The following is a 115,343-nucleotide window of genomic DNA, read 5'->3' on the forward strand; positions in this document are numbered from 1 at the left end:
GAGGCTCCCCGACCGCCCGCGGAAAGCGAGTGCCTGGAGTGGAAATCAACGTCTAAATTGTACAGGCCATAAAAATAGACAAACTCGATTTCTATCGAGTCTGTCTTCAGTATGAAACCACCTATATTCATAAAAAATGTCATATGTTTACGTTCGTTTCACTTCAAGTCTTTGCGCCACCAAAGACAGACTATAGTTAACGACGAAATACATAAGTGCAACCAGGATCAAAATCGGTATTAAATATTTTTGACTTTGTCCGTAGATGATCTGCCCATGATGGGTCAGCTCTGGCAATGAAATGACGACCGCTAATGAGGTGTCTTTCAACAGAGAAATGAATTGACTGACTATAGGAGGAACCATGCGACGCATCGCCTGGGGCAAAATGATATGTATCAATGCCTGTGTATAGCTTAAGCCTGATGATCGAGCCGCCTCCATCTGACCTTTATCAATGGATTTTAATCCGCTTCTGATTACTTCGGAAAGCATGGCCGACTCAAAAATCGTCAAGGCCACGATGGCTGCAGGAATGATTTCCAGTTTAATGCGTATCTCTGGCAGTGCAAAATAAGTAAAGAAGATGATCAATAATAACGGTAAATTACGGACCGTTTCGACGATTAGAGCTAATATTTGCGATAAGACCGGCACTTTCGCGTAACGGATTATTCCCACAATACCGCCTATGATGAAGCTTAGAATGATTGATATAAAAGCTACCTTAAGCGTTACCCAAAATCCCTCTAATAAAAATGCTAGATTATCCGGTGAATAGGCACCTGCAAAATCCATACCTTATACCTCCCTCAATTACTCTTAGCTAGACGTTTTTCTAAATAACCAACGCCCAGACTTAAAGGAATGGTAAGAATCAAATAAAACGCGGCAACAAAAATGTAGACATCGAACACGACAAAAGTCCGCGAAGAAATCAAATCTCCATGGTACATGAGGTCAAGTCCGGCAACTACGGCTAAAATGGAAGAATTTTTCACGAGATTGATAAATTGATTCCCCAGAGGCGGGATGACTATTTTGACAGCCTGCGGCAAAATGACGAGCCTCATTGCTTGTCCATAGGTCAATCCTGATGAGCGGGCAGCTTCCATTTGTCCTTTTGGCACGGAAAGTATTCCTGCCCGGATGGCCTCGGCTATGAAGGATGAAGTATAAATGGTTAAGGCTAACGTTCCTGCATATAGACCGCTAAGTTTAAGGCCGAGAAAAAAGAAAAATGTAATGATCAATAACGGTATGTTCCGAATGAACTCGACATAGGCGGTTCCAAGCCAATTCAGGGGCTTAATCGGGGCAATCCGCATGATGGCAACAAGTACTCCAAGAATCAAACTCGCAACTAATGCAATCAAACTTGAAAGTATCGTATTTTTAAAGCCTAATAAATACATATCCAGATTCTCTGTTAAAATGGAGAAATCAAGCACGGCATTCACTCCTTTAACTAGTAAGGATGAGCAATTAGCTCATCCCCACAGAAAAAAATGTTCAAATGTTGGTCAAGACCTTTACCTTTTACATTATTTTTAAAATTGTATTAGTGTTTAATCCATTTATCATGAATTTCGTCGTACTTGCCTGAATCTTTAAGCGCTTTAAGTGCTTTATTCAATTCGGCAACAAAATCCGCATTTCCTTTTTTGACAGCAATTCCATAAGGCTCGTCTGTAAATGTACCGCCAACAAGCTCATAATTCGGATCTTCATCCGCCATACCATAAAGGATGGAATCATCCGTGGTCAACGCATCACCTTGCCCGGATTTCAGCGCCGCAAACGCTTCGGAGTAGTTTTCGAATTCAAGCACTTGAGCGTCAGGTGCTTTTTCACGGATATTTATGGAAGAAGTTGATCCTTTTACTGCCAATACCTTTTTGCCTTTTAAACTATCGATGCCCTTGATGTCGCTTCCTTTCTTAACTAGCAAAGATTGTCCGGCATCAAAATAGACATCCGTGAAGTCCACTTCTTTTTTACGATCTTCCGTAATCGTCATGGTGGCTACAATTGCATCGATATCGCCATTATTCAATAAAGCCATCCGTGTTTTGGAAGTCACCTCTTTAAATTTCACTTTGTTCTCATCACCAAGAATTTCAGCAGCAAGCGCTTTGGCGATATCAATATCAAAGCCTTCTACATCGCCAGTACTAGGATTTTTCAGCCCGAATAATCTTGTATCATTTTTGACCCCAAACACAATTTCATCTTTATCCTTCACCTGTGCCAGTACATCTTTGTCCTTGTTCCCGCCTTCTTTGCCTTTGTCAGAATCCTTGCCGGAACTGCATCCAGCCAATAAAATGACAGCCATTAACGACAGCAAAGATAATTTCATCCATTTCTTTTTCTTCAACATGTAAATCACCCCTGTTTTCTAATTTAATGATTTAATATACGGCTAAGGAATAAACGAGCCCTCTCTTCACGAGGATTGGCGTAAAACTCAGCCGGTGTTGCCTCTTCCAGAATCTTGCCTTCGTCCATGAATACGATTCGATCCGCCACTTCACGGGCAAATCCCATTTCGTGGGTGACCACCACCATCGTCATCCCTTCATGGGCAAGGGCTTTCATAACATCCAAAACCTCGCCGATCATTTCCGGATCCAAAGCTGAGGTTGGTTCATCAAACAGCATGATTTCAGGCCCCATCGCCAATCCTCTGGCAATGGCGACCCGTTGCTGCTGTCCGCCTGAAAGCTGGGAAGGAAATGAATTCGCTTTATCTCCTATCCCCACTTTCTCCAAATATTTAAGTGCAATCTTTTTCGCCTCCGATTCGGATTGTCCCAAAACCTTCCTGGGGGCAAGCATGATATTTTCAAGCACCGTTTTATGTGGATACAAGTGAAAATGCTGGAAAACCATACCGATATTCCGGCGCAGTTTGTTTATGTCCGTTTTTCTGTCCGCTACATTTAACCCATTTATGGAAAGTGAACCGCCAGAAATCGTTTCCAGGCGATTGATGCAGCGCAGCAATGTGCTTTTACCTGAGCCGGACGGACCGATGACCACGACCACTTCCCCTTTATTGATTGTTAGATTAATCTCCTTCAGCACCTGAAAATCACCAAAATACTTATTCACATCATCAAAAACAATCATAATAAGCCTCCCTGCGACGAATGTAATATTTATAATAATCAGAATCGTTTATGTATCCGCTAGCATCCTCGCTTATATCATTCCTGCAATCATCAGCATTTCCTGCCCCGGAAAAAACCCTTCCCTATTATTTCCCATCACAACTCTAGCAATACTTAAACCTAGCTAATTTATTGTTATTTTAATCTAGTAATTATAATAATATATTCAATATTCACAATTTTATTATATCTAATATTGCTTAAAATTACCATATAAACTTTAATTTGTTAAAAATGATATTATATTTCATGATACTATTGCCATATTCCATAAAACATGCATATGTAACAGCATTTTCAGGGTATTTATTTCCCGTAAGCCTATAAGAGCATTAAAGAACATAAAAAAGACAGCCTTGTTGGCTGTCTTTCAGACTGTAGACAATGTGGCCGTTGGTTTCCTCTCCAGGCACTCGCTTTCCGCGGGCGGTCCGGGAGCCTCCTCGGCTTTCAGCCTCCGTTGTCTCCCGTGACTCGCACTTCCCGCAGGAGTCTCGTACCTTCCGTTCCAACCAACTTTGTTTTACCTTTTAGTTAGAACACTTTTGCCTAGAGTCATTCTTGTTTTAAAATAAAAATATTAAAACTTGAGGTGATGAGGATGCTTTCTAAACATGATTCTATTCAGCGAGATCAACTTGAAATGATTACGTTAGATCAACTGGTGCCACCGAACCATTTGGTGAAATAGAGGGTGCCGTGGACTTCACTTTCATTAATGACTTGGTGAAAGATATGTATTCAGAGGTAGGACGCTCAAGTATTGATCCCGTTATATTATTGAAACTGACTTTCATTCAATATACCTTCGGCATTCGTTCCATGCGTAAAACGATTGTAGAAGTTGAAAACAATATGGCTTACCGTTTGTTTTTAGGCTATGGCTTCCATGATAAAAGCCCCATTTCTCTACGTTCGGGAAAAATTATGAGCGACGCTTTAAAGATACAGACCTGTTTGAACAGATTTTCTATCGCATTTTAATGACAGCTGCTAATAAAAGCTAATACATGCTGAACAGGTTTTCGTGGATTCCACACATGTGAAAGCCAGTGCGAATAAACGGAAATTTGAAAAGAAATTCGTTCGTAAAGAAACACGAGCGTATCAAGGACGCCTTCAAGAAGAAATCAATCAAAATCGTGAAAACCATGAAAAAAGCCTTTTCCGCCAGATAAATTTGATAAAGAAGAGACCATAGAGATTAAAGAAAGTACAACGGATTCTGAGAGTGGCTACTATGTAAAAGATGAACGAACAAAACAGTTTGCCTATTCATCCCACGTGGCCGCAGACCGCAACGGTTTTGTATTGGGAACGATTGTAACACCTGGAAATACACATGACAGTCAGATCTTAGAGCCACTAGTTTAACAAGTGATTGAGAAAGTTGGAAAACCGGAAGCCGTTGCCGCAGATGCCGCTTATAAAACACCTGCGATTACAAGCTACCTATTTAACAAAGAAATCATCCCGGCTTTACCCTATACACGTCCTCGCACAAAAGAAGGATTCTTCGGCAAACAGGACTATGTATACGATGAACATTTTGATGGTTACCTTTGCCCAATGGGCACGCTATTAACGTACTCAACAACAAATCAAGAGGGCTATCGAGAGTACAAATCCCCAAAACACATTTGTGCATCATGCTCATTTTTATCACGGTGTACGGAAAGCAAAGACTGTCAAAAAGTGGTGCCACGGCATATCCGGCAAACACATGTGGAAGAAGCAGATCATCTGCGTCATCATCAAGTTGTAAAGCCTATATATGCGAAGCGTAAAGAAACGATTGAGCGTGTATACGCAGACGCAAAAGAAAAGCATGGGATGCGTTGGACTACTTTAAGGGGACTTAAAAAATTGTCGATGCAGGCGATGCTTACTTTCGCTGCCATGAATGTAAAGAAGATGGTCAATTGGACATGGCAAGTTCCAAAAATGGCCTAACATAGTGGGCTCGTAGAGCCCCAATCTTTTAACTATAGGAGGAAATTCCAAGGCAATTTCAAAAGGGGCTCGGAATTTTTTAATTCCGAACCCCTTTTGTCTACAAACTGAAAGACAGCCTTGGCTGTCTTTTTCATTTCTTGATGGCATCTTCGAAAGGAGCTGAAAAAAGGCCTCTTGGAGCCAGCATATCCGTTTCCGATTCACGACTTCCCCCTGCTACCGTATATGGACCTGCAGGAAAAAAATCAAACAGAGCACTTTCCTTATGCAGGATCAGGAAATACTCGTATAAATCATCCATCAATTCTTGATATTCTTCCGGCTTTATGCATTCACCGTATTCATCAAATTCAAAGTTTTCATTAATTGCATCTTGAAGTTCATCATGGTTGGAAGAAGCGATATAAAGATCCACATCTCCACATTCCATACATAAAAGAAGTTTATCCTTTTGAGCCTCTTCAAAGGATTTTCTGACGATTCCCATTAAAATAGCTTCAATCTTTGCCGGATTAGATAGTTTAATTTTTGTTTGAAGCAAAGAAACCCCTCCCCATTTAAATACAAAGCATTTGAAAAGTATATACCAGCCCGGAACATTTAAAAAGCAATATCTCTGAGGTACAACAATTCTATGACAATCTCACATTCCATCCACTTCTCGTGAAGAAAATATCGCTTCATGATAAGCGGGAAACGCAGCTCTCCTAATCTGATAAAATGCGAAGCTATTATAATACAAAGAAAAAGATGATCGGAAGCGTGATCAAGCTTAATGACGTACTTATGAACGTAGCGCTCGATACGAATTCAGGCTCAGTATTGAATTGGAGTGCATACATTGTCGTATTGGCCGCCGTCGGCATCGCAGCCACGATGATCATGATATGCCTGACCATATCATCAACCGGCAGTGCAAGTGAAATCAGGAAAGCGATTACTGGTGAAACGGCAAGTTTAAGAAGAAGCGAAACAGATAGCTTCCGGTATGCCATTTTTTTCAATGATATGTTGGCAAGCTGCATTCCAAGTGTAACCATGATGGTCGGGATGGCCGCATCGGCAACTAGGTTTACCGCTTCCATAACCGAATTGCTTAATGGGATATTCGCCACTTGAAAAGCGGCACCTGCCATTGCCCCATATACGATCGGCATCTTGCACACCGCTTTAAGCGCGGTTTGGACTCCATTTCCCTCAGGGCTTCCCTTCGCCGCGAAATAAATCCCGATCGTGCACATGACTAATTGCTGACCCACCATAAGGATGATGGCATAATCGAGCCCTATTGCCCCGAATAAAAGGAAAATCACTGGAGTTCCGTAATTCCCATTATTCATGAAGGCAGACGCCAAAATCATGCCGCTCGTTTCAGTTACCGTATAATTCCGAAAAAAAGCAATGATATAGACCACCAATATGAGCGAAAGGCAAAGTACAATCGTGAATAAGAACAGATAAATATAATCAATCGTAAATTTTGCAGTATAAAATGTTCGAAATATCAGGAATGGTGACATTAAATATAATGCCATCGTGGAAATCGATTTTGTATCGAGATTAAACTTTTTCTGACCTATGAACCCTAAAACAAAAATTCCAAAAATCGGTAACAAAACGCCTAAAAACCCCATACATTTCACCTTCATCATTTTATTAATTTTAATCTAACCATATCAGTTTTATATTTTTTTGTAAAAATTCATTCAACGGATCTAAATTCAATGTCACATATCTTAACATATGTGGGTTTTTTAATTGTTTTTAGAAAATAAATTCCATTTATATCTAAATATGGTATATTACTTATTATATTCACGTAATAAAATATACCATCAAAACTTATTAGTTTATTACTGATTAAGGGGTGTTTTAAATGGATGTAAAATTCATGGAGATGGCTGTGCGACTTGCGCATGAAAATGTATTGGCTAAGAATGGCGGACCTTTTGGCGCCATTATCGTAAAAAATGGGATCGTTATCGGAAGAGGCTGCAATAATGTGACAACAGCAAACGATCCAACCGCTCACGCCGAAGTGCAGGCAATCCGTGATGCATGCAGAAACCTCAATTCCTTCCAGCTGACCGATTGTGACATATACACAAGCTGTGAACCTTGTCCGATGTGCATCGGTGCCATTTATTGGGCACGGCCAAGAGCGATCTATTTTGCTAGTACCAAGGAAGATGCTGCACATATCGGTTTTGATGACCACTTCATTTACCAAGAACTCTCCATTCCAATCGAAAACCGTGCCATTAAGATGGAACGATTGTCTTATAACGGCCATGATTTGCCATTCCGGGCTTGGGACATCAACAGTGAAAGAGTGAACTATTAATCGGCAAGATAGGGGATTGAAAAATCCTTCAGCGATCTCGCTATAGGTCCAACTCCTGCAGACTGCATCATTAAAAACGGGAAAATCGTAAATGGGTTCTTCGCGCGGCATCGGGTGATATGAAGGATATCCACAATCAGTCGAGCCGGGCAAATGGTCCATTCCTCTTTCTTTTATGGTCACTTGCACAATCCTGATTGGTCCGCCCTTCTGACCTTTAACGGGATTAGGACTTGTTTTCCATTTCCCGGTTCAGTCATTTCCCCGTTGAAGCCACAATGCCACTTGGATAAGCTGGAATGCCCCCCCCTGATTGAGAGGGGGGCGAATAAAAAAGGTTGCACCATTACACGAACCCTGTAAAGGATATTGGGTTGCATCTATGGTAAAATAAAAAGTAAAACTATAAAACTCTTGGAGGGATCTAGATGGTGAAACATGATCAAAAGATTATCGGGTATATCGGCACGTACACAAAGGGCGACAGCAAAGGCATTTACCGCTTTACATTAGATACAGCAGAAGGGAAACTCAGCACACCTGTTCTTGCAGCCGAACTAACCGATCCGACTTATGTTACGATCAGCGAGGACAAAAAGAATTTATACGCCATCTTAAAAGAAGCGGGAAGCGGCGGGGTCTCTGCCTATTCCATAAATGAAGAATCAGGAGAATTGACGTACCTTGGCAAACAGCTGACACCTAATGGTTCTTCCTGTCATATTAGTGTCGACAGCAAAAAAGAGGTTTTGATCACTTCCAATTATGGAGACGGCCTGATTGAAAGCTATCAGCTCCAGACCGATGCGACTCCAAAACCTGTATCTTCCACCATTCGTCATGAAGGCCGCGGACCGAATGAAGAGCGCCAGGAAAAGGCACATACTCACTTCGCTGGTTTCACGCCGGATGAACGTTTCGTTGCGGTAGTCGATCTTGGTATCGATAAAGTGATAACGTATGAAATACATAATGGTATTCCGGAAGAAGTAAGCAGCCTATCAGTCTCTCCCGGCAGCGGACCTAGGCACTTGACGTTCCATCCTAATGGAAAGTTCGCGTATGTGATGGCAGAGCTTGTACCCGAAGTCATCGTTTTAAGCTTCGATGATCAAACCGGGCGTTTTTCTGAAATACAAACGGTTCGGAGCACGCCAGACGATTTCAAGGAAAATAACCAAGGAAGCGCAATTCATATTTCTGATGACGGACGGTTCGTATATGCCGCAAACCGCGGACATGATAGCATAGCCGTTTATGAAATCGCTCAAGAAACCGGTCAGCTATCCTTTGTCGAACTCGTTTCTACGGAAGGGCATTGGCCTCGTGATTTTTCATTGGACCCTAGCGGAAGATTTTTGATTGCCTCCAATGAACAATCTGGAAACCTGACCCTATTTTCCAGGAATGAAAATACCGGAACATTAACACTGTTGCAAAAAGATATCGAAGTTCCCTTTCCGGTTTGCGTAAAATTCCTTTAATTCTATCAACTAAAAAAGGAAGGAAGCTGCTGTGCCAGCTTCCTTCCTTTTTATTACCTGTCTTTACAACCACTTCTCCGCCATTTCGGGAAAATCTATGAATGGGTTTCGATTACCCTGGATTTCCTGAATAGCTTGGTTTCTATGTTTTTCATACGTACTGACCGGAAATAGCCGATGCCATTCCAGCAGAAGAGCCATGTTCACGTTGCTGCTATTGATGATTCCCTCATATCTGATAGAAAAATACATGGTTGCCCTTGCTACAATTCCTTTGCCGTATTCAGGTTCGAACTTCCCTTCTTCCGATTTGCCGCAACCCGCTTTAATACCAGCAGCTCCCACTTCCGGGACATAATCCTCAAAATCATGGTAGGGAAAGTTGCCTCGGCTGCTGTTACAGCCTGGTTCACAAGCAAACAGATGATGCAAATCCCCCCGCATCGGTTCTTTTTTATTGAACCACGATTGGGGTACGACATGTTCACAATTGACGAGCATGTTCTCAAGTTTTTCGGATTGGCTAGACAACACTTCCAGTATACGGATATCTTCCTCGATGGCTTTAATGGGATCCATGCCTTTTCCGGAATACAGACTCTTCAACTTTCCATTTTCCTGTAAATCCACCCAAGGGTAAACATGTCGATGCGGTGAGTAGTTCAGCTGGTCTTTATGGGTAACTGCCAGTAGATTCTTCAGTCCATCCCTGCTTAAGGAATCTTCTTGATAGTACGCTTTCTTCAGTTCCTGATCTTTGTTTTCGTCGTAGTATTCTCGATTTTCACTGAATTCCACAAGGGTAGCCATAGCCATTTCTCGTTCCTGCTCTAGTACTTCAAAACTATTCTTCATCCACTCATCCCTCCCAATTCTATTAAAAACCATATTTTCCGTAAATTAAGTTTAATTGATTTAATTGGATAAAAAAAGGTGCTTTAGAAGGGTCTAACGCAGGATTTCAATGAAATGGGTAAGGATTTTCGCTGTCAATCCCCAGATGACGCGATCCTTATATAAGTAAAAATACTCTTCCATCTGTTTTGGCTGCCATTGATAATTTTCCCCGCCCACAATTAAATCATGGGGGAAGTTTTCATGCGGTTCAATTTTGTATTGGACATGATAAATCTCCGGCGGCTTTTCCATAAAAAACGAAAGCGGGACAGTGAAAATGGTTTCAACCTCAGCTGGATTAGGCGTGATCTGCTGAAGGTTACGGACAAAGCCTGCAAACGGATAAACGATCATTCCAAAGGGGGATACCAAATAATCGATCGGAAACACATGCGAGATATCATCCTTACCCAATCCAAGCTCCTCATTCGTTTCCCTAAGGGCTGCCGCCAGCTCATTACAGTCAGACTTGTCTATTTTTCCGCCCGGAAAGCAGATATCCCCCGGCTGCCTCCTTAATTTGTGCGAACGCTCTTCAAAGAGAACGTGCATTCCATCTTCGTTTTCTATTAACGGCACCAATACCACATACTTTGAAAAATTTCCGCTCCCCAAAATTTCAGGGCTATGTCCCATCAGTTTTTTTGTTATGTCTTCACTTTTCATCTCCCACACCTCTATTTATGGATAATATGAATGATATAAAATCGATGCATATGCAAACGATCCTTATCCCTCCATTTTCAAACATCCGTGAAAACTAAGCAAGGAAAACGATTCCAATTCCAAGTATCATTTTGTACAAGGAAAAGCTTCAAGTGTGATGGAAGGTTTTAAAGGGCAGAGAAAAATAGGCTTCCGCTCATATGATTCCGAGTAAAGGTTCTCGATATGGGCAAAGAAAAAAGCACCGTCACATGTTTTACGGTGCCAAAACAGATTCTCTTGTTTTATAATTCAGCTAAAGTGCTCTTTACTGTCGTCACGATGAAGGAGAAATCTTCATCTGTAATACTAAGTGGCGGAGCAAGTGTGAGGATATTATTGAAGCCCGCGACCGTATCGCCATTTTTGCCGATGATCAGTCCCTTTTCCTTACAGGACGCTATCGCTTTATTGATTTTGGAAAGCTCAATTGGTTTTTTTGTCTGTTTATCTTCGACAAGCTCGATGCCTACCAACAATCCTTTACCACGTACATCCCCAACATTCGGATGTGATTTGATTTCTTCAAACTCTTGCAGGAAGCGAAGCCCCAACTCTTTTGAACGTTCTATTAGTTTCTCATCTTCATATATTTCCATATTCTTCAGGGCAAGCGCACAGGATGCTGGATTGCCGCCAAAGGTATTCACATGGCGCAAGCGATCATAATCATCCGAACCGACATACGCTTCATAAATTTCCCGTTTTACGGCTGTAGCCGATAAAGGCAGGTAAGCGCTTGTAATCCCCTTTGCCATCGTTACGATGTCCGGTTTTACATCATAGTTCATGAATCCGAATTTCTTTCCCGTTCGGCCAAACCCGCAAATGACCTCATCGGAAATAAGCAGTACGCCATTTTTCTCACAGATTTCCGCGACACGCTTCATATATCCTTCAGGCGGCATGAGAATTCCGCCACCGGTGATGATCGGCTCCATGATCACCGCTGCCACAGTCTCGCTTAACTCCCATGTAATCGTACGCTCAATTTCCGCCGCACTTTTTTCGCCGCTCTCGTCCTCTGAATTTCGATAGGAATCAGGCGGCGACACATGAAGGAAGCCGGATGCAAGCGGTTCATACTTATACTTCCGCTGTGCCTGCCCCGTTGCGGCCAAGGCTCCCATTGTATTGCCGTGATATCCGCGGTAACGGGAGATGAATTTATAACGGCCATGATCACCTTTTTGCTGGTGGTACTGCCGCGCTATTTTAAAGGCGATTTCATTCGCTTCCGAACCACTGTTGGAAAAGAAAATGACATAATCCCCGCCAAGCCAATCATTCAATTTCTCAGCTAGCTTGATGGCCGGGATGTGACTATTCGTTAAAGGGGCATAAGGAAGTTCCTTCAGCTGCTCATAAGCTGCTTCAGCCAGCTCCGTTCGTCCATAACCAACATTGACACACCATAATCCGGACATCCCATCCAGATAACGATTTCCATCCACATCCGTGATCCAGGCTCCTTGCCCCTTTTGAATCACCATTGTCCCTGGGTTCGGTTCGGCCCCTTTCATATGATGCCAAACGTATTTTCCATCCTTCGTCTTATAATCCTGACCTTGTTTTTCAACCTGCATAAGATACACCCCTCCAGAATGATGTATAAAGCAGGGTCGAACACAAATTGTGTCGACCCCATGAACCGTATCAGTATCTCGCCGTCAACATTTTCTTCCTTGTGTAAAATTCCACACCATCCCTTCCATTGGCATGAAGGTCTCCGTAAAAAGAACTTTTATATCCAGAGAAAGGAAAGAATGCCATCGGGGCTGGCACCCCTAGGTTCACACCAAGCATCCCTGCATCAATCTCTTCGCGGAATTCCCGGATGGCGCTGGCGCTATCCGTATAAATGCAGGCTCCATTGGCAAACTCAGATTGATTGGTCAACTCAATCGCTTCTTCCAGGGAATTGACCCGTACGATGGATAAGACAGGCGCAAAAATTTCATCCTTCCATATCTTCATGTCCGTTTTCACATGATCGAATAATGTCGGGCCAACATAATAGCCATTCTCCTGATCACCTTCATTCCTGCCATCACGAAGGAGAGTCGCCCCTTCTTTTTCCCCGCTCTCGATATATTGTTCTGTTCTCTTTTTATGCGTATCACGAATCACCGGACCTAGGAATACGTCCTTATCCATCCCATTTCCAATTTTGATATCATCCGCCGCAGCCTTTAATCTCTCGACGAGCTCGTCTCCCACCTCTCCTATGGCAACGACGACCGAAGCTGCCATGCAGCGTTCACCAGCTGACCCGAAAGCTGCATTGGTGATGTTCGCCACCGCATTATCCAGGTTCGCATCAGGCATGACGATCGAATGGTTTTTCGCTCCCGATAAAGCCTGGACACGTTTTTTATTGGCAGCTGCCGTTTTGTAAACGTATTCAGCAACAGGCTGGGATCCAACGAAAGATACCGCTTTTATATCATCATGCTCCAAAATTCCATTCACGACGTCGTGGGCACCGTGGACAATATTGACCACTCCATCAGGAACGCCTGCTTCCGTCAATAATTCGACAAGGCGGTTCGCCAAGAGCGGAGTCCGTTCTGAAGGTTTTAAAATGAACGTATTTCCACAAGCAATCGCAAGCGGGAACATCCAGCACGGAACCATCATCGGGAAATTAAAGGGAGTGATTCCGGCAACGACTCCGATTGGGTAGCGGTACATGCCGGATTCAATTCCAGGGGAAATATCAGGCAGCTGGCTCCCCATCATCAAGGTTGGCGCACCTGCTGCGAATTCCACGCATTCTATTCCGCGTTGAACCTCCCCATAGGCTTCCGTATAGCTTTTTCCATTTTCAATCGTGACGAGTTTGGCAAGCTCATCCCAGTGTTCGATCAACAATTGCTGGTAACGGAACAAGTAGCGTGCCCTTTTTGGCACTGCAACCCTTTTCCATTCTTTGTACGCCTCATTTGCAGCTTGCACCGCTACATGGAGATCGTCCTTAGTGGAAAGCGGTACGATTGCCAAAGCTTCCCCTGTCGCTGGATTGGGCACTTCTTCATGCTTCGATGTAGTGGATTCCACCCATTTGCCACCGATATAATTCTTCAACGTTTCAACTTTTTTGATCACTTCCATTGAGATACCCTCCAATTCAAATCGATTTGATAGTTTAATTATATTTTTCAATCCGCTCTTTTACATTAGACGTTTTGTATATTTTCGCCTTCGATATTTGCACATAGTGTTCGTTTGTGTCATTCCAACTTAATACCAATTTTTCAACTAACCGTCTTTTTTTTCGCAAGAAGATCATTTAATGATGGCATACAACTTAAGGTCGACATGCTCCCCTTTCACAAACATCCCTTTTCTTATGATTCCTTCAAATGACATGCCTGCCTTTTGCATGACTCGTTCCGAACCCGTATTTTCAACAAAGCAGCGTGCTTGAATCCGTACCAGATTCATATTTTCGAAGCCAAAGGCCACGATTTTTTCGACAGCCTCCGTCATCAGGCCCTTCCCCCAATATTCCGGCGCCAGCACATATCCTATTTCTGCATGATGATGATTGACCTGCCAGGAAACATAGTCGATGGTACCGATCAACTTACCACTTTCCTTGTACTGGATTCCCCACGGAGCAATGTGGCTGTCCTCATAATTTTGCAGGATAAGCTGGATGTAATCCTTTGTAGCACTTAAGGAGCCGTGTGCGTCCCAAGTGACGAAACGGGAAACCTCCCGATTGGATGCATAAGCGAACATGTCTTCGGCATCCTTCATGGTTACCTTCCTCATGATTAGACGTTTTGATTCGATGACAGGCAGGTTTCCGTATATATCCTTTACATTCATGTTCATCCCCACTTTCATTATTTTGTATGAATAAAGCCATCCTAACACGTTTCCTAATTGAAATATAAACAAAACTTACGTATAATTCAGAAAAATGGCAAAGGAGAATGGATATGTCCAAAAGAAAACTCATTATCAGTCGAAACTTGAATGAGCCTTTATTGGAAAAAGTTAAAGAACTTGTCCCCGATTGGCAGGTGATCACTGGTCGATCACCTGCCATATGGAAGGATCATCTAACGGATGCCGAAGTGATCGCCGGCTGGAAATCTTCCATGTCTTCAAGCATCGAAGGAAGTGATATGAAATGGATACAGACGTGGAGTGCCGGAGTGAACAGCCTGCCCCTGGAAAGGTTGGAACAAAAAAATGTCCAAATAACGACGGCAAACGGTGTCCATGCCTATCCTATATCTGAAACCATCTTTGGGTTCATGCTTACCTTGACAAGAAAATTAGATACATATAAGAAGCAACAGCTAGAAAAGTCTTGGCAACCCGCCAAAATGCATCTGGAAATCCACGAAAAGACCATCGGAATCATCGGTGTTGGTAAAATCGGCAAGGAAACCGCCAAAATTGCCAAGGCTTTTGGCATGACCGTATTGGGATTGCGCCACTCCGGGAAATCCGAGCACGATGTCGATGAGATGTTTACCCAGGAACAATTGCCTGATTTACTTCCTAGATGCGATTATATTGTCGTGACTCTCCCTTTGACGGCAGAGACAGAGAAAATGTTCGGCCATAAAGAATTCCAGCTTATGAAGCCTTCCGCTTTTTTCATTAATATAGGCAGAGGAAAGCTCGTTATCCAGCAAGAATTGATTCAAGCTCTTTTGGAGAAGCAAATTGCAGGAGCAGGCCTTGACGTATTCGAAACAGAACCGCTTCCAGAAACCAATCCTTTGTGGGATATGGATAATGTCATCATCACTCCGCATACATCGGGGGACACTGAGCTGTACGACCAACGGCTGATCCAGGATATCTTCATTCCTAATTTAAAGGAATATCTTACCGGCAGAGCACCTTCGACCAATTTACTTGATTACAAAAAAGGCTATTGATAATCTTTCGGCATTTGGGCACCATAAATAATCTTGCTTTGTTCACTTGCAGATTCCGACATAATCTGTTATATTTAAGAAGAATTATTTTTGTTCGGGAAGATTGATAAGTGAAAAACTTTTCGTCTAATGATTGAGCAAGGGTAGTAACACAATGTGTGGATTCACACTAGGAGGCAACAACAATGGAACAAGGTAAAGTAAAATGGTTTAACGCAGAAAAAGGATTTGGCTTCATCGAACGCGAAAATGGAGACGATGTATTCGTACATTTCTCAGCTATCCAAAGCGAAGGATTCAAATCATTAGACGAAGGTCAAGAAGTTACTTTTGAAGTTGAGCAAGGTCAACGTGGACCTCAAGCTACTAACGTTCAAAAAGCGTAATTTTTAATACAATATATAACAGACTCTACTTGTAGGGTCTGTTTTTTTTTATTTCCAAAAAAGGCAAACATAAAAAATCCCTATTCACTTGGAATAGGGAAACATGAAACAAGTTTGGTAAATGGTAAACACAGTATACCACACTAAGAATGGAAACCCTAATTTATCCGAAAAGTAAAAATTATCACGCACTTCACCATTTCTCATTTCTTGTCCGATTCATACGTTCGATCCGTGCTCCAAGGATAAAAAGGAGGCATATCTGTGCTGCTTTTCATTTTGAAATCTGCACTTCTTTTCTCCAAAAATGCTTCAATCCCTTCTTGGGCATCCGCTTGTTTTCCTGTCCAATGAAGCATCTTCGATTCTATTTTATGTGATTCGACAGGATGGTTCGCTCCGAGCATCGTCCACATCAGCTGCCGGGATAGAGTCACGGAAACGGAAGATGTGTTCTGGGCAATGTCTGATGCGATTTCCATTGCCGCAGCCATCAATTCGTCTGGTCCGACAATTTTATTCACCAGCCTGCCCTCATACGCTTCGTTGGCTGATATCATCCTGCCGGTATAAATCCATTCCGAAGCTTTCCCCATGCCGACAAGTCTAGGTAGAAACCATCCGCTGCATGCCTCCATCGTAATCCCTCTGCGAGCGAATACAAAGCCCATTTTCGCCTCCGTTGAAGCTATCCTGATATCCATCGGCAATGTCATGGTTATCCCTACCCCAACCGCCGCGCCATTAATGGCCGCGATGATCGGTTTCTTCAGTTCAAAAATCCGCAATGCCAAAACCCCTCCTGCGTCACGGTATTCAACCAAAGGGGTGTGGTCCATGAAGGTTTCAGCCCCCTTCTCCAAATCCATTCCAGCACAGTAGGAAGCACCAGAACCCGTTACAATGACGGCACGTACGTCATCATTAGCGTCTGCTTCATCAAAAGCGAGAATCATTTCCGCACACATCTTTTCATTGAAAGCATTCATTCTCTCAGGACGATTTAAGGTGACGATCATGACATGATCGATGATTTCACTGGTAATCGTAGAATACACCATCATTCATTCCCTTCCTCTCTCACACATTGAAGCATTCAACAGATATTTCTTTATATTTACATATAATTACATATTATATGTTTTATATTCATATTCCCAGTTATTTATTTTTATAAACGGATAAATATTCCTTTATGCACCATTTGCTACCGATACTAAACTAAAAGGGTTTCGGAAAAACATCCCGAAACCCATTTACTATTCCCTTTAAATCCCGTCTGAGCGATGAATAACAACCGTCTCCCACCCATCATAATCTCCATCGTATGTTTCTGAAAGCTCTACCAACATATCGGTTACTTCATTTATCGAAGCAATGTTAACAGAATCAATTCTCGAAATCGAAAGCAAATACCTCCCGTCTTCTTCCACGTCAACCGATTCGTCAGCCAAGGAAAAATCATGTTTTTTAATCGCTTGGACAAACTGCTTCAGCATTTTCATATTTTTAAAATATAGCCAATGCTTAACTTCCCGAGGTGGCTCCAGTTCATCACCAGATTTCATCAAATTTTCAAAAACGGCAAAATTCCCCATATGGTTGCACTGGTAAATATCAGGGTATAAAAGGCATGATAGAATTCCCAATCCCCCTCCTCTTCTATATGGAAGATTTCGAATTCATAACCCTTGGATTTAATACAACGATCAGCAGCCTCCATTAATTCTCTTATTTCTTCTTGTATCCCTTAACCCGTCTGACGTAACCCTGCCAACTTTAACGGCATGTTCAGAATCCACGAATTGATCAAAATCCTCCTCCATTTCATACAATAGATCTGCCTCTCACCCTAGCGGAAATCCTTCTTCATTCGGATTCTTGATTTCGACTCGGACAGCAATGGCATGTTGGTATACCTCTCTATCAATTTACCTTTCCCCGCGAGTGATCTAGTGGTGGATACTTCATTGTGAAGCTGGTTTCCAAGGGAATCTTTGCGCTTAAATATATGACATAATTTTCAAATCACTCTTTTCCTATCCATACAATATCATTTGCCCGCTAAAAAAAGACCAGTTGCAAAGGGCAACTGGTTTTTAGGTTTACCAATATAAATGACACGCAACGAAATGCCCTGGCTTTTGTTCTTTCCATTCAGGAACGGCACTGGAACATATCTCCATCGCTTTAGGGCAGCGAGTCCGGAATACACAGCCGCTTGGCGGATTGATCGGACTTGGTACATCGCCTTTAAGGACGATTCGTTCCCGCTTAATGGTCGGATCTGGGATCGGCACCGCTGAAAGCAGTGCTTGTGTGTATGGATGCAGTGGATCCTTCGTTAACGATTCACTATCCGCCAGTTCCATCATTCGGCCGAGATACATGACCAAGATGCGATCTGAAATATACTTGACCATCGATAAATCATGCGCGATGAATAAATAAGTCAAACCCATTTCTTTCTGCAGTTCTTTCAATAAATTGACGACTTGAGCTTGAATGGAAACGTCAAGGGCCGAAATCGGTTCATCACAAACGATGAATTTAGGATTTAAAGCCAATGCCCTTGCAATCCCAATCCGCTGCCGCTGCCCGCCACTGAATTCATGCGGAAAACGAGTGATGTGCTCCGGGCTTAGGCCAACCAGCTTTAACAGATCTTCCACGCGTTTTCTTCTCTCTTTGCCCTTGGATATCCCATGGATGGCAAGCGGTTCGCCAATTAGTTCTTCTACCTTCATCCTTGGATTCAAGGAAGCGTATGGATCTTGGAAGATCATTTGGATTTCACGGCGGATATGTGACATTTCCCCCTGTTTATAATCGAAGATATTTTTCCCCTGAAAAAGGACTTCTCCATCTGTAGGTTCATAAAGACGAGTAATCGTCCGACCAGCCGTCGATTTCCCGCACCCGCTTTCGCCTACAAGTCCGACAGTTTCCCCAGGATAAATCTTGAGATCCAAACCATCCACCGCTTTCAGCGTCTGAGAACCGACTGAAAAATGCTTTTTCAGATTCTTTATTTCAACAAGAGGAGAATTTTCGTTGACTGTTTTTTCTTTTACCGACTTATTTTTTAGTGAAACCATTGGTTCTCCTCCTTCAAACATTAGCTTGCAGCTGTGCTGCTTTTGCCATTGGATGGTGAAGCCAGCACGCAGCTGTCTGTCCCTCTTCCACTACTTCTAGTTCCGGATCATGGTCTTTGCATACCTTCATGGCAGATTCACATCTTGGATAAAATGGACATCCTTTAGGGGGATCCAGCAAATCCGGCGGCGATCCGATGATAGGTACCAGCGGAGCCGTTTTTTCCATATCGAGCCTTGGCACCGTCTTGAGCAGCCCTCTTGTGTACGGGTGCTGTGGATTGGAAAATATCGCTTCAACTGTCCCCGTTTCCACAACCTTACCTGCATACATAACGACAACCCGTTCGCAAGTTTCCGCAACCACTCCAAGATCGTGCGTGATAAGGATGATGGAAGTTTCCATTCTGCGTTGAATATCCTTCATCAATTCTAGTATTTGTGCTTGTATCGTCACATCCAAAGCCGTCGTGGGCTCATCGGCAATCAATAGCTTCGGTTCACAAGCTAGCGCCATCGCTATCATCGCCCGCTGGCGCATGCCGCCTGAAAACTCATGCGGATATTGCTGCATCCTTTTTTCCGGCTGCGGAATCCCTACCAGTGTAAGTGTTTCTAACGCTCGGTCGTATGCATCTTTTCGGGAGATATCTCTATTATGCTTCAGAATACCTTCCATGATTTGGCTGCCGATTTTGGTCGTAGGATTAAGGGAAGTCATCGGGTCCTGGAAAATCATGCTAATATCATTTCCGCGAATCTTCTGCATTTCCTTTTCGCTTATTTTAATAAGGTCTTTCCCGCCAAAATTAATTGAACCAGTTCCATACTCTGCTGGAGGTGTCTCCAATAATCTCATGATAGATTTTGCAGTGACACTTTTGCCGCACCCGGATTCCCCAACGATGGCAACGGCTTCCCCTTTTTTCACTTCAAAGTTCACGCCGCGGACAGCCTGTACTTTTCCTGCATACGTATGGAAGTTGATTTGTAAATCTTTAACTTCTAATAGGTTCTCCATCATCGTCCCTCCTATTCTAGTACTATCAAATCTTTATGTTAGGACTTATTTATTTTCGTAGTTTTGGATCCAAGGCATCCTGAAGACCGTCACCAGCCACATTGAACGCGAACATCGTCAAGGAAATCAAGATAGCCGGGATGAGAAGTTGATAGAAATTCCCCACCAGGATGCTTCCCAGTGCATCACTTGTCAATGTTCCCCAACTTGCCTGCGGCGCTGGCACTCCCAGCCCCAAAAAGCTTAACGTTGCTTCTGCAAAAATCGCGGTTGGTACCGTTAATGTCAAATTGACAAGAATCGGGCCCATCGTATTGGGTATCATATGTTTTCTTAACGTCCAGCTCGTGTTGGCCCCGGAAATCGTTGCAGCATGAATGTATTCATTCTCTTTTAACTGTAATACTTGTCCCCTTACCAGTCTTGCCATCGGGATCCATCCTGTAATCGACATCGCGATGATGATCGGCAATATGCCTGGCTTCAAAACAACCATCATCAAGATGACCATCAAAAGATAAGGAATTGCATAGATCACTTCTGCAAAACGCATCATCATGTTATCCGTGCGTCCGCCGCGGATGGCTGAAATCCCACCATAAAGCACACCAATCAAAAAGTCTATCAGTGCTGCCATCAATCCGATGAACAACGAAATCCTCGCACCATACCATGCTCGCGTAAATAAATCCCTTCCTGAAGAATCCGTCCCGAACCAATGCTCGCTATTCGGGCTTAAATTCTTTTTCTCGAAATCTTGTCCATAATATGTGTAGCCGTTAATATATGGACCAAATATCGCCAGCAGGACCAGGAGGATTATCAGGACGAATCCAGTCATCGCCAGCTTGTTTTCCTTGAAACGACGCCAGACGTCAGACCAGTATGAAACTGTCGGTCTCGCAATTTTTTCGGCTTCCTTAAAGTTTCCTTCAGCGGGTTGGAACATATCCTCTGTAAAATGCACTTTATCTGCCATTATTTTTTCTCCCCCGTCACTTTAATTCTTGGATCGATCAGCGTATAGGCAACATCAACGATGAATATCAATATGATAAGCACTGCACTGTACACAATGGTTGAACCAAGAATGACCGGGTAGTCTCGGTTGGAAATTCCCTTTACGAACATATCCCCCATGCCCGGGATACCAAAAATACGTTCAATGATGAAGCTTCCAGTCACGATATTAGCCGTTAGGATACCAAGAATCGTGATGATCGGCAATAACGCATTCCGTATCGCATGCTTGATGATGACTCCGCTTCGTTTCAAACCTTTTGCTTTTGCTGTCAAGATGTAGTCCTGCCCCATTACCTCAAGCATGCTTGTCCGCATCAATCTGGCAATGAAAGCAAGCGGCATCATGGACAGCGCTATGGACGGCAAAATGGTATGCTGCCATGTTGCCCATGTAGCAACAGGGAATATGTGCCACTTGATCGCGAAATAATTGATCAAAATGGTTGCTAAAATAAAGTTCGGTACTGAGATCCCTACGATGGCAATGACCATTGAAAGATAGTCCGGCCATTTATTTCGTTTCAGGGAGGCCACTACACCAAGGATGAGCCCAAAGAAAATGGCAATCACCAATGCTTGTGCGCCTAAATGCAAGGACACTGGAAATCCCTTCAAGATGTAATCATTCACTGAAATGGATGAGGATTTAAGTGAAGGACCAAAATCAAACTGAACGACTTCCAATAAATAATTCCCATATTGGGTTAACAAAGGCTTGTCCAATCCATAGTGTGTTTGAAGATTTTCATAAACGGCCGGAGGCATTGCTCCTTCTTTGGCAAATGGATTTCCCGGAATCGTATGCATTATGATGAACGTTAATGTAATAACCGCCCACAAAGTAATAATCGCCCATTTAAAACGATTTAATGTATATCTCAACATGGTAATCACCCCAATCATCGATTTTCTAAGGAGTTGAAAACGGAAATGAATTCATGAAATATTCAAATTCGTAATTGAAAATGGGGTATGTCCTTAATCGGACATACCTCCCATCTCACTTTAATCCTTCTCTTATTTTTTATCCGCGTAAACAAAGTTCGGATAAGCGTTAATCGGTGCATAAACACCAGTAACATTAGATTTAACCATATATGGTTTTGTGTAGAAGTAAACCGGAAGGATCGGCATTTCATCAATCATAACTTTCTCTGCTTTATGCAAAGCATCCATGCGTTCTTTTGGTTCCATTGTAGATTTTGCCTCATTTAATAACTTATCATATTCTTTGTTTGACCAACCTGCATCATTATAGGCGCCGTCCGTTTCCCAAAGCATGAATGTCATTGGGTCAACATAGTCACCAACCCATCCTGCACGGGAAATTTCAAAGTCACCAGCTTTTTCACGGTCAAGCTTAACTTGGAATTCTGCATTTTCAAGGGTAACTTCGACACCCAGGTTATCACGCCACATTCCTTGAACCGCTTCAGCAATTTTCTTGTGTGAATCTAAAGTATTGTACAAGATTGAGAAGTCAGGTAATTTTTTCATGCCTTCTTCAGCTAGTCCTTCTTTTAACAATTTCTTAGCTTCGGCAACATCTTCCTTGAACAAGTCACCTGTATTCTCCTGGAAATCTCCAGATGCATCAGGAATACCCGGAGGGACTACGCCGAATGCAGGCTTTTGTCCGCCTTGAGCAACATTATCCGTGATTTTTTGACGCTCGATTGCCATCGATAATGCTTTCCTTACTTTAGCATTATTGAAAGGTTTCACTTTTGTATTGAAATTGTAGTAGTATACAGCAAGTTCTTTGCCCATTTTGAATTCTTTGTCATCAGAATTGACCATTTGACCTTGAATATCTACAGGAAGTGGATAAGCGAGGTCCAATTCGCCGCTCTGATACATTTGCCATGCCGTATTTTCATCTTCAATTAGAGCAAAGTTGACCGCATCCAATTTGATTTTGTCTTTATCGTAGTAGTTTTCATTCTTTTCAATTTTCAGACTTTCTTTATGTTTCCACTCCGTTAACTTGAATGGACCATTCGATACGTGTGTTTTTGCATCCAATGCCCATTTAGGGTTTTCTTCCTGTACCTTTTTATCGATTGGATAGAAAGTATAGAAGGAAGTCAAATCAAGGAAATAAGGTGTCGGTTTTTCCAAAGTAACCTCAAGAGTCAAGTCGTCTGTCGCTTTAACGCCTACATCCTCTTCCTTGCCTTTTTTGCTGTTGTAAGCTTCCCCGCCTTTAAGGTAGTAAAGCTGGTATGCATAGTCAGCAGCTGTTTCCGGTTTCAAAGCATACTTCCAAGCATATTCGAAATCATGCGCTGTAAGCGGATCGCCATTCGACCATTTCAAGCCTTCTTTCAATTTGAACGTCCATTTTAATCCATCTTCACTGATTTTCCATGATTCTGCATTTCCTGGAACGATTTTACCTTCTTCTGTTTTCTTTGTCAGACCTTCAAACGTGTGTTCAAGGATCCATGATTCATGAGTTCCTTGTGCGTTTGCCGGATGTAGCGAACCAGGTTCACTCGAGTTGTTCACGTTTAGCACTTTTGCTTTGGATGAGTCACCCGACCCGCCCTCATTTTCTTTCGAAGTTTCCTTCGAACCGCCATTGCATGCCGCTAGTATAAGCATGATGGCCATTAGTAGAGCAAGCACTGAAAATTTAGACTTTTTCAAAAAATATTCCCCCTCATCTTTACTCTATCTTTGGATATTCCCATATTAAGAGATTATCCGACTACCACCTATTAATTGTTGGTACAGTACCAGCTAAATGTCAGCGAAGGCATTTAAAACCATTAAGCAGAAATCCACTTAAAGCAACTAGCGAATCGTTTGCATAAAACTACGTTTCTTGCAGGAAAAATTCCAAAACGGTAGTTTACCAGTTAAAAAACCACCCACTTTCTAACCTCGCTAAAAGTACTATACTTCGAATTAAAGATGTTGAATTTTAAGTATATTACGAATAAATTAAAAAATCAATAAACCAATGAGTACTTTTTCATAAGATAATAATTTTTTGCTGAACAATTCGATCTATTTCAGAAAAAACCACATGGTTCAGGATGTTGAAACAGGAAGATAATTCCCGTCATAAGCTTTTTAAAACATTGAAATAGCAGCATTCGTGTATGCTCACCCCACTCATTTTGAGTTAGATCATTCTAAATATTCCGATAATTAAACATCGAATGATAAGCAGCAAACATCTCTTGCAAAATTATTTACTTTCAGTTGATATATTTTAGTACAATAACGTGTTAATCAATAAAAATCTCCATTTTCTGAAATTTGCATCGCTCAATAAGGAATAACAACTTGGAAGAATAGGGCTTTTATCCCCTATAGGTTTTGTTCCTCCGTAAATCACTCTCCTATTTTGGATTCATTCCATATAGCGATCGAAAAGGCGTATTTCGAAGTCTGCGAACGGGAGCTATATTCCTTCTGATTCTTCTGTTTCAAGTAACATGGTAAACTCCCATTACATGCTTTCTTCTTTCTTAACTGCGGCGAAAACACCAGACTCAATAATCCATTAATAAGTGATTGCACAATGCATAGTTCTTGAGGATATTTCGAAAGCATGATTGATATAAGGTAAATATGGCATCAAGTTTTTTGCTGTAATCCTTTAACACCGTAAAAACTTCAGCAAAGACCCGCCAAAACATGAAACATCTTCGTGAAAAAAATCACAACACTTCAGCTTTTTCGGTTTTTAAATCCAATTTAAACTTCCATTCAACCTGATGGGAATTCCAGTCACTATCTTCGTTTCAAACAGTTGATATCCCATTAATGAGCCCCCATTAGCCAATTCACCCTTGGAATGATGGGCGTAGATAATGGTTGGTTGTAAATTCCGGTCCGATCTCTCCGTCTCATTCTTTGCAAAGCTTCTCCTGCTGCTAATTTTTTTATTTCGTTTGCAGCTTTCCAAGAAGGAGATGTAGCTCTACCGGGCTGCGATAATGACTCAACATAAAAAAGCTGGCCCTAGTGGTCAGCCGATCCTTCATATTTATGATAAAATTCTTAAACCATTTGTTGATATAAGTGCCGATATTCACTGCATAACAGGGAAAATACCACCGCATCGTGTGATTGGCGATGAAGAAATACATAGCTTCGCAGGCTGCCTTCCTCTTTAAAACCAAACTTCTTCAAGAGGTTTGCCGAAGCATGATTATCTTTGAAGGTTAAAGCGGCGATCCGGACCAGTTTCAGTTCTTCGAATGAGTAGCGCAATACTTCATTGACAGCTTCGGACGTATAATGGTTCCTCCAGTAATCAGGATGGATTTCATATCCTATTTCGGCGCGCTTATTGGTCAGGCTCAATTGATTGATTCCGACGGTGCCGATGAATGTGCCCGAATCCTTCAAGACCACTCCCCAGCGAATTCCCCGTTTGTTGATGAAGGCACTTTTGAATGCATCGATCAGGCGGCGGGCATCTTCAACGTGAGTCAAGTTTTCTATCCCGCCATTCCTGGTCACCTCATCTCTTGAGAGGATGTCAAACAGGCTTTCCTTATGCTGGTGACCAATTTCGATTAATCTCAGCCTTTTCGTTTCCAATTCCCTAAACCACATCGAAGGATCCCTCCGTAATTTCAGCTGTCTACTTAATTCTACTCATGCGGGGGAAATTCCTGTTTTAATGGGAGATCCTTTTCGGTGCATTCCTTTCCTTAAGGTATAAATCCGAGTCTGGATGTGCTCCTTTCGTAATCAAATCCCTGATGATTTGCGAAAGGATGACACTGTATACCGTCCCATTTCCGCCGTACCCCAATAAGAAATAGCAATTCGGGTGATCTGGATACAGCCCGATTGTCGGCAAGCCATCATGGGTCTCACCAAAAAAAGCACCCCAAGCATAATCAGCCTTGATTTCATTACGTAATTCAGGAAATAAGTTGACGAGTTCTTTCAATAATTCATCTCTTTTGTTTATGATCATGGAATTGCGTTTCTCGATAAATCCAGTTGACTCGTCCAGTCCACCGATGATGATTCGATTGTCAGCCGTTTTTCTCGCATATAAATAAGGTCTTGCCGTTTCCCAAATCATCATATCATCATGCCATTTTGCATGGTCGGCAATTGGATTGGTGGCGATGGCATACGAACTTAGAATCACTGCATTTTTATCCCTTACCTCTTCTTGGGCTTCATACCCTGTAGCGAAGATGACCTTTTGTGCACGGATCGTATGTCCTCTTTCGGTAAATAACATGGTTTGATCTTCCTTTAAAACCTTTCCGTTGATTTTTGTATGGGAAAAGACACGCACGCCTTTGTTAAAAGCATTTTCAATCAAAAAGTGGGCATGTTTATAAGGGTTGATTTCCGCATCATTACCCGTAACGAGCGCAGCAGATTTTGAAAACGAAAACTTCTCCCCAATCTCTTTTTCCGTATAATATTCCACAGGGAAATTACGTGATTTCAGATTTTCGTATTCTTCTTTCAGCAGTGAAACATCGTCCGGGCTTGATGCGTAATACAGGCTTTTCCTGATTTTAAAATTCGGATTTTCTTCTAGAGTAGGTACAACCTTTTTCTCAAGCGTTCGGATCGCATCCAAACAAAGCTGAACATGACGCGTACCAGCTTCTTCACCAAAGCTATGGATGAGCGAGGTCAATGTTTTATCATTTGAATACTGTAGAAGTCCGGTATTTGCAATCGTACTTCCTTCACTTATATCACGCTTATCGATCAAGACCACATTCAGACCCGTCTCCGCTAAAAAATGGGCACAGTGCGCCCCCGATGAACCGCTTCCCACGATACATACATCACATGAGATATCTTCTTCCAAGACTGGATATTCCCTTCCTTTAAATGTATCCTTCCAAAATACTTTTCCTGCCTTCAAATCCATATGATTTCCACCTTTGCAACAGTTATTTCAATCATGATCGTCTTAGTTCCATATAGCTACTTCCCGTTTTTCATATGCTTCTTATTTACCCTGAATGATGTGGCTGGCAAACATAAAAATGATTCTTTTTCTACATGGAATTAATCTCCTTTTCTAAAAAAAAAGCCCCATGAACAACATTCATCATGTTCCTTTCGGGTTATATGGCCCCTATTTTACATGTTACCTTTCTCCCATTCCTCAATAGAAAAAGAATGGCCCCATTTTACAGAGAAGAAGTTTTGTAGGATACTAGATTTTCAATCCAGATATTATCCTAGGAGGAAACAAAATGAAGAAAACGATTCTTTTGACGGCACTCTCCCTCTCCTTACTTTCTCCGACGGCAGCTTTAGGCGCCAATACTCATGAAGTCGTACAGGGAGATACTTTATCAAAAATCGCCGCTGAATATGAAGTGAGCCTTACCAATCTTCTTAAATCGAACCCAGCCATTTCCGATTCGAATCGCATTCTAGTGGGTCAAACGATCTCTCTTCCCAGTGTCCAGCAAACTGCAAAGCAAGAAAAAGAACAAACGGTAGAACAGCAGATTCTTCGTTTAGTGAATGAAGAACGTTCCAAAGCCGGACTTTCGAACGTTGAAATGGATACCTCCCTTTCCCATACCGCAACCTTGAAATCCGAAGATATGCGGGATCATGATTATTTCAATCATACAAGCCCTACATACGGCTCGCCTTTCGAAATGATGAAATCGTTCGGCATAGACTACAAGTACGCAGGTGAAAATATTGCAGCCGGTCAGCCAAGTGCCGAATCAGTAATGAAATCTTGGATGAACAGTCCCGGACATAAGGCCAATATTCTAAATAAAAACTATACCCATATCGGAATCGGGCATGTGACAGGAGGAAAATACAGCCACTACTGGACACAACAATTCATAGGTAAATAACCTCCCAAAGAAGCGGCAAATGGCCGCTTCTTTTGATTGCTTGAATAACTGCTCCCTGCCCACGTTCATTTAAATGCTGCATAAATACCTTCTTATCTTTCCGAATAAATGTTACTGGTCAAATGAAAATTATGTAAAGTTAGATTAAGCTTCTCCGAAGTTTGATGATCTGGCACTTTTTGCAGATAGACTTAAAGACGACCTGCCATATTTCTTCACGACCAGAAATGGACCTATTCATAATTATGTAGAAACCATTAAACAATGGGTAATTATAAATGGATACGTAATGTCCGGTTCAGGCAGCCCCCATTATTTTTAATGCCCCATACTTTCAAAAGTTAATACATGTCCGATATAATAGATTCAAGAAATGCAATTGGAGGAAAAGAAATTGTCTAATAGATTAGGTTTAGTGCTCGACGTTGAAACAACTGGCTTGCGTCCCTCTTCCGATGAAATGATTGAGCTTGCCCTTATATTGTTTACCTATAATAGCGAAACCGGGGAAATCATTAACCACATTGATCAAGAATCCTTTTTAAGGGAACCAATTGGCCTTCAAGCCCGAATGAATTATGATCAAGCATTCCGGATCCATGGCATCCCTTTCAGCTCAGTTGAAGGAAAAAGCTTTCACGATGAAAAAATTAAGTCCTTCATCGCTCGTGCCGATGATATTTTCGCACATAATGCTTCATTCGATAGAAGTTTCCTTTACCAACTGTACCCTGAAGTCAATGATCAAAAATGGTTTTGCACAATGCGAAATGTGCCTTGGAAGCAATACGGCTTCGATAATAGTAAACTGCTAACCTTACTCCAGGCACATAGAATTACCAATTTTCAAACCCATCGAGCTTTGGATGACATTACCTACCTAATGGAGCTTTTGAGAAAACATGGCCCTGCCGGTCAACCCTATTTGAAAGACGTGATTGCTAAAAATCCGATGAAGAAATACACACCTGCTTCCCTAAAATCACGGGTATAGTGTTTAATCCGTTACACACACTTGATGAAGTCAGCAAGAACTTACATACAAAGGTTCACAGACATCTGGGCAGATTGGTACTGACAAAATGCGGCGTCCCATCCCGGACGCCGCATTTTCCATTGTTCGTTCAGCTTTACACAGGATCAGAGGAACAGCCTTTTTCCCCCTGTATTCACAAGCATGATTTTATTTCTCGTGTTTCAATCTCCAATATTCCCAAGGGCATGTGGATGGGAAGTAAGGGTCGATACTGGGAAATACGGTCCAGGGGAAGACTCCGCAGGCTCAATGAAACAGTTCATGTACAAATCCTCCAACACGGTGGGCAATCTAAACGAATCTTTCGTTTTCACCCAGAGTGGAATGGAACGGAAGGCGGCGAGACTCCTGCGGGAAATGCGGTCTAGGAGAGACACCGCTGGCGCAAGCGCCGAGGCGGCTCCCCGACCGCCCGCGGAAAGCGAGCGCCTGCAGTGCAATGAAACAGTTCAAGTACAAGTTTTAAAACAAAAAAAACTGTAGATGAACTCCCTTATTAACGGAGTTCATCTACAGTATGCTGTACCCCATCCTGGGGCCGTTTTTTGTTATTCGATTGTCTCTTCCTTGTTTTCATCCGTTGCGTGCAATTTCCTGAACCGATAAATGAAGTAAAGAAGAGATAAGACTAACGCGACTACAAGGAATATTGCCAGGATGCTTAGATTATGCCACATGAAGCTATAATCGCCTGTTGAAATGACTGCCCTAAATGCATTGATCGAATACGTCATCGGTAGGAAAGGTGTGAAACCTTGCAGGAATCCTGGAACCAATTCATTCGGGAAGGTCCCCCCGCTGCTTGTCAATTGAAGAATCAAGATCAACAACGCGATAAACCTCCCAGGATTATCCAATGCCGAACCAAGGAACTGAATGATCGCCATGAATGTACAGCTAGCAAGGATACTTACTGCGAAAAATAGCGGTAAGCTCGTAACCTCGATTCCCAGTCCTAGAATCAGAATCGAATCGACCAATATGGCTTGACAGATTCCTATAAGGGCCATGACGCTATACTTACTGATGAACCAACTGAATCCATTTGCAGGCTTAACGGCAGGCTCCCTTAGCTTGAAAATGATCGTCAGGACGATCGCCCCGATGAATAAACTCAAGGAAATGAGATACGGTGCAAAGCTTGTGCCATAGTTTGGGACGTTATGGATCGGCAATTTATCCACTTTAACTGGACTTGCAAACATATCATATACATCATCATTTGATTTTATTTTGCCAGCTTCATCTGCGCCATCCTTCAATTCATCATGCAATTCTTCCGATCCATCAGATAGTTTGGCGATGCCATCTTGCAGCTTAATCGCTCCGTTCGCCAAATCCCCCATTCCATTTGTCAAGCTCGATGAGCCTTCTTTCAGCCTATCCGTTCCGGTAATCAAACTTTTGGAACCTTCGGAAAGCTGAGAGGTGCCGCTCGATAACTGCTTGGAGCCATCTTCAAGCTGATCAAGCCCGTTAACCAGGTTGTTGCTGCCATCGGTTAACTGTCCAAGGCCGTTTTGTGCGGCATTGATACTTTCGCCAAATGTTGTCAATCCGGCTACCAATTGACCTTGACCGTCTTTTAGCTCATTCGCCCCGCCGGCAAGTTTATCTTGAGCTTGCTTCAATTGATTAAAACCACCGTTCAGCGCACTTGCCCCTTCACCTAATTGAGCTGCTCCGTCGTTTAAATTGTTGCCTCCCTTGGCAATTTCGGATGCGCTCGCCGAAAGCTTTCCAACCCCTTCGGAAACTCCTTTACTTCCTTCGCTGATACGGGAGAGCGAGGCAATCACTCCATCCAGCCGTGCTTTCTCGGCGGGATCTTCCGTGCTTTCGGATTGTTGTTTCATACCGGAAATAACTTCTTCCAAACCGGCTGTAACTTCAGCTGCCCCAGCTCTCGCATCACCTGTAGCTGCACTCCATTCGGATAAGGAGCCTGAAAGCTGACTAGCACCGGCAGCGACACCATTTGCTCCCTCAGTCAAAGCTGGCAGCTTTTCTTCGATCTGATTGAAACCAGCTAATGACTGCTGCAAGCCGTTGGCCAATTCACCGGTTCCTGCTTCGGATTTTTTGGCACCCTCCAAAAGCCGGGATTGTCCGTCTTTCATTTGACCGACACCAGAGCTAAACTGTTGCAATCCTTGATTCAGTTCTTTTGACCCTGCTGCTGCCGAACCAATTCCATTGGAAAAGGTCAAAGATTTTTCGGCCAATTTTTCGAGATTTTCATGAATTTCAACTGAACCGGAATGAACCGAATCAATTCCGTCTTCCACTTTTTTGGAGCCTTCTTTAGCAGAGTTAATACCTTCACCAAGTTCAGTTGATCCGTTTTTAACGGTATCCGTTCCATCTTTTAACTTCCCGGCACCATCACTGGCACTTTTTAATCCGTCAGCAACTTCGTTCAAATTGTCAAACATGGATTCCGCGTACGTCTTCGTAACAGCTGACGATACTTCCCCTTTGATTCTTTCAGTAGCTGCATCTCCGATTTTCGTAGATATATAGTTAAACCCCTCGTTAGAGGTGTAAATTAAATCGAGTTTCTCCGGATTATCCTCTTGCAAAGTCGTTGCATTTTTGGAAAAGTTTTTCGGTATCTCTATTTTCATGTAATAATCTTGGTTTTCAAGACCTTCATTTGCTTCTTTTTGAGTGACGAAGTGCCAATCAAAGTCATTTTTATCGTTTAACTCCTTCACAAGGTCTTTTCCGATTGTGAGTTCCGTATCATTGAACTCGGCTCCCTCATCCATATTGACGATAGCAACCGGCAATTGGTCCACCTTGCCATATGGATCCCAAAACGCCCAAAGGAATGTTCCACTGTATAGTAAAGGAATCAATATGATCCCGATAATGGAAATGAGTATCATGGGATGCTTGATGATTGCTGAAAATTCACCCTTTAAAGATTTGGACACACTTACCAAGTCCTCCCTTTACGGCAATATTGCCGTTTGTATGTTGGATTGCATCTAAAATTTATCGTTACGTTCATTCTTTTCCAAAAAAATGATAATAACTGACCGTATTGTTCATTTGGTCATTCATAGGATTGAATATAACATTTATCCTGCCTTTTATCAATATTTTTTCATTTTCCCCATTCTAACTTTTGCTACTTAAATCCCTATTCCTTTACAGCTCAACATCAACAATGGGCGGCGCACCTCGAAACATATTTCCAAAAAAAGGCATCCGGAATATCGGATGCCCTTGCCTTCTTCTATAAAAATTATTTCCAAATAACTAAATGAAGCGCTTTCATATCATTTGGAAGTGATGCCCGTTAACTTTTCCGCCTGCCTAGTCAATTTATCCAATGAATCCCGATACTCTTTTTCCAGTTGCTTTATGATGTCTGCAGCTGTATCGATTTTTTTTATCGCTCCAACGCCATGTCCGGCTGACCAAATGTCACGCCACGCTTTTGATTCGGAAGTTTTGGACATGCTGTCGAAATCCACCTTTTCTTTTTTGGCTAATTGCTCGGGGTCCATGCCTGCCTTTTTGATGCTTGGCTTCAGCATATTGCAATTCACGCCTGAAAAAGCATCAGTCAAGATGATATCATCATGATCCGAATCGACAAGCATTTCACGATACTCATCATTCGCCCTGCTCTCCTTCGCTACGATAAAACGCGTTCCCATATATGCAAGATCCGCTCCTGCGGCTTGAGCAGCCAAGATGCTGTGACCCGTACTTATCGAACCAGCGAGCAATATGATGCCGTCCCAGAATGTCCTGACGCTGTCCACAAACGCAAAGCTATTGATTTCACCCGCATGGCCCCCAGCTCCAGCAGCTACCAAGATCAATCCATCGACACCGGAATCGGCAGCTTTTTTGGCAAACTCCACACTGCTGACATCCGAAAAGACTAATCCGCCATAGCTATGTACGACGTCCACCACATGTTTAGGGGACCCCAATGATGTAATGATGATGGGAGGTTGATGTTTTTTGACTAGTTCCAATTCTTCTTCCAGACGGCTATATGTACGATGGACAACCATGTTCATTGCCCATGGTGCAATCTTGCTGTTCGGATCTTTATCCTTTGCCGCCTTCAATGTATCGCTTATTTCGCCCATCCATTGGTCAAGCATCTCTATCGGGCGGGCATTTGGCGCTGGAAAAGAACCAATCACACCATTCAAACAACATTCTTTCACTAACTCAGGACCCGATATCAAGAACATGGGTGCAGAGATGACTGGCAGAGATAATTGATTCCACCACTGTTCAGGCAAAGTTCTACTCATCTACGAAACCTCCCGCTATTAATATATTACCAAAATATAACTTAACAAGATTATCATACTTCTAAAATGCGGAATTTTCAAGAAATTAATTACGCTGACTTCTATTCTGATGGAAAGAAAAAGATTTCAATTAAAAAACCGTATATGGAAAATGCTCCATATACGGTTTCGATTTAATTGGTAAGGACCCATTTACGAATGGCCTTTGCTACACCATCTTCTTCATTCGTCGCTGTGACCCAATCCGCTTTTTCCTTCACTTTAGCTTGTGCATTTCCCATCGCGACTCCCATTTTCGCCTCGGAAATCATCGCTAGATCATTAAGGCTGTCTCCGACTGCCATTACCTGATCCATCGTGATATTAAGCAATGAACAAACGAGCGTTATCGCTTTCGCTTTATTTACGCCCCTGGCATTGACTTCAATATTCGTGGGACTTGAATTGCTGATTTCCAGATTGCCTCTTGATACCAATTCATCCATGATGATTTTGCGGGTTGCTTCATCTTCTGTATCAAATCCGAATTTAAGCCATTCGGAATCGGTGATTTTTTCAGGCATTTCAGCTCTGTACACATTATCGCAGCTAATGGCCCAAAAATGCGTGCCATGCTTTTGGCTTAATTCCCACATCCATTGAACGGACTCTGTATCCACGATATTTCTTTCGACCAGTTTTCCTTGATTATCATAAATCTCGCTTCCATTTACCGTAATGAGATAAGATCTGAGTGCCATTGACTTTGCAAAATCACTGCATGTCGCATAAGACCTTCCTGTGCTCAATACAACAAACACGCCTTGCTCTTCTGCTTCTTTGATCGCTTTCCGATTTTCTTCGGAAATCTCCCCGGCTCGATTCAGGAGTGTTCCATCCATGTCTAACGCGACCAGCTTAATATCTGGTTTCATCATTTTCTTCACCCTTTCGTAAAACCTTCTCTATGTACCTCATACCATGATAGCTTATTTTGTGATTACAAGGAAAGAACGTGATTGATTGAACAGGTTTCTTCCAGCAAGATTTTGCTTATCCTACTTCTACGTCATCATTTTGAAAGCGAGGTCAAGAATGACCATGACCTCCGCCAATCCAAATTGACGAAGAAACAAGATATACGGACATATCTATTCCTTCTCTTTTTCCATTTCATCCAATTCTTGTTTGATTTGTCCCTCCCATTTAGGAACTCCGTCATTTTCATCGAATTCGATAATGACATCCGTTACTCCCCGTTCCTTGAATATTTCATCAAACAGTCGATCTTTAATGTCATCCGCTTCGGCAATCGAAATATGGGGATCAAGCTCCACTTCCAATTCAACGTGAAAGTCTTCGCCTTCTTTTAGTACCGCAAGTTTCTGGATATCCCTTACATCCGGATCACTCATGACCATGCTTCCGATTTTTTGCCGCATTTCTATATCTGCTTCTCCAAGAGCGCCTGCTGCATTATCAAGGAAAACCCGGCCAACCACGTAGAACATACCAAGGCCAATCATGACAGAAGCGACACCTTCCGCTTGAATGAAGGGGGTGAAGTTCGCTAACAAAATGGCAAGAATCGCAAGAAGTCCACCGCCGGTAGCTACCATATCTTCCATGAAAACAAGTTTCGTCGCTGGTTTTGCCCGCTTCAAACCAGCAAAACTTTTAAAGATGATCGCTGTGCCTGTTGCTTCGATACCAGTCTCATGCACGACTTCCTTCATCGCTTTAAATAATACATATGATTCCAGCACGACAGCCAAGGTTAAAACGGACAAGTTAATGATGATTCCAGTAGAATGTACAGGATGCAAAATGTGGTGAAAGCCCTCTTTGATCGTTTCATAGGACATGATTCCGACAACAAGCACTGCACCTAAAAGGACGAGATTGACCAGACGGCCGAATCCATCCGGAAATCGTTCTGTTGGTGATTTTTTACTTAATGCAGAACCGATGAATACGAAAAACTGGTTTGCGGCATCGCCCAACGTATGTAATGTTTCCGCAAACATAGCGACATTTCCAGTCATGAAATAAGCTATTCCCTTTAAGACGGCAATGATGCTATTCACGCAGGCAGCAGTGAATGCCGATTTATTGCCTTGCTTTAATAATTGAAACAATTCCTTCAATAAGAGTCCCCCCAGTTTTTTTTATTAATCCTTTATCATAATGTATTATCCCCAACACTCGATTAGATGAAACCACAATAGGGAAAAACGACGTTGCTTTCTATCCAATTGGTTACCTTCTATATTTCGGGACAAGCTGGAAGGCTCGGACACCCTTAATTGATTATTGCGGCACAAAAACTGGCAGTAAGCACTTTGCCTACCGCCTATCAGGTCATATATGGTTCAGGCTTCCACCCGTTTCACTAGCTTTGATGGATTATTGACTTTATATCGGATTTCTTTATCGTATTTCTTATCGACCACTTTACCATCAAATTCAATTTCGTCGCCGATCGATAGCTCAGCTTTTTTCAATGTCTTGCTATACCCGCACCAAGCGTCGCCGATCGACAGCTCTGGTTCCGTCGTAACTTTGACATTCGACAGCAGGATAACTTCATCTTCCTCACCAGTAAAATGGTTCATTTTCGCCGTGAATTCCTTGACTGTTGCATTAAAATGCACTTTTTCAGCTGGTAAATCCAATTTTGGTTTCGCTGTCGCCTTTTTGCTTTTCGTTTTTGCCTTTTTTGGTTCCTCACTTAATGGATCGGAAGGTTGCGATATGGGAGCCTCTGTCCCCTTTTCATTTTCACTTGAAATGGCCGTCATGTCGGTAACAGGACCGCTCAACAACTCTTTTCCGAAATTGGAACTTTGCATTTCCTTTAAGTAGGAAGGATGGATACAGCTGAGCTTTCCATTTTCAAATTCAACGACAACCGTATCAAGTCCGTTCCCATATTGTTCGTACCCTGCCAATTTTACCTTTCCTTGATAGCTGCCGCTTTTATATACCAGTTCCCTTTTTACCGATCGGGCAGTGAACAATTTCCATTCCAACCCTTTGGAAATATAATCTTCATCATCAACAAAAGTGATAAATTCGCCTTTCGGGACAATATAATGAATCAATTCTTCAGCTGGAGTTTCAGCCACAGTCACCACTCCTAATTTTATATATATGTTTATATTCTAGCAAAGGATCTCAAAGATGCAAATGAATCATGATCATAAGTTCAACGAGAATGACGAAGAGGCTCCCCAACTGCCTTTGGAAGGGCGAGCACCGTAGTGGTAAGCAACGGTCTACGTACACGGTGGGTTTTCACGCAGAGCGGAATGAATGGGTCATGGTAATAACGATAAAACGGTTGCGGGGCCCCTGGGGAAATGCGGTCTAGGAAGAGACCCACACTCATAAAAAAGCCGGATATCAAAAAGGGCTGCCCCTTAAGGAACAACCCTTTTTATCGAATATTCACTCTACCATTGCCGTGGTCTATTGAATTTTTTTCAGTTGTTCTCGTGGTTCAGGAATGATGGCGGCTCTTTTATGATAAAACAGAAAGTATGATCCGATAACGAGAACCGTGAGAAGGGTCGTCAGAAAGAATTGCAACCGCATGGAATCGATGAACGCTTGTGCGGCAAAAATGATGAATAAGGCGGCAATCGTGGCGTAGGTTAAGTAAGGGAATAGCCACATTTTCACTTTGAGTGTTCCTGGATTTTCTTTTTCGGTCTTTTTCCTTAGGTACAAATGAGAAAAAGCGATGAAGATATACATGATCATGGTAACTCCACCCGAGCTATTTGCGAGAAATGCAAATAATTTATCAGGGGAGACAAATTTAAATGTTGTGCACACATAGGCAAAGAACACACTGGCCATTAAAGCCCAGATCGGGATTCCCCGCTTATTGACGCGTGAAAGGATTTTTGGTGCATCTCCTTTTTTTGATAAGGAATACAGCATACGAGAGCTTGTATATAGTCCAGAATTCAAAACGGATAGCAACGAGATGAAGATTACGAAATTCATGACTTGACCCGCGGCAGGAAGTCCTGCCATATCGAATACGCTGGCATAGGGGGTTTTCAATAACTCATTTGCTCCTTGCGGGATCAAGATGACCAATACAGTAACTGACCCGACAAAGAAAAGGAGCAGACGCCATACAACCGCGTTAATGGCCCTAATGATATTTTTTTCAGGGTTTTCCGATTCTCCTGCTGCAATGGCCGCAACTTCACTGCCTGATAACGAGAAAGTAATGAAGATGACACTCAGGAGTACGGGAAGAAAGCCATTAGGGAAAAATCCCCCTTCGTTTGAAATGTTGGAAAGGCCAGGTGATTCGAATGCTGGCACAAATCCAAATATCATGGCAGCACCGAGAAATAAAAAGATAACGATGGCCGTAACTTTCATAAAGGCTAACCAGTATTCAAATTCCCCGTAGGCTTTGACCGAATAGATATTCGTGATGGTCATCAAAATGGGGAAAGATAAACTAGCTGCCCACATGGGGATGGAAGGATACCAATCGTTTACCATCGTACCCAATAAAGTCGTTTCAATGGCAATGATGATGACCCAGTTGAACCAGTACAGCCAGCCAATCGTATATCCGGCCCAAGGACCAAACGCCTGATGTGCATAGGTTGAAAAGGAACCGCTATCAGGATTCACCACAGCCATTTCACCTAGCATGCGCATGATAAGTACGATCATCAGACCTGCAATGATATAAGAAAAAATAGCGCCTGGTCCTGCGGAAACAATGATCGTGCCGCTTCCGATAAATAAGCCTGCCCCGATAACCCCGCCGATGGAGATCATGGTCACATGTCTGGTCTTGAGACCATGCTTCAATTCATTCGATTGCAAAGCCACTATTGTCACCATCCTTTAAACCTGTCAGATTTCCATTTTGCGATAATGCCTTTTCCGTGCCATGGATACACTAGCCGAAATCTTTCATTCTTACGTGGATACAAGAGATTCAATCCTTGTTTCTCCGCTTCTAGAAGATCGATTGGTAAAACTTATATGTACATTCATAATGACGAGAAAAACTATGGACAGCTTTGTACGTTTACTCTTTTTTCTTAATCCTTGATCTGCAGTGATACGCCTGGGTAGTCCAATGATAGGCAAAGCCTTGTACTTTAGTGGAATGATCACAAAAAACGAAGTCTATATCGTGTGCTTCAGCCTCCTCTACTTGAATTAGTAAAGCTATTATATTTTAGAGCAATATCCATGCCAAAAAAGGATCGTCCACATAGCTAGATTTCACGCCTTTGATAGGAAAAATCGATACAATAATGAATTGAAAAAAGATTTTTTTGATTCATTATGGATTTTCCGATTCTTTTCTGAATCAAAAACTGGATATCTGTTTTGTAAAATTCAGATTGATGTTTTCATGATAAAACAAAAGAAGATGCCTCGACTCACTGCTTGGATACCGGCATCTTCCAAATGGTTAAACTGAACCTATTTTACATTTTATATTCTAAAGCTCACTATTTAAGTACAGGAAAAAAAAATTTCAATATGTATGTTTTATGTATCAGGCCAAGATAAGTGCACTATCCATCATATGGGAAGTGGATGCTGAAGGTGGTTAAAGCTTCATTGGACTCACAATTCATATACCCATCATTGCTTTCGATGATTTTTTTACATACGTATAGACCGATTCCCGTTCCTAACTCTTTTGTGGTGACAAACGGCTCGAAAATGGTTTCAATCAGTTCACTGGCAATGACAGGCCCATTATTGGAAATGCGAATGATTTGTTCATTTTCTTCTATTGAAGAGTGTATCTTCAAAATTCTAGGATGTTCTTTGTCCTTCAATGCATCAATGGAATTTATAAAGAGATTTAAAAACACTTGTTTCAAACCGTCCTTGCTCGCTGTTATGAAGAAATTCGGAAAAATGTCTATTTCAACATTAACGCTCGCATCCACAATATTGGCATATGTCAGTTCCTGTATTTCTTCAATTAAATTCAACACGGAAATGTCCTCTATTTGCTCCTCGTTAAAATCAGATTTGGAAGTATGAAGGAATTGGGTTATCCTGAAATTCAACTGATTTAATTCATAATCGATGATATCCAAATATTTCAATTCTGGATTCTCTCGCTTCAGCAATTTATTGAACCCCATAATGGCTGTAAGCGGGTTTCTGAACTCATGCACAAAGCTAGATGATATTTGCCCAAGTACCGCTAATTTATCTTTATGATTCTCGCTGATATAAGACTTTTTCTCCTCAATCAACTCATTCGTAAGATTCGTATATTCCGTTACGGCATGATAACTGAAAGTATCAAAGTGTACATTAATCGCATTAATGAATTCCTGCAAATGAGAAAGTGGAATATTGGCCCCGAAAATATTTCTTATGATGATATTTCTCCCTAAATTAATATTATAGAGAAAATCCCCAATGTTAATATTTGCTTCAAGGCGCTCTTTTGCAACTTGATGGGCCAATTTTGTCAGCATGTCATCAGATAAGTCGCCCTTGAACGTTTGGATGACCAGGGCATACATGCCATAGCCATTCTCTTTGATTTTTTCTTTATACGGATCTATTTCATCAATCTTAATTGTCTCGTTCCATTCATTTAAAAATAAGGTTTGATTTTCTTCCAAGTATTGAATCAATACTTTTTTATACTGATTATTTTCAGACGACAACTCCATACTATGACCACCACATCCCCTTGCGGAATTTTAGACAATGCATCAATAACACCATTCTATATGAGATTTTGATTTCCTGCACTTCAATATTTAATGTTTTTATCAACATGGTGAACCCCTCTCTTTCCACGAAAGGAAGCATGGTAAAAACAAGAAATGGAGCTTTAAGGGGGGCAGGACTACACTTTGCCGTATATCGCAACTTTCCAATGTTGACGGGATTGGATTGAGAAAGGGGCAGGTCTTGCCTTTCCCTCATGTTACCTTTCACTTGTGGAATTATCCCGGGTGCTTCCTTTTCCAAGCAATCGATCAATGGTGCGTAAACGGACCTGTAGACAATATAATTATAACAGAAGATTCAAATATCTTCCAAAGTGAATTTGCTGGAGTTCAAAGTTCCCGGCGTTTCCATTAACTTAGTCTTTCAGGATTATGTATCGTGTCCCGTTATTTCCAAACCTCATCCAAAGCGTCCCTAAATAGTTGGTCTAAATACTCTGTCGGGTCTTCAGGTTTCATATCTAATGTTTTAGCATAATTCGTCAAATGCGCCATTTCCTTTTCTAAAAAGTCATGAATGACTACAATTCTAGGTTCAAGGTCCAACTCTTCGCCATTTATTTTCCTCGTGAGCAAAGTTTGGATTTCCATTTTTAGTGGTCCCCCTGGAATGATACCTTCGAGTAATGCCCGAAACGGCATCGGGGGGATGGTGTTATATTTTTCGATCCAAAGGCATGCCATGACTGGACGAAGCACATAAAAATATTTTTTGATTTTCACCTGTTCATTTTGTAAATGATTTCTATAATTGCCCTTGGCCATGTTCAAATAATGATACAATGCTGCGGCTGGTACATACACCTTGTCACTCATTTCCTTCAGCTTGCCGGCAATCGAATAAGCTTGATGATATACGATTCCCGAGTTCAACCATTCGTGAAGCGGGGGGTTGGATTTTCTGAATAACCGCAGGGCTTTCGTAAGTTCCCAACCATTGATATCCAATTCATCATTGATTGGCAGCTCAATGACATCTCGCTTTTTATCAATGGACAAATACCAATCTTGTTTATGTATATAAATGAACCTAACATCGTAATCACTATCTTTCGATGGAAATTCCCATGCCCGGCTCCCCGATTCACATGCGTACAGGATTTTGACATCATTGGCTGCTTCAATACCCTTTAATTCTTCTATTATTTTTTCTTTCATGACACTTCCCCCTTCTCGATTTATCACGAAGCTTGGAAGTTTAACCTTCGCCTCCGCCTTTAGCTTTTATAAATCTCCCTTACTCTCTGAACATGCTTTCCTAAACCGATCGAAAGCTGCCCCATACGAGTTCAGCGGTGCACATCCATAAAGCGGTTCGCCTTACATCCGCTTGTTTTCGTCCTATGGCCACTTTCCAGATGTCATTTGTGATTGAAGAGATGTTGCTTTCATGGATCAGACTCCATTGCAATTATATCATTTTACGGCTAGTAAGCTTCCATATATAAACAAAGAGACCTTTCAAATGCGAAGGGTCTCTTTGTTTCTCTCTTTATCCATTGCGTTCGATTTGCATTTTTTCCCTGCTTGCTTTTTCTTTTTCTATTTTTTGCTGCCTTGAGGTTCCGGCTACTAAAATGCCGATCACCACTAGGGCTTCAAATCCATATTTCATGAAGGGATTGGCAAAGTAGTCTTGCATGAATGGTTCAGCAACGATCATCTTGGAAGCTGTCCAGCCAAGAATCCCTGCCCCGATAATGATGATGAATGGGAAACGCTCGATCAGTTTTAAGATCAATGTGCTTCCATACATAACGACTGGAATCGAAACTAGCAAGCCGATTACCACTAACGTGAAGTTACCATGTGAAGCACCTGCCACAGCCAGGACATTATCCAGTCCCATCAAGGCATCGGCAATGATGATCGTTTTAATCGCAGCCCACATTGAATCTGCCGGCTTCAAATCTGGTTCTTCTTCATCGATAAGGAGCTTATAAGCGATCCATACGAGAAGTAATCCTCCAATTAAATGTAATCCTGGAACCTCCAAGATAACGACAACAAGCAGCGTTGCAATGATCCTGATCACAATCGCCCCGACAGCTCCCCAAATGATCACCTTTTTTTGCTGATCTTTCGGAAGCTTTCTGGCAGCAAGCCCGATTAGGATTGCATTATCACCAGCAAGAACCAAATCTATCATAATGATTGCTAAAAGTCCTGAAATGAATTCACCTGTTAAAAAATCCAACACATCTTCCTCCTTTAATACAAAAATAAAGAGACCTCTGCCATAAATGGCAAAGGTCTCGCTGAGCACTAAATGAATTAGGCCAATAAAGCCGGTGGGATTCCACGTAATGACGACTTTATTTCAGGTTATCCCTGACGCTACTCCCCTTCACGGGAATGAAGAGCTATGTAATTCCGCTTCACTTATGGTATAGGCCTCTTAGGAAAATACCATAAAAAAATATCACTAGTTCAGTATACCAAAATTACGAATAAATGAAAGAAAAAAAATAAGGAATGATAGACCTGTTTTTTTTGCAAAATATTGGCTATTCCTTCATATATGAAGATTTTACAAAAAAGTTCATCACTGCAGGCCTATCTTAAAAGTTTAATTTAGCTGGACCAATATCTCCATCAATCATCTCTGTCAAGTGATTGGTTAATTTCTCTGCAAGGCGCGGTATTGTGTTCAAATCCTTTCCCCATAATTGCTGATTATGCAAGATGGCCTCGATGAATTGCCAGGTTGGGACTTCTTTCTTATCGTGAAGCCTCCATAGATCTTGGAAGAATCCAATAACCTGTAAATCGTCTTGAATGATATATTCCTTACCGCCAAAGCTTTTGCCAATATACTTCCCATTTACTGTTTCTCCTTTATAAAAGCGGAGCAGACCCGCAAAACCTCTTACAATGGAGGCAGGCAGCTTCCCATTTCTTTCATGATAGTCTTCCAGCGTAGGTAGGAGGCGGACCTTAAACTTTGAAATGCTATTCAAAGAGATATCGGAAAGGAAATGCTGAACAAATGGATTGGCAAATCGCTCCAAAACGCTTTCCCCGTATTCGAGCAGTTCATCCTTGCCATATGGCAAGGAAGGAATGATTTCTTTTTCGATAGCCTGATATAGAAATTGATGGAAATCCGGATGTTCGGTGGCTTGTTTCACTTCTTTCAGGCCAAACAAAATCCCAAGAGGTGCCATTAATGTATGTAACCCATTTAATATCCGGACCTTCCTTAGCTGATAGGGTGTCAAATCCTTCACCCATCGTACATTCAAGCCTGATTGCTGCAACGGAAGGCGCTTATCGAGGGCCTGATCACCTTCAATGACCCATAAATGATAAGCTTCGGCAGTAGTTAGCAATGTATCCTCATATCCCAAAGAAGAAAATAACTCATGCGACTCTTTAACCGGGAAACCTGTTACGATTCGGTCAACAAGCGAGTTAAGGAAGAGGTTGTCCTGTTCTAGCCATTCAATGAATGACTTTGGCAACTCCCATTCCGCACAATGCTTTAGCACACACTGCTTCAATGAATCGCCGTTCCTCTCCAAAAGCTCACAAGGAAGCATGATGAGTCCTTTTTCCGAATCTCCCTGAAAATGAAGATAACGCCGATATAAAAAGGCGGTAAGCCTTCCCGGAAAGGCTTCGATCGGCTCCCCTTCAACAAAAGGAGTTGGCTGATATTTAAGCCCTGCCTCTGTCGTGTTGGATACTACGAATTCCAATGTAGGAATTTCGGCCATTTCCAAAAACCCCCACCACTCTTCATAGGGATTTATAACTTTTGAAAATACGGAAATGATCTCTGTATATTCCACCACTTCACCTTGATGGAAACCACGCATCATTAATGTATAAAGTCCGTCCTGCTGCTTCAATTCTTCGATTTTCCTTTTTCCTGTAGGACGAGGTTGTGTAACCGCTATACTTCCCTTGAAATGACCTTGTTTATTGCTTTCGGCTATCATCCAATCGAAGAAGCCGCGAAGGAAATTCCCCTCCCCAATCTGCAAAACTTTTATCGGATAATGCAACATTTGTGCAGATTGGACAGCCTGGGTATTTCGATTTAATCGCTTCAAGTTTCCTTCATTCATGTGCATGGCCACAAAACTCCTTTCTTACGGTATATGCATGCTTATATTTCGACAATGGCCTTGATCACTTTAGCTTCCGGTTGTAGCCACCCTTCAAATTGATCGATCATTTCGTCCAGCTCTGCACGATGTGTAATATACATACTTAAATCCAACCGCTTATTTCTCAGAGTATTCACCACTTCATCAAAATCTTGCCGCGTGGCATTTCTGCTTCCCATCAATGTAAGCTCCTTGCTATGGAATTCAGGATCATTAAAGCAAATATCCGATTTCACCAAACCTACATAAATTAACCTTCCGCCGTGGGCAGGGTACTTGAATGCATTCATCATCGATTTAGCGTTCCCCGTAGCGTCGAACACCACGCTTGGCATATCCCCTTTCGTCATCTCAGCCAATTTCTCCAATGGATTCTCCAGAACATTCAACGTATGATCCACTTTGGCCCATTTCCGGGCGAACGCCAGCCGTTCATCATTCATATCCATTGCAATCACTTTCGCACCTTTTTCTTTAGCAAACGCCATGACTCCCAAGCCAATCGGACCAGCACCGATGACCAATGCAACTTCGCCTTCATGTATGGCGGCCCGTCTAACCGCATGAGCCCCTATGCTTAGAGGTTCGATCATGGCAGATTGATCAAGCGTGAGTCCCTCGGTCCTCACTAAATGATCGCAAGGAACCGTGATCCATTCACTCATCCCGCCTTCTGCATGGACACCTAACACTTTCATATCCGTGCAGCAATTCGTTTTGCCCCCTCTGCAAGCGATACATTTCCCACATTCCAGGTAGGGAATGATGGATACTTGATCCCCGGCCTTCAGTCCTTCCGGGTTTTCCGATATGTCTTCAATAAAGCCGGATAGTTCATGGCCAAGTATTCTCGGATAGCTGAAAAATGGCTGATTGCCCCCGAACGCATGAATATCCGTTCCGCAAATCCCTATGCGCCGTACCCGAATCAAAGCCTCCCCTTCCTTTGGAACCGGTTTTTCTGATTCTATCATCTTAAATGCATATGGTTTTTCACACACGATACTTTTCATTATTCAGCACTCCTTTTTTATATTTGCTTTCTTGAAATTCACATCGTTTAAAGGATGACTCCTTCTTTAAAAATACTGATCTCCCTATATCCGAATTTTTCATTATTGGTTTCTTTTCTGCCTGATGAAAGCGCTAGAATGAATTGGAATAACCCTTCTTTTAATTCATTCATACTATGCCCTTCCATTAATTGGCCGGCATTGTAATCGATCCAGTGCTTTTTGCGGTTTGCCAACTCGGTATTCGTAGCTATTTTGACCGTCGGCACGGGCCCGCCAAATGGTGTGCCTCTTCCGGTCGTGAATAAAACGATATGTGCGCCAGCTGCTGCCAATGCCGTCACCGATACCAGATCATTACCAGGTGAATTAATCAAATTCAATCCTGGCTTCACAACTCTTTCACCATATGCGCTGACATCCACAACCGAAGCATGACCGCCTTTTTGCGTGCAGCCCAGTGATTTTTCCTCCAGTGTACTAATGCCACCTTCTTTATTTCCGGGTGAAGGATTTTCATAAATCTCCTGATCATGGCGCATGAAGTATTGTTTGAAATCATTGATTAGGTTTACGATTTTTTGAAATGTTTCTTCATCCTTTGCCCTGTTCATCAATATCGTTTCCGCTCCAAACATTTCAGGCACTTCCGTCAAAATCGTTGTACCGCCGTTTTCTACAATCAGATCGGATACTGCCCCGACTAATGGATTGGCCGTTATGCCCGAAAAACCATCGGAACCTCCGCACTTCAGCCCTATTTTCAGCTTTGAAACCGGAACTGGCACCCGATGAAATCCTTCCGCATATTCCACTAGCTCCCCGATTAAGCGCAAGCCCATCTCCAATTCATCATTAACCTCCTGGGCTTTTAAGAACTTGATTCGATTTGGGGGGTAATCACCGATGACTTGCTTGAAGGCTTCGATCTGGTTGTTTTCACAGCCTAATCCTACAATCAGTACACCCGCTGCATTCGGATGCTGCGCCAAGGCTGCCAGGAGTTTTTGCGTATGAGACAAATCGTCCCCTAATTGCGAACAACCATACGGATGGGGAAAGTGGTGGATCCCATCGATTGGACGATCTTTATACTGCTCATTTCCCATTTTCGCGAGCACTTCACAGGTTTTATTAATGCAGCCGACCGTGTTGATGATCCAAATCTCATTGCGGATACCCGCTTCCCCATTTTCACGGATATATCCTTGGAACGTTTGGACCGGATTTTCCGTTTCCATCGTTGGGATGCTTGGCTGATAGGAATAATTCAATATCCCCTCGAGGCCGGATTGGAGATTATGAGTGTGAACCCACTCACCAACATCGATATTTTCTTTCGCTTTGCCGATTGAATAACCGAACTTAATGATGTCATCTTCAGGCTGAACCGGACGAATTAACATCTTATGGCCTTTTCCGATGTCTTCACCTGCCTTTATTTGTAGCAGTCCTTTATCTCTTGATTGAATCTCGAGAACCTGTCCTTTACGAATTCCTGCCAACGAGACGACCACATTATCATCTGCATGCAATTGAACGATTTTATCCATATTATCCTCTCCTTTTCTTAACGGTGATCACCGTCCATGCCCCCGCTTATAGAAAGCCCTTTCATTTTCTAGTTTAACATCAATAATTGAAATAAAAATGGCGGTTTTTGCTATAAATATACTTATTTTTGATGTATGATACTTTCAGGAGCTGAATGAAATATGAACAAATCTACAAAAGTACTTGGCCATGATGCATTATTCCCATTTGCTTTCCTCTTTCAAGATACAAAAAGCCCGCAGAATGAGTTGTCAGATCATATGCATGACTTTTATGAAATCGTCTATGTCTATAGCGGCAAAGGAACCTTTTTCATTGGTGATGTGTTTTATGATATGCAGCAAGGGGATGTATTCCTGATTCCCAACAACACCATTCATAGGGCAATGCCTGATAGGGGCGATCCGGTTACTTCGACGATCACCTTTTTCAGTCCGGCCTTACTATATAAAGACATGATGGATGATTCTTTTTCATATTTACATCTGTTTGACCTACTGAAAAAGCGAAAGAAATATAAAATATCCTTGTCAAAAATCGAACAATCAAGATTGGAGGAGCAGCTGCTCAACATTCAACGTGAAGCAACCAGCGACGCATTGGGCTCAAGGCATGCCTGCATTCTCACTGTTCATCAGATTCTGCTGGATTTACATCGAGCAATTGCCGATGATGAACAAGCCCCCTATATTGGACATACATATAGTCCAGAATGGATCCAAGCGATCTTGATCCATATCCATGACCATTTAAGTGAACCATTGACCCTCTCTACGCTGGCCGGCAAAGCCTCGGTCAGCCCCTCCCATTTCAGCAGGGTTTTTAAGGAAACGACGGGAATCGGGTTGGTGGTATATTTGAACATGAAAAGAATCATCAAAGCGAAAGAATTGTTATCGGGAACGGATCTGACCGTTTCCTCCATCGCGGAAATGTGCGGCTTTGAAAGCATGCCTCAATTTTATCGAACCTTTAAAAAATACAATGATAAAACACCTGCAGTATTTCGGAAAGGAAAATCGAATGGGCTGAGATAGGGATTCCAGCCTTTACCCAGGTAGGCAGGCAAGCCCGTCTCCGCCAAGAATGATCCGGCCACGTAAAATGGAAGTGTCCCCCATCAAATATCATTTGGGAGACACTTCCATTCTATTAATCCACTATGCTGGTTTTACGATTGGACGTACAAAACGAATGACTGCAAGCGAGGCAAAAACAGCTAATCCTCCTGCCAGCAAGAAGGCTACCGTGTATGTACCTGAAGTATCGACAATGTATCCCGTTAAAGTTGGTCCAATGATTCCTGCTGTATTGGCCAGGAAATGCATGAATCCGCCAACAGAGCCTACGTTATCGGGATCCACCACGTCATTAATGATTGCCCAGTAAATGGCACCTGTTAAATATAAGAAGAAAACAGATAGTGCCACCAGCGTAACGGCCGACAACGTCGTCGTTACAATCCCTGCCAAGCCAATACAGACGGCAGATAGGAACAAACAGGTTACAAGCACTAACTTTCTGGAGAATAAGACACCCTTTTGTGCGAACTTCTTATAGAAGAAATCCGACACGAAACCACCCAGAGCAAGACCAATGAACCCGAAAATCCAGGGAATCACCGTGATGATGCTCATGTTTTCCACGCTTAGACCACGAGCGTTGACCAAATAGCTTGGAAACCAGGTTAAAAAAAAGAACAAAATATAGTTATACGAAAAAAACGCGAGTGCTGTAAATAAAACGGTTTTTTGTTTTAGGTAAAACGTGAATTTCAGTTTTCCCTCCGTTGTTGCTGCAACATATTGGTTCCCTGGATTTTCCTGAGCGATCGAGTCATTTGGTTTTTCCTTGGCAAATTTCCACCAGCAAATCGCCCATATCAGGCCGATGATCATAATGGCGATGAAAGACACTCTCCACCCATAGGAAATCGCTATAAAACCAACAATCGGTCCTGCTATCGCACCGCCAAGCGGAGTGCCGCTGTTCGTCAATCCGATCACGGATGCCCGCTTATTGGCCGGGAACCAGTTATTCACCATTTTATTGATCGTAGCCGAAAGCGGTCCTTCGCCCATCCCAAACAAGATGCGGATGATGATCATACTGGCAAATCCCACGGCAAGTACAAGCGCACCGCTAAATAAGGACCAAACAATCATTGCCACGAAAAGCGTCAACTTTGCCCCCCACCTATCCGAGGCCATTCCTCCAAGGAAGTTGAATATCGCATATCCAACCGAAAAACTACTAAAGATAATCCCCATCTGTGTTGCTGTTAAAGATAAATCATCTTGAATGAACGGCGCTGCAATGGACAGTGCGGAACGATCCAAATAATTTATCACCCCTGCCAAGAACAAAAAAACAATGATCATTCCTCTACCATTTGAAAACATAATGACCCCCCTAATACGTTTTCGACAATTAATACAGCAAATTTGAAACCGTTTCCAACCGGAGTCCAGTTAAAACAGACTAAATCGGTTTAGAACTCCAATAAAAAAGCGCTTTCTTTTTTGGGGGGAATTCGAGCTGCTGGCTCTAGCACGAATTCCTCATAAGCAAAGTCGGCTTCAAGCGATGAACGCTTGTGTCTTTTTTTTCTTCTTTATTGATTTGACTGAGCAGTAATTCGGCTGCCAAGTTGGCCATTTCAATCGCTGGCTGATCAATCGTCGTGATTGTCGGTGTATAAAAACTGGCATACGGTACATCATCGATACCGATAACGGCTATATCTCCGGGAATATTGATTTCGTGTTTTTTCATATATCGCAACACTTCATTCAGGACGATATCATTCCCTGCCAGTATCGCTTGAGGCCGCCTTTCCAAATCGAAAAATTCTGAAAGCGCAACTGGAATTTCATCTATATTGACGGTTTTTATATAATCCGAATTGGATGGTATTCCGTGTGAAGAGAGTGCATCTTTGTATCCCTGGATCCGCTCGATTCTTGGACTGATATCACGGATTATTGATGTGGTTATGATTGCGATATGTTCAATGCCCTTTTCAATAAACCTATCAACCGCAAGCTTTGACGCTAGATGATTATCCAGCATGACCGTTGCAATATTCAATTCTTCAATGGTCCTATCCATGAAGACAATCGGAAATTGGTCACTCTTCATGCGCTTATATAAATCGAGATTGTCTCCTGTCGGGAAAATGATGATCCCATCCACTTGTTTGGCTCTAAGCATTTCAATATAATTCTTTTCCTTTTCAGGATTGTCATCTGCATTGCATACGATGATATGGAAACCATGATCGTAGAAGTAGTTCTCTATCGCCCTAATCACTTGCGTAGAAAACGTGTGAAGGATATTGGCCACTACCACCCCTACGGTAAAAGTGGATTTTTGCTTTAAACTGCGTGCAAGGATATTAGGCTGATAGTTTAACTCTTCGATCGTTTCTTCGATCTTTTTCCTCGTTTTCTCGCTCATATACTCATATCTCTTGTTCAAGTATTGGGAAACCGTGCTTTTTGATACTTTTGCGTGATTGGCAACATCAGTAATTGTAATGGGTTTCATATCGTTCATTCCTGTCATGTGATTTCATTTATCTGCTAAATAGCCTGTAAACAAAATTGCTCAGATATAATGAATATTCTATTATAGAAAGTGATCGTTTACAATCAACTTCTTATGCAGTGAAATAAGCTCTGGTTTCCCCATACGTTGAACGAATGACGCCTTCAAGTTCATGCCAATCCATCAATGCCATTGCTTTGGCATTCAGACGCCCGAGTAAGCCATGAAGCCCCCATCGACAGGCACCGTTATCCCAGTGACAAACCCTGAGTATGATTCATCTGCCAGCCAAAGCAAAGTACCAAGTAAATCCTCTGGCTTTCCAAAACGCTTCATCGGTGTGGCCGTAATGATTTTATTGGATCTAGCCGTCAGGCTGCCATCTTCGGTTAACAACAGATCTCGATTTTGCTTCGTCAGGAAGAATCCTGGAGCAATGGCATTCACCCGTAAACCCGCTTCGGCAAAATGAACGGCCATCCACATGGTGAAATTATTGATCGAAGCTTTTGCAGCACTATATGCCGGCACTTTTGTCATCGGGGAGTATGAGCTCATGGAAGACAGATTAATGATGGCTGGTGCTTCCGCTTGCAGCAGCTCTTTCCCAAAAACTTGACTTGCCAAAAATGTACCCGTGAAATTACTGGAAAAAACCTGCGAGAAACCATTTTCATCCAAATCGAAAAACGATTTCCCTTCGGTTTCCTCGCCATATGTCTCAGGAGCTGTAATCGCATCTGGATGATTGCCCCCTGCTCCATTTATTAATATATCCACACGGCCGAACGTTTTTTTGATTTCCTCTCTTGCCTTTTCCAATGAGCTCCTGTCCAATACGTCGGTCGCGATCGATAGGGCAGTGCCGCCATCTCGTTCAATGAGCTCGACCACTTCCCGACCTTTTTCTGCCGTTCTGTTCAATATGGCAATCTTGACTCCGTGGCGAGCTAATTCTATTGCCATTTTGGAACACAATACACCGCTGCCTCCAGTGATTACCGCTACTCTGCTTGATAGGTTTTCATGGATGGGAATCATGAGCGGCCGCCTAATTTTGCCGCTTCATTGGCATCCCATAATCCAAGCAAATACATGATCCCTAAAGCCCGGTCGTATAATCCATAACCAGGACGGCAAACCTCTCCCCAAATATGGCGGCCATGGTCTGGTCTGACATAGCCCGAATAATGCTGCTTATTCAATTCTGCTACAACACCCTGTACGTTTATGGAACCATCCTGTGTATAATGAGACGTTTCCACAAAATCACCGTTTTCATAGATCTTTACATTCCGGATATGCGAGAAAGGAGCGCGGTACGCATACTTTTTAGCTACCTGAACCATATCATTTTCCGGATTGGCCCCCATCGAGCCTGTGCACATCGTGAATGCATTCGATGGTGAATTCGATATCGAGATTAGCTTTTCATAACTCGCTTCCCCGGTAATGATTCGCGGCAAACCAAAAATGGACCATGGTGGATCATCTGGATGGATAGCCATTTTAATGCCTGATGCCTCGGCAACCGGTAATATTTCCTTAAGGAATATTCCCAAATTCGCCCATAGCTGTTCTTCATCCACGCGTTTATAGGCTTCGAACAATTCCGAAATCCGCTCCATTTTTTCCGGTTCCCAGCCTGGCAGCGTTAAATCCGAAGCTTCGGCTACCGTGCGGATCAACTCTTGCGGATCTAACGTATCCACCTTTCCCTTTTCATAAAATAATGCAGTTGAACCATCTTCGAGAGGATGGAACATTTCCGTTCGCGTCCAATCAAATATCGGCATGAAATTATAACAAATGACTTTTACGCCCACCTCTGAAAGGTTGCGGATCGTCTCTTTGTAATTCTCGATGTACTTCATGCGATCTTCATTGCCCAATTTAATCGATTCATGAACGTTAACACTTTCCACAACATCCGTGTGAAAACCAAAGGATTGGATATAGTCAATTTCCTTTTTGATTTCTTCCTTTTCCCATACCTCACCTACCGGTTTTTGGTGCAATGCCCAAACGATCCCTTTGACTCCCGGAATTTGTTTAACCTGCTCCAACGTGACTGTATCATTGTCCTTCCCGTACCATCTAAATGTAATATTCATCGTGCACCACCTCCATCATTCCGCAATTTTCTGCATGTATTTTTTACTCAATTCAACTACAGCGTCATAGCCGCCGCTCTTATAAGCTTTATTCAAGTCACTGCCAATCCCTGTCGCAACTGCACCGGCTTGGAGCCAATCATTCATATTGTCCAGATTGACTCCGCCGGTCGGCATGATCCGTACATTAGGCAGCGGACCATTGACACTCTTGATGAATGAAGGGTCAAAATGGTTTGCCGGAAATAACTTTAACACATCACACCCTGCTTCAAGTGCTGAAGCCATTTCCCTTATTGTCATGCAACCAGGCATATATGGCACCCCATATCGATTGCAAAGCGTGGCAACACCCTCGACAAAATAGGGACTGACAATGAATTGGGCACCAGATAATATGGCATGCCGGGCCGTTTCCGAATCCAATACGGAGCCAGCTCCGATGAGGGCGTCCGTATTCACCAGGTGCTTGAACGCTTCTTCTATTTGCGGTGTTGTATACGTCAATTCAATTGCACGTATACCGCCTTCGATAGCTGCTTTAGACAGCTGGGCAGCCTCCTCTGCATGCTGACCCCGAATTACCGCGACAACCTTCATTTCGGTTAGTTGATTGATTATTGAATGTTTTTCCATCATGCTCCCCCTTCATTGAATACGATGATCGCTTTGCGAACCTGTTCCGGATGGCTTTCAACAAAATTGAATGCCTCCTGGACATCCTCAAGGGAAAAAGTATGTGTAACTAACCCTTCTTGTCTGAGCTTCCCTTCATTTAACAGTTTGACCACTTTAGGGAACTGGTTGGTTTGCAGCCTGGAGCCTTTCACCGAAACTTCCTTCTTCGTGATGGGAAGCTGGGATATCGCTGCAGTGCGTTCATCAAAACCGAGCACGACAATCCTGCCTGCTGTAGAAACTACATTGAAGGACATTTCGAATGTCATCGGTAAACAAACCGCATCAATGACGACATTGGCTCCTTCAAAGTTCGTCCATTCCTGCACTCGCGCCTGAACATCTTCTTTTCCGGCATGGACGGTAACATCAGCACCACTTTTTTTGGCGAATGACAATCGCTCTTCACTTAAATCCGTAATCATTACCGAAGCGCCTTGCAGCTTGGCCATCTTCAATATGCAAATTCCAATCGGTCCCGCTCCTTGGATAAGGACCGTGTCCCCTTCCTCTACCTCGCCCCGCCAAACCGCCTGGGCACCGATTGTATATGGCTCAGCCAATACTATTTCCTCCCAAGCGATAGCGGAGTCGACAACGTGCAATTGTTTCTCGGGAAGGACGCACCATTCCCTCATTCCGCCCTCTTCATGTACACCGAATACAGACAATGTTTCACAAACATTTTGGCGTCCCTTGCGGCAGGCGTAACATGTTCCGCAATATCGAATCGGCTCTATGACCACGTGATCCCCCACTTTAATGCCGACTACCTCTTCACCAATCTCCGCAACCTCACCTGCCACTTCATGTCCTACGATTCGCGGCAACGTTGCAAGGGGATTCGTTCCATGGTAAATATGCATATCCGACCCGCAAATCCCAACCCTTTTCACTTTCACAAGAACATCCGTCGGGTTTGAAATCCGGGGCTTCTCCACTTCCTGTATGACCAGCTCATGTGCTTTCCGTACTTGAACCGCTTTCATTTCCCCACCTGCTTTGTAAGAAATTCATAAACAGTCGAAGCTATCGTAATACCTTCTTTTATGTTTTTTTCTTCATTGATTTGTTCAATTTCACCTGGAACGTATACCCGATCGAATCCAGGAGCAGGCTCAACCTGTTGCAATTCTTCGATCATTCGATCCATTTGCTCCAGAAATCTATCCGTATCCGTAAAATAAGAAGGATTGATTACACAAAAGTAATGTCCAAGTTTCCGTTTCTTATCAAGATCATCATACATTTTCCCGATATGCGGTCCAAACGCTGCACCTGCCAATAATCCGGAAAATACATCGACAATCACGGATAGGCCATACCCTTTTGGGCCGCCGAAAGGGGAAAGGGAAACGACTGAATTGGGATCCGTCACAGGAGCCCCATTATCATCGACGCCCCAGCCTTCAGGAATTTCCTTGCCTTCTTCTTTTGCCTGAAGGATTTTCCCCAATGCAGCATTTGAAGTTGCCATATCCAGGATGAAGGGCTTCTTACTTTTGGCAGGCACTCCGTATGCAATTGGATTTGTTCCCAGAAATGAAGTCTTTCCTCCAAATGGAACGACAATCTTATCCGTATGTGACATCGCAATCCCGATCAACTTCTCATCAGTTGCTTTTTGGACAAAATAGCTTAGTGCCCCGCAATGGCTGCTATTGAATGCGGTCACCATCCCGACACCATTACTTCGTGCCATTTCGATGGCGTGATTCATCGCCTCTTCACCAATCACATGTCCGAATCCATCGTCCCCATCAACAACACCCGTAACAGGTCCAGTCTTTTCAAAGGACATTTGCGCATCAAGATTGATACCACCGGCTTTTATCCGATTTACGTAATGCTCCGTTCGCAATACCCCATGCGAATTGACATTTCTTAGATCTGCATGAACCAGTACCTCTGCGACTTTTTCGGCACTTTCTTCCTTCAATCCCGCTTCAGTCATTTTTTGTATGACCAATCGTTTGGCTTCCCCTGCTTGTATCGTTACGGTTGCCATATTCTCCCCCCATTGTTTCTATTGTCTATCTTTCAACAACAGCTTCTTTGCGGATGAACGGCAGTACTTCATCCAAGTATGGCAATCCTTCATTATCTCCGGAAACAGTGGTGACAATTGCGCCGACGGCATTGGCGAATGTCAACCTTTCATCGATCGGTAACCCTTGGAGGTATCCGTATATATACCCTGCGTCATAGCCATCCCCAGCACCCACAGTGTCAACCGGCCTAACTGGGAAGGCTTCTTTTTTATGCCATTCGCCTTTGTTATATAGTTTTGAACCATTTTCCCCATCTTTAATGACAAGCTGTTCAATGCCATTTACTTTGGCGAATTCCGCCAAGGAGTCCTCCGAGTCATTACCTGTAATCAGCTTTATTTCATCTAAACCTGAAAGCAAAATATCCACATGACCGAATAGATCTGAATAGACGGCTCTCGCTTCCTCGATGGACCAGAGCTTCAAGCGTATATTCGGATCGAATGAAACAGGGATTTCTTTTTGTTTGGCCATTTCCATGACACGCTTGGCTATATGTATATTCCTCGGATCTATCGCCAGAAAAACTCCAGTTAGATGGACGAGATCAATCCCATCAAACATGCTCCCTGTTATATCTTCGGGATTTAAAGTCAAGATGGGTGATTGTTGCCGGTAATAAAAAGTCTTTCCCGACCCATCCTCACGAATTTCTTTAAAGTTAAGAGATGTAGGATACCCGGATACAAAAGCAACATCACTCACATCAATGCCTTCTCCGCGTGCGAAATTATATATCACCCTGCCAAACTCATCATTTCCTAACCGGCTAATCCATTTCACGCGCATGTCAAGTCTTGCACAGCCAATGGCAAAATTCAGCTCGGCCCCTCCTACTTTTCGCTCAAAACGGTTTACGAAGCGTAAAGGTCCTGTCTCTTCCGGATTTAGCGTAATCATGGCGTCACCCAGCGTTAAAACACCATATTTTGATGACAATGCAGTACCTCCTTCTTTCGGCCAATCACAAATCCAAGCTACTATTGTGATTCAAACCGCTTTCGTTAGTAAATCGGTTTAGTGAAAAAGAATGATTTTACTAAACCGGTTTTGTAATTCATAAGGAAATTGTAAATGAAAACCCTGCCAAAAACAATAGAAAAATTAGATAATTTTAAATTAAATTTTTATTCGGCACATTTACAGCTCTTTTTATAAAAAAATAGGAATTGATCCATTTAATGCTAATACCATACTTTCTCCCTCGTTTTGAATGATTAGCAGATTGGATTTTTACATTATCCAGGTTCCTAACAATTGCACTCTTTGCTATACTGAATCAATTGCTAAATAATTTGGAAGGGTTGTTTTGAATGAGTTATGTAAAAATTTACATGTTACTTACAGGAATCATGATCACCTGGGGATTAAACGTTTCCGTCCTTAAATTTATCGTTATGAATACGCAACCAGTAACCATAACAGCATTAAGGATCTTTACAGCTTCACTTATCGTCATTCTTATTCTTTTTTATCTAGGCCTGATACGCCTCCCTAAGAAAAAGGAGCTATTTTACGTTTTTGGCGGAGCGTTATTGAGTGTCGTTTTTCACCATTATTTCTTAGCTGAAGGGTTAACAAGGACGTCCGGCTCCAATGCTGGGTTGATTTTGGGTATGGGGCCGATATTGACAGTCATCTTGACCATGGTTTTCTTTCGCCAAAAACCTACAGTGATCCGCCTGCTTGGTTTTCTGTGTGGCGCTTTGGGCGTAAGCTTTACCGTCATGGCTGGAGGCGGTGGCGTTCATTCTATCAATCTCGGAGATGTCGATATTCTGTTATCCATCCTTTCACAGGCGCTGAGCTTCATTTTGATTAATCAAGCGTCGAAAACGATGGATCCACGGCTATTGACCGGCTATATGATGCTAGTCGGTTCTTTCATTCTTTTTGCCATCAGCTTTTGGAAGGAACCGGACGGTTTATCTTCGCTTGCCGCTGCCCCCCCTTCCATGTGGGGAGCTTTCTTCTTTTCGGCAATTTTTGCCACTGCGCTGGGGCATATGAGTTATAATTATGCGATTGGGCAGGTCGGTGCAGCGGAATCCTCCATATTTCTTAATTTAAATACCTTATTCGCATTGGTAGGGGCTGTCATTTTTCTGAAAGAAGCCATCCTGCCTTCACATTTCATCGGGCTGATTTTGATCGTTATAGGCGTGTTGCTCGGTTCGGGAGCGACGGAAATGTGGATTCTCCAGAGGAAAAAACAGAAGGCTGCCTGATTGATTTCAGGCAGCTTAGCTTTTGTACATTTTATAGGTCACTGGTTTACACAACAGGGACCATACAAGAGATGGGTATGGTCTGTAAACCTGGAGTCCGAATTGATTTTTTCTAGTATTCTTCATGGTTGAAAGCCTCGTGTTTTCATAGGGTTGTTAAGTGAGATATCCCACGCAAGAATGCTGATCGTTTACTTGCCTTTATCATTTAGCTTCATCCCTCTTATCAGTACTTCTGCCACTTCCGGACGGGTGAACTCCAACGGTGGAATCAGTCCCTTCCGCAGCATTTCCCTGACTTTCGTCCCGCTTAATATGAATCTATCTTCTTCTGTATGTGGACAAGTTTTCAAGGACGCCATATTCAAACACTTTTTACAGTAAAAGCTATGCTCAAAGAACAACGGTTTTATGCCAATCTTCACCGGGTCGAACTGGCTGAAAATTTCTTGGGCCTCATACGTGCCATAATAATCGCCTACACCCGCATGATCACGGCCAACAATAAAATGGGTGCACCCATAATTCTTGCGGACGATGGCATGAAAGACCGCTTCCCGAGGACCTGCATAGCGCATGGCAGCAGGATATATGGCAAGCAAGACCCGATCCGTGGGGTAGTAATTTTTTAATAGGGCCTGATAGCTTTCCATTCGAATATTTGCTGGTATATCATCCTCTTTCGTCTCACCGACCAGAGGGTGCAATAGGAGTCCATCAACGGTTTCCAATGCGTTTTTTTGCAAATATTCATGAGCCCGATGTACAGGATTCCTCGTCTGAAAACCTACCACCGTCTTCCAACCTAGTTCAGCGAACATCTTTCTCGTTTGTGCAGGATTCAAATGAAATTTTTCAAAGGGTTTATGTGAGGCCTTGTTTATGTGATGAATAGGTCCTGCTACATATATGTCCCCCTGACCAAACAGTTTTTTCACTCCAGGATGGTTATGGTCCACTGTTTTATACACAAGTTTTGCTTCCTGATGTTTATCGTATTCAAATTTCTCTTCAACTAAAATGATGCCGGCAAGCTCTCCTTCATCCGTGTATAATGCGACTTCATCGCCAATTTTCATTTGCCCTGCCTCTTCTTTCGTTACAGGGAGAGTGATGGGTATGGTCCATGGCAATCCGTTCGCTAAATGCATATCATTAATGACACTTTCGTAATCCGCTTTTCCCATGAATCCAATTAGTGGACTAAACCCACCATTTGAAATCATTTCCAAGTCAGACGCAATCCATTTCGATATTGTCAGTGAAAATAAGGATTCGCACATATCCAAATACTGTTTTCTGGCCTTTTCCGTTAATTCACGCTGGATCAGTTTGCCGCCATGTGGATCGATAGTGTTCCATTGAACATTCATATATAACCTCTCAATCATTTGATTTCATTCGTTTTATATGCTCCTTTTCAAACCCGACATCACATGCCCGCATCGATTAAATAGTCGATGATTTGCTGCACGCATTCCTCTATCGTGTTCTGACTCGTTTCAATGATGATTTCCGGATTCTCCGGTTCTTCATAGGGAGCCGATACGCCAGTAAACTGAGTGATTTCACCAATTCTAGCTTTCTTATACAATCCTTTTGGATCCCGTTCTTCACAGGCTTCAATCGGACACTTTACATATATCTCGATAAATTCATCGGTTTTCACCTTTTTTCTGACATCCTTGCGGTCATTGGCATAGGGAGATATGAAAGTGGCCAATACGACGATTCCGCTATCAACAAAAATTTTGGACATTTCTCCTATTCGCCTTATATTCTCTTTCCGGTCATTCGCACTGAAGCCAAGATCTTCATTCAGACCATTTCGTAAGTTATCTCCATCTAATATATACGTCGAAATACCTTTTGCATGAAGCCTGGCCTCAACCATATTTGCGATGGTGGACTTACCTGAACCTGATAATCCTGTAAACCAAAGAATATAGCTTTTATGTCCGTGCAGCGCTTGCCTATGCTGTTTCGTAATTGAAAAAACATGTTTATGGATATTCTCATGTTGACTCACACTATTTCCCCTTTTACCGTTTTTTATTGTTCCGGATGACAAAAATCAAGGAACCTGCCCACCCAAGCAAAATCAGCAAATAAATGGACATAGCCCAATCATCGACGCCACAAGTGACAATCAACGTTCGCGCATTCGTCAGAACGATGAAGCCCCCAACGAGGACACCCAATAAATGCGAAGGCAATTTTGTTACGATCCATGCAGCAATGGGAGCGGCAATGATTCCCCCAGCCATCAAGGAGATGACCCAAAACCAATTCACGTCCTGCCACCCCAGGGCAATGAGAAAACCAAGGGTTGCTGAAACGGCAATCGCGAATTCACTTGTATCAACGGTACCCACCACTTTTCTGGCAGGGACTCCTTTTTGTGATAGTAGAACTGGAGTGGTGATCGGTCCCCATCCTCCCCCGCCGGTTGCATCGGCAAAGCCAGCTACAAGTCCCAATAGTACCGATTTTTTTCTTGAGAGATTAATTGATTTCTTTTCACTTGTTTTGGTCGTTCTTAAAAAACGAAAAAGGACAAATACGCCAAGAATCAGTAAAAACAAGGAAATATACGGTTTAATCACTTCACCAGGCAATTGACTTAAAAAACACGCTCCTGCAAATGCCCCGATCGATCCGGGGATGATCAATTTGAAAAGCGCTTGGCGATCGACATTCCCGAATTTCAAATGCGAAACGCCAGATGCCGCCGTTGTCACGACTTCCGCCAAATGGACGGATGCAGAGGCTACAGCCGGAGCGATTCCGAAAGTCAACAACAAAGAGGTGGATGTAACTCCATATGCCATTCCTAAAGAGCCATCGATTAGCTGAGCCAAAAATCCAATAAACGCGAAAACAATAAGCTTTCTCATGTTAGCCTCCTACAAAGCATTTCCTTTTTAAAGGAGCTGTTTCCATAACTTCCATCACAATTCAATCCATTGGCGCTCGTCCGATGTCCATTACCCCATAACAAAATAAATGACATCCCCGCCATATATGCAACTTCTATAGGATATGCAATCAAAGCGCTGGATGCTATAGACTTGTGTCTGAAAAAGAGTCAATGCATGAAGAAGGACCACTCGATTCCCTCAACAAAAAAAGCCCCTTAAGGGCCTTCTTTTCCAGTTTAGTTATCATGCAAGATGGAATGGATCGGGTATGCGAGTCCAAGGGAGACACCACCAGGCTAAAGGCTCCAACAATATGCCCCTTAAAGAGAGGCTATTTCCCTACTGGTTCCTCAGCTCCGTCACTAACAATTGCTTCATTTTTGCATGATGTCGATTGACAACGAACCGATTTTCCCTTTTGATGCTGCCTGCATATTTCTTGGTCCCCATTTGAGTATGGATTCGATATTGTAATAACGGTTTGGGCACAAAGTGAAATTTGTAGTTTTGCATGATGCGCAGCCATAAATCATAATCGTGTGTGTATAGGAGGGCTTCGTCAAAAACCCCGATTTGCTCAAATACCTTTTTCTGAATCATGACGGAGCAGCCATTGATAATATTCCCCTTGATCATCGCTTTAATGAATTCAAGCCGTGTGGGCGGATTGATCCCGATGACCGGGGTGATGATTTCTCCGTTTTCATCGATGCAATAATAACTCGTATAGCTAAATTGGGCATTTTCCCTTTCCATTAAACGTAACTGGATTTCCGTTTTTTCCGGGTAAAAGATGTCATCAGAACTAAGCCAGCATATATAGTCACCTGTTGCATGTTCGATGCCAGTATTCAAGGCACTCGCTGTTCCGCCATTTTCCTTTTTGATAAATAGGATTTTATCTAGAAACGGTTCGATTTTTTCTGAATATAATGTAGAGCCATCATCAACTACGATTATTTCAATATTTTTGTAGGTTTGGTTGATTAAACTCTCCAAAGCTTTTTCAATGTATGGACAATTGTAGAATGGAACAATGATCGATACTTTTGACATGTACGAACCGCCTTTCAAGTAATGATTGTCTACCCATGCGTTATGGATAAGGATGAACTCTTCCATGGTTATATTTATTTCACACGTATAAGATGTGTTCCATTCCCTAGTCTGGTCATTACTGAGATTAAAACGGCAATAAAACCACCATTCATGTCATACGTATATTAGATGGTCGTATCCATTCGAATTGGAGGGATAGGTAGTTTGTTCAGATAATATGAAATTGAAAACCCAGAGCCTTGTTGCTCCATTTTTATGAGGAGGGGAAGAATGAATATTTTGTTTGTTTTCTACGTTCCGAGTGGCGGTGTGGAAACATTGAATCGGCAGCGATTTATCGCGCTGAAAGAGCACGGTATCCATGCTCATTTTCTTTATTATGAAAACAGAAGGAATTACTTGAATGACCATAGTGCCCCAACATTCGTAACGAATGACAATGATGAAATCAAGGGGATATTGGAAGATGGGAACTATGCCGCTATCGTCATCGTTTCGGATTTCAATACGTTACCCAGATTCAGGTCCATGGGCTATAAAGGAAAAATGATCATAGAAATACAGGGATATGGTCCGAAACATGTCGCCAGAAAGGCACTTACCAATGCCATTGAAGTTGTCAATGAACATGCAGATGGGTTCCTTAATCCGAAAACGCCACATATCATGCAGTTATTGGATGAACTTTACCCGTCCTTTCCAACTTTCTCTTTTAATAATTGTTTTGATACCACTCAATTCGCACACAAAGAAATGTCCTTGGATGGCTTTAAAAAAATCGCTTGGATCGGAAGAATCGAAGATAACAAGAATTGGAGCGAATTCCTGAAGATAGGATATCAACTAATCAACAATTACAATCCGGATATCCGATTACTTATGTTTGAAGACCCTACATTAAGTGACCCCATTGAAAGAATCAAATTCGATAAAACGGTCAGCCGGTTAAATTTGAAAAGCAGACTTACGTTGCACTCCAATGTTCCGAATTCGCAAATGGCCGATTTTTTCTCTGTAATCGGTGATTCGGGTGGCTTTTTATGTTCCACTTCCAAGGTGGAGGGGGCCCCTTATGCATTGCTTGAAGCAATGAGTTGCAGATGCCCGGTGCTCACGACCGATTCCGATGGTGTAAGAAGTTCCATCATCCATGATCAAACAGGGAAATTTTATTCATTGGGCAACATTGATAGTGCCGTCAAAGAGGCGAAGGAGCTAATGAATAACGAGAGCCTGAGGGAAAATATCCGGGAAAACGCGCTGGAGCACGTAATCAAGAATTTCAGTCCAGATTTATATGCCCGCAATTTCATCGAAATGCTCGAAACACTAGGAATATCCTCTGAATAATAAGAAAAACAGCCGGGATTATTTCATTCCGGCTGTCGTTCATTTTATTGAAACATTTCCCTGGCTGTTTAATTCAGGAGCCCTGCTTAAGCTTGAATTCTTCCAATTGCTGACGCTCAACTACTGTCAACGTTTGAAGCTTTTCATGAAGCAGTTCCTTTGCAAAATCGTATAAGGACATATCCAGGTGATTATATTGCTTGATCAGGTTTATTAATTCCGATGGTATTTCTTTTTTTGCCAGTCGTTTTTTTGTAATATTTTTTCTAGTATAGTGTATATCTCCCCATGCAAGTTGCTTTTTCAAACAAAAAAGAGTTTCATTGAACATCTCGGTGACTCCAACCAATGAAAATGTTTTAAGATTCTCCTTCGCTTTTTCCAAATCAGGTATTTCCTGACTCCCGCATACCATCAATGTTTGCAGATTCGATGCTTCGGGGCCTTTTACTACAAATTCCTCCAAAGTCATTTCTTTTACCATTTCGTAACCTGGGTAGTCCTTTAAAAAATAATAAGCAGAAATGACCCGATCTACAGGATCGCGCAGCATCGTAAAATAATGGAATGGTTTTGAAAACTCCTCATGTATTCCATAGAAATAATGACCGGAAACCGCTTTGATATTCTTCTTTTCCTGTTCCGTTAACTCGGACAGCTTCATCATCTTCTTTTCGAACGAGTCATGATCATATATTTCTCTAAGTTTGTATTGTCTTTTTAATATTTCATTGATCGTCGTTCCCCCTGTTTTGGGAACATGCATAAAAATATCCAGTACACCTTCGGACATAAATGTACTCCTCCCTCTTCCAAAAAGCTCTTTTTATGAGTGGGCTGTTTTCTCATACTTTGTTACCATTCACGAAGTAATCCGTTGTAGTCGATTTCCCCTCCGGTGCTCCGCTTTACAGAAGGCCGTCAGTGAGCCTCTCCGGCGTGGACCTTGTTATGTCCCGCCTATCCAGCTGCTCAAGCAGGAGTCCGCCACTCCAATCAACCTTAAATCGTTTCATTTGAAAAACAACGATCCTTACGAAAAGAGCCTATAAATTTTTCAAGTTCTTTTTAAGAATTGGACGATAATGGCTTTCAATCGTGAGAATATCCGCTAGCATTTCAGGCTGGAATCTACTTGTACCAGACCCTTCGTGTATCCTGAATTTTGTGAGAACTTCATCCAAATAATACATTTTATATCCATTGACTAAAAGACGAAGCCACATTTCATAATCATGCGTATAGCGGTGATAGGTATTAAAATAGCCGACCACATCGAATACGTCCTTCTTCAACACCACGGTGCAACCATTCACGGCATTACGAAGTAAAAATGCATGGTACACTCCGTTTTCTATATCCGTAAAGCGCTCTCCCGTCCAAGACAAAATGATTTCATCGTCCTTATTGATACTATCAAAATTCGTAAAGCTCACCTCTGCACCATGTTCGAGCATAAAGGAAATTTGATTTGATACCTTTTCTGGCAGAAAGTAATCATCCGAGCTTAACCATGCGACATATTCACCCTCAGCAGCATGGATTCCATGATTCAACGCAGTAGCGGTTCCCCCGTTTTCTTTTTTTTCATAACGGATTTTCGTAAGGAATGGCTCGATTTTCTCAGTAAAATCGGTCGAACCATCATCCACCACGATGATTTCTATGTTCGTATAAGTTTGATCAAGTGCACTTTGAATGGCTTGATCGATATAGGGGCAATTATAAAATGGAATAATGATTGATACTTTCGGCTCCATTGCCTACCCTCCCAAAATAACTTTCACTTACTATAGGTCCTTTTCTTCGTCAGTTTAACTCTCGGTAAAAGGTAAGGATATCCCTTATAGATGTTTCAAGCGGAATACTGGGCTTCCATCCCAAATTCACCAGCTTAATAGGTTCGATTGCTGGCTTATTGTCGATTAAATCATTGCTCTGTGTGCTCATTTTTATTTCTTCCTTCGTTACAGTCCTATACCCTTGAATGATTTGCCCCAAAGAACAAGTATGACCTGAAGCAACGTCATACGTTTCGCCAGACTTCCCATCCTTCAACAGAAAATCATAAGCTCTCACTGCATCTCTAACGTCCAAGAAATCACGTTGAGCGTTGGGATTTTCGACTTCAAGCACCTTTTCTGATCCTTTCTTTTCCATTTCAATGATTTTTTGCGCAAAAATGGAACAAACCCCAGTGGATACACCTGGTCCGATCAAATTGGACGGCTTGGCAATGATGACTTCCATGTTATATAAAGCTGCCCAGGATTGTGCAATAAGTACTTGAAGTGTCTTACTCAAACTATAAGGATGGGGAATCGAATTGAGGGAGGCAGGGTCAAATTGGAGAGCTGAGCCAACTATCACGATTTTGCAGGTTGGACTTTCCCTGCGTAGGGCATCGATCAAGTAGGCTGTGGACATGGAATTTGCCTCTAAGGTCGATAATGGATCCACCCATGATGCACCAACGTGATTTTGGCCTGCCAAATGAAGGACATACTGAGGTTTGATCTTTTTGACAAGCTGATAAACCTCGTTTCCGTTCGTAAGATCACAATATTCCATGTTAATTTGAGCATCGACATTTATCTTTTTCCGTGAAACGGCTGTAATGTCATAGCCTGCTTTTAAAAAATGGGCACATGCATGCTGGCCCGTGAATCCGCTTGCCCCGGTGATTATTAATTTCCTTCGTTGCTTCATTGACTTCTCATCCATTCGTTAATGATCTAAATAACCGCTACGATCGCCCTTATGCTGAATGTCCGTCCAGTCAGGGGCAGGAAAGACCTTATTTCCTCCCCCCAAACCAACTTGTGAAGCCATCCATCTCTAGCGGTGCATGAATCGCCATCTTAAATACAGTTTCCCTATTACATTATGTCTGCATCTGCTTGATTGCCATGGGCTGTTCTCACATACACAGCCGAAAGGGGAAATTAACTCATTTGCCCTACATGCCGTACCGTTGTTACCCACTTTCCTCTAGCTCCACATCGGCGACCACACTCGAAGATTGAGAATAGTTCTTGAACGTATGAAGGGTAACCGTTTTTTTGCTCATTGAAATTGAAGGGCAAACTCCCTTGAATTCCTGGACATAGGCTTCCCCGCTGAAAATCCGACTATTTTTTTTGATAGTGAACAACTCGTCTATACGAAACATGCGCCACTTTAATATATTAGAGTATTCCATAATAAAAGAGGTGTTAACACTATGGGGAAATTTTTAGATGCTCAGACTTCACAGAATGCTAGTTATCGGGATTCCATTTCCATACCTGTAAGTGCAACTCCAGCGCTGTTCGGTTCATTGGGACTTAATACGACCGGAACCGGAGCTAATCTTCGAGTTGAATTCACTTTCACGGCTACTTTAAGCAGCTTGGCCGCGATTCTGACTCCCATCAACATCGAGATTTACAGGGGCTCAGGTGTCGGTAGGGTTCTCGTTTATTCCGCCCAACAAACCTTACCGGTAGCTGGTTTGGGGGTTGCCTCCGAAACGATCATTTCATTGTCCGGTGCGGACTTTAATCCACCTGCACCCAGTAACTTTTTGGTCTATCAAGCATTCATCAGCACACCTGGCGGGATCGTCATCGCCCCGACCCGAACTGGACCGGAGAGTTTTTTCGCAGCTGCTTATTCCGACTGATTGATTCTTAGTGGTAAATGGTGATGTTGCGCCATCTTTGAATAGCTTCAGGGCGGGTACTAAATGGTGGGACAAGTACCCGTCCTTATATATTTCTTTTTTTCTATTTGCCCCCTAAACTAGCTACATAATGTGTTGGCTCTTGACAGCCCATTTTTCACGAATGCTCATAACGAGTTACATAACGCTCGATCATTCAATAATATGAACAAAGGGGAGATTGCCATGAAAATATTACTTGCCACTTTTTGGGTCACGCCACATGTTGGCGGTGTCTGGAATTATATGCAGCAATTAAAGGATAAGCTTGTAACATTAGGACATGAGGTCGACTTTCTTAGCTACGGTGAAAATCATGAATATGTCCACATCATTAACGAAAACCGCAGGATAGATATGGATGAATTGCTTTCCGAAGAGGTTTTGCGATACATGAAACAGCATAATTCTCCCACTCATCCTGATCCAATCATCCACTATTACGAAACTCGGTGTGATTTCTTTCAGCTGGGTGCCGATTATTTAGGACTGGATAAATATGATGTCATTCATACGCAAGATATCTTTTCAACTGTCTGCATTAATCGGATCAGAGCGAAAAAAACAGCGCTCGTCGCTACGCTTCACGGTTGTGTTGCCCATGAACTTAGGAGTGCTTACTATAGCTCCAAAGTCCCTAAACAAAGCATTGCAAAAGAAGGCCGTGATCATTTTGATCAATTGGAATATGATGGGGCGACTTCTGCTGACCATACGATAGTGGCGAATGAATGGATGAGGGATGTATTGACTGATGAATTTAACGTTCCGAAAGAACAGCTGAGTGTTTTTCATTATGGCTATGATACCGAGGCCTTCTTGAAACGGGTGGATGAAAAAACCGAAATCGAACGACCTGAAAAGAAGAAAGTACTTATTTATACAGGCCGGCTGAGTGAGTTCAAAGGAGTTCATCATTTATTAAATGCACTATCTCGATTAAAAAAATCCAGAACCGATTGGGTTTGCTGGATTGCCGGGGACGGCCCGATCGAAACGGAGCTGAAAAATAAAACGAAAGCTCTTCGTTTGGAAGATGATGTGGTCTTTTTAGGCAGACGGGATGATATTCCTTATTTATTATCCATTTCGGATATCTTTGTACTGCCTACTTTGATGGAAAATCAACCTTTGTCGGTAATAGAAGCGCAAATCTCCGGAATGGCTGTCATTGCCAGTGATGTTGGAGGAATTCCTGAAATCATTGATCATGGAATCACGGGAGTATTATCACCTGCCGGGGATGAGCAGATGCTATCCACCCATATTGAATATTTATTGGAACATGATTCCTATCGCAACAATCTTGGAGAAAATGCCCTGACGTGGGGATTGGATCATTGGTCGCCAGATAAAGCGGTACAAAATGTGCTGGGTGTATACGAACATGCATTATCCCAAAAGGGAAATAATCACTAGCTACAAAAAGATGCTGACCGGCAATTAAAATCTCAGCATCTTTCTGTAGCTTTTTTTCTAAAGAACGCTAGGTAACAGCTTAAGCCAATCTGAATCAGCTGACATACAATACTAAAAACAGATAAAAGGGGTATGATGCATGAAGGCTATCGTGACTGGCGGGGCGGGGTTCATCGGTTCCCATCTTGTGGAAGAACTTATCTTGAATGGTGCCGAGGTACATGTATTGGATAATATGATATCCGGACACATCGATCATGTACATCCCAATGCCGTCATCCATACTGAAGATATACGCAGCAAGGAAGCTGCTCAAACGATCATGAAGGTAAAGCCTGACGTGGTCTACCATCTGGCAGCACAGGCAGATGTGGCTCGCTCCATCCTCGATCCCCAGTATGATGCTGATGTTAATATCAACGGAACGATCAATATGCTCAAGGCATGTCAGGAAGCTTCTGTAAGGAAGCTGATTTTCTCTTCCACTTCAGGAGTCTATGGGAATTTACAGAAGGACTTGATCTCAGAAAGTGACCCGACCGGACCGGTTTCTTATTATGGTCTATCCAAGTTAGCGGCGGAAGCTTATATCCGTTTATTTCACCAGCTATATGGTCTCGAGTATACGATTCTCCGTTATGGAAATGTGTATGGTCCTAGACAGACGGCAAAGGGTGAAGGCGGAGTCGTCGCTGTCTTTTTAGAAAGGATAAAAAAAGGGCTGCCTTTACGCATACACGGTGATGGTGAACAAACCCGGGATTTTATCTATGTGAAGGATATAGTCAGAGCAAATACCGCTTCGGTTAATCACGGCAATCAAGAAACGATCCAGGTCAGTACTGCACAGAAAACATCAGTAAACCAACTGTTGAGTATGCTTACGCAAATACATGGCTCTGCCGTGGAAACCCTTCATTCAGTCGGAAGGACTGGAGATATCAAGCACAGCTGCCTCGATAACAGGAAAGCCCGGCAATCGCTGAATTGGTATCCAAAGACAGCTATCTTTCAAGGGTTATCCGAAACCTATTCTTTCTCTAGTAAACGGTAGGTACCTGGAAATTCTCAAGAACTATCGATAATTCTTCGGGTTAAGGGAATCCATGACTTAACCCTTCTTTCTTATAAAAAAACCCTAAGCAGGAACTAACGCAACAATGACAGCGCTTACATTTTAGTTGACCCCCCGCCAGGAAACTTGATTCATCCACCTTTATCATCACCAAAAAAGTGGATACCATTTAATAGGATGGAGTTTTTTGACTCGCCCTATTAAATGGTAAGTTTCCTGTACGAAGAGATAGTTACATACCGAGTCCAATCTTAATTGAATGGCATGATAATTTATTCAAAACTTTTGTCCGGGTTTATTCTCCATCCATTTTTTCAATTCCGCTAACATCTCTTGGTACGTAGGCATTTTATATTGAAAATCAATTCTTGTATTCTTTATGGATCGATCTAAATGCATGGATGAATCAGGAATGATTTCGACATCGGTTTTTTGAAAAATTTGCTGCAGCAATTTTAATAGAGCCGCCTTAGAGATTTTTTCATCTGAACCAAGATGATATAATCCAGTAATCTTCTGTTGAATCATCCTATCCAGAACCTTGGCCAGTTCGAGCGTTGTCACCCCATTCCAAAACACTTTTTCGAATCCCTTGATCTCACCTTTTTGCTTCATGAACCAAAGAAATAAACCAATTCCGTCTTCCTTTAACTCCGGTCCAATAATGGAGGTACGGATGGTCAAATGTTTTTCACTTATTATTTCACCCAAGTGTTTGGATTGACCATAAATGGTGGAACTATCAGGTGTATCCTTCTCCGTATAATCTCCTGTTGAACCTGAAAAGACACAATCCGTACTAATATGAATCAATTTCCCATTATTGCGTTCAGTCAGCTTAACAAGCTGATGCGGAAATACACTGTTAACCTGAAAAGCTAGTTTTGTATTATCACTTGCATGATCATTTAAAATGCCGATGCAATTTATCGTAATGTCCGGTTTTACCTTATCCATTACATCTTCAAGACTCGTTACGTCGGTTACATCCAAATACAATCCCTTCACATCATTCGGATCCCGCGTCGTATATGTTACCTGATACTTGGAGTCCTGAGTGAAATAGTCTTTTATTACATGGCCTGCCATTCCTTGTCCACCAAGTACTAGTACCTTCATGTTAAATGAAGCCCCCATTCTTTAACATTTCCTTGATTTTTGATTTATCGATCAACCCTGTGGCAGAGTTATAATCTTCCAAACTAACAGGCTGGTATTGGGCGTAATGCTCCTTTATCCCCTTGATGTGGATGGCTGGAAGGATGACATAATATTCATCATCATAGGCAATGGCCGTCGTGCTTTCATATTCCGAAAGCAGGATTTCATGGAGCTTTTCACCCGGACGTATACCCAGGACCTCGACTTCCACATCTGTCTTTTTCGATGCTTCGATCAACACTTCAGCAAGGTCGATGATTTTACAGGAAGGCATCTTCATCACGAATATTTCTCCGCCGACACTTTCAAACGTTGCTTTGAATACTAATTTTATCGCTTCTTGAATGGTCAAAAAGAACCTGGTCATATTCAAGTCGGTTATTCCGATTTTCCCTTTTTCTTTAATTTGCTTTTTGAAGACGTGAATGACGCTTCCGTTGGTTCCTAAAACATTGCCGCCGCGGATACATACGAATCTGGTTTTCGTGTTTAACGTATTCGCGTGGATGATCAATCTTTCCGCCATAGCTTTTGAAAGACCATAAAAATTGGATGGATTGGATGCTTTGTCGGTGGAAATGTTCACGACGGAATGTACATTACAGCTAATGGCTGCTTCTATTACATTCTGTGTTCCTATCACGTTCGTTTTTAGCGCTTCGATCGGTTGATCTTCACATACAGGAACATGCTTTAAAGCTGCCAAATGGAAAATATAATCGACGCCTTGGCATGCCTCCACCAATGCTTCCTTTTCTTTTACGTCGCCTATGATGAATTGCAGCTTTGGATTATTATCGAATTCCTGTTTCATCGTGAATTGATTCGATTCATTTCTAGAGAAAATCCGGATTTCACTTGGTTCGAAATCCAATAATTGACGAACCAATTCATATCCCCACGAGCCTGTACCGCCTGTTACTAAAATTTTACGATTCTTAATCAATTTCATGGCCTCCCAGTATAATTTTAAGGACTTTATCTGACACGTTTTTATGGTCGTACCCTTCTGGAAAAGACCAGTCTTTTTGTTGGTTAACCATAATGTTCACACAATTGAGGATTTGTTTAGCATTTATCCCCGATAACATATTACTGCCAGACTCAATCGTTTCCGGCCTTTCAGTCGTTTTCCGGACGGTAACGGCAGGAACATGGAATAAACAACATTCTTCTTGGACGGTACCACTGTCGGTCAATACACAATAGGCATTTTTCTCAAGCTTCACGAAGTCAAAGAAACCGAAGGGCTCGTGAAATTCTATCAGCGGGTGTACATCTAATTGGGGACTGCGTTCTATGCGGGATTTTGTCCGGGGATGTAAACTGCAAATGACTCTTTTTTGATACGTTTCGGCAACTAAATTAATGCCCTTCATGATTTCAAGCAAACGGTCTTCATGATCAACATTTTCCGCACGATGGATAGTTACGAGGAAATAATCCTCTTTTTCCAAGTTGATTTTGTCCAAAATAAAGCTTTGCTCAATCTCATTATCGAAGTGGTTCAAGACCTCATGAATCGGGTTTCCCGATAAATAGATCCTTTTACTTGGAATACCTTCTTTCAACAGATTCTCCTTACTTTGAGGTGTGTAAGGTAAATTCAAGCTTGAAACGGCATCGATGATCCGTCGGTTTTTCTCCTCTGGTACTTCAAGATCAAAGCAACGGTTTCCAGCTTCCATATGAATGACCGGTATTCCCAGTCTTTCCGCTAGAATGGAGCTGAGCCCGGAGTTCGTATCCCCCAACACCAATACTTTATCCGGCTTTTCATTTAAAAGGATGGTTTCCAAATCCTTGAAAATGGCAGCTAATTGTTCGCCGAGGGTTTTCTGTTGATTCAGCAAGACATAATCAGGCTTCCTTACCTGAAGCTGTTGGAAGAAAATCTCACTTAAGGATGAGGTGAAATTCTGTCCGGTGTGTACGAGTATATGTGAATCGGCATACTGATCCAATTTCTTTATAATGAGACTTAATCTGATGATTTCAGGCCGAGTCCCTAATATGGTCATTACTTTCACGATTTGCACTCCTTACTCTTTTCTAGTATGTGTCCTCTCCGTCTACCCTTTATTGTATGCACCTCAAATCCTATTGATATAGGCTAACCTATTAGATTTAAGCCTCTATTTAAGCAATTAGCGGCTTTTCAACGCCACTTCCGTCCATGGCCCAAGATGCGTTGAATGATCGTTCCCCGCCAAAAAAGGACTAGGAGTATCTCCAAGTCCTTTCATGCTCTAAACAAGCTTATTGTAATACAGCTTGTCTAGAGTCTTTTTATAAGGGTGTCCAAGGCACTCCATTGGACGCGTTTTAACACAGGAGTCTTGCAAGCCAACTCCACTCCAATAAGTTTTAACATTTAGGCAGTGCTTTTTTTCCGATCTATTAGTTCTGCATCGTCGATAACGTTGAACAACGGGGGGCTGTTCATATAGTGATAGAAGGTTGTCCTTGTTAGGCTGTTTTCTTTTTAAGGTATAGGGCTGTCATAAAACCGATGCAACATAAAGCAAGTGCGAACCCATACGCATGATGGAAACCATATGTCATCGCTTCGTTTAACAATTCTTTTGTAGGCGTCACCCCTGCTTGCTCCAAGAAGCTTGCACGGGGCCATGCGTGGAAACCCCTAAAGCACCTGCCATCGGTTGTAACGTATTCGACATGGCTGTTCCATGTGGATACAAGTGAGGCGGCAATTGGTTGAGAGCTCCTGTTTGAGACGGCATCATAATGGTTGCGATCGCCAACATCAATGCCATATAGACCAGGATAAATGCCCAGGCTGGTATAGAGAATGAAATGGTACTGTAGATGATCATGGTCACAATCAATAGGACTGTACCAGGAATGATCATTGTTCTTGGGCCATACTTATCGAATAATATCCCAATTTTCGGTGATAAAGCACCATTCAACAAGGCTCCTGGCAATAAAAGCAATCCAACTGTTTTCGCCTCAAATCCAAGTGGGCCTTGTCCATACATCGGTAATAGGACTTGGGATTGGTTGAGCTAGAAAATAGAGAAGACATCACATGGACATACATTAGCCCTGCTTCATTCTTCGATCCAGAAGGAATACGCACAGGATCTTACCAAGTAGGAAAAAATCATGTCATCGTAAACAGTCAGGGAAATAGCTATATCAGTTATGCTGACTACGCGATTGCCGTTGTAGATGAGATTGAGAATCCAAAACACGTCAATCAAAGATTCACTCTTGTGGGAGAAGCAGAATAAAGAAAAGGGCCCTTCCACCAAAAATGTGAAAGAGCCCTCTTTATGTCACCTGTTTCCCTTTACAGTTAATGGGGTTGAACGTTAGGTTCAAAAGGAGTTCGAGATTTAATAATGCCGGATCTCTTTTGTCTACAAACTGAACGCACTTGGCATTTATCCAAGTCCGTTTTGTGCACCATCATACTACTGTTTAAGGAGATTGCATAAGCGCCATCAATCTCCAGGGATTGGTTTGGCAATCATTTTTGAAATTGTAATTCATGAAGATTGGCAAAAATGCCGCCCTTCTTAAGCAAATCATCATGACTTCCCTCTTCGGCAATACCTTCTTCCGTAACCACGATGATTTTGTCAGCGTTCCGAATGGTTGCCAATCGGTGCGCAATGATCAATGTCGTCCGGTTTTCGGCAAGTTCCGTAAGGGCCTGCTGAATGATTCTTTCCGTCTCCGTATCAAGGGCGGAGGTTGCTTCATCGAGAATCAATATTGGCGGATTTTTCAAGAACATCCTCGCTATCGCAATCCTTTGTTTCTGTCCTCCCGATAGCTTCAGGCCACGTTCCCCGATTTGAGTCTCATAACCATCTGGAAGTCCTCCGATGAAAGCTTCCAAATGGGCCTTACGGGCAGCTTCATGAATTTTTTCATCCGTCGCATCAAGCATTCCATAAGCGATATTTTCCTTTAATGTACCTGTAAAAAGGAATACATCCTGCTGGACAATCCCAATTTGGGACCGCAACGACTTTTTCGTCATTTCCCGGATATCGATTCCATCAATGGAAATGGAGCCCGCATTCACATCGTAAAATCGGGGGATCAATGAACAAATCGTCGTTTTCCCTGCCCCTGACGGACCTACAAATGCGATGGTTTCCCCAGCATTTATCGTTAAATCGATACCTTTTAATACAGGCTTTTTGTCTTCATAATTAAACGATACCTGTTTAAAAGCTATATCCCCCAAAAGGGAATTGACTGCGATGGCATCACTTTTATCCACTACATCCGGAGCGACGTCAAGCAGTTCAGTAAATCGCTTGAAACCTGCCATCCCTTTTGGATAAAGCTCCATCAAAGCACTGATTTTGTCGATTGGCTTGAATAACACGTTGACATATAATACGAAAGCCACTAATTCCCCGTTAGAAAGCTGCCCATGGTAGGTTAACCAAGCACCCATCACCAATACGGCCAGGGTCATGAATCTCGTCATCATGTATATGCCTGATAAGCTGAACGACATCACTTTATATCCAACGAGCTTCGCTTTGCGGAACTTGCGATTATTCGTTGAAAACCTGTCCATTTCATATGCTTCATTCGTGAAGGATTGAACGACCCTCACTCCTGAGACACTATCCTCGACACGGGCATTGACATCGGCAACCTCTGTATACATTTGCTTCCACGCTTTATTCATCTTTAAATTGCTTATGACAATTAGTAAAACGAGGAGCGGCAATATACAAACAGATACGAGTGCCAGTTTCACATTGATGGTCAGCATGATCCAAAAGGCACCGACAAAGGTCATGAAGGCAATGAATAAATCTTCAGGACCATGGTGGGCAAGTTCCCCGATATCGAACAGGTCATTGGTGATACGGCTCATGATATGGCCGGTTTTCGTGTTGTCAAAGAAACGAAAAGATTGCTTTTGCACATGTTGGAATAATTCCTCACGCATATCCGTCTCAATATTTATGCCTAGTTTGTGACCCCAATATCCTACAATGAATTGCAGGAAGGTACTAATGATATAAATCAGCAATAAACCTGCACTTACAGTAACAATTGCAGACCAGTCATCGCCAGGCAGCAGCGTATCTATAAACCACTGAACCGCGAGAGGGAATGCGAGTTCAAGTACAGCAACAACGACTGCACTGAAAAAGTCGATAATGAATAACCGCTTATGCGGCAGATAATATGAAGCAAAACGTCGAATCATCAAATTTTCTCCTTTTATACATATACTAAGGAGTATAATTCGATATTGGATATTCGGCAAGCATTACGGTTTCATGTAGATGAAATATGGTAAAATCATCTGTATAAAACCAAACCGGCCCGACCCATGGAAAACAAATCAAGGAGTGAATCCAATGTAACGATTACAACCATTCTATTACACTAAAAAAATCTTATAAGGATGGTATTCATGAAAAATAGATCGTTTCGCTTCCTATGGGTCGGGCAAGCATTTGCAAATCTCGGTGATATATTTTATGTAGTCGGGTTGATTTCACTCATATATGCCATGACGGGATCTGCCTTTTATTTGAGTTTGCTTCCGTTCACCACAACGATTTTCCGGTTTATCAGCAGTTTGCTTGCGCCACTCGTTATCGACAGGTTCCCATTAAAAAAGATCCTTGTCCAATCGCAATGGTGGAAGACCATCCTGCTCGTTATCATGGGAATCACCCTTCATTTCAGTCACGGTTCTGCCATTGTCGTCATATGCTTCATTGCTTCGATCTCATTATTGGATGGTGTCGCTGCCCCAGTGAGTGCAGCTTTGGTTCCGCAATTGGTCCCGGCAAAAGAACGGATGAAAGCGAATGGTTTCCTGAATGTACTCACGCAGACCATCTTTGTAGCAGGATGGCCACTTGGTTCCGTTTTATTAATCAATACGAACAGCCAGTTCATCATTTGGTTTACGGTCATCTTATTTGCCGCATCAACGGGCCTTGCTGTGAAAATGGAAGTTCATGAGGAACTGACTACAGTCCACACCCATCCATCCAGCTGGGATTCGATTACATCCGGATGGATGGCGATTCGTCAAATCCGAACCATCCGCACCCTCATTTCGCTTGATTTCATAACATCTTTAGCTTCAAGCGTTTGGGTGGCTGCCGTGATATATGTATATGTTGAACAGAACTTGCAATTAAGTGAGGAATGGTGGGGATACATTAACACAAGCTACTTCATCGGCATGATCCTCAGTGGATTGATCGTCATCCGTTTTGCCAGATTCATTGAAAAGCATACCCGTGACTTCATTATCATCGGGCTTTTACTCAATTCCTTGCTGATCCTGTTTTTCGGATCGACAACGATGCCTGCATTGGCTTTGTTGTTTGCATGTCTGTACGGATTCCCAGAACAAATTCGCGATGTAATCTACACCAAGCTGTTCCAAGATCACGCATCGGAAAAGACGTTAGCCAAAATTCATGCCGTTTGGGGAGCGGTAATCAACCTTACATTCGCCGGCTCTGTCTTATTATTAGGATATATAACGGAAACATATGGTGTCCAAACGACGTTTCAATTTTCTTCCGCAATCGTGTTCCTAGCCTTTCTTTATGCCCTTCTAAAAAGAAAGGAACTGGGCAGGAAAGAGTCTTAAAGCACCACATATCGGAAAAGGAGCCTTGTTTAAGGCTCCTTTCAGTTTGTTGATAAAACGCCCACTATTCCTTCACATAATCATGCTATTTTATAATCATAATGTTCTGATCCAAAAACGCCCAATTTTGCGGAAATGCCAAACCGATTTGCCAATACGTGGCACCAATCAGTTCATAAGCATCAATCATTTCGTATTTTGCACTAATCGAACGGATATCTTCATACCAAACGACATGTTTCGCATCTTCTCTCCAATACGAATAGGTAGGGGAAGCCGCTGTCGTATCAAAATAGATTTCGGCTCCCATTGCAATCGACAAATTTTGGGCACTTTGAGCCGATAAGGCTTTTGTCTCATGAGTTGGGATGATCCAGTCATACCCATACATGGGGAATGCCGACTGCAATTTATATTCAGGTATATTCGTCAACGCATACCGGAGAACCTCGCCCATCCACCAAAGCGGGGAAATCGGTTCCGGCGGACCAGTTGGGTACCCATAATCAATCGTCATGATTGCCACAAGATCAGCTGCCTCCCCAATCCCCCGATAATCATGCCCCCCGACAATGCGATTGTCTGGGTTATCTGCCGTTTTTGCATGCACGTTCACATGTAAGGTCAGTTCGTTCAACTCTTCCTTTAACTCCTTTAAAAATTGGACATAATCGGAACGTCTAGCGGGAGGAATGAATTCGATATCCATACTGACTCCCCCATATTCCCTCTGCCTGACGAAATTAAGCAAACTATTGATTAAATTCCGCCTGGATCCTGAACTTGCGAGGACATCTCCTGCTAAATCGGCATCAAAATCACCGTTTTGAAAATTGCGAAGCATCAACAGCGGCGTCACCCCTGATTGCTTGCATTTCACGATAAGCGGTCGATCATCGCCTTCAACGTAAGCATTTCCCTCCCTCGTAAAGGAATAAGCCACAATCGCTAAATAAGTTAATTTATCACCATGCTCTTCAAGAGTCTCGAACACCGCTCCTCCTGAAGTCGGAAAGGCAAAGCCAAGCGTGATCAATTGGTTTTTATAAGGCGACGGAACCAAAATTTCCGTGCCTACCCTTAAAGAGTTTGCGACAATGCCTGGATTGGCTTTGATGATGGATGCTGCACTCGTGCCGAAACGACGGGCAACCATTGAAAGTGTATCCATGCTTTTTATGATATATTTTCGATTTGCGACGGCTGCATCCGGTATATACAACGCCAGGCCAGGAACCAAAGCAGTTGATTCCAATCCATTGACTTCCATTATCCGCGACGGGGTAACTTGATTTTTCTCGGCAATTCCCCAAAGACTATCACCTTTTTCCACAACAATGATCGTCATTTACACCCCTCCAAACTCCCTTCAAGAAGTTTATGATATTCAGGCATTTGGATAGAACGGATTCTCACAAATTCACGGAGACGAATAACGCCTCAGCCTGTTCCATCAAAAGCGACTTTACCTTGCCAATAAGCAAATCTCATCAAAAAAGGAGGCAATCCAAAAGGATGCCCCCATGTAATTCACCTGCTTCCCGTTCCATTCATCCTTTCAGCCTTCAAAGCAAATCTTTAATATCATAGAACTTCCCATTATCCAAATCTCCTGCTTCAAGTAGCTGCAGCAGTTTTTCAGCTACCAATTCAGGGCTCCTCAGCATCCCCTGGTCTTTATATTCATGAAATTTGTCCCGATCGGCAAAGTCTTGCTCATCTGCTGACCGGATCGTTCCCTGCATATCCGTATCCATTACACCAGGAGAGAAAGAAATGAGAGACGCAGGGAAAGGTGCTTTACCTTGTTCCAAACCTGCCACCCTTGTGAACATTTCGAGTCCTGCCTTCGTACTGCAATAGGCGGCCCAGCCATGGTAAGGATTTTTTGCGGCTCCTGATGAGATGTTGACCACTACCTTCTTCCTGTCGGAATCCTTTGTTTGCTTAATGAATTCATCAGTCAAGACGGCGGGTGCCATGAAGTTAACTCTCATGCTCGTTTCCAAGGATTCTTGGCCTAGATTTCCAATCGGCTTGATTGGGTCAATGACACCAGCATTATTAATGAAATATATATCACTTTTTGCATCAACTTCCATGAGCATGTCCCGGACTAACGAACTGAGCTTTTCCGTTTCCTTTAAGTCCATCGGCAGGAAAGTGAATTTCGTCCCCGATTGGCTAGCCACCTCCTCCCACTCGGGATCTTTCGTACGAGATATCAAAATGCATCGATCGCTTGAGCCCAAAACTCGCTTGGCAATGGCAGCCCCTAATCCTTTTGATGCTCCTGTTATGATAAAAGTTTTCATGATATATCCCCCTTCTTTTTCGACACCATCATTGTATCAAAAAAAGCGGCCCCTATTGTCAGGACCGCTTCATTTAATGATTATAAAATAGGTGAAAGCAGCCTTGCAATCGATTCTTTAAAGCGGATCCATTTCGATCGTTTTTCAAATTCTTCAATAGTAAGCTGCCTGCAGACTTTGACATCCTTATAAAAAAACCTGGTCAGCGTTTCCGCCATTCCTTCATCGTAAATGAAGGCATTGACTTCAAAATTCAATTTAAAGCTTCGGACATCTATGTTCGCCGTCCCAACAGAAGAAACCTCCTCGTCCACCACGATCATCTTTGCATGGATGAAGCCGTTATCGTAGATATAAACCTTGGCTCCCGCCCTTAATAATTGCCCTGCATTGTATGTTGTTGCCCAATAAACGAAAAGGTGATCAGGTTTATTCGGTATCATGATTTTAACATCCAATCCTGACAAGCTGGCAATTCTAAGTGCATCCAATAAACTTGCATCCGGTATGAAGTAAGGGGTTTGAATGAGAATTGATTTCTTTGCTGAAGAAATTAATTTAATATAGCCATTCTTGATTTGTTCCCATTCGGAATCCGGCCCACTCGTCACGATTTGCAAATCTATATTGCCTTGAGGTTCTAAAGTAGGAAAATAATGAGGTTGATAAATGATATCATGGTTTTTGGAAGCTTGATTCCAGTCCAGGATAAAACGCGTTTGAATGGCTTTGACGGCAGATCCCATTATGCGAAGATGAGTATCACGCCAGTAACCGAATTTCGGATTAAGTCCCAAATATTCATCCCCGACATTGAATCCGCCAACATACCCTACCTTTCCATCAATGATGACGAGCTTTCGATGGTTACGGAAGTTCAGGCGTAAATTAATAAACTTCAACTTGGAAGGAAAAAATGCTTCGACTCGGCCGCCAGCCTGCCTAAATTCCTTGAAAAAGCTTTTTGTCATTCCCCTTGACCCCAACTCATCATATAGCAAGCGGACTTTGACGCCTTCATTAGCCTTTTTAGTCAAAGCTTCAAGGAACCGTTTACCAAGACCGTCCCTTTGAATGATGTAATATTGTACATGAATATGGTTTTCGGCCGCTTCAATATCTTTAAAAAGCTGTTCAAACTTCTTTTTTCCTTCCGTAAATATGTCCACCCTGTTATCTTCAGTCAGAACGGCATCATTGTTCCTCAGATGCATATAGATCAAATCCCGATAATGACTAGATGACGTATTCCGAAACGGAAAATTCTCCGTTGAAAGTTCCTCCATCTGTTTATCCAATATTTCTTCGATCCCAATCTTCTTTTTATCCTCCCATTGGAATAAATGGGCATGTCTTAAGCTAGTGCCAAAAAGAAGATATAAAATAAAACCAACTACAGGCAGAAAATATAACACCAATAACCAGGCCCAGGTCGTGCTCGCTTCTCTTCTTTCAAAAAATATAACGATCGTTGCGAATAATATATTAAGAATGATTACGAGGCCGAGCAAAACTGATGTAACATGCGTAAATTCCATAGCATACCCTCACTCAAATTTTATCCCTTTAAGGATAACATGCAAATTCTTTATATCAAAGGATTTGCTTATTAGAAAAGGAAAACAGAGAATTCGCAAAAAAGGGCCTCTTCCTTCAGAGGCCCAACATCCACTTATTAAATAATTGACCGTCCATCCTGTTCAGGTTGCCATTATAAAAGAAGGGCAAAACGGCCTATCTGCTTTTCACCAGCAAATTGACGGCTTCCTTAACGAGCTCCTCGGGGTTCTTTTCTCCCGTTTCATTAGCCTCGCGGACACATTCTACAAGATTGGAGCTTACGATAACCCCGATTGTCCGGTCGATTGCAGATCTAGTCGCGGATAGCTGCGTTACAACATCCCGGCAATCTTTATTTTCTTCCATCATTTTCAATATCCCGCGAAGCTGTCCTTCGATTCGCTTCACTCTATTTTTCATTTGCTTTTCATATTCCATGTGAGGCCTACCTCCTGCCATACCTATAGCTTATCATTTTTAGCCGGCTTCATCCCCTAGCGGCTTCCGCTTAAAATGAAGCTGAATAAAATTGTTACAATTTATAATACATATCCCCTAGGTATGATTGTCAAGTGCCTATAGCATCTATAGTCGATATGTATAACTATTTATGCAGGAGGAGATTTTGTGCTATAGCCTCGGAAAACTCGATTGTCATTTGAGGAACATAGGTTTTGAGCAAGGCATTGGCAATTGGGGCTTTTGCTCCTTTTGCGACAATGGCGAGGCAGCCTGTCATTTTAGTTTCTGCCATTCCATATTTTTCAGCTAAAAAATAGCCATACCCATCAAATTTTTCATTTAGTCCCTTAAGTTGGAATGTCACCTTGTCCGGTTCGTTCCATTCCAATATATTCACTTCAAGCTTAATTTTCTTTTTCATCAATCCCAGGTCGCCTTTAAACTCCCATATGAGTGTTTCATCATCCATCATCTCGTGATTGATATAACCGGGGACAAGGGGTGCCCATCGATCTATGACACTGACAAATCCCCATACGTTTTCGATTGACACTGGTAAAATGATACTATGCATTCCTTCCGACAAAGCAGTACCCCCTTAATCATTTTCCTTCCATCCTTTTACTGTATGCCTGGATCAGGCAGACCAGAACCGTATTACGGGGAGCGTCCAGTACATTTCCATTTTACTACATATCATGCTATAAAGAACATTTTGAAAGGAACGCCGCAATGGAAAATGATATGTCAAAAGAGAGATCCAGCTCTTTCGAAAGCAACGATGAAAATGCAGATCCATCAGAACATGCTGTCAGTCAATATGAGCTGACTAAGCAAGCATTCAACGGGCCGATCGGGCCTGTCGGAATAAACGCACCCGGCGCTTTGGCGTATGGCTCCGTTTACGGATCGAGTTCCGCCGGCCCTGTAACTGCTGATTCAGTAGTTGATTTTACTTCTTCTGGTCCACTATTGAATACAACTGTCAATTTACTTGCAAACACCATAACGGTGGCAGCGTCCGGCACATATTTGATTCACTATAACATAAGCCTGGGATTTTCAGTCCTATCTACTTTGATTGCTGGTTCAAGCAGGATTGTGGATGTTGCCCTGAACATAAACGGCACGGAAGATCCGACTAGCTTCAGTACCTATTCCATTACAAACTTTTCAGGCGTAGCGGCGACGTTGGCCCAGTCTGGAACGGTTAGTAAGAGCGTCATCAGATCAATGAACAGCAACGATACCGTCACGCTCAAATTCAGGAGTACATCCACTGGTTCGGGAACTGCCACATATACATCCCCTTCCCTTATCATCATTAGAATTGAATGACCTCCCGCTTCCCCTTCATTAACGAAAACAAGATATTCCGTCGGACAATAATCCAACCGGAAAAGGGAACAAGGCGTTTTCTATGAAACTGATTTTTGCTTTGTCGAATCTCCACTGTATGTGTGGCGGAAATGATGGGTGACATCCGGCCATAGGAATCGTCCCAAAAAAAGGTATCGGAATGGATCCCCTTCCGATACCTTTATATGGACTTAGGGACGAACGATCTCAAATAATTCGCCCAGTTTTGTGTAGGTCTGGCCTGCCAATCTGGCTACAGGCTTCAGTCCAATTGGGTCAATCCGGCCATTATGGTAAATCTCTTGCCCTATATGGTAGCGGACTATTTTCCCAATCAATAAATCACAACCCGGTTTTTCCGGTGTGCCTGCTAACGGTATGGCTTTTTCCAATTTGCATTCAAACCGGACTTTCGCTTCAAGTAACCCTGGTACGGATACGACATCACTTTCAGTGGTTGTGAAATTGGTCAATGCAAGCTCGCTTTCTTCAGGCGGAAGTTCCTTGGCCGTTCGATTAGCTTCCGCAACATTTTCTTCATCGGTGATATGAACGACGAATTCTCCTGTTTGGATGGCATTTCTCGCTGTATCCTTGGAAATTCCTTCTTTCCGTTGCACCGAAATGGAAATCATCGGAGGATTGGAACTGACAATATTAAAAAAACTGAAGGGAGCTATATTGACCGTCCCATTCACAGATTTTGTCAAAACAAGGGCTATAGGTCTCGGAATGATACTTCCTGTCAAAAACTTATAGTTTTCCCTCTCGGTTAAGCTTTCAGGATTTACGGAGATCATTTATTTCCCCCCTTACCAATCTTATAAAAAGTTTCTATGAAACCATGAGCCTGCTGCCTCAACCTCTGAGCGCGTCAACTGATGACCGAAGTTTTCCCAGTGATTATCCACCTTGGCGCCTGCTGCCTCTAGAATCCGGGTAAGTTCGTTCGTTTCTGCTGCCGGGCAGATTGGATCGTTATTCCCAGCAGCGATAAAGACAGGCGTATCAGAAAGGGGTGGCAAGGCAATCCCCCGCCTTGGGACCATCGGGTGATGAAGGATCGCCCCCTGCAAAGCCCCTTTATAATGGAACATCAAACTTGCAGCTATATTGGCACCATTGGAATAGCCTAATGCCACTACCTTGTTTTTATCAAAATCATACTCTTTTGACGCCAATTCCAAGTAATCATAAAGTTCCTTTGTACGAAGGATTAAATCTTCTTCATCAAAAACCCCTTCAGATAACCGTCGAAAGAAACGGGGCATTCCATTTTCAAGCACATTTCCACGTACGCTCAATACCGAAGAACCAGGTGAAACCATTTCCGCTAATGGCAGGAGGTCCGTTTCCGTTCCGCCTGTACCATGTAAAAGCAAAAGCACCGGTGCCTCTACATTACTTCCTTTTTGATAAATATGTTTCATGATTTATCCTCCTCCAATACTCGCGTTACTGCCGGCAGCAGCGTTTTTTCCATGTGCTCCCGCTTTTTTTCAAGCCAAGGGGGCAGCATCAATTTACTGCCCATCGTTTCCTTCGTTTCATCGTTGGCGAATCCGGGGGGATCTGTGGCAACTTCAAAAAGCACCCCTCCGTCTTCCCGAAAATAAATGGCATCGAAGTATTGCCTGTCTTTAAATGGCGTCACCCCGTACCCATGGTTTCCGATATGCAGTCTCCAATCTTTATGATCATCAGAATCACTCGCCCGCCATGCAATATGATGAACCACTCCAACTCCCATTTTACCAGTTGGCAAGACCGTTTTCCTCACATCGATTAAATTACCGATGTCCGAAACGGCTTTGAAACGGATGTAGTCCCCCTCTTCCCCCACTTTCTGCAGGCCCATCACATGCTCCAATAATTCCATCGTCTTGGTCGGATTTGCTGACAATAAAACGGCACCGCCGAAGCCTTTGACAGCCTTGTCAGATGGGACTCCGCCAAAGGACCACCGGTTCATTTTCCCTTCCTTACGTTCAACCAGTTCAAGTTGTAATCCGTGTGGATCTTGAAATTTCATATAATCCTCGCCGAACCGGCTCGTTTTTTCATAATCTATGTTGAATTTATCCAATCGCCTTTCCCAAAAAGCCATCGAATGCTCAGGAACGACATACGTGGTAGTCCCGACTTGACCAGATCCGACTTGCCCTTTATAGGCTGCAGGCCAGGGGAAGAATGTGATGATGGAGCCTGGGGAACCCGACTCATCTCCAAAATATAAATGATAGGTCCCTGGATCATCAAAATTGACGGTTTTTTTCACCATCCTTAATCCTAATATTCCAGCATAAAAATCAACATTTTCTTGGGGATCACCAACAATTGCGGTAATATGATGGATTCCATCCGTTTGCTTAATCATGCCGATACCTCCCTTTCCGTGAGATTAATTGGTAGACTTTGTATTCAGCGGTTTTAGCTTAGATTCAATTTCTTTTCTTTTCGATTCCAGAAAAGGGGGTAAAGCAAGGGTTTCACCTAGATGCTGCTCCGTTTCATCCGTTGCAAATCCGGGGCCATCGGTTGCCAATTCAAATAATATGCCATTCGGCTCCCTAAAATAAAGGGAGCGGAAATAAAAGCGGTCCACATATCCCGAATTCGCGAATTTGGATTCGTTGATTTTTGCTATCCAATTTCTCAATTCTTCTTCATTATCGACCCTAAAAGCGACATGGTGCACTCCGCCCCTACCTAATCGTTCGCGGGGGATATCCGTCCTTTCTTCTATATGGATTTCCGCTCCTGTTCCACCCTCACTTGTCTCGTAAACGACAATCGGATTATGTCCGCTTATAGGCGACGGATATGTGCCTGATTTCCTGAACCCAAGCAATTCAGTTAAAACAGCTTCTGTCCGTTCAATATTTGGTACGGTAAGTTTGACTGGTCCCAGACCAAGAATGAAATACTCGTGGGGAATAGGGCTTCCCTCCCAAGGGATTCCACCTTGGACGCCCCTATTTTCCTGATCGGATACAAGAAGAAGCCTCTGGCCTTCCGGATCTTTAAATGGCAGGACCCGTCGCCGAAAGCGGGTCGTTACTTCATCATGATCTACCTCGTACTCGATGAAACGGTTTTCCCAAAATTCGAGTGCTTCATCATTACTCACTCGTAAAGAGATTTCCGAAATGCTATTATTTCCTTCATGCGTCCGTGCAGCATGGGGAATTTCAAAAAACGTCAGTTCCGTACCCGGTGACCCGATTTGATCGCCATAAAATAAGTGATACACATTTATATCATCCTGATTCACCGTTTTTTTTATTAATCTCATTCCCAACACTTTCGTGTAGAATTCAAAATTGTTTCCCGCTTTTGCTGTAATGGCCGAAACATGGTGCAATCCCTTTAGTTCCATCCGTATCACTCCTATCTTTATTATCAATCTTTCCTTAACCAAGAAAAATTAACGCTAATATTTTATCTCGAATTCGAGATATTAAACCAACCATAAATGCCTTTAATAAAAATATCTTGATTTAAAGATAATTGATGAAAGCCCATTTGTCAACCTTTCCTACCACCCGTATCATAAAAAAATGAATTCAGGTCAAAATAAGGTCGGTATAGATGATGGAGGTGTGCTATTTGACTAAGGATTTTTATAACGCAATTGAAGATAGGCGCTCTTTTTATTCTCTTAGCAAGGAAAAGGTTGTCCCTCATAATCGGATTAAAGAAGTGATCGACCATGCCGTTCAATATTCCCCTTCCGCCTTCAACTCCCAAAGCGCCAGGCTGGTTGTTTTAACCGGTCAAAACCATGACCTGGTATGGGATATTACGAAAGAGTCATTACGAAAGGCCGTCGGTGAAAAGGACTTTGGCAAAACGGAGGAAAAAATTCAATCATTCAAGAATGGCTATGGTACTGTTTTATTCTTTGAAGACCAGGTTATTATTGAAAGACTCCAAGATCAATTCAAAACATATTCCGAAAACTTTCCGATTTGGTCGAACCAATCATCAGGCATTTTACAGTTTGTTGTGTGGACTTCATTGGAAATCGAGGGCTTTGGTGCGAGTCTTCAGCATTACAATCCGTTAATTGACGATGAAGTGAGAAAGACATGGGACATTTCCCCACATTGGAAGCTCATTGCCCAGATGCCCTTTGGTAAGGCTACTGCGGAACCTGGTGATAAAGCATTCAACCCAATAGATGAACGAGTGAAGTATTATCAATAATGATTTTGGGCTGGCTCGATATGCCGAGCCAGCCCCTTAATATGATGTCGACTAACAATCCAGGATTGTCGCACTAGATCTTGGGAATGGCATGGACTTCCCTATTTTGTCCGCTGCGTTCCCTATCGCATCCCCTATACAGATCTTATTGTATGGGCGAAGAACGCTTAGGCAGCCAATCCTTTAAATAAGATGGTAAACTCCCCGCATATTGCTTGGATGCATGTCCACTTTTTAATACTTTATATGTCTTATCTTTACAAGTTAAATGGTCCATGACCGGATGAATCATTTCTTGGGGGACCAAACGATCATACTTACTAGCAATGACCAATACATTGGCATTGATTTTCGATAACTTCGCTTTTTTCCCCCGTACCTTGAATCCGCCATTGACCAAGCGGTTCTTTATCAAAAGATCCTTGGTTATCTGTTTTGCGGCGGCTCCCGATAATGGCACATGTCCATTGGCCCAGGCATTGAAACGGCGCCAATTTTGTACATATTTCTCGTCATCTGCTTGATTCAGCAAGGATAAATAAGGTGATAGATAGACGGGTGAGGTAATTAAGCGAATTCCATATTTAACAGCACTGGCCGGAATCGTTTGATATATATCGATCGTCTCGTCGAAATCCGCAGTGCCTTCTTTCATGGCTTCTTGCCACTGGTCGAAAAATTGCGAGGCGCTGAAATCGATCGGGGTAACGGAGAGGATTAAATTCTTGATTGGCTCGTCTGCAATGGCTGCATAAATGGCCGATATCGTGCCACCGAGACAAAACCCCATTACGGTAATTTCTGTTGCCCCTGAATGGTGCAAAGCACGCTTTACTCCGTTTTGAATATAATCGACGATATAATCTTCTATCGATATTTCTCCATCCTCAAATCCCGGACTTCCAAAATCAAGTAAATATACGTCGAACCCTTCATTAACGAAAGACTCTATTAAACTATTCCCTGGAGACAAATCAAGGATTAAGGGAGTATTAATCAATGAATAAATGAGAAAAACCGGCACATCATATTTTTTTTGTGCCGATGGATAGTGCCATAGTGTGGATTTATTTTTTTTCCACACTGGAATTTTCGGTGTGAGTCCCATTTCAGGCATAGGTTGATTGGGAATATTCAAAAAATGCTTCCATTTGGGCTCGATCCCAGCTTGATTTGACGGCACTTTCCGTTTAGACATTATTATTCTGTCCATTGCCCTCAGGTAACTTTGCACTTAATAACAAGGACTCCGTGATGAAATCCGATATCCTTTTTTTACTCCCTTCCTTTTCAGCGGAGCTGCTTCTCGACTTCTTCTTTCCCCGTGATGAAGAACTCCCGCTTTTCACATATCCGTTCTTTTCAAGGCTTGAAAGCATTTCTTCTAACCTATCAATTTTTTCTTCTAGCTGGATGACCAATTTGGCTACAGTTGCCACGTCTTTTTTTGTAGGATAATTCATGATGATTGACATTCTTTCTGACGCTTCCTGCATCCTATTTATCTTCGGAACCTGCAGTTGTGTGTTTTCACTTACGGATTCCAATAATTTGCGATTATTGAGCAAGCCTTGAATGCGGCTATTCAGCTCTTGCTCTTTTTGAGATCCAAGCAATTTTAGCCCTTTATAAAAATCTGTCTTTTTCGCCATATATATCTTCCTTTCTTCTCCGTTTACACTAATGCCGATATTCCTCCGTCAATGATTAACACATGTCCAACCATATAATCAGATGCCTGTGAAGCCAAAAATACGGCTGCCCCCATCAAATCAGCTTCATTTCCAAATCGGCGGGCAGGGGTTTTGCCAAGAATATCATAATCTGATTTTTCAAGGATTTTCTTGGTGATCTTGGTCGGAAAAAAACCTGGTGCTATTGCATTGACTTGAATGTTATGTCTAGCAAGCTTGACTCCCAGGTCCTTGGTCATCGTTATGACAGCGCCTTTACTCGTGTTATAAGCAATGGTATCCAATAGTTCCGGAAATGTGCCGCCAAGACCCGAAACGGATGCTATATTGATGATTTTTCCCGAATTTTGCTGCACCATGATCCTTGCAACGGCCTGTGAAAATAAAAATGTCCCTGTAACATTGACATTCAATACTTTCTCCCACTTTTCCTTAGGAAGATCTAGCAAGGGGCCTGACCAGGACGTACCGCTATTATTGACGAGAATATCGATGGTGCCGAATTGAGCAACCGTTTCTTGCACAACCAGATCAACTTCACTCTCGTTGGTGATATCGCACTCAAAAGCCTTTGCTTGAACGCCAAGAGCCTTCAGCTCCTCGCATGCCTCTTTGCATGCCGCAAGATTCCTGGATGCAATGACGACATTAGCTCCAGCCTCCCCCAATGCCATGGCAATCTGCTTGCCCAATCCTCTTCCGCCTCCGGTGACAATAGCCGTTTTATTTGTAAGATTGAACATATCACTCAATGTTGTCAACTTTTCAGCCCTTTCTGTCATGATTTATTATGGAGATAAACTATCTATATCATTATAGAAAAGCCCGGCCGATATTGTGCTTAAAATAGCCTAATGCCTTAGCCTTTTGTTTCACGTTCCGTTCTCCTTCGAATGACTATTTTCGAATTGTTCTCTTTAAAACTTAGAGCAAAATCACATACTAAACCGCCTTAATCGTTTAGACTAAGGGTTATGAAGGAGGTTTTACTATGACAATGCATCACTTTCATTTAACGGCCTCATGGCCTGGGGGCAGAAATGATATTGGCACAATTCATTCGGGTAATCTCCAGACAGAGATAAGCATCCCCACCGATATGGAAGGACCCGGGGTTGGCACCAATCCCGATGAAATGCTTCTTGGAGCAGCCTCGACCTGCTATATCATCACCTTGGCAGCAATGCTGGAGAGAAGCTCAATCAAAAATCACAGCTTGACCATGCAGTCCGAAGCATTGGTCGATGTTACGAACGGTGTATTCACCTACAAGAAAATCATTCATCGCCCGACACTTGTATTGGCACCGGACACTTCTGAAAAAACGGCGGAAAAAGCGAGAAAACTTGCTGAAAAAGCAGAATCCTCCTGCATGATATCAAGAGCGGTCAAAGGGAATGTAGCAATAGAATTGGACGCAACGATTTCCATTGCTCAGCACACCTGACCAAAAGAAAATGCCTAACCTCGCAAAAGGGTTAGGCATTTTTTTGGAACTATTGAATTGCGTTCAACTTGTTTTCAACCTCACTGCACACTTGATCAGCCGTTAAACCATTCGCTTCGATGATGGACGCTTTCATTGAAGTATCGCTGATTCCCATCACATTGCTTTCCAATCCTGTCACTACACAACAATCCAGGTTTTTTGCGTCAGCTTCTTGTTTAATCTCCACTACATCAAAACCTTTTTCACGAAGTGCTTCCTGAATGTTCGTTAATGATTCTTCAACACCGATTTTTGACATGAACACACACCCCCTCTACTTGCTAACCTGTCCTTTTTCCCTTCTATATATGTATAGAAGGCAAAGGAAATAGGGAAAGTAATCTTGAGGTGATGAATTATGAATGGAAAAAACAAAAAAGATGCCACTCAAACTCGTTTAGGGTCTTCTCAAATAGAGGGGCAAGGTACCACTACGAAAGAAACCGGGTCTTTCACTCGGCCCTCTTCCCTAAAAAAGCAAAAGCGTTCTTGACAAACCGATCACCATTCACAAAAACGCTTGGTTCCACCGCCAAGCGTTTTCCTGTTTCATGTCCTGTTGCCCTGTCGTTTTATAATCAAGCTTTCATCCATTTATTTTTTAATTTCCCACAAACCATTAAGGTAGCTAATCGAACTGGGCATTGGTTTCCGCACCCTGCTTTTCCAGTCGGAACCATTGAGATGCAAAACTTGTGCCTCTAATATCTTTTCAAGAGCGGCTTGATCGGTTCATCTTCCCTTCTCCTGTTTCTCTACAGTCACCAAACATGAGAATATTGATGAATACCCCGTTTCATTTCATGCAAGAATAACAATGGAGGTGTTTTTTTGGAACCAAATAAGCCAGGGAAAAAGGATATTCCGGATTTTAAGGAGATGAATGACCGAATCTTCAGGGAGGCTTCCCAAAGTCCACGCCTAGTCATCGGAACAAACTTGGATGCCAAGAACGTAAAGGACGGAAATCCCTACTCCGATAGAATTAACAGTGAAGGCTTTGAAGACTATTTTGAAGAATGAAAAAACCGGCTTAAAAGCCGGTTTCTGTATGTTGTTGTGTAAATTAAAACTACCTCCCTACAAAAAGCTCTATGGCAGCAGCCTTATGAACAGGGGTAGACTCGCCACTGAGTAAAGCCTTACCCCTTCAAGAGAATGCCTGCAGACCTCCTGCGGGTTATACGGGCATTGGGATGACACCGCAAGGCGCATGTACGCCGGAGAGGCCCCCTGACCGCACGAGGAAAGGGAGCGCCTGCAGTGAAATGAAACGGGTCTAGGACAAATAATCATTACTAAGAGTAAAGGATTTTGGGGTTTGGAAACTAACCTTCAAAAAATGAAACAAAAAAACCACAGGCAACTCGATAAATCGAGTATGCCTGTGGTCTGAATCCGGTTTAGCCAATCTTCCTTAAAAATATTTCTTCTTCCAAAAAATGAATGCTGTCGTTCCAGCTAAAGTGATGGCAATCAATAAAGTGAAGATAAAAGCATACGAATTTTGCTCGAACGGAAGTTTCACATTCATCCCATAAAAACTCGCCACCATCGTCGGGAGCGTTAAAATGATGGTAACCGAAGTTAAAAACTTCATGGCATTATTGACATTATTGGATATAATCGAAGCAAATGCGTCCATCATCCCACTCAGGATGGAAAGATACACCTCTGCCATTTCGATTGCCTGGGCATTTTCGATGATCACGTCTTCGAGCAATTCTTTATCTTCTTCATACATTTTCAAATAATTAAAGCGAAGGATCTTATCAAGCACGACACGATTTGATTTTAATGATGTCGTGAAATAAACAAGACTTTTTTCCAAAGCGAGAAAAGTATATAACTCTTTATTTTTCATGGATTGGTGCAATTCCCGTTCCGCTTCATTGGTCATTTTATTAATCTGTTTCAAGTAACGTAAATAGTAAGATGAAATTTCAAATAATAATTGCAAGGCAAACCTTGTCTTTTTGTTGGTGAAAAAACCTTTGATTTTATTATTCTTAAAATTCGCTAATATCGGTGTTTCCTTCAAAGATACGGTAATGAAGCAATCTTTGGTAAAAATCATCCCGATGGGAATCGTTTCAAAAATGGGTAAGTTGGCCTCGTCACGGGTCAAATACGGAAAATCGACAATGATTAAAACATTATCATCTTCTTTTTCAATCCTCGGCCTTTCCTCATCATCCAGTGGATCTTTCATGAAATTGACTGGTAGCTCCAAGGTGTTGCAAATGTATTCAATTTCTGCTTCTGTAGGTGCGACAATGTTCACCCATGAGCCTTTAGTCATCTCCTCGATATTGTTCAAGAGACGGTTTTCATTTGTTTTGTAGATTTCAATCATTCGTTGACCTCCTCATCTTTAGAGGAAGCCCTATTTACCTTCTTCGAGCAGATACTCAGGAAGAATAACAGTCTCGACGTCAAGCATCATATTGGCTTCCTCTTGCTTTCTGGGTTCAGGATCATAAGAACTGCTGCTCACTCGTATCCACTTCCTTTCGATTCTTTTATCTTAATCCTTATTCTTTTAAAGCACAATAACGAATTTCCTTCTGGTATCCCTCACTTTGAATTCAAAATTATCTGATTTATCAACCACTAACGACCGGATTTATTCATGAAAAAATCGCTTGGGAATTCCCAAGCGATTTGCACTACCTTAACCATGCTTTGCGTTATTATAATAATGGATCCCATACATGGCGCCTTCATCGACCATTTTATTGTCCTCATGATCATATGGATCTGGGTGACCCGCCTTTTCAATCAAAGGATCCAATTCTGAACACTTCCTATTTAAAAAGCTCATTGTCTTATCTTTTGCACTAATCCAAATATCTTTTACTTTACCTCTGTTCGCTTTAGTTGTTAAAAATGAGACTCCGGCAACTCCGACTCCAAATAACACTACGTTTTTCCCTAATGCCATCATTACCATCCTCCTTAAATTTGGATTTATATATATATACCCGCTTCCGGGTCATGTAAACCTTTATTTATATGGAGGCTTTTGATAAAAGAAATTCGGCTTCAGTATTTCATTTTTATACGATTTATGAAAAACGTGTGTGGTTGCTGGTGAAACAGGGGGGATCAACCATGTCCAGTCCCCGGTTACGTTCCGGTCTTTTGAAGCTTCTTTTTCTTCAAATTTCTTGAATTGCTTTGCCGCAGTATGATGGTCGACGATGCTGACCCCATTTTTCTTGAACGAATACAGGACAGCTTCATTCAATTCAATCAGAGCACGATCCTTCCATAAATTAGAATCACGTTTGATATCTAGACCCATCCTCTCGCCGATTACAGGAAGCAGGTTGTACCTCTCTTCATCAGCGAGGTTTCTAGCCCCGATTTCCGTTCCCATATACCACCCATTAAATGGTGCAGCGGAATAGGTTATGCCGCCGATTTCCAGCCTCATACCTGATATGATCGGGACAGCATACCATTTTATTTGAAGCTCTTCGAACCAATTGTATAGCGGGTGGCTGAGGGGAACTTCTTTCACGAGTCGTTCTGGAATATCATAAAGCCTCGGTCGATTGCCATCCAGTTGGAACACAAGAGGCAGAATATCGAACGGGCCAAATTTCCCTTCCCAGCCTAATGCCAGGCACTGCTTCGTGAATTCTATGGAGCTTGGATCACCGATGATGCCATGCTCCGTCTCATATCCGGCATAACGAATAAGCTGATGGTTCCAAATATCCACTTTTACTTTCTGTTCATTCTGTTTGAAAATGGTAATCACAGGCCTGATGTTTCCGTTATTCGTAGCGTACTCGATATGTTCAAAAAGAGATGAAACAATTTCTTCCTCACTTTGAACCATCCTTTTATCAAGCACCCGCAGTGACTCCCAAAACAAGCGTCCGATACAGCGATTACTGTTACGCCAGGCTAACTTAGCGCCATATACCAATTCTTCATATGTATGTTCATATTTGTTTGTATCATTGATTTCTCTCTTGATTTGCTCGATTCTATCATTTATTTCGTCTTCGGTTTTAGATAATTCCGTATAGCTTGACCTGATAAAGGAAATGGCCTCTTGCAGTAAATCACTCATCTTTCCCACGGATCCTTCCATTTGCAAAACTTTACTTTCACTACTAAAGTAACATATTTCTTGGAGAATCTCTAAAAGAACCACCTTGGAACAGGCATTTCTTTTTTCCTTATGGAAGTAATTCTACATCATGATACTTAAAGTAAGTTCATATATTATTTACACTATAACATCTCTAGTAACTAAATAATAATCGGTAAAGTTGTTACAGAAGAGGTAAATGCATTATAATATAGTAATATGGGGTGATATGATGAATAATACGACACTTTGTCCACGATTTGAAAAAGGGATGCAAATCTTGAGTAAACGCTGGACTGGATTGATTGTCAATCAATTGCTAAATGGCCCTCAACGGTTTTGTAATATTGAATCTGCCTTCCCGATTAGCGGCAGGATCTTATCTGAACGTTTAAAGGACTTGGAATTGGAAGGTATAGTGAAAAGGGATGTTTATCCTGAGACACCAGTCAGAATCGAATATTCCTTAACCGAAAAGGGCATGGCGCTCGCACCGGTAATGGGTGAAATTCAAAACTGGGCTCAAGAATGGCTTGAACCAATCGAGAATCAATAACATAGGCATACAGTAATGAAAAGGAAAGATCGCTGCATGGCGCTCTTTCCTTTTTTATATGCTGCATTTGTTTAACCATCCAATACTGGTGGTATATTTTTCACAGATAGAACCACACTAGGTTTATCCAAAAATAGTATGGGCGGTGAATTCATGAAGCAAGCAGACTGCATTATTATCGGTGGAGGCATCGCAGGTCTTCAGGCTGCCATCCAGCTCGGCAGATATAAACATGATATTATCGTGATTGATTCAGCTCACGGCCGCTCTTCCGTCGCAAAGGCCTATCACAATATTCTTGGTTGGCCAGATGGGGTGAGCGGCAACCAATTAAGGAATTTGGGCCGGCAGCACGCAGAAAAATCCGGAGTGGAATTCCTGGAGGATACGGTCACATCACTTGAAAAAATAGAGGACAAGTTTATCGTCCGCACAGAAAACGACAGTCACTATCAAGCCGAAACGATATTTCTTGGAACGGGCATTACTGATAATATTCCTCCGATCAAAAACATTTACTCCACTCTCGGAACATCGACTTACATTTGTCCAGACTGTGATGGATATGAGATCATGGATAAACAAACCGTTGTGCTTGGAGGCGGAAATACAGGGGTCAAAATGGCCTTGGCACTATTATATTGGTCAACCGATATCCTGTACGTCAATCACTTAAAAACAACCATTGATGAAAAGGAACGGGAAATGCTGAAAGAAAGCCAAATCCCCTTATTCGAAGAAGAGGTCGAGGAAGTACTTGTCGATGATGAACAACGGTTGACTGGGGTCCGATTGGTAAGTGGCCAAATCATTGAAGCCACAAAAGCTTTTACCGCGTTCAAAGGAAACAAACTGAACAATGAACTTGCGTTGCAATTAGGCGTGCAGGTAAATGAAAACAATCATGTCGTAATCCATCCCCGCACTAAAGAAACGAATATTAACGGGGTGTGGGCAGGCGGCGACCTGATTGCTCATTCGGAACAAGTCACCATTTCCATGGGTGATGGAACCCAAGCAGCGATTTGGATTCACAAGAGACTTCTCGGGCAGCCACTTCCCTATGATTAATGAAAACCATACCGAAAATGGAAAGAGCGACCTGTTCACCAGGAAGCCCTTTCCATTTTAACAGCGTACGGTTTGGTGTCACACAAAATCAAGAGAGCATTCATCTCCCTGATGAATTTTACAGGAGGAAAAGGCTTTCCTCCCCCGTTTTCACGCACTGTGGCATGCCCCCGGGCAGAAGCCTTTCACAAAATGAGTTCCAACGTACCGAGAATGCTTAAAGTACAAAAACGAAAAAACTGGAGACAGGCTCGTTTCATGTCGAGTCTGCCTCCAGTCCATAAAGGGCGGCCTGGTCACTTGGCCTCCCTTCTACGTATTTCCTCTACATTCGATTCCTGCCTTTAAACACTTTAACCAGGATCAGAATGACCGCAATGATAAGCAATATATGTATAAAGCCGGCAGCCACTTTAAAAACTAAACCAAGTACCCATAATAAAATAATTGCACCGATAATTGTCCAAAACATGATAATCTCCCTTTCTAATATCCTTCCCATCAAAGAATTTTTCCTGATGGCTTACATTTAAATTACCCATTTCTTTCATTTACAAACCCACTTCCACTAGTGGGTGAACCATTTTTTTTACATAAAACTGTAAATGATGTAAAAGATAATAACGAAATAAAGAATATCAAAAGGCCGATAAATAATTCATATGCGGAAATGTCCCTTGTTTTTGGATTATTTATCGACCTGAAAGCATGATATAACAAAATAAAAGGAGTCGTTCATTCATGAAAAAATTTTTAGTCATCTGTTTGACTGCCTGTTCCCTTTTCCTCGTTAACTTGGATCACCCGGCTGCACAGGATACTCATGCAAACCCGGAAAGAGTCCAATTCACTGAAGCTCAAAAAACCGAGCTTGCCAAAATTCAAAAGCGGATTCTTGCGGACAAAAAGGAATTGATTGGAAAATACGTGGAGTATGGCGCTCTTTCGAAGGAAGAAGGCGATAAAATGCTTTCACACTTTGAAAAGCATTATAAAATGATGGAAGAACATAATTTCCAAATTCCGCCTCACCGCCCTCATTCAAGGAACATGCATAAATAATCCGCCAGCCCTTTATTCATTTGGCATGATAATCCGACCTGATCCTCAGGCCGGATTTTTTTCGTTTCTTTCATTCTTGATAAATAAACCTTACGCGTTTACCATTTACTAAAGGATTTATATTTCACTTTAGCGAAATACATAACTATGAGAATGGAAAGGGTGAATAGGATGAACCAAACAGGTATAACAGCAAGAGACTTATTTCACTTGAAATCGGTAACCGATCCAAAGCTTTCACCAGATGGCAGCATGGCGGTTTATGTCCAAACGAGAATTGACGAAAAAACGGAAAAGTACATATCCAATCTGTATATGTTCAGCCTGATCACGAACGAAACAAAACAATGGACCTTTGGAGATAATCGCGATACATCACCTGCCTGGTCCCCAGATGGTAAGCATATCGCATTTTTATCGGATAGATCAGGGAAAAAACAAGTCCACATCATGGGCAGCATTGGCGGGGAAGCTCGGCAGCTTACCCATTTCACGAATGGTGCAACCACCCCGATCTGGTCTCCATGCTCCACCAAGCTATTGCTTTCAACAGCTTTGAAAAAAGGAGAAACACTCGACACTGCAGAGGAAAATGAATGGTCTAAAGAGATTCATCGATATGAGAGGATCAAGTATAAATGGGATGGCAGGGGCTATTTCGATCATTTATATCACCAGCTAGTGATAGTGGATGTCTTGAAGAACGAATCAGTGGTCCTAACCGATAATGGCGTGGACCATCTTCCTAATGCCTGGTCCCCTGACGGTCTGCATATCGCCTTCGTATGCGGCGACGCAGACAAAAGTGATGATGAGCTTTTCTCAGATATTTTCACTATGGAAGTTGAAACAAAATCTCTACGGAAAGTAACGAATAGCACTGGGTTTTATAAAGATCCGAAATGGTCTCCAAATGGTGAATATCTTTCCTACATTGGCCATGATAAGGAATTTGCCGGTGCGACCCTTTCAAAAATCTGGTTATATACCTTTTTCGATCAAACGACTCAGTGTTTAACGGATGGGTGGGACGTCGAGATCGGGGATTCAGCAATCGGGGATTTTCAAATCGGGGCAGTCGACCCAGGAATCTTATGGACAAACGATAGCCAGGGCTTTTACTTTTTGATTAGTGATTATGGAAATACCGGCGTCTATTATGGTTCGATTGAGGGAGCCATGTATCCCTCCATCCTCGATGCCCAGCATATATACGGTCTGACTATAGATCCGGAAAGCCATCGTGCCGTCGTGGCCATCAGCACTTCCGTTCATCCGGGCGACCTGTTTACTTATAACCTGACAAATGGAGATAAAGAACAAATCAGCTTTGTAAATGAAGATTTTTTGAAGGATAAGCATGTATCTTTAGCTGAACCGATTTCGTTTCCAGCTGCCGACGGCCTTACGATTCACGGCTGGATCATAAAACCGGCCCGTCTTGATGAAAATCAAAAATACCCACTCATCCTGGAAATTCATGGCGGCCCGCATATGATGTATGCCAATACCTATGTTCACGAATTCCAGACATTGGCTAATGAAGGGTATGCAGTTTTGTTCACAAACCCCCGTGGAAGTAAAGGGTATGGCCAGGATTTCGTCAATGCTTGCCGAGGGGATTATGGAGGCATGGATTATAGCGACCTAATGGCTGGTGTTGATTATGCTTTAGCTACATATGATTTTATAAACGCGGAAGACTTGGGGGTATCCGGTGGAAGTTACGGCGGGTTCATGACAAATTGGATCGTCGGTCATACGAACCGCTTCAAGGCTGCTGTAACCCAGCGCTGCATCAGTAACTGGTTAAGCTTTTATGGTGTCAGCGATATCGGCTATTATTTTACAGAGTGGGAAATCGGGGGAGATATCGTTCATTCTGCCGAAAAGCTTTGGCACCACTCCCCTTTAAAATATGTGGGTAATGTGGAAACTCCATTATTGTTACTTCATGGCGAACGTGATTATCGCTGCCCGGTAGAACAAAGCGAGCAATTTTTCGTTGCATTGAAGCGACAAAACAAAGAAGCGGTCCTCGTAACCTTCCCAGATGAAACTCATGAAGTGTCGCGCAGTGGATCACCGAAGATGCGGCTTGGGCATATTGAGGAAATCAAAGGATGGTTCAATAAATATTTTTAAAAACAAAGATGCTGTCCCAAAAGTCGCAAAATGACTTTTGGGACAGCACCTCCTTGTTCTCCCTTCATAAGAAGATCACGATGCAAATATTCGCGCAAACATTTTTCGCTTCTCTTTTCATCTCAGAGGAATATGACCGTTCCGTCATGGTTCGTAATATATTCACCGATTTCGAGCTTTTTTAGGTACTTTATGTGAATAAATTCTTGTACCTTCTTATATTCGATTCCCTCCACTAAATTTACTCATAGCCTCACTCTAATAATAATCATTTAAACATAGAAAACACTAAATTGTTCATTAAATAATTGAACATCCTTACAGGAATAAAACGACTCCGCCTATCCCATATACTCATCATTCGTGCGGTTCTTGAACATCCTCTTCGAAAAATGCCTCCATAATTCCCTGTCCAATCTTCTGGCTGATTGGATGAGAGTTTGTCTTGGCATTCGGGACTACTACTGAAAAAGCTACTTCAGGACTGTCGTAGGGAGCATACCCCACCAGTGTCAGGTTGTTCGTCGGTTTGTCTGTATATGTCTTTCGTAATACAGGATCATAATAAAAGGATTGTGCCGTCCCCGTTTTACCGGCTATTTTATAGCTTTTGTATGGATGTTTATTGAAATGGGAGGCAGCGCTCCCGCCTTGTTCGTGAAACACTTTACGGAACCCCTCTTGCACGCGTTCAATCTTTTGTTTATCCATGTCAATGCGATTTAGATAAACTGGGGAGACGCTTTGGAAAACAACAGGATTTTGGTCTTCCATGTCCTGTTCGCGGACCTCCTTAAGAAGATGTGGCTGGACCCTATATCCTCCATTAGCGATGGTCGATATGTATTGCGTCAGTTGCATGGGAGTATAAGTATCATATTGGCCGATTGTAAAATCCAGCAAATGGCCTGGGGACCCACCTTGGCCGCGATATCCGCTGGCTTCATTCGGGAGGTCGATTCCTGTCTTAACCCCAAGCCCGAATTGATTGAAATAATAGCGAAACGTTTCAAATGCATTTGAATCCAGCGGCAGTTTCATGTTTCTATAATAGGTCTTCCCAAGCATACTCATAGCCGTCTTGAACATATAGACGTTGGAGGATTGCTTCAAGGCAGTCAAGTCATTGACCATCCCCATCGTTCGTACTGACTTCTTGACTGGGGTACTCAGCAAGTAGATAGGCTCATCCAGGAAAGACTGACCAAGTTGGATGGCGCCGCTCTCATACCCGGAAAGTACTGTCGCCCCCTTTACAGATGACCCCATTTCAAAAGATGAGTTGACAGTGCCAAGGGCATGATCAGTCGCTACCCACTTGCCGTTGACTTCTTTAATCTGTTTTCCAACCATAGCCAGAACTTCTCCTGTAACGGGATTCATCATGACGACAAAGGCCTTATTTAGGAATGCCCCCCCTCCATTCCTCTTAGCATTAATCAATTCAGCAGTGAGTATCTTTTCTACCTTCTCCTGTAAACCCATATCAATAGTCAGTATCAGGTCCTTACCAGGCTTACCAGCTGAGACCTCATGAGTTCCAATAATGTTTCCTTTTCTATCCGTTTCAATTTCCGTCACGGAATTCGTGCCCCTGAGGACATCTTCATATTGGTATTCCAATTGGCTTTTTCCTACCCGGTCATTCCGGCTGTAACCTCTAGATAGGTAACCGTCGACCCCCTCTTTCGGTATCCCTTCATCTCGAGACGTCGTGCTTCCTAATACGGAACGAAATAATCCTCCATACGGATATGTCCTTTCCCAATCTGTCAAAATATCCACTCCAGGAATTTCAGACAGCGTCTCACTCACTCGGGCTAATTCTTGATAGGTTACATTTTTGTCCTTGATTGGCTGAGGAGTATAGGCATAGCCCTTCTTCATTTCTCTTAAGATGGCAAGAACCTTCATTTCACTATTTCCGATGTCTTTTAAATCGGATTCAACAATTCGGTCCAGCTGTCTCTGATAAATATCATTATTTGTCAGCTCTTGGTTCTGCAGCTCCTTGTCTGTCAGTTTCTTCAGTGCTTTCTTAGGACGGGTCACAATCCAATAATCTTTCATGTCCCTTTCTGTAATCTTGTCTGTTTTGACCGATATATACGCTGACAGTTTCGTAGCAATTTCCAGCAGTTCCTGATCTGTTTCATTTCCGGTTTTCGTAAAGATAATGATGTTTGACGCTTCATTATCGACAATCACTTGATAGTTCCTGTCGTATATTTTCCCTCTTGACAGGTGATGCCTCACTTCTCTCATATTGGTACCATTCACTCTCTTTTCATACATATCCCCTTGATAGAGCTGGACAAAAGCTATTCTGAATATAAGAACGGCAAACAATGCAAACACAAGGGTCGTAATAATAAGCATCCTGGTCGATTCCATCCGCTTTTTTTTAGTCCTCTGCCGATTTCCCAACGTCCTGTTCCCTCACTTTCCCCCTATTTTTTTCATTTCGCATCGTCAGACTGACACAAGCTATGCCTACGGTACAAAATAAACCAAGTGTAAGAGGCTGAGGAAAAATAGTGTATATCACACTGCTGATAATCATCACCTGAATATGTATGGATCTCATTGGTCCCTCCATTCACTCATCCTGCACACAACTTCATTTTAATTGGTTGGTTCCAACCATTAGCTTACGAAAAAATTCAGCTGACTTTCTTTATTCATTCTCCGCTAAGTACTGATCCAGCACAGGCTTTATTTTCGCGGTTACATAGTGGCTTCCCCCGCGATTTTTCACATCCTCCACAATGGCTGTGAGCAAGATAGATGGACTTTTTGTATCAAACACGACCACAAAGCCATTTTCCATCCCGTCTTCGCCTTTCTTGCTCTTCAGCTCAGCTGTCCCCGTTTTTGCAGCCAGTACCTCTTTTGCCGTCTTAAGATTATGGGCAGTCCCCGTATCACGCTCCACCACCTGAATCAGTGCCTTTTGGACGGTTGAAGCAACCTCACTGGATATGACGGGTTTGTCGATAGGCTTATTGTTTTCTTCCTTTATCAAAACAGGCAGCACCATATTTCCGCCCTTCACAAACGGTGTAAACGCAGTCCCTAAATGGACAACTGACATCAGGACTTCACCCTGTCCATAGGCGGAGTCAGCAAGTAAGACTTCATTCTCGATTCCATCATTGGATAGCTGACTCTTTTTCAAATGAATCGGCAGCTGGAAATCCTCCTGGAACCCAAATGCCGAAGCATTCTTCTCAAATTTGGCAGCTCCCATTTCCAGAGCTTCCTGAGCGAAATAGATATTATCGGAATAGGCCAGTGCATCAACCATGTCCACCGGACTTGCTTCCTTAACACGGGTGACAAAATAGCCTCCCCAGCTGTTGTCCTTCCTCCACTGCAAGCCGGATATTTCTCGTTTCTTCTCCGGGAATGTCGTTCCGGCGGTGAGTCCGGAGGCTGCAGTAATTGCCTTGAAGGTTGATCCTGGTGCATACAAGCTGGAGAAGCGGTTCAAGAATGGAAGCTTCGGGTTTTCACTGTATGCCTTCCACTGGTCTTCCGTCATCCCGCTCACCATTAAATTCGGGTCGAAGGATGGATAGCTGACGAGCGCTAACATTTCTCCGGTCACAGGATGGATCGCTGACACCGCGCCCGCATCTTGCTTCATCGCTTCATACATGTTACTCTGCAATGCAGCATCGATCGTCAGATTTATGTTTTTACCATTGATGACATCCACTTTTTTAAGAATGCTTTTCTGTTCACCTTTCTCGTTCTTAATTTGAATGATGCCGCCCTTCTTTCCTCTTAACTGCTTTTCATATACTTGTTCCAATCCCGACTTACCGATGTAATCTCCTGAAGTGTATTCATGGCCGGCGTCCTTTTCAAGGTCTTCACTCGTTGCTTGCTTCACATACCCAATCAGATGGGCAGCTCGATCTTTTTCAGGATAATACCTTATCTTTTTCGTTTGGAAATATACTCCCGCTAAATCCTCATCCATGCTTTCCGGCTGAAACTCTGCAGGCATGACAGCAATCGGGACGAAGATATCTTCTGTCACCCACTTTTGCTCAAGCGCCTGTTGAAAGCGTTGTTCTGGAATCTTGAAATAAGCGCTTAGCTTACTTATTTCAGCTTCCTTGGACTCTCCAAGCTTCCCGGGGATGATCCCCATTTCATACACATCTTTATCTAGGGCGAGCGGGTTACCATTTCGGTCAAGGATATCGCCCCGTTGCGGCAAAAAGGACTGAGCGCTGACCTTATCTCCTTTTTCCATCCCAGCGAAGATCAAAGACGGATCCCACTTTATTTTCCATACATCCCCATTCTCTGTTTTCTCTTCTATAAAAAAAGTTTGATAGGACGCTGTCACTTCTCCAAGAAATGTATTGATTTTCACCTTGAAGATTCCTTTATACGTCTCGCTATCATCTTCGTAAAGCAACTCTTTGGATAAAACTTCAATTGAAGAAGTCTCAATACCCGAAAAAATCGCATGATACTTTTCGGTAAAACTCTTTTTCGAATAATCGTATGTTTCCAAATCTCCTTCTGCAATAAGTTTTAACATTTCCTCGTAGTTTTGTTGGGAAAATTGTCTGACATATTCATTAAAAACTTCTTCCGGGGTAGCCTTGTTCGCTTTAAGATAATGCCATAGAGGCAGTACTCCAACTGTCAATGCTACAACTAGCACCAATATGATTATTTTTTTCATCGTTTTTCACTCTTCCTCATATATGCCTGATTTGCAATTTTAAATTCCGACGAAAATAAAGCATAAAATTTACCATGTTGGTCTCAATCAGATCAACCATCTTAATGAACTCTTTCCAACTTGGTGAATATTTAAAGATTTTTATCATCTTCGTTCACTAAATGCTTTGGCTTCGTTATACCTTTCAAAAATGTTTACTAATTGTTCACAATAAATAACCAATGGAAAGAACTATTCCTGCACCTCCCCTCCAGTTTACAAATACATAACTATTACACGTGTAGTTTTTTAAAGTATTACACATGTAAGATTTCCAGTCAATACAATTATGCTTAATGTACTCACTGCAAAATATTGAACTTACACTTGTAAGTTTCATGGCTAAAAATCATTTTACCGAAATATCGCTTCTTAAAATATGGATAGGTAGACTTGAAGAATCAAGGCATATAAAATGAAAATGACATATATGATCATGAAGGTGTTTTACGTCCTCATCTAGTTGCATTGACTTCTAAAAATATGAACAATATAATTAAATTATTACAATCGTAATTTTAAGGATGGTTAAATAATATGAAAAAAACACCCCAAATTTCAGAAGCAGAGCTTGAAATTATGAAAATAATTTGGAAACACCCTAATATCAATACCAATGAGGTGATTGAAAAGGTATCCAAAACTAGTAAATGGAGCCCTAAAACCATTCAAACAATGTTATTAAGGCTTATAAAAAAAGGGGCATTGAATCATTATAAGGAAGGTCGTGTATTCGTTTATACACCAAACGTTGATAAAAGTGATTATTTGGAAATTGAGAGTCGCAGTTTTTTAGAACGTTTTTATAATGGAACGTTAAATTCTATGGTATTAAACTTTTTGGAAAAAGATAGGATGTCAGAGGATGAAATTAATGAGCTGTATCAAATTTTAGAAAAACGTATGAACAGAAAGAAGGAATAACATGAGCAGCTCTTTCTTTACTTTCTTTCTCATCAGTAATATCACATTGTCTCTCATTTATTGCATGATCCTTCTCATAAAAAAGCTATTAAAAATACAAATAACTGTAAATACCCAATATTATATCAGCGTCATTTCCCTATTGTTATTGATTGTTCCTTTTATCCCTTTTCATTTTCTAAAAACAAATTCTTTTTTTGATTGGATGATAAACTTAGGTGCAAGCAATCCAAAGTTAGCGAATATCCATTCTGCAGGTAAAACATCAACAACAAGTGTTCAAAATGCAAATTGGCTACAAGATTTTTCCCTGTCAATTGAACAATCACCTTTCCGAATGATGGATTCTATTTTTTTCATAGTATGGATATCAGGAATGATTTTTATCCTTTTGGCTACTTTATATAGCAATCTAAGAATTTATAAGATAAGAAAAAACCTACAAGTAATAGAAAACAAGGAGTTATCCACGCTTTTTTATACATGTAAAAAGGATATACATTTTAATAAAAAAGTGGTCTTGGGGTATTCCTCATTGATAAAATCACCCATTACTTTTGGTGTCATCACTCCATATATTGTCATACCAAAAGATATTTCCATGCTTTCTACGGAAGAGATGAAATGTATACTGCTTCACGAGTTGTATCATTGTAAACGAAGAGATATGCTAGTGAACTATTTCATGTGTCTAGCTAGAACTGTATATTGGTTTAATCCTCTCGTATGGTATTTCTTGAATGAAATGAAAACCGAGATGGAGATTTCATGCGATTATGCAGTTTTAAGATCGCTGGATGATGAGTCACATCTAAAATATGGTGAGGTTATTTTAAAATTCGCATCTCTTTCCAAACGTACATCATCTTTGTTAGTGGCTTCGGAAATTAGCAGGTCTTACAAACAAGTAAAAAGGCGTATTGTCAAGATCAGTGATTTTCGGGTTGAATCAAATATGCTAAAGATGAAAAGTGCTCTAGTATTCATCTTTTTTTTAGCGATCATTTTGATGAGTATTCCTTCTTTATCTGTATTGGCCCTGAGCAAAGAAAAAGAAACACATCCTCTTTCTTATACTAATGTAGTGTATAAGGATTACAGCCGCTTTTTCGATAAACTTACGGCAAGTACTGTAATATACGACACCAAGATGAAGCAGTATACGATATACAACAAGGAAGAAAGCACTACCAGGTTTCACCCTACTTCCACTTATAAAATATTCAGTGCATTGTTCGCTCTTGATTCCGGGATTATTTCAAGGGACAATTCCCAAATGACTTGGGATGGGACCTTATATCCATATGAGGAATGGAATAAAGATCAAGATTTATTCTCAGCAATGGAAAGCTCATCCTCATGGTATTTTCAAAAACTCGATCACCAGATAGGAAAAAGGAAATTACAAAATTACTTTGAACAGATACAATATGGAAATCGCGATTTATCGGGCGACTTATCTAATTATTGGCTTGACGGTTCACTAAAAATTTCTCCTGTCGAACAGGTGGATATGTTGAAAAAATTTTATGATAATGAATTTTCTTTTGAACCATCTAATATTCAAACTGTGAAAGACTCCTTGCTTTTAGAAGAATCCAATGGCAATCTGTTATCCGGAAAAACGGGGACGACAGCTGTAAACGGGGAAAATATAAGTGGCTGGTTTGTAGGATATGTAGAAACTTCAGATAATACCTTTTTCTTCGCCTTTCACATTCAAGGTGAAAAGGATTCAGGTGGAAGCAATGTTGCTGAGATGGCACTTTCCATCTTGGAGAAGGAGCATATTTATCAATCCGCATTCTGATCGATACGATTTTTTTCATTTCTCGATATAAGCTCCAAGATTAGAGCATGTTTTGTTGCTGCGGGCCAAAACATGCTCTTATTTTTCTTTTTTTGCTGTATTTTCCCTTACTGTATTATATGAGGAAAGACTCTTATGATGGGATTCATCTTCTTGCGCCTTACTATCAGCACCATACCAACTCCATGACCAAGAGGACGTGCGGTGGAGCCCTTCGACGTGAACGCCTTGGGGCACCCTCACCTGTCCCGCTGCTCCCGCAGGCATCTCGTACTTCTGCTCCAAGGAACCCGAAATAGTTTCGTTTTAAAAACAACAATCTATACGAAATGAGCCTAAACAAAAGAAAAAAAGAGACATCATAGTTGTCCCTTTTTACACCTTTATCCAAACCCCTCACCATACTCCTACCGTTAACCACTCTAAGATGGGAGAGAATTCAATGATTTTGTATTGGCCATAGCAGTACTAGATCGACTGCTTCACACTCGGATCGACAGCACATTTCAATATTTTAATGGGTGATGCGTCCATTAAATGCCCCTTATTCTCTGCCAACAGGCAATGGAATTTCGTCCTTTTCCTTATCTAAAAGTGTAAAGAATTATATCCATAATCAGCTAAATGAATCGAAGAATAGACCAAGTCGCCTTGGCACCCTTTGCTAAACAGACTCTTTTATTTTTAGTGCTGTATTTGATCTCTATCCTCGGAAATCGAGCTTAGGGCAATGCCCGCCTCCGAACTTGTTTGTTTGTGTATGGCAAGATCCCCTAAAGCAACGATACCGAGCAGCTTGCCATTTTCGACAATAGGAAGTCTCCTGATTTGTTCATTACCCATTAACTCTTCCGCTTCGTCCACTGACATATCGGGAGTGCCCGTTATAAGATGAGTGGAAATCACGTCGGTTATTCTGGTTGAATTCGGTTTTTTTCCGGCAACACAGCGAAGCACGATATCCCTATCGGTGATGACGCCGACCAACTGGCCACTATCCAAGACAGGAATGATACCCACATCATGGTCCTTCATTTTTACGGCTGCCTCATAAATATTATCTTCCACTGTACAAAAGTCCACATCCGTAGACATAATATCCCTTAAAGTAGTCATGGAAATCCCTCCATTATTCACGCGTTTCTTGTTTATTGTTGACTATAGGAAAGATATTATTCAGCTTGATGCAAGGTTCATTCCACATACTTCCCATGATCGGGCTTTGCCAACGAGTCGAATTCCCTTGATAGCTTCGATAGCCCACTATCCAATTCTTCCCCATCGACAGGATACCCGTGCCCCGTTACAGCCGCCTTGGGCTTCAATGCTGCCAGCACGCTCACAGATTGCTTAGCCGACTCCCAATCGGTTGTCAAATAACGCGGCGGGCCTGATATTTCCCTTTCCTGGGTGAAAACCTTATATAAAGAATCTTGCCTGACATTCACAAAAGCATCCCCTGCAATCAGACTACGATCACTTTCCCGAAAAAGTGAAATATGACCTTTGGTGTGACCCGGGGTATGGATCCATTTCCATCCGTCAAGAAATGGGATAGACTGGTCGTCTGGAAGGGGTTGAACTTTTTCGTCCAGATTGATTCCTTCATTCGGAAACATCCAAGAAATCTTGGCAACCATTCCCCCTTCTACAGATGGGTCAGGCTCAGGGTAACTTTCTTGTCCCGTCAAATAAGGCATTTCTTTTAGGTGGGCATAGACAGGCACCTCCCAATGTTCCATCAGTTCGATCAATGCACCAACATGGTCGAAATGGCCGTGGGTCAATATTATGGCTGCCGGTGGATGGTTCGGTCCGTATATGGCTTCTGCGGTCTTCTTTATTACCTCCGCTGAACGTGGCATTCCGGCATCGACCAATACCCATTCATCCCTTTTCGGAAGCCCTAAAAAAATGACATTGACGATTTGAACCGTTAGACAATAAATACCCTCCCTAACTTTCCTGACATCCCCATTGCTCATTGATGTCATTGGCAAAATTTTTTCATTCAAATGGTGATCATCCATGTTTAAACCTCCTGATTTGGACATATTGTCGTTAGATTACCCTTTACATGAAAATAAAAACCAGCCTATAATTTTTTATAGGCTGGTTTTCATTAATAAACATCCTTCCGGGTAAAAGCGGCAAACGAGACGAGTAAAGCAAGCAGCCACCAGACGAGAAGCGTTATGACGGAGGATAAAAGGGTCATCCCCTCGATTGGCGGCGCCGAACCGCTAATGTAGGTGGTCAACTTCAAATTCACCATGAAGAAATATTTTGCTGATTCCCATGAAGAAACCATATTGTTCAGGATAGCTCCTGAAATCAAGGCTGCTAGCATGATACCCATTCCTGCCGGTGTACTGCGCACGAGGACCGATAGCATGAACGAAAGCGTTCCTATCACGACCGCAACCAACCATACAAGTCCCAAATCCATCAAAAGGAATTTCCATTGTTCCACTAGCCTTACTTGGCTGACATCCACATCTGCGCCGTTCAATTCGAATCCGGTAATCACCGGGGCCGCCCAGCCTTGATAGCCAAAAACAAGACCAGATAATAAATAGGACAATGAGGCTGTCATCGCCACGATAATCGATACCGACAACAATAAGGTTATATATTTGCTCATTAAGATTTTCCACCGCTTCACTGGCCGTGTCAGCAGAAGTTTAATCGTCCCTTGACTATTTTCCGAGGAAACTAAATCGCTTGCTACAATCATGATGAGCAATGGAATGAACAAATCGATGGCATTTTCCAAAAACATGCGGGTAAAAGTGGCAGCCCCTGGTTCTGAGGGGTTTATATCGTGATCAAGGTAATACTGCTGCTGCTTCAGTCCCACTTCGAGCTGTTCACGCCACTCATCAAGCATCCTATTTGAGCTTAAGCGATTTTGTGTATCAATGATCTGCTGCTGAAGGGCAGCTCGCCAATCGGTAGTACCTAACTTCTCCTTCTGCTCTTCCGCTTGCTTATATTGTGCGTACGTAAACATCAGCACCAAAATCCCGACGATGATCCCAATTATGACCAATCGTTTTTTTGCCAACAACTTCATCATTTCATTCTGGATCAGGTTATTCAATACCAGCACCCCCGCCGCCGGTTACTTGTAAAAATAATTCTTCAAGGCCCGGGAGCTTCCGGTTCATTTCATGCACCTTCACTCCTGCCCGGATAAGGGCCGCATTCCATTCAGGTGTTTCAAGTTCATCGTAAGCGGTAATGATGTATTTTTGGTCCATGCTCACTTCCGTGAACCCACTTAGGATTTCCAGTCCTTTTTGGACTGGCTCAACCCTCCACAAAATCCTCTCTTGTGTAGCTAATAGCCTTTCCACAGTATCCGTCTGAATTATTTGTCCATTTTTTATGATGGCAACCCGGTCACAAAGCTGCTGGATTTCACCTAATAAATGTGATGATACGAGAACACTCATCCCTTCTTCTTCAGCCAATTTCCTGATGAACTGACGCATTTCCCGGATCCCTGCAGGATCAAGGCCATTGGTCGGTTCATCCAAAATCAACAGCTTCGGACTATTCAGCATGGCCTGTGCAATTCCCAACCGCTGCCTCATTCCTAGCGAATAGGTCTTCACTTTATCATGAATTCTCGCTTGCAGGCCGACCAGCTCTACAACCTCGCTTATTCTTTGCTTACCCACTTCAGGCAGCATTCTGGCAAAGTGAAGCAAATTATCCCAACCACTCAAAAATGGGTAAAGTTCTGGATTTTCAACGATACAGCCCATATATTGCATCGCCTTCGTGAAATCCTTGCGTACATCAAACCCGCAAATTCGGATGGATCCCGCAGTTGGCTTAATGAGTCCAACCAGCATGCGTATGGTCGTCGTTTTACCGGCCCCATTCGGCCCTAAAAAGCCAAAAACCTCGCCTTCAATCAGGTCGAAATCGATTCCTTTAATAATTTCCCTGTCGCCAATCTTTTTTTTCAAGCCTTTGACAGACAATGTCACCTGTTTCATCGTTCCTCATCCTCCCACTTTATTAAAGGAGCAACCCTATCTGCTATTAAACGATACCCTTTCTTATTAGGGTGAAAATTATCCGTATACAAATAATCATTAACAGACAATTGGAAAAGGTCAAAGGTCGGCACGAAAATGGCATTTTTATAGTGGGCCACGACTTCTGCCGTATCATTATTCCAATCCCTAACAATTCGGTTCGTATCCAGATCATCATCCAATTCTATAAACGGATTATATAAACCAAGCAAAAAAATGGTAGCTTTATCATTGACTTGATTGATATTCTTAAAAATGCCATTTAAGTTTTCCATATATTTCTGTTGTGATTCTGCGATGACCTGACTATCATAATCAATCAGCGTCTGACCTTTCTGAAATAAGTCATTGCCGCCAATTGTCAGTAAAATAACATCGGCCGCCTTGATTTGGCGCCTCACTTCCGTTTGCTTGACTTGCTGCACTAATTCTTCTGAAACTTGTCCATTGATGCCGAGGTTGTGAATGATCGGTTTATGCTTATATTCACTCTCCAAATCTTCTAAAACAAGTCCGACGTATCCTTTTCCTGACTCATCACCTGTACCTCGTGTGAGCGAATCACCCAATGCCACGACCGTAAAGTCATTAGGCAGATCCTTTTTGTTGGGGACCGCTTCATTTGCTCCCATATCAGAAGATTTCTTTCCATAATGATCAAAAATCGTCCATCCGAGACAAAATAAAAAAAACAGTCCTACAACCGCTGAAACTATCGTAGTAACCAACACTTTGGTTTTGCTCAAGAACACTCATCCTTCCCTTCATTCTCTACTTTCCATTAAATCATATTATTTCCAAAAACAAAAAACTGATTGCTCCCGAATTAAAAAAATCAACATATCCCCTTAAACGCTCGGACTCCCGAGCAGGTGCAGATGGCTCACGAACCGCCTCTGGAAAGCTGATTGGCCTGCAGTAAAATGAAAACAAAAAACTGCAGACATCCCCCAGTACTTCCAAGGTCGTCTGCAGCGGTCTTCAAGAATGGAATACCATTACATTTCTAATTTGTCGGCTTTTATCCTTGGCACTTTATGTTCATTATCCAATCTCATAAGCCAGATTGTAAGCAGCATGCCAATCAGGGTAAGTACCCCGTAGAAGAAATACACTGCATATATACCTGAATGATCCAGGATGATTCCGCCAGTAAAGGTGCTGAACCAATTTCCCAATCCATTGCCGATTGCCGAATAAAGCGTAATGGCCGTAACGGTAATATGGGCTGGGACAACTTTGCGGATATACTGTAAGGCTGCAGGAATGAATAGGCCCAATGAAAACCCTTGGATGACCGAAGTCACGTATACCGTAGCTAAACTCGGTTCGCTAAAATACAGTCCCCAGCGAATCAACGAGCCTGCTCCAGCCAATAAAGTAATGGGAAGCAAGCCTATTCTATGAATCCAACTGCCCGCCATTCTCATGAACGGGATTTCCGACAATACAGCCAGGAGGAAGGCAATTCCGATTCCAGTATATGTCCCGCCTCTCGCCTCAACAAATAAACCATAATATACGTTATTTGCCAAATTCGGACCAAAGAGCAGGAATGTTATCGCAAGGAATATTAGGAATCTCTTCATTTTGAACAATTCTTTCATCCCGCTGAAAACCTTCACCTTTCCTTTAGGCGGCTCTTCCGGCAACCGGAGTGCTAGAATGGCCGCAACCAATAGACCAAAGAAAAAGGCGTAAAATATAACCGCTGGACCAATGAACGATTCAGATAGCTTTCCCATCATAAAAACGGCCACACCAAAACCGAGTGAACCGAATAAACGGATTTTCCCATAATTCGATTTGATTCTTGTCGTGTATTGAAGCGTGATGCTATCCGAGACGGGAATGATGGCGCTTTGAAAGACAGCCAACGCAATCGCAACGGCGACTAAAAGTAAATAGGGCTCGAACAGCAAGTACCCTAACCCGAATACACCAGCAAGTAATGAGGTCAATGCCAGTATTTTTGCAGGTTTTCCGCTCCAATCACAGACAATTCCCCAAATGGGCTGAAATAGGATCATCACGATCGGTCCTACAGACATAATCGATCCTATTTCAAGACCGGACAAGCCGGCTTCGTTGGCTAAATAAACGCTTAACAGCGGCGTTAAACTTCCAACAGCAAAAAAAGAAAATAGGTAAAACACCTTTAAACTTACAATATTAGCTCGTATTTGTTTTTCCAAATCCAGTTTCCCCCATGCAGTCATCTTCTCCCGCGACAACCGTTGCCTTCTCCAATTTTACTGATATTCCCATTCATGAAAAACGCCTCAACGTCCATAGGCATGATTAGGCCGGCACCAGACATATTCCGGCCTATTGGGCGGATGATTCGTTCATGATTTACGGGGCCAAGCGTACTTTACAGGTTTAATCGGAAGCACGATCTTAAAGACCGTACCTTTATTGACCTCGCTTTCAACAAAGACTTTTCCCAAATGGTTTTCAATGATTTTGAAGCTGATCATCAAGCCTAAGCCATTTCCCGATTTTTTTGTGGTGAAAAACGGTTCCCCCAGTTTCCTTAGCTGCTCAGGCGGCATTCCCTTTCCTGTATCGATTATCGAGATTTGCACGTTTTCCTCTTTACGTTCAGCCATGACTTTAATGGCTCCACCACCTGGCATCGCTTCCATCCCATTTTTAATGAAATTGAGAAACACTTGTTTTATCCGATTCTCATCACAATTAACGAGTATTTCTTCATGGATGCCAACGAGTTTAAGCGATACGTGCTTCTTTCTTGCATCAAACTCCGTCAGTGATAAAACATTTTCAATGATTTTCACGATATTCTTCGTTTCCAAATTCAAGGACTGCGGTTTGGCCAATTGCAAGAACTCTTCCACGATCTCATTGACCCGATGGATTTCATCGAGAATGATCTCGAGATATTCCAACCTGGTTTCGTCCGTTTCGTCTAGTTGCAGGTATTCCGTATACCCTTTCATGGAAGTCAGCGGATTCCTGATTTCATGTGCAACGCCAGCAGCAAGCTGCCCAACTGCCGCCAATTTATCCTGCCGATGAAGCATCTCTTCCGTTTGCTTACGCTCTGTTATATCATACCGGATGGATAAAAACTGAAAAGGCTTTCCATTCACTCCGAAAAACGGAACGATGGTTGTATCCACCCAATAGAAGCTCCCATCCTTTGCCTTGTTCCTGATTTCCCCCTTCCAAACCTTCCGATCATGGATGGTTCGCCACATCTCCTCGAAGAACTCCTTGGAGTGAAGCCCCGAATTGACCAACCTATGAGTCTGGCCGATCAATTCATTTCTTTCATATCCGGAAATCTCTGAGAACTTTTCATTCACATCGATAATGACACCTTTTGCATCCGTGATGGCAACGATTGAGGACTGATCGATGGCATATTGCATATCCTCTAGTTCCTGTATGGATCCCATCAAGTCATTTTCCGCCTTTTTCCGTGGCGAGATATTTGAACAGATTGAAATATATTGATAAGGTTTACCCTTTTTCATAAACGGAACGATGGTTGTATCCACCCAATACGTATCGCCGGTTTTAGTTCGATTGCAGATTTCACCATTCCATGTCTGCCCCTGGCCAATCGTGACCCATAGATCTGTGAAAAACTCTCTTGAATGGTAGCCTGAATTGATGATGGAATGATTCGTGCCGATTAGTTCCTGCTCTTCATATTGCGATATTTCCATGAACTTTTCGTTCACATAAGTGATGGTCCCTTTTGCATCCGTGATAGCGACGATTGCAGATTGATCTAACGCATGCCTGATATCATTCACCGTATTATCACTTTTTGCCAAACGCCGACCAACGATCGTACTTGAACCAATCAGGCTGGCAAGGATGAACAAAGAAACTAAGCAGACTAGGTAAAGCATGAATGGGGTAAGTTGTACAAAATCCCCCCGCTCGTCCTTACCGTCGACCGGTATCGGTATCACCCGCAACAAAAGATAATACCCTTCAATGATCGCCCCGCCCATCATCAATGTGCTCAGCGGCTTTAATGATGATTGACTGACCCTTTTAAAGTAAAAGAAGATGACGAGCGCTGTTGCAAAAATGCTAAAAATGATGAGCAGCGTACTCACAAGCAAATACGGGTTATATTGTACGGAGTGATTGATGGTTAAAATGCTCATCATATAATTAGACAATAATGCCATCGTAAACATAAAACTGCAGAAAGTGATTTGCAGCAATTCTGTTTTATACGAAATGGCCAGTAGCCCCACCGCAGCGAGCGATATCGCCAATAGTAATGAAAATAATATTGTAGAAAAGTTGTATGATGCAACTCCTGAATTATCGAGTGTAAATATGATCACCAAATTAAGTGTCCATAGGGCCACCCCCATCGAACAGCTGCTTCCTATGTATAAAAGGCGCTTATACTTCTCGACCGACAGGAATGTTGTCAATAAATCCAATGCCGTATAACAGGCCATTATGATTAAAAGTGCCGCTATCATAAACAGGATGGGATTTAATGCTACGATTGAATGTTCCATTATTGCAATGATCACCTCGTTCTCCTATATTGTAATGGAAAATTACAGTGACTCAAAGGTTTTTATTTCCTTTCACCCACGTCTCTTTCGTCAGACCCGTTCCAGCTGAAATTGAGACTTTCTTTCATAAAATCAAAAAAAATAGAAATACTATTCTTTTGTATAGAGTAAAATAGAAAAAGGACAAAGCCCGACGACCGTCCAATCAAGCTTTTTCGATGCGGTGTATATTTTATGACCAAAATAATTATACAGAAAATATATTAAATATGAATGTTAATTTCTTTATTTAATGATCCCTATATGTTTATAATTAAATTGAGACGTATAGAGCGAAGGAGTGAGAGGCATGATTATGTCAGACCTGGCAGGAGCAAGCACAGCGGAAATTATGCAAAAAAAGACCCAGCATAAAAAATTGACGCTAAGACAAATTTTACAGAGAGGTCTTTTGATTACGATCGGCGCAGTTTTGATGGCTGTCGGCCTCGAGATTTTTTTGGTACCGAATAATGTTATCGATGGGGGAATAACAGGGATTTCGATTATGTTATCCTACATAACTGGTTGGAAGCTCGGTATCTTCCTTTTCATCTTGAATCTCCCTTTCTTTTTTATCGGGTATAAACAAATTGGAAAAACCTTCGCATTATCTACCCTGTATGGAATTTTAGTCCTTTCCATAACTACTACATTGCTTCATCACGTACCAGCATTCACACAAGATATCCTCTTAGCATCCGCTTTTGGCGG

The 115,343-nt window shown here is 42.3% G+C and carries 103 protein-coding genes and 3 pseudogenes (1 of these 106 running past the window's edge); 28 read left to right on the forward strand and 78 right to left on the reverse strand.

Annotation, left to right across the window (positions count from 1 at the left end; all coding sequences use genetic code 11):
• Positions 1 to 147 precede the first annotated feature (147 nt).
• The 4 genes from AS888_RS00385 to AS888_RS00400 form a co-directional block, all read right to left on the reverse strand.
• The gene (locus AS888_RS00385) at positions 148 to 798 is read right to left on the reverse strand and encodes an amino acid ABC transporter permease (protein WP_061140234.1); all 651 of its coding nucleotides are present in this window, start codon (positions 796 to 798) and stop codon (positions 148 to 150) included.
• 14 nt (positions 799 to 812) lie between these two features.
• On the reverse strand, positions 813 to 1,451 hold the full coding sequence (locus AS888_RS00390) for an amino acid ABC transporter permease (RefSeq protein ID WP_061140235.1): 639 nt from the start codon (positions 1,449 to 1,451) through the stop codon (positions 813 to 815).
• Positions 1,452 to 1,561: 110 nt separating this feature from the next.
• A complete protein-coding gene (locus tag AS888_RS00395) occupies positions 1,562 to 2,383 on the reverse strand; it encodes a transporter substrate-binding domain-containing protein (protein ID WP_061140236.1) in 822 nt (273 codons plus the stop codon).
• A gap of 23 nt (positions 2,384 to 2,406) precedes the next feature.
• A complete protein-coding gene (locus AS888_RS00400) occupies positions 2,407 to 3,135 on the reverse strand; it encodes an amino acid ABC transporter ATP-binding protein (RefSeq protein WP_061140237.1) in 729 nt (242 codons plus the stop codon).
• Positions 3,136 to 3,777: 642 nt separating this feature from the next.
• Here AS888_RS00400 and AS888_RS00405 point away from each other — a divergent pair.
• Positions 3,778 to 5,129 (forward strand): annotated as a pseudogene (locus AS888_RS00405) (IS1182 family transposase).
• Positions 5,130 to 5,262: 133 nt separating this feature from the next.
• Here the strand turns inward: AS888_RS00405 and AS888_RS00410 are convergent.
• Entirely contained in the window at positions 5,263 to 5,673 is a 411-nt protein-coding gene (locus tag AS888_RS00410) for a hypothetical protein (protein WP_061140238.1), read from the reverse strand.
• A gap of 190 nt (positions 5,674 to 5,863) precedes the next feature.
• Entirely contained in the window at positions 5,864 to 6,766 is a 903-nt protein-coding gene (locus tag AS888_RS00415) for an AEC family transporter (protein ID WP_061140239.1), read from the reverse strand.
• Positions 6,767 to 7,008: 242 nt separating this feature from the next.
• Here AS888_RS00415 and AS888_RS00420 point away from each other — a divergent pair, with 242 nt between their 5' ends.
• A complete protein-coding gene (locus AS888_RS00420; RefSeq protein WP_061140240.1) occupies positions 7,009 to 7,476 on the forward strand; it encodes a nucleoside deaminase in 468 nt (155 codons plus the stop codon).
• Between the two features lie 428 nt (positions 7,477 to 7,904).
• Positions 7,905 to 8,960: a lactonase family protein gene (locus AS888_RS00425; RefSeq protein ID WP_061140241.1), complete on the forward strand. Its 1,056-nt coding sequence runs from the start codon at positions 7,905 to 7,907 to the stop codon at positions 8,958 to 8,960.
• Between the two features lie 63 nt (positions 8,961 to 9,023).
• Here AS888_RS00425 and AS888_RS00430 read toward each other — a convergent pair whose 3' ends face one another.
• The 5 genes from AS888_RS00430 to AS888_RS00450 all read right to left on the reverse strand — a co-directional run bounded on the left by AS888_RS00430 (position 9,024) and on the right by AS888_RS00450 (position 14,399).
• Complete coding sequence (locus tag AS888_RS00430; protein ID WP_061140242.1) at positions 9,024 to 9,815, reverse strand: endonuclease I family protein; 792 nt, start codon at positions 9,813 to 9,815, stop codon at positions 9,024 to 9,026.
• A 93-nt stretch (positions 9,816 to 9,908) separates the two neighbouring features.
• Positions 9,909 to 10,523, reverse strand: coding sequence for an NUDIX hydrolase (locus AS888_RS00435; protein ID WP_061140243.1), 615 nt, complete (start codon positions 10,521 to 10,523; stop codon positions 9,909 to 9,911).
• A gap of 284 nt (positions 10,524 to 10,807) precedes the next feature.
• Positions 10,808 to 12,148 carry an aspartate aminotransferase family protein gene (locus tag AS888_RS00440; RefSeq protein ID WP_061140244.1) on the reverse strand — a complete coding sequence of 447 codons (1,341 nt, stop codon included), beginning with the start codon at positions 12,146 to 12,148 and terminating at the stop codon, positions 10,808 to 10,810.
• A gap of 70 nt (positions 12,149 to 12,218) precedes the next feature.
• On the reverse strand, positions 12,219 to 13,676 hold the full coding sequence (locus AS888_RS00445; RefSeq protein WP_061140245.1) for a CoA-acylating methylmalonate-semialdehyde dehydrogenase: 1,458 nt from the start codon (positions 13,674 to 13,676) through the stop codon (positions 12,219 to 12,221).
• 174 nt (positions 13,677 to 13,850) lie between these two features.
• On the reverse strand, positions 13,851 to 14,399 hold the full coding sequence (locus tag AS888_RS00450; RefSeq protein ID WP_061140246.1) for a GNAT family N-acetyltransferase: 549 nt from the start codon (positions 14,397 to 14,399) through the stop codon (positions 13,851 to 13,853).
• Between the two features lie 113 nt (positions 14,400 to 14,512).
• Between AS888_RS00450 and AS888_RS00455 the strand changes: the two genes are divergently transcribed.
• Both AS888_RS00455 and AS888_RS00460 read left to right on the forward strand, forming a co-directional pair.
• Positions 14,513 to 15,469, forward strand: coding sequence for a D-2-hydroxyacid dehydrogenase (locus tag AS888_RS00455; protein WP_061140247.1), 957 nt, complete (start codon positions 14,513 to 14,515; stop codon positions 15,467 to 15,469).
• Between the two features lie 185 nt (positions 15,470 to 15,654).
• The gene (locus AS888_RS00460; protein ID WP_029714163.1) at positions 15,655 to 15,855 is read left to right on the forward strand and encodes a cold-shock protein; all 201 of its coding nucleotides are present in this window, start codon (positions 15,655 to 15,657) and stop codon (positions 15,853 to 15,855) included.
• Positions 15,856 to 16,058: 203 nt separating this feature from the next.
• Here AS888_RS00460 and AS888_RS00465 read toward each other — a convergent pair whose 3' ends face one another.
• From AS888_RS00465 to AS888_RS00505, 9 genes are all read right to left on the reverse strand, one after another.
• Positions 16,059 to 16,913: a crotonase/enoyl-CoA hydratase family protein gene (locus AS888_RS00465; RefSeq protein WP_260320062.1), complete on the reverse strand. Its 855-nt coding sequence runs from the start codon at positions 16,911 to 16,913 to the stop codon at positions 16,059 to 16,061.
• Positions 16,914 to 17,123: 210 nt separating this feature from the next.
• Positions 17,124 to 17,504: a ribonuclease E inhibitor RraB gene (locus AS888_RS00470; protein ID WP_081092249.1), complete on the reverse strand. Its 381-nt coding sequence runs from the start codon at positions 17,502 to 17,504 to the stop codon at positions 17,124 to 17,126.
• Between the two features lie 456 nt (positions 17,505 to 17,960).
• The gene (locus tag AS888_RS00475) at positions 17,961 to 18,953 is read right to left on the reverse strand and encodes an ABC transporter ATP-binding protein (protein ID WP_061140249.1); all 993 of its coding nucleotides are present in this window, start codon (positions 18,951 to 18,953) and stop codon (positions 17,961 to 17,963) included.
• Between the two features lie 13 nt (positions 18,954 to 18,966).
• Positions 18,967 to 19,974 carry an ABC transporter ATP-binding protein gene (locus AS888_RS00480; RefSeq protein WP_061140250.1) on the reverse strand — a complete coding sequence of 336 codons (1,008 nt, stop codon included), beginning with the start codon at positions 19,972 to 19,974 and terminating at the stop codon, positions 18,967 to 18,969.
• A gap of 49 nt (positions 19,975 to 20,023) precedes the next feature.
• The gene (locus AS888_RS00485) at positions 20,024 to 20,953 is read right to left on the reverse strand and encodes an ABC transporter permease (RefSeq protein ID WP_061140251.1); all 930 of its coding nucleotides are present in this window, start codon (positions 20,951 to 20,953) and stop codon (positions 20,024 to 20,026) included.
• Positions 20,953 to 21,882 (reverse strand): ABC transporter permease, encoded by a 930-nt coding sequence (locus AS888_RS00490; protein WP_061140252.1) that lies wholly within the window; start codon positions 21,880 to 21,882, stop codon positions 20,953 to 20,955. The genes AS888_RS00485 and AS888_RS00490 overlap by 1 nt, the downstream gene beginning before the upstream one ends.
• 132 nt (positions 21,883 to 22,014) lie before the next feature.
• Positions 22,015 to 23,649, reverse strand: coding sequence for a peptide ABC transporter substrate-binding protein (locus AS888_RS00495; RefSeq protein ID WP_260320063.1), 1,635 nt, complete (start codon positions 23,647 to 23,649; stop codon positions 22,015 to 22,017).
• Between the two features lie 1,365 nt (positions 23,650 to 25,014).
• Positions 25,015 to 25,575 carry a GNAT family N-acetyltransferase gene (locus tag AS888_RS00500; protein ID WP_061140253.1) on the reverse strand — a complete coding sequence of 187 codons (561 nt, stop codon included), beginning with the start codon at positions 25,573 to 25,575 and terminating at the stop codon, positions 25,015 to 25,017.
• Between the two features lie 64 nt (positions 25,576 to 25,639).
• Positions 25,640 to 26,872, reverse strand: coding sequence for an NAD(P)/FAD-dependent oxidoreductase (locus tag AS888_RS00505; protein ID WP_061140254.1), 1,233 nt, complete (start codon positions 26,870 to 26,872; stop codon positions 25,640 to 25,642).
• 331 nt (positions 26,873 to 27,203) lie between these two features.
• Here AS888_RS00505 and AS888_RS00510 point away from each other — a divergent pair, with 331 nt between their 5' ends.
• Complete coding sequence (locus AS888_RS00510) at positions 27,204 to 27,830, forward strand: CAP domain-containing protein (protein WP_061140255.1); 627 nt, start codon at positions 27,204 to 27,206, stop codon at positions 27,828 to 27,830.
• Between the two features lie 394 nt (positions 27,831 to 28,224).
• Positions 28,225 to 28,824: an exonuclease domain-containing protein gene (locus AS888_RS00515; RefSeq protein WP_260320064.1), complete on the forward strand. Its 600-nt coding sequence runs from the start codon at positions 28,225 to 28,227 to the stop codon at positions 28,822 to 28,824.
• Between the two features lie 590 nt (positions 28,825 to 29,414).
• Here the strand turns inward: AS888_RS00515 and AS888_RS00525 are convergent.
• From AS888_RS00525 to AS888_RS00585, 12 genes are all read right to left on the reverse strand, one after another.
• Positions 29,415 to 31,805 carry a YhgE/Pip domain-containing protein gene (locus tag AS888_RS00525; RefSeq protein WP_061140258.1) on the reverse strand — a complete coding sequence of 797 codons (2,391 nt, stop codon included), beginning with the start codon at positions 31,803 to 31,805 and terminating at the stop codon, positions 29,415 to 29,417.
• A gap of 348 nt (positions 31,806 to 32,153) precedes the next feature.
• Positions 32,154 to 33,152, reverse strand: coding sequence for an NAD(P)H-dependent flavin oxidoreductase (locus AS888_RS00530; RefSeq protein WP_061140259.1), 999 nt, complete (start codon positions 33,150 to 33,152; stop codon positions 32,154 to 32,156).
• A 173-nt stretch (positions 33,153 to 33,325) separates the two neighbouring features.
• Positions 33,326 to 34,066 carry a Cof-type HAD-IIB family hydrolase gene (locus AS888_RS00535; RefSeq protein WP_061140353.1) on the reverse strand — a complete coding sequence of 247 codons (741 nt, stop codon included), beginning with the start codon at positions 34,064 to 34,066 and terminating at the stop codon, positions 33,326 to 33,328.
• Positions 34,067 to 34,282: 216 nt separating this feature from the next.
• Entirely contained in the window at positions 34,283 to 35,278 is a 996-nt protein-coding gene (locus tag AS888_RS00540; RefSeq protein WP_061140260.1) for a cation diffusion facilitator family transporter, read from the reverse strand.
• 225 nt (positions 35,279 to 35,503) lie between these two features.
• Positions 35,504 to 36,259, reverse strand: a complete 756-nt coding sequence (locus AS888_RS00545) for a hypothetical protein (RefSeq protein ID WP_260320065.1) — start codon at positions 36,257 to 36,259, stop codon at positions 35,504 to 35,506.
• Between the two features lie 343 nt (positions 36,260 to 36,602).
• Entirely contained in the window at positions 36,603 to 38,012 is a 1,410-nt protein-coding gene (locus AS888_RS00550) for an amino acid permease (RefSeq protein ID WP_081092250.1), read from the reverse strand.
• A 689-nt stretch (positions 38,013 to 38,701) separates the two neighbouring features.
• Entirely contained in the window at positions 38,702 to 39,829 is a 1,128-nt protein-coding gene (locus AS888_RS00555; RefSeq protein WP_061140262.1) for a histidine kinase N-terminal domain-containing protein, read from the reverse strand.
• Positions 39,830 to 40,279: 450 nt separating this feature from the next.
• Positions 40,280 to 41,050, reverse strand: a complete 771-nt coding sequence (locus AS888_RS00565; RefSeq protein ID WP_061140264.1) for a nucleotidyltransferase domain-containing protein — start codon at positions 41,048 to 41,050, stop codon at positions 40,280 to 40,282.
• A 334-nt stretch (positions 41,051 to 41,384) separates the two neighbouring features.
• On the reverse strand, positions 41,385 to 42,089 hold the full coding sequence (locus AS888_RS00570) for a TerC family protein (protein WP_061140265.1): 705 nt from the start codon (positions 42,087 to 42,089) through the stop codon (positions 41,385 to 41,387).
• Between the two features lie 364 nt (positions 42,090 to 42,453).
• Entirely contained in the window at positions 42,454 to 43,965 is a 1,512-nt protein-coding gene (locus AS888_RS00575; protein WP_221408549.1) for a tagaturonate reductase, read from the reverse strand.
• 41 nt (positions 43,966 to 44,006) lie between these two features.
• Positions 44,007 to 45,020 carry a zinc-binding alcohol dehydrogenase family protein gene (locus tag AS888_RS00580; RefSeq protein ID WP_061140267.1) on the reverse strand — a complete coding sequence of 338 codons (1,014 nt, stop codon included), beginning with the start codon at positions 45,018 to 45,020 and terminating at the stop codon, positions 44,007 to 44,009.
• A 47-nt stretch (positions 45,021 to 45,067) separates the two neighbouring features.
• Positions 45,068 to 46,573 (reverse strand): UxaA family hydrolase, encoded by a 1,506-nt coding sequence (locus AS888_RS00585; RefSeq protein ID WP_061140268.1) that lies wholly within the window; start codon positions 46,571 to 46,573, stop codon positions 45,068 to 45,070.
• Between the two features lie 162 nt (positions 46,574 to 46,735).
• On the opposite strand from AS888_RS00585, the gene AS888_RS00590 reads away from it, so the two are divergent.
• On the forward strand, positions 46,736 to 47,611 hold the full coding sequence (locus tag AS888_RS00590) for an AraC family transcriptional regulator (RefSeq protein WP_061140269.1): 876 nt from the start codon (positions 46,736 to 46,738) through the stop codon (positions 47,609 to 47,611).
• A 123-nt stretch (positions 47,612 to 47,734) separates the two neighbouring features.
• Here AS888_RS00590 and AS888_RS00595 read toward each other — a convergent pair whose 3' ends face one another.
• From AS888_RS00595 to AS888_RS00630, 8 genes are all read right to left on the reverse strand, one after another.
• Complete coding sequence (locus AS888_RS00595; protein WP_061140270.1) at positions 47,735 to 48,976, reverse strand: MFS transporter; 1,242 nt, start codon at positions 48,974 to 48,976, stop codon at positions 47,735 to 47,737.
• 145 nt (positions 48,977 to 49,121) lie between these two features.
• Positions 49,122 to 50,123, reverse strand: a complete 1,002-nt coding sequence (locus tag AS888_RS00600; protein ID WP_061140271.1) for a LacI family DNA-binding transcriptional regulator — start codon at positions 50,121 to 50,123, stop codon at positions 49,122 to 49,124.
• Between the two features lie 204 nt (positions 50,124 to 50,327).
• On the reverse strand, positions 50,328 to 51,164 hold the full coding sequence (locus AS888_RS00605; protein WP_061140272.1) for an SDR family oxidoreductase: 837 nt from the start codon (positions 51,162 to 51,164) through the stop codon (positions 50,328 to 50,330).
• Positions 51,161 to 52,237 carry a mannonate dehydratase gene (gene uxuA / locus AS888_RS00610; protein WP_061140273.1) on the reverse strand — a complete coding sequence of 359 codons (1,077 nt, stop codon included), beginning with the start codon at positions 52,235 to 52,237 and terminating at the stop codon, positions 51,161 to 51,163. The genes AS888_RS00605 and uxuA overlap by 4 nt, the downstream gene beginning before the upstream one ends.
• 15 nt (positions 52,238 to 52,252) lie before the next feature.
• Complete coding sequence (locus tag AS888_RS00615; protein WP_061140274.1) at positions 52,253 to 52,876, reverse strand: bifunctional 2-keto-4-hydroxyglutarate aldolase/2-keto-3-deoxy-6-phosphogluconate aldolase; 624 nt, start codon at positions 52,874 to 52,876, stop codon at positions 52,253 to 52,255.
• Entirely contained in the window at positions 52,873 to 53,904 is a 1,032-nt protein-coding gene (locus tag AS888_RS00620; protein WP_061140275.1) for a zinc-binding alcohol dehydrogenase family protein, read from the reverse strand. The genes AS888_RS00615 and AS888_RS00620 overlap by 4 nt, the downstream gene beginning before the upstream one ends.
• Positions 53,901 to 54,923, reverse strand: coding sequence for an ureidoglycolate dehydrogenase (gene allD, locus AS888_RS00625; protein ID WP_061140276.1), 1,023 nt, complete (start codon positions 54,921 to 54,923; stop codon positions 53,901 to 53,903). Before allD ends, AS888_RS00620 begins: the two co-directional genes overlap by 4 nt.
• Positions 54,924 to 54,948: 25 nt before the next feature.
• Complete coding sequence (locus AS888_RS00630; RefSeq protein ID WP_061140277.1) at positions 54,949 to 55,905, reverse strand: sugar kinase; 957 nt, start codon at positions 55,903 to 55,905, stop codon at positions 54,949 to 54,951.
• Positions 55,906 to 56,279: 374 nt separating this feature from the next.
• On the opposite strand from AS888_RS00630, the gene AS888_RS00635 reads away from it, so the two are divergent.
• Positions 56,280 to 57,194, forward strand: coding sequence for a DMT family transporter (locus tag AS888_RS00635; protein ID WP_061140278.1), 915 nt, complete (start codon positions 56,280 to 56,282; stop codon positions 57,192 to 57,194).
• 191 nt (positions 57,195 to 57,385) lie between these two features.
• Here the strand turns inward: AS888_RS00635 and sat are convergent, their stop codons facing one another.
• The 4 genes from sat to AS888_RS00655 form a co-directional block, all read right to left on the reverse strand.
• Positions 57,386 to 58,585 (reverse strand): sulfate adenylyltransferase, encoded by a 1,200-nt coding sequence (gene sat, locus AS888_RS00640; protein WP_260320066.1) that lies wholly within the window; start codon positions 58,583 to 58,585, stop codon positions 57,386 to 57,388.
• A gap of 41 nt (positions 58,586 to 58,626) precedes the next feature.
• Positions 58,627 to 59,223 (reverse strand): adenylyl-sulfate kinase, encoded by a 597-nt coding sequence (gene cysC, locus AS888_RS00645; RefSeq protein ID WP_061140280.1) that lies wholly within the window; start codon positions 59,221 to 59,223, stop codon positions 58,627 to 58,629.
• Between the two features lie 13 nt (positions 59,224 to 59,236).
• Positions 59,237 to 60,091: a sulfite exporter TauE/SafE family protein gene (locus AS888_RS00650; protein WP_061140281.1), complete on the reverse strand. Its 855-nt coding sequence runs from the start codon at positions 60,089 to 60,091 to the stop codon at positions 59,237 to 59,239.
• 363 nt (positions 60,092 to 60,454) lie between these two features.
• On the reverse strand, positions 60,455 to 61,171 hold the full coding sequence (locus AS888_RS00655; RefSeq protein ID WP_061140282.1) for a glycosyltransferase family 2 protein: 717 nt from the start codon (positions 61,169 to 61,171) through the stop codon (positions 60,455 to 60,457).
• Positions 61,172 to 61,444: 273 nt separating this feature from the next.
• On the opposite strand from AS888_RS00655, the gene AS888_RS00660 reads away from it, so the two are divergent.
• Positions 61,445 to 62,524, forward strand: coding sequence for a glycosyltransferase family 4 protein (locus AS888_RS00660; RefSeq protein WP_061140283.1), 1,080 nt, complete (start codon positions 61,445 to 61,447; stop codon positions 62,522 to 62,524).
• 73 nt (positions 62,525 to 62,597) lie between these two features.
• Here AS888_RS00660 and AS888_RS00665 read toward each other — a convergent pair whose 3' ends face one another.
• The 3 genes from AS888_RS00665 to AS888_RS00675 all read right to left on the reverse strand — a co-directional run bounded on the left by AS888_RS00665 (position 62,598) and on the right by AS888_RS00675 (position 65,233).
• The gene (locus AS888_RS00665) at positions 62,598 to 63,317 is read right to left on the reverse strand and encodes a sulfotransferase family 2 domain-containing protein (protein WP_061140284.1); all 720 of its coding nucleotides are present in this window, start codon (positions 63,315 to 63,317) and stop codon (positions 62,598 to 62,600) included.
• 253 nt (positions 63,318 to 63,570) lie between these two features.
• Positions 63,571 to 64,284 (reverse strand): glycosyltransferase family 2 protein, encoded by a 714-nt coding sequence (locus tag AS888_RS00670; protein WP_061140285.1) that lies wholly within the window; start codon positions 64,282 to 64,284, stop codon positions 63,571 to 63,573.
• Positions 64,285 to 64,333: 49 nt separating this feature from the next.
• The gene (locus AS888_RS00675; protein WP_061140286.1) at positions 64,334 to 65,233 is read right to left on the reverse strand and encodes an NAD-dependent epimerase/dehydratase family protein; all 900 of its coding nucleotides are present in this window, start codon (positions 65,231 to 65,233) and stop codon (positions 64,334 to 64,336) included.
• Between the two features lie 514 nt (positions 65,234 to 65,747).
• Between AS888_RS00675 and AS888_RS00685 the strand changes: the two genes are divergently transcribed.
• The 3 genes from AS888_RS00685 to AS888_RS00695 all read left to right on the forward strand — a co-directional run bounded on the left by AS888_RS00685 (position 65,748) and on the right by AS888_RS00695 (position 68,700).
• Positions 65,748 to 66,188, forward strand: a complete 441-nt coding sequence (locus AS888_RS00685) for a hypothetical protein (protein WP_061140288.1) — start codon at positions 65,748 to 65,750, stop codon at positions 66,186 to 66,188.
• Positions 66,189 to 66,413: 225 nt separating this feature from the next.
• The gene (locus AS888_RS00690; RefSeq protein WP_061140289.1) at positions 66,414 to 67,646 is read left to right on the forward strand and encodes a glycosyltransferase family 4 protein; all 1,233 of its coding nucleotides are present in this window, start codon (positions 66,414 to 66,416) and stop codon (positions 67,644 to 67,646) included.
• Positions 67,647 to 67,785: 139 nt separating this feature from the next.
• Positions 67,786 to 68,700: an NAD-dependent epimerase/dehydratase family protein gene (locus AS888_RS00695; protein WP_061140290.1), complete on the forward strand. Its 915-nt coding sequence runs from the start codon at positions 67,786 to 67,788 to the stop codon at positions 68,698 to 68,700.
• A 297-nt stretch (positions 68,701 to 68,997) separates the two neighbouring features.
• Here the strand turns inward: AS888_RS00695 and AS888_RS00700 are convergent, their stop codons facing one another.
• From AS888_RS00700 to AS888_RS00715, 4 genes and pseudogenes are all read right to left on the reverse strand, one after another.
• A complete protein-coding gene (locus AS888_RS00700) occupies positions 68,998 to 69,840 on the reverse strand; it encodes a dTDP-4-dehydrorhamnose reductase family protein (RefSeq protein ID WP_061140291.1) in 843 nt (280 codons plus the stop codon).
• Between the two features lies 1 nt (position 69,841).
• Positions 69,842 to 70,828, reverse strand: a complete 987-nt coding sequence (locus AS888_RS00705; protein WP_061140292.1) for a polysaccharide biosynthesis protein — start codon at positions 70,826 to 70,828, stop codon at positions 69,842 to 69,844.
• The gene (gene wecB / locus AS888_RS00710; protein ID WP_061140293.1) at positions 70,821 to 71,912 is read right to left on the reverse strand and encodes a non-hydrolyzing UDP-N-acetylglucosamine 2-epimerase; all 1,092 of its coding nucleotides are present in this window, start codon (positions 71,910 to 71,912) and stop codon (positions 70,821 to 70,823) included. Before wecB ends, AS888_RS00705 begins: the two co-directional genes overlap by 8 nt.
• Before the next feature lie 439 nt (positions 71,913 to 72,351).
• Positions 72,352 to 72,902, reverse strand: a pseudogene (locus AS888_RS00715) (MFS transporter); the annotation flags it as partial.
• A 24-nt stretch (positions 72,903 to 72,926) separates the two neighbouring features.
• Here AS888_RS00715 and AS888_RS00720 point away from each other — a divergent pair.
• Positions 72,927 to 73,139, forward strand: a pseudogene (locus tag AS888_RS00720) (NAD(P)-dependent oxidoreductase); the annotation flags it as partial.
• Positions 73,140 to 73,378: 239 nt separating this feature from the next.
• On the opposite strand, the gene AS888_RS00725 reads toward AS888_RS00720, so the two are convergent.
• Positions 73,379 to 75,094 (reverse strand): ABC transporter ATP-binding protein, encoded by a 1,716-nt coding sequence (locus tag AS888_RS00725; protein ID WP_061140295.1) that lies wholly within the window; start codon positions 75,092 to 75,094, stop codon positions 73,379 to 73,381.
• 210 nt (positions 75,095 to 75,304) lie between these two features.
• Here AS888_RS00725 and AS888_RS00730 point away from each other — a divergent pair, with 210 nt between their 5' ends.
• Positions 75,305 to 76,507 (forward strand): MFS transporter, encoded by a 1,203-nt coding sequence (locus tag AS888_RS00730; RefSeq protein ID WP_061140296.1) that lies wholly within the window; start codon positions 75,305 to 75,307, stop codon positions 76,505 to 76,507.
• Positions 76,508 to 76,592: 85 nt separating this feature from the next.
• Here the strand turns inward: AS888_RS00730 and AS888_RS00735 are convergent, their stop codons facing one another.
• The 5 genes from AS888_RS00735 to AS888_RS00755 form a co-directional block, all read right to left on the reverse strand.
• Positions 76,593 to 77,855: a glycosyl hydrolase family 18 protein gene (locus tag AS888_RS00735; RefSeq protein WP_061140297.1), complete on the reverse strand. Its 1,263-nt coding sequence runs from the start codon at positions 77,853 to 77,855 to the stop codon at positions 76,593 to 76,595.
• Positions 77,856 to 78,072: 217 nt separating this feature from the next.
• Complete coding sequence (locus tag AS888_RS00740) at positions 78,073 to 78,822, reverse strand: (S)-benzoin forming benzil reductase (RefSeq protein WP_061140298.1); 750 nt, start codon at positions 78,820 to 78,822, stop codon at positions 78,073 to 78,075.
• A gap of 80 nt (positions 78,823 to 78,902) precedes the next feature.
• Positions 78,903 to 80,360 carry a cardiolipin synthase gene (gene cls, locus AS888_RS00745; protein ID WP_061140299.1) on the reverse strand — a complete coding sequence of 486 codons (1,458 nt, stop codon included), beginning with the start codon at positions 80,358 to 80,360 and terminating at the stop codon, positions 78,903 to 78,905.
• Positions 80,361 to 80,556: 196 nt separating this feature from the next.
• The gene (locus AS888_RS00750) at positions 80,557 to 80,820 is read right to left on the reverse strand and encodes a metal-sensitive transcriptional regulator (RefSeq protein ID WP_053346459.1); all 264 of its coding nucleotides are present in this window, start codon (positions 80,818 to 80,820) and stop codon (positions 80,557 to 80,559) included.
• 166 nt (positions 80,821 to 80,986) lie between these two features.
• On the reverse strand, positions 80,987 to 81,397 hold the full coding sequence (locus AS888_RS00755) for a CoxG family protein (protein WP_260320068.1): 411 nt from the start codon (positions 81,395 to 81,397) through the stop codon (positions 80,987 to 80,989).
• Between the two features lie 191 nt (positions 81,398 to 81,588).
• Here AS888_RS00755 and AS888_RS00760 point away from each other — a divergent pair, with 191 nt between their 5' ends.
• On the forward strand, positions 81,589 to 82,182 hold the full coding sequence (locus AS888_RS00760; RefSeq protein ID WP_155645334.1) for a hypothetical protein: 594 nt from the start codon (positions 81,589 to 81,591) through the stop codon (positions 82,180 to 82,182).
• Between the two features lie 212 nt (positions 82,183 to 82,394).
• Here AS888_RS00760 and AS888_RS00765 read toward each other — a convergent pair whose 3' ends face one another.
• The 4 genes from AS888_RS00765 to AS888_RS00780 are packed head-to-tail and all read right to left on the reverse strand — an operon-like array spanning position 82,395 to position 85,582.
• The gene (locus AS888_RS00765; protein WP_061140301.1) at positions 82,395 to 83,003 is read right to left on the reverse strand and encodes a flavin reductase family protein; all 609 of its coding nucleotides are present in this window, start codon (positions 83,001 to 83,003) and stop codon (positions 82,395 to 82,397) included.
• A gap of 21 nt (positions 83,004 to 83,024) precedes the next feature.
• On the reverse strand, positions 83,025 to 83,633 hold the full coding sequence (locus tag AS888_RS00770; RefSeq protein ID WP_061140302.1) for an alpha/beta hydrolase: 609 nt from the start codon (positions 83,631 to 83,633) through the stop codon (positions 83,025 to 83,027).
• Positions 83,630 to 84,580 carry a ring-cleaving dioxygenase gene (locus AS888_RS00775; protein WP_061140303.1) on the reverse strand — a complete coding sequence of 317 codons (951 nt, stop codon included), beginning with the start codon at positions 84,578 to 84,580 and terminating at the stop codon, positions 83,630 to 83,632. Before AS888_RS00775 ends, AS888_RS00770 begins: the two co-directional genes overlap by 4 nt.
• Before the next feature lie 24 nt (positions 84,581 to 84,604).
• Positions 84,605 to 85,582, reverse strand: a complete 978-nt coding sequence (locus AS888_RS00780; protein WP_061140304.1) for a ring-cleaving dioxygenase — start codon at positions 85,580 to 85,582, stop codon at positions 84,605 to 84,607.
• Positions 85,583 to 85,797: 215 nt separating this feature from the next.
• Between AS888_RS00780 and AS888_RS00785 the strand changes: the two genes are divergently transcribed.
• Complete coding sequence (locus AS888_RS00785) at positions 85,798 to 86,412, forward strand: nitroreductase family protein (protein ID WP_061140356.1); 615 nt, start codon at positions 85,798 to 85,800, stop codon at positions 86,410 to 86,412.
• A gap of 145 nt (positions 86,413 to 86,557) precedes the next feature.
• Here the strand turns inward: AS888_RS00785 and AS888_RS00790 are convergent, their stop codons facing one another.
• From AS888_RS00790 to AS888_RS00800, 3 genes are read right to left on the reverse strand one after another with little or no spacing between them, the layout of a single operon-like run.
• A complete protein-coding gene (locus AS888_RS00790) occupies positions 86,558 to 87,610 on the reverse strand; it encodes an alpha/beta fold hydrolase (protein ID WP_081092252.1) in 1,053 nt (350 codons plus the stop codon).
• Positions 87,603 to 88,064, reverse strand: coding sequence for a hypothetical protein (locus AS888_RS00795; protein ID WP_061140305.1), 462 nt, complete (start codon positions 88,062 to 88,064; stop codon positions 87,603 to 87,605). Before AS888_RS00795 ends, AS888_RS00790 begins: the two co-directional genes overlap by 8 nt.
• 23 nt (positions 88,065 to 88,087) lie before the next feature.
• Positions 88,088 to 88,849 carry an SDR family oxidoreductase gene (locus AS888_RS00800; RefSeq protein WP_260320069.1) on the reverse strand — a complete coding sequence of 254 codons (762 nt, stop codon included), beginning with the start codon at positions 88,847 to 88,849 and terminating at the stop codon, positions 88,088 to 88,090.
• Positions 88,850 to 89,097: 248 nt separating this feature from the next.
• Here AS888_RS00800 and AS888_RS00805 point away from each other — a divergent pair, with 248 nt between their 5' ends.
• A complete protein-coding gene (locus AS888_RS00805) occupies positions 89,098 to 89,553 on the forward strand; it encodes an OsmC family protein (RefSeq protein ID WP_061140307.1) in 456 nt (151 codons plus the stop codon).
• A gap of 49 nt (positions 89,554 to 89,602) precedes the next feature.
• On the opposite strand, the gene AS888_RS00810 is transcribed toward AS888_RS00805, so the two are convergent.
• Complete coding sequence (locus tag AS888_RS00810; RefSeq protein ID WP_061140308.1) at positions 89,603 to 89,854, reverse strand: YkuS family protein; 252 nt, start codon at positions 89,852 to 89,854, stop codon at positions 89,603 to 89,605.
• Positions 89,855 to 89,953: 99 nt separating this feature from the next.
• Between AS888_RS00810 and AS888_RS25405 the strand changes: the two genes are divergently transcribed.
• Both AS888_RS25405 and AS888_RS00815 read left to right on the forward strand, forming a co-directional pair.
• A complete protein-coding gene (locus AS888_RS25405; RefSeq protein ID WP_155645336.1) occupies positions 89,954 to 90,088 on the forward strand; it encodes a YuzL family protein in 135 nt (44 codons plus the stop codon).
• 338 nt (positions 90,089 to 90,426) lie between these two features.
• Positions 90,427 to 90,618 carry a hypothetical protein gene (locus AS888_RS00815; RefSeq protein WP_061140309.1) on the forward strand — a complete coding sequence of 64 codons (192 nt, stop codon included), beginning with the start codon at positions 90,427 to 90,429 and terminating at the stop codon, positions 90,616 to 90,618.
• Between the two features lie 394 nt (positions 90,619 to 91,012).
• Here the strand turns inward: AS888_RS00815 and AS888_RS00820 are convergent, their stop codons facing one another.
• The 3 genes from AS888_RS00820 to AS888_RS00830 form a co-directional block, all read right to left on the reverse strand.
• On the reverse strand, positions 91,013 to 91,951 hold the full coding sequence (locus AS888_RS00820) for a magnesium transporter CorA family protein (RefSeq protein WP_061140310.1): 939 nt from the start codon (positions 91,949 to 91,951) through the stop codon (positions 91,013 to 91,015).
• Positions 91,952 to 92,269: 318 nt separating this feature from the next.
• A complete protein-coding gene (locus AS888_RS00825) occupies positions 92,270 to 92,539 on the reverse strand; it encodes a hypothetical protein (RefSeq protein WP_260320070.1) in 270 nt (89 codons plus the stop codon).
• Between the two features lie 63 nt (positions 92,540 to 92,602).
• Positions 92,603 to 93,682 (reverse strand): nitric oxide synthase oxygenase, encoded by a 1,080-nt coding sequence (locus AS888_RS00830; RefSeq protein WP_061140358.1) that lies wholly within the window; start codon positions 93,680 to 93,682, stop codon positions 92,603 to 92,605.
• Positions 93,683 to 93,935: 253 nt separating this feature from the next.
• On the opposite strand from AS888_RS00830, the gene AS888_RS00835 reads away from it, so the two are divergent.
• Both AS888_RS00835 and AS888_RS00840 read left to right on the forward strand, forming a co-directional pair.
• Positions 93,936 to 94,259 carry a winged helix-turn-helix transcriptional regulator gene (locus AS888_RS00835; RefSeq protein ID WP_061140312.1) on the forward strand — a complete coding sequence of 108 codons (324 nt, stop codon included), beginning with the start codon at positions 93,936 to 93,938 and terminating at the stop codon, positions 94,257 to 94,259.
• A 153-nt stretch (positions 94,260 to 94,412) separates the two neighbouring features.
• On the forward strand, positions 94,413 to 95,330 hold the full coding sequence (locus AS888_RS00840) for an NAD(P)/FAD-dependent oxidoreductase (protein ID WP_061140313.1): 918 nt from the start codon (positions 94,413 to 94,415) through the stop codon (positions 95,328 to 95,330).
• A 325-nt stretch (positions 95,331 to 95,655) separates the two neighbouring features.
• Here AS888_RS00840 and AS888_RS25410 read toward each other — a convergent pair whose 3' ends face one another.
• Positions 95,656 to 95,802 carry a lmo0937 family membrane protein gene (locus AS888_RS25410; RefSeq protein WP_155645337.1) on the reverse strand — a complete coding sequence of 49 codons (147 nt, stop codon included), beginning with the start codon at positions 95,800 to 95,802 and terminating at the stop codon, positions 95,656 to 95,658.
• 269 nt (positions 95,803 to 96,071) lie between these two features.
• Here AS888_RS25410 and AS888_RS00845 point away from each other — a divergent pair, with 269 nt between their 5' ends.
• The 3 genes from AS888_RS00845 (at position 96,072) to AS888_RS26245 (ending at position 98,722) form a co-directional block, all read left to right on the forward strand.
• Positions 96,072 to 96,392 carry a YckD family protein gene (locus tag AS888_RS00845; protein ID WP_061140314.1) on the forward strand — a complete coding sequence of 107 codons (321 nt, stop codon included), beginning with the start codon at positions 96,072 to 96,074 and terminating at the stop codon, positions 96,390 to 96,392.
• 171 nt (positions 96,393 to 96,563) lie between these two features.
• The gene (locus AS888_RS00850) at positions 96,564 to 98,537 is read left to right on the forward strand and encodes a S9 family peptidase (protein WP_061140315.1); all 1,974 of its coding nucleotides are present in this window, start codon (positions 96,564 to 96,566) and stop codon (positions 98,535 to 98,537) included.
• 8 nt (positions 98,538 to 98,545) lie between these two features.
• Complete coding sequence (locus tag AS888_RS26245) at positions 98,546 to 98,722, forward strand: hypothetical protein (RefSeq protein WP_221408550.1); 177 nt, start codon at positions 98,546 to 98,548, stop codon at positions 98,720 to 98,722.
• A 172-nt stretch (positions 98,723 to 98,894) separates the two neighbouring features.
• Here AS888_RS26245 and AS888_RS00855 read toward each other — a convergent pair whose 3' ends face one another.
• On the reverse strand, positions 98,895 to 100,916 hold the full coding sequence (locus AS888_RS00855; RefSeq protein WP_260320071.1) for a peptidoglycan D,D-transpeptidase FtsI family protein: 2,022 nt from the start codon (positions 100,914 to 100,916) through the stop codon (positions 98,895 to 98,897).
• Between the two features lie 298 nt (positions 100,917 to 101,214).
• Positions 101,215 to 103,245, reverse strand: coding sequence for a penicillin-binding protein PBP4(5) (pbp4, locus tag AS888_RS00865; protein WP_061140317.1), 2,031 nt, complete (start codon positions 103,243 to 103,245; stop codon positions 101,215 to 101,217).
• 576 nt (positions 103,246 to 103,821) lie between these two features.
• Here pbp4 and AS888_RS00870 point away from each other — a divergent pair.
• Entirely contained in the window at positions 103,822 to 104,208 is a 387-nt protein-coding gene (locus AS888_RS00870) for a BlaI/MecI/CopY family transcriptional regulator (protein WP_061140318.1), read from the forward strand.
• Between the two features lies 1 nt (position 104,209).
• Positions 104,210 to 106,018 carry a BlaR1 family beta-lactam sensor/signal transducer gene (locus AS888_RS00875; protein ID WP_061140319.1) on the forward strand — a complete coding sequence of 603 codons (1,809 nt, stop codon included), beginning with the start codon at positions 104,210 to 104,212 and terminating at the stop codon, positions 106,016 to 106,018.
• Positions 106,019 to 106,702: 684 nt separating this feature from the next.
• On the opposite strand, the gene AS888_RS00885 is transcribed toward AS888_RS00875, so the two are convergent.
• The 7 genes from AS888_RS00885 to AS888_RS00915 all read right to left on the reverse strand — a co-directional run bounded on the left by AS888_RS00885 (position 106,703) and on the right by AS888_RS00915 (position 114,590).
• Entirely contained in the window at positions 106,703 to 107,134 is a 432-nt protein-coding gene (locus AS888_RS00885; protein WP_061140321.1) for a CBS domain-containing protein, read from the reverse strand.
• Between the two features lie 77 nt (positions 107,135 to 107,211).
• Positions 107,212 to 108,048, reverse strand: a complete 837-nt coding sequence (locus tag AS888_RS00890; protein ID WP_061140322.1) for an MBL fold metallo-hydrolase — start codon at positions 108,046 to 108,048, stop codon at positions 107,212 to 107,214.
• A 92-nt stretch (positions 108,049 to 108,140) separates the two neighbouring features.
• Positions 108,141 to 109,121, reverse strand: a complete 981-nt coding sequence (locus AS888_RS00895) for an ABC transporter permease (RefSeq protein ID WP_061140323.1) — start codon at positions 109,119 to 109,121, stop codon at positions 108,141 to 108,143.
• Positions 109,114 to 110,028, reverse strand: a complete 915-nt coding sequence (locus AS888_RS00900) for an ABC transporter ATP-binding protein (RefSeq protein WP_061140324.1) — start codon at positions 110,026 to 110,028, stop codon at positions 109,114 to 109,116. The genes AS888_RS00895 and AS888_RS00900 overlap by 8 nt, the downstream gene beginning before the upstream one ends.
• A complete protein-coding gene (locus AS888_RS00905) occupies positions 110,025 to 110,816 on the reverse strand; it encodes an SGNH/GDSL hydrolase family protein (protein WP_081092253.1) in 792 nt (263 codons plus the stop codon). Before AS888_RS00905 ends, AS888_RS00900 begins: the two co-directional genes overlap by 4 nt.
• Before the next feature lie 252 nt (positions 110,817 to 111,068).
• A complete protein-coding gene (locus AS888_RS00910; protein WP_061140361.1) occupies positions 111,069 to 112,289 on the reverse strand; it encodes an MFS transporter in 1,221 nt (406 codons plus the stop codon).
• Between the two features lie 129 nt (positions 112,290 to 112,418).
• On the reverse strand, positions 112,419 to 114,590 hold the full coding sequence (locus AS888_RS00915) for a PAS domain S-box protein (protein WP_061140362.1): 2,172 nt from the start codon (positions 114,588 to 114,590) through the stop codon (positions 112,419 to 112,421).
• A gap of 391 nt (positions 114,591 to 114,981) precedes the next feature.
• Here AS888_RS00915 and AS888_RS00920 point away from each other — a divergent pair, with 391 nt between their 5' ends.
• Positions 114,982 to 115,343, forward strand: partial view of a YitT family protein gene (locus tag AS888_RS00920; RefSeq protein ID WP_373921344.1) — the 5' end (the start) only. The gene runs 511 nt beyond the window's last position; only the first 362 of its 873 coding nucleotides appear in the window; its start codon is at positions 114,982 to 114,984; the stop codon falls past the right edge of the window.

Origin of the sequence: Peribacillus simplex (assembly GCF_001542915.1) — a bacterium.
GTDB classification, from domain to species: domain Bacteria; phylum Bacillota; class Bacilli; order Bacillales; family DSM-1321; genus Peribacillus; species Peribacillus simplex_B.

Bases quoted from the DNA above. Each gene is read 5' to 3' on its own strand.
- AS888_RS00740 (WP_061140298.1), bottom strand. From the start codon at position 78,822: ATGAAAACTTTTATCATAACAGGAGCATCAAAAGGATTAGGGGCTGCC.
- AS888_RS00695 (WP_061140290.1), top strand. From the start codon at position 67,786: ATGAAGGCTATCGTGACTGGCGGGGCGGGGTTCATCGGTTCCCATCTT.
- AS888_RS00510 (WP_061140255.1), top strand. From the start codon at position 27,204: ATGAAGAAAACGATTCTTTTGACGGCACTCTCCCTCTCCTTACTTTCT.
- AS888_RS00845 (WP_061140314.1), top strand. From the start codon at position 96,072: ATGAAAAAATTTTTAGTCATCTGTTTGACTGCCTGTTCCCTTTTCCTC.
- AS888_RS00900 (WP_061140324.1), bottom strand. From the start codon at position 110,028: ATGAAACAGGTGACATTGTCTGTCAAAGGCTTGAAAAAAAAGATTGGC.
- AS888_RS00530 (WP_061140259.1), bottom strand. From the start codon at position 33,152: ATGAGTAGAACTTTGCCTGAACAGTGGTGGAATCAATTATCTCTGCCA.
- AS888_RS25405 (WP_155645336.1), top strand. From the start codon at position 89,954: ATGAATGGAAAAAACAAAAAAGATGCCACTCAAACTCGTTTAGGGTCT.
- AS888_RS00830 (WP_061140358.1), bottom strand. From the start codon at position 93,682: ATGAGTGATTTACTGCAAGAGGCCATTTCCTTTATCAGGTCAAGCTAT.
- AS888_RS00500 (WP_061140253.1), bottom strand. From the start codon at position 25,575: ATGTGGTTTAGGGAATTGGAAACGAAAAGGCTGAGATTAATCGAAATT.
- AS888_RS26245 (WP_221408550.1), top strand. From the start codon at position 98,546: ATGCTGTCCCAAAAGTCGCAAAATGACTTTTGGGACAGCACCTCCTTG.
- AS888_RS00795 (WP_061140305.1), bottom strand. From the start codon at position 88,064: ATGGCGAAAAAGACAGATTTTTATAAAGGGCTAAAATTGCTTGGATCT.
- uxuA (WP_061140273.1), bottom strand. From the start codon at position 52,237: ATGAATATTACATTTAGATGGTACGGGAAGGACAATGATACAGTCACG.
- AS888_RS00885 (WP_061140321.1), bottom strand. From the start codon at position 107,134: ATGACTACTTTAAGGGATATTATGTCTACGGATGTGGACTTTTGTACA.
- pbp4 (WP_061140317.1), bottom strand. From the start codon at position 103,245: ATGAAAAAAATAATCATATTGGTGCTAGTTGTAGCATTGACAGTTGGA.
- AS888_RS00660 (WP_061140283.1), top strand. From the start codon at position 61,445: ATGAATATTTTGTTTGTTTTCTACGTTCCGAGTGGCGGTGTGGAAACA.
- allD (WP_061140276.1), bottom strand. From the start codon at position 54,923: ATGGCAACCGTAACGATACAAGCAGGGGAAGCCAAACGATTGGTCATA.
- sat (WP_260320066.1), bottom strand. From the start codon at position 58,585: ATGATTGAGAGGTTATATATGAATGTTCAATGGAACACTATCGATCCA.
- AS888_RS00400 (WP_061140237.1), bottom strand. From the start codon at position 3,135: ATGATTGTTTTTGATGATGTGAATAAGTATTTTGGTGATTTTCAGGTG.
- AS888_RS00585 (WP_061140268.1), bottom strand. From the start codon at position 46,573: ATGGATAAAATCGTTCAATTGCATGCAGATGATAATGTGGTCGTCTCG.
- AS888_RS00870 (WP_061140318.1), top strand. From the start codon at position 103,822: ATGAAAAAAACACCCCAAATTTCAGAAGCAGAGCTTGAAATTATGAAA.
- AS888_RS00825 (WP_260320070.1), bottom strand. From the start codon at position 92,539: ATGGCATTAGGGAAAAACGTAGTGTTATTTGGAGTCGGAGTTGCCGGA.
- AS888_RS00455 (WP_061140247.1), top strand. From the start codon at position 14,513: ATGTCCAAAAGAAAACTCATTATCAGTCGAAACTTGAATGAGCCTTTA.
- AS888_RS00650 (WP_061140281.1), bottom strand. From the start codon at position 60,091: ATGAGAAAGCTTATTGTTTTCGCGTTTATTGGATTTTTGGCTCAGCTA.
- AS888_RS00805 (WP_061140307.1), top strand. From the start codon at position 89,098: ATGACAATGCATCACTTTCATTTAACGGCCTCATGGCCTGGGGGCAGA.
- AS888_RS00480 (WP_061140250.1), bottom strand. From the start codon at position 19,974: ATGGAGAACCTATTAGAAGTTAAAGATTTACAAATCAACTTCCATACG.
- AS888_RS00665 (WP_061140284.1), bottom strand. From the start codon at position 63,317: ATGTCCGAAGGTGTACTGGATATTTTTATGCATGTTCCCAAAACAGGG.
- AS888_RS25410 (WP_155645337.1), bottom strand. From the start codon at position 95,802: ATGTTTTGGACAATTATCGGTGCAATTATTTTATTATGGGTACTTGGT.
- AS888_RS00635 (WP_061140278.1), top strand. From the start codon at position 56,280: ATGAGTTATGTAAAAATTTACATGTTACTTACAGGAATCATGATCACC.
- AS888_RS00820 (WP_061140310.1), bottom strand. From the start codon at position 91,951: ATGATTGAAATCTACAAAACAAATGAAAACCGTCTCTTGAACAATATC.
- AS888_RS00620 (WP_061140275.1), bottom strand. From the start codon at position 53,904: ATGAAAGCGGTTCAAGTACGGAAAGCACATGAGCTGGTCATACAGGAA.
- AS888_RS00615 (WP_061140274.1), bottom strand. From the start codon at position 52,876: ATGATGGAAAAACATTCAATAATCAATCAACTAACCGAAATGAAGGTT.
- AS888_RS00415 (WP_061140239.1), bottom strand. From the start codon at position 6,766: ATGGGGTTTTTAGGCGTTTTGTTACCGATTTTTGGAATTTTTGTTTTA.
- AS888_RS00750 (WP_053346459.1), bottom strand. From the start codon at position 80,820: ATGGAATATGAAAAGCAAATGAAAAATAGAGTGAAGCGAATCGAAGGA.
- AS888_RS00810 (WP_061140308.1), bottom strand. From the start codon at position 89,854: ATGTCAAAAATCGGTGTTGAAGAATCATTAACGAACATTCAGGAAGCA.
- AS888_RS00605 (WP_061140272.1), bottom strand. From the start codon at position 51,164: ATGATTCCCATCCATGAAAACCTATCAAGCAGAGTAGCGGTAATCACT.
- AS888_RS00735 (WP_061140297.1), bottom strand. From the start codon at position 77,855: ATGACGATCATTGTTGTGGAAAAAGGTGATAGTCTTTGGGGAATTGCC.
- AS888_RS00490 (WP_061140252.1), bottom strand. From the start codon at position 21,882: ATGTTGAGATATACATTAAATCGTTTTAAATGGGCGATTATTACTTTG.
- AS888_RS00460 (WP_029714163.1), top strand. From the start codon at position 15,655: ATGGAACAAGGTAAAGTAAAATGGTTTAACGCAGAAAAAGGATTTGGC.
- AS888_RS00565 (WP_061140264.1), bottom strand. From the start codon at position 41,050: ATGAAAGAAAAAATAATAGAAGAATTAAAGGGTATTGAAGCAGCCAAT.
- AS888_RS00785 (WP_061140356.1), top strand. From the start codon at position 85,798: ATGGAGGTGTGCTATTTGACTAAGGATTTTTATAACGCAATTGAAGAT.
- AS888_RS00675 (WP_061140286.1), bottom strand. From the start codon at position 65,233: ATGAAGCAACGAAGGAAATTAATAATCACCGGGGCAAGCGGATTCACG.
- AS888_RS00440 (WP_061140244.1), bottom strand. From the start codon at position 12,148: ATGCAGGTTGAAAAACAAGGTCAGGATTATAAGACGAAGGATGGAAAA.
- AS888_RS00420 (WP_061140240.1), top strand. From the start codon at position 7,009: ATGGATGTAAAATTCATGGAGATGGCTGTGCGACTTGCGCATGAAAAT.
- AS888_RS00800 (WP_260320069.1), bottom strand. From the start codon at position 88,849: ATGTTCAATCTTACAAATAAAACGGCTATTGTCACCGGAGGCGGAAGA.
- AS888_RS00485 (WP_061140251.1), bottom strand. From the start codon at position 20,953: ATGGCAGATAAAGTGCATTTTACAGAGGATATGTTCCAACCCGCTGAA.
- AS888_RS00835 (WP_061140312.1), top strand. From the start codon at position 93,936: ATGAATAATACGACACTTTGTCCACGATTTGAAAAAGGGATGCAAATC.
- AS888_RS00670 (WP_061140285.1), bottom strand. From the start codon at position 64,284: ATGGAGCCGAAAGTATCAATCATTATTCCATTTTATAATTGCCCCTAT.
- AS888_RS00655 (WP_061140282.1), bottom strand. From the start codon at position 61,171: ATGTCAAAAGTATCGATCATTGTTCCATTCTACAATTGTCCATACATT.
- AS888_RS00595 (WP_061140270.1), bottom strand. From the start codon at position 48,976: ATGTTTTCAAATGGTAGAGGAATGATCATTGTTTTTTTGTTCTTGGCA.
- AS888_RS00760 (WP_155645334.1), top strand. From the start codon at position 81,589: ATGTCAAAAGAGAGATCCAGCTCTTTCGAAAGCAACGATGAAAATGCA.
- AS888_RS00425 (WP_061140241.1), top strand. From the start codon at position 7,905: ATGGTGAAACATGATCAAAAGATTATCGGGTATATCGGCACGTACACA.
- AS888_RS00395 (WP_061140236.1), bottom strand. From the start codon at position 2,383: ATGTTGAAGAAAAAGAAATGGATGAAATTATCTTTGCTGTCGTTAATG.
- AS888_RS00505 (WP_061140254.1), bottom strand. From the start codon at position 26,872: ATGGATTTGAAGGCAGGAAAAGTATTTTGGAAGGATACATTTAAAGGA.
- AS888_RS00855 (WP_260320071.1), bottom strand. From the start codon at position 100,916: ATGCTTATTATTACGACCCTTGTGTTTGCATTGTTTGCCGTTCTTATA.
- AS888_RS00765 (WP_061140301.1), bottom strand. From the start codon at position 83,003: ATGATCTCCGTAAATCCTGAAAGCTTAACCGAGAGGGAAAACTATAAG.
- AS888_RS00575 (WP_221408549.1), bottom strand. From the start codon at position 43,965: ATGAATGAAGGAAACTTGAAGCGATTAAATCGAAATACCCAGGCTGTC.
- AS888_RS00435 (WP_061140243.1), bottom strand. From the start codon at position 10,523: ATGAAAAGTGAAGACATAACAAAAAAACTGATGGGACATAGCCCTGAA.
- AS888_RS00385 (WP_061140234.1), bottom strand. From the start codon at position 798: ATGGATTTTGCAGGTGCCTATTCACCGGATAATCTAGCATTTTTATTA.
- AS888_RS00550 (WP_081092250.1), bottom strand. From the start codon at position 38,012: ATGGTGACAATAGTGGCTTTGCAATCGAATGAATTGAAGCATGGTCTC.
- AS888_RS00450 (WP_061140246.1), bottom strand. From the start codon at position 14,399: ATGAATGTAAAGGATATATACGGAAACCTGCCTGTCATCGAATCAAAA.
- AS888_RS00475 (WP_061140249.1), bottom strand. From the start codon at position 18,953: ATGGTTTCACTAAAAAATAAGTCGGTAAAAGAAAAAACAGTCAACGAA.
- AS888_RS00590 (WP_061140269.1), top strand. From the start codon at position 46,736: ATGAACAAATCTACAAAAGTACTTGGCCATGATGCATTATTCCCATTT.
- AS888_RS00690 (WP_061140289.1), top strand. From the start codon at position 66,414: ATGAAAATATTACTTGCCACTTTTTGGGTCACGCCACATGTTGGCGGT.
- AS888_RS00685 (WP_061140288.1), top strand. From the start codon at position 65,748: ATGGGGAAATTTTTAGATGCTCAGACTTCACAGAATGCTAGTTATCGG.
- AS888_RS00775 (WP_061140303.1), bottom strand. From the start codon at position 84,580: ATGATTAAGCAAACGGATGGAATCCATCATATTACCGCAATTGTTGGT.
- AS888_RS00430 (WP_061140242.1), bottom strand. From the start codon at position 9,815: ATGAAGAATAGTTTTGAAGTACTAGAGCAGGAACGAGAAATGGCTATG.
- AS888_RS00915 (WP_061140362.1), bottom strand. From the start codon at position 114,590: ATGGAACATTCAATCGTAGCATTAAATCCCATCCTGTTTATGATAGCG.
- AS888_RS00780 (WP_061140304.1), bottom strand. From the start codon at position 85,582: ATGGAACTAAAGGGATTGCACCATGTTTCGGCCATTACAGCAAAAGCG.
- AS888_RS00790 (WP_081092252.1), bottom strand. From the start codon at position 87,610: ATGTCTAAACGGAAAGTGCCGTCAAATCAAGCTGGGATCGAGCCCAAA.
- AS888_RS00850 (WP_061140315.1), top strand. From the start codon at position 96,564: ATGAACCAAACAGGTATAACAGCAAGAGACTTATTTCACTTGAAATCG.
- AS888_RS00600 (WP_061140271.1), bottom strand. From the start codon at position 50,123: ATGAAACCCATTACAATTACTGATGTTGCCAATCACGCAAAAGTATCA.
- AS888_RS00770 (WP_061140302.1), bottom strand. From the start codon at position 83,633: ATGAAACATATTTATCAAAAAGGAAGTAATGTAGAGGCACCGGTGCTT.
- AS888_RS00725 (WP_061140295.1), bottom strand. From the start codon at position 75,094: ATGATTCGACGTTTTGCTTCATATTATCTGCCGCATAAGCGGTTATTC.
- AS888_RS00445 (WP_061140245.1), bottom strand. From the start codon at position 13,676: ATGGAAGTGATCAAAAAAGTTGAAACGTTGAAGAATTATATCGGTGGC.
- AS888_RS00535 (WP_061140353.1), bottom strand. From the start codon at position 34,066: ATGAAACCAGATATTAAGCTGGTCGCGTTAGACATGGATGGAACACTC.
- AS888_RS00730 (WP_061140296.1), top strand. From the start codon at position 75,305: ATGAAAAATAGATCGTTTCGCTTCCTATGGGTCGGGCAAGCATTTGCA.
- AS888_RS00875 (WP_061140319.1), top strand. From the start codon at position 104,210: ATGAGCAGCTCTTTCTTTACTTTCTTTCTCATCAGTAATATCACATTG.
- AS888_RS00890 (WP_061140322.1), bottom strand. From the start codon at position 108,048: ATGGATGATCACCATTTGAATGAAAAAATTTTGCCAATGACATCAATG.
- AS888_RS00580 (WP_061140267.1), bottom strand. From the start codon at position 45,020: ATGAAAAGTATCGTGTGTGAAAAACCATATGCATTTAAGATGATAGAA.
- cls (WP_061140299.1), bottom strand. From the start codon at position 80,360: ATGGAATTTACGCATGTTACATCAGTTTTGCTCGGCCTCGTAATCATT.
- AS888_RS00840 (WP_061140313.1), top strand. From the start codon at position 94,413: ATGAAGCAAGCAGACTGCATTATTATCGGTGGAGGCATCGCAGGTCTT.
- AS888_RS00555 (WP_061140262.1), bottom strand. From the start codon at position 39,829: ATGGAGTTGTCGTCTGAAAATAATCAGTATAAAAAAGTATTGATTCAA.
- AS888_RS00700 (WP_061140291.1), bottom strand. From the start codon at position 69,840: ATGAAGGTACTAGTACTTGGTGGACAAGGAATGGCAGGCCATGTAATA.
- AS888_RS00910 (WP_061140361.1), bottom strand. From the start codon at position 112,289: ATGACTGCATGGGGGAAACTGGATTTGGAAAAACAAATACGAGCTAAT.